The organism is Streptacidiphilus jeojiensis (assembly GCF_042510965.1).
Taxonomy (GTDB): Bacteria; Actinomycetota; Actinomycetes; order Streptomycetales; family Streptomycetaceae; genus Streptacidiphilus; species Streptacidiphilus jeojiensis.
This window is the reverse complement of record NZ_JBEUKS010000015.1, coordinates 66,795-182,137: the sequence shown is the minus strand read 5'-3', so window position 1 is coordinate 182,137 and position 115,343 is coordinate 66,795. Positions and strand designations below refer to the sequence as shown.

The following is a 115,343-nucleotide window of genomic DNA, read 5'->3' as shown; positions in this document are numbered from 1 at the left end:
GGCCTGCTCCTTTACCTGCCAAGGCATGAGCTATGAGATCACCGCCACGTCGGCTGCGGTTGTCGGTGGGCGTCAGCGACTTGTGCGCTGTGGCTACGCCCGAGTACGCGGCCGTGAACACGCCAACTTGCCGGACGGTCCGTTGGCCGCGCCTGTCCCACTGCGACTGCTGCACCCCAGGCGAGGGAGCTGAGATCGCATGTACGGCCGTCCGGTCTGGCGGTCGGACGGACATCACGCCAGCTGAGAGCCCTGGCCGCTCTGCACCGTGGTGGGCCTGCTGGGTGCGGAAGGCCGGTGGCTGGTTCGGCGCCCTGGTGGGGCGCGCGCGCCTCGGATCCGACGGGAGTTGTCGGAGCCGGTTGGTACACCGATTACTGGGGCCGACGCATCGGGCGGACGGCCGTGTTGGGGAGGAGAGAGGTCATGGCTCAGGGGTCTCACTACGTTCGCGGGCACATGAGGCGCAACCCGGGTCCGACGCGGGCCAAGATGACCAGCGGCTGGGTCGTCGCCGCTGTCGTAGTGGCAGCACTATGGATGTGGACCCACGGTTCGAGCTCGTCGGCGTCCACGACGACGCCCGCGCCGACCGCCAGCGTCTCGGCATCCAGCACGGCGGGACGGTGAACAGGAACTGGAGGCGGCGGCTGAGGGTGCGCCCGCCGCGCTCCGCTCCGGAGTGGGTCGCTGCCCTGGTCATCGCCGCGGCCGGGGTCTCGCTGCTCTGGCAGGCCGTGGCGGCGACGGCAGCCTACGCGCTGCCCCTCGCCGTAGGGCTGGCGCTGGCCACCGCTGCCGCCGGCGCGGGGGTGGTGGTGCGCAGGCGGTTGCTCCTCGACAGGCAACGTCAGCGGCTTGGCCGGCTGCGGCTCACCCTGGCGCGGGTCGACGCCATGGACGACAGGCAGTTCGAGTTCGCCCTGCGGGACCTGCTGATCCGCGACGGGCTTGCTGCCCGGCAGGTCGGCCGGAAGGGAGACCAGGGGGCGGACGTCATCGCGGACGACCGCCGGTGGGGGCGCATCGTCGTCCAGGCCAAGCACACCACCACCGGCCGCAACGTCGGCGCGCAGGTCATGTACGTCGCCAAGGGCACCACCGGCCCCGCACACCACGGACACGTCTCCGTCGTGGTCACCAACGGCGGCATCACCAGCGGCGCCAGGGCCTGGGCCGACAAGCACGGCATCTACCACGTCGACCGCGACGCCCTCAGACTCTGGGCCGAACACGGCGTCTCCCTACCCGACCTCCTCCACCTGCCCACACGCGCCGGCCGCAGGCGTCGCCTGAGGACCGCTGCGTAGCTACCGGCAGGTCGGGGCTCCTCACATTGGCTGGGCCCCACCTGCCTGTGGCCGGCGCTGGGCAATCAAGCACGAAGCCGCCCCAAGCTACGCCGAGTCGCCCATGACCGCTTCTCCGTCAGAGACGCGAGGCTGGGGCACTGAGCCCGACGCCTCGGTGCTGACTTCCTCCTCGCGGAACTCATCGTCTGGCAGGAGGACAGTGGGAACGGCGTCGGCGTGCTTGCGGACGAGGTAGTCCAGGGCGTGTTCGTCCGTCGATTGGTAGTCGAGCCTGGAGCGGTAGAAGTGAAGGCGCTGTTTGCACTCCTGGAGGATCTCGCTCCATTCGCGCACCCAAAGCCGGGTCGTCGGACCGGCAAAGCTGACCTGGCCGGGAGGCAGATTGGGTTGCCGAGCCATGCTGTGCAGGCTGCTGTCCAGCTTGTTGCCGATGAGCCAGAAGTCCCACATGGCGTCCGTGGAGCGGAATCTCTCGTCCTGCGTCACGGCCGTGGCGTAGCTCACCAGTTGACTGAACTGTTCCATGCCGAGGGTCAGGTTCGGGCGCTTTAGTTCCACGACGAGGTGGTGCGGCCTCTGCGACCACACGGTGGTCTTGGAGAGCATGAGGTCGACGCGTCCGACTCCGCCGTCGGGCAACCGCACATGGGTGTCCGCGGGCTCCGGTGCTCGAAGGAGACGGAGGTGCTTCCTAAGGACCTCGGAAAGCCCGCGCTCGCTGACCATGAGCGAGTACTCCTCGCCGAACACCCAGGCTTCGTTCTCAAGGATCTTGTGCAGCTGGTCGCGTTCCCGAGTGACCTTCTTCGCGGCGGGGTCGAAGAGCAGAAGTTCCAGCGCCCTCAGGAAGTCCAGCCGGTCGGTCACCTCGGTGGACGTGCTGATCAGTGATGTCAGGCTCGTGCGCCGGAGCAGAAGGCTGAGGTCTTCCTTCTCCTGTCGGGTGAGGGAGAATACGCGGTCCAGGATCTCGTGCGTGTGGTCCGGCTTGGCGGCAAGCGTCTCCTTCAGAAGCCCGAGGATGGACCGCTTCGCCTTGTGGTTCTTGGGGATGTGCTGCGCGATGGTGGTGGCGACGGTGTCGAACGTCTCGCGCTCGGCTACCTCGGTAGGTTCGGCGGCATCGCCCTGGTACGGGTACACGTCCTCCCGCTGCCACTCACGGATCTGTTCCTGGCGGCGGGCGTCCACCCGGTCCCGGAAGTGCTGGCGCAGACGGTCTCTGGCTTGCTCGACCACGCGTGCGGCCGGCGAGTCCTCGTCCCAGTCCACCAGCGACAGGTCGTGCGGCCGGTCTTCGAAACCCTTCCAGGACAGATAGGCGGTGAAGATGAAGCCGGGGGCCTGGATTTCCGGGCGTAATTTGATCAGCGGCATGCGTTCCGCGTCGCAGAGCGCGAGTTCCCGGGTGACGGACTTGTGCCACTCTATGACCCGCAGGGTAGGTGCAGGCCGGTCGTCGACCGGGTCGAGCACGTAGTCCTCGGAGTTGACCTGAGCGGAGCCGGGGTCGATCTTCTTGCCGTCGTAGGTGATCGACGAGTCAGGGTACGTCTCAAGATAGAGGGCGAACTCGGTGGTCAGCGCACCGATGACCTTGCTGGTGTTGAGCAGTCGGTCCAGATGAGCAACGTCGCCCCACACCTCGACGGTTGTGCCGGGTTCCTGGGATGTCGACCCCTGGACGTCGATTTCGTAGTTCCGCATGGCTGAGCGGCTGGCCTCGATCACTGTTCTCACTGCGCCGTCGAGGCCTTCGCCGACCGTGGTCCAGCGCACCTGTTGCCCGAGGGCGAACGCCCGCACGCGGCCCTGGCCATTCCTTCCATGGAGAGCGCGGTGCTTCTGCAGGGATACCAGTGCGGTCCGCTTCCAGGACCCGCCCAGTTTGTCGAAGTAGGAGAAGCTTGCCTCGGCTGGCATGCCGTGTCCGTTGTCGATGACGCGGACCTTGCTGATTCCGCCCAGTTCGGTGCGCTCCAGCTCGACGGTGACCTCGGTGGCATCCGCATCCAGGGCATTGTAGATCAACTCGGTGACGGCCCCGACTGGGTCGGCCAGTCGAGCGACGCCCTCCACGTGGTCCTGTTCGACCTGCAGAGTGATGCTGTCCACGGCAGTGCCCCCCCTCGCCTCGAGTCGGCAGCATAATGGCAAGATCCCTCTACTGCTAGTACACGCACCGATCCTTTCAGTGACATTGCCGGGGGTCGCCGACACCATGCTGCGGGCCCCGGCAGGTTCGACATTCAACAGGGCGCCCACTACGACCGGAGCACGGCGTCTCGCGGAGGCCTCGGTCGTCGGCGACGAACGAGGAGGCCGTCACGGCCCTATCGTGGTAACGCAGTCAGTCTGACGTCCTGTCTGAGAGGAGTTCAGGCCGAGACGGGGCTGTTCGGAGCTGGTAGCACCAGCCAGCCTGCTGTCTGCAGTGCCTCGCGATGCATGGCCACGCGGTCCTCGTGCATAGCCAGGGCTAGGAGGTAGCGGGGGCGGGTGACTGCGACGAAGGCGAGTTGAGCGGCTTGGCGGTCGGAGGCGCTTGCGCTGCCGATGTCCGTGCTCCCGAGGATGAGGGGGAGGACGGATGCCAGGTCGTGTTTCTGTCCTGCCCGGTTCGCGCATTCGAGCAGGAGAGTGGCGGAGTGGGTCTCGCCCTTGGAACCTGCGATGGTGCCGATCTTGGCGGGGACGATGCCCGGGGCTCGCTGCACACGGTCGAGCGGGGCCGACAGCGGGGTGTGGGTGAGCCACTCGGCTCGGACGGCCTCGGACGGCGAGCCGTGAAAGATGCCGGTCAGTTCTGTGAGAGGTCCGGGCAGCTCAGGCAGGACCGTGTACCAGGGTTCTGCATCGGTGAAGTCGAGGGTTAGCAGCTTGTGCAGGACCGTCCGAACCTTGTGGCCAGCCTGTCCGGGGGTGCGGTCCAGCCGGGAGAGGGCCGGCAGAGGTGTTGCTGTGTGACCCTCTGGGTGGTCCATGGTGATGGTGCGGGACAGTTCCCGCAGGGTGTCCCAGAGGGCGGAGGCCGCGCGGGCACCGCTGGCCTGGGCGAGCTGCGCGAGGCGGACGGCAGCTATCAGTCGGCCCCTGCTCACGCGTGCAGGGTGGGCCGCGTGCTCCGGGGCGTAGCAGGTGATGGACTTCGGGAACAGCTTTGACTGCCCCGGATCGACGCGAGCGCCCAGCACCCGGGGCGGATCGTCCCGAAGCACCTCTTGGGGGATGTGGTCGGAGGCGAGGAGCTCGAATGCCGGGATGACGTTGAGCGCGGAAGCCTCGTTGAATGTGATCATGACGAGGGTGCCTTCCGGTCCCACACCGCGGATGGTCTGACGGCGGCGCGCGGTGAGCCTGCTGGCGACCTCGCCAATCTCGGGACCGAAGCGTTGGCTGACCGGCAGGTCGACGGCGGCCTCCGCAGGAAAGTGCGCCGCAGCGGCCTCACCCGTGTCCGAGGTGTAGATGTACTGGTTGATGTCGCCGACGCACTGCAGCACGCAGTGACCCTCTCCGAAGAGGCGGAGGAGGAGATCCTCCTGCGTCTGTTCGGTGTCCTGCATTTCATCGATCAGGACGAAGGGGAACCGGAAGCGCATCGCGGCGGCGAGGAGCGGGCTCTCGTGCAGCGTCTGGTCTGCGATGGCGAACATGTCCTTGTACGTCAGGACGCCACGGCGGTAGAGGGAATCCTTGATACTGCTGAGCTGCTTGTAGCTCTCGGTATGTGCGCCGAAGGCCGACGGCGGGACGACACGCAGCTGCCCGCTGGCCGAGTCGAAGACGTATGTGGACTCGGTGACGATACCCAGGCCCTTGCCGTACAGACGCCCGAGCGATCCGCGCAGCGTGTGGTAGCTCCCGTATTGGTAGAACCGTGCGGCGTGGGCGGCATACATGTCGTCATCGACGGCCTGGACCTCGACTCCCCGCGACCGGAGGTTCGGCAGGGCGAGGAAGGTGTGCACGAAAGTCTGGATGGTTCCTATGAAGTGAGGGTGGTTCAGCAGCCTGCGGCCGGAGGAGGACACGGCCACGCGCTGCCTGATCTCCTCGGTCGCGATGTTGGTGTGCGATAGGACGCAGATTCCCTGGGTGCGGGACGTCCAGGTCTCGGCCATGAGGGCGAGCTTCAGCGCGACCAGGCTGGTCTTGCCGGAGCCGGGCGCGGCCTGCAGGTGAAGGGAAGCGGTGTCGCGTAGGAACTCCCTTTGCTCGGGAAGAGTCACCCGCAGGCCCAGCTCGGAGGCCATGCGGTCTATTCGCTCATCGGACAGCGCCTGCGGGTGGATGGGAAGGATCACGGTTTGGGAGCTCCGCACAGGTAGTCGAAGGCGTCGACCAGATAGCGCGGCAGATCGGCCTCCGGTAGCTCTCGTCCTTCGAGCAGACGTGCGGCGTGCTGCGCGGCGATGGGCTTCCTCACTCTGCCTATGCGCAGTGGGCGATAGATCTGCAGCGCCACATCTTCAAGGTCTTGGCCCTCCAGCCGCCAGGTCTCGACCTGCTTGGCCGCTATGTCGTCGATGACGACGAGATCTTGCTCAGTCGGCCAGGAGCTCTTCCCAGCTGCGGTGACGGCCTGGTGCATGACGGTGGCCATCGTCCAGGACGACGCCGCGAGGTCGTATTCCAAGGTCCACTGGTCCGAGACGAAGGTACGCACGCTGCCGCCGTCGCGGTGACGCCTATCGGCAGCCCTTGCCGCGACCTCCGAGGGGGACATTTCTTTCCGCGAGGGAAGTTTTCCGCGCATCGCCTCGTCTGCCTTGACCGGTGCGACGTCGAGATCGGTGATACAGGCGACGCGTACGGGAACGGTGCGGCCATCGGTACGCTGGAAGATGCGCGAATACCGGAACAGGCCCACAGTGCCGACGTTGACGATACTCACCCCGCTTTGGGTGAAGGACCGCCTGGTGCACAAGGCCAGGGTCGGCAGCAGGACCGCTTCAGCATCGCCCTCGACGATGGCGACGGCGCGGGCGAAGAAGAGGTTCGCCTTGGTGACGTCGAGGAAGCGGGAGAGGAAGGCGTAGTCGGAGGCGTCGAGCTTGGTGTGCTGCGGCTCCAGCGAGAAGACGGTTCCGCTGGAGACCAGTGACAGGTGGTCGACCGAGACCGCGGAGGCGATGTGCGGGCTGTGCGTGGTCACGATCACCTGGACCGGGCGGTCATCCCTGGAGCGCTCGACGAGGAGATCCACGACGCGGGTCTGCAGTTGTGGGTGCAGATGGGCTTCCGGCTCCTCGATCAGCAGAAGCGGAGAGAAGCCCTGCTTGCCTAGCAGGAGGAGCTCGGCCGCCATGAAAAGGGCGTTGTTGTAGCCGAGGCCGCGCCTGGTGGCCAGGCTACGGCCGGCCTCTGGAGCGAAGGTGAGTTCGAGCCGTTCCAGAGCGTGCTGAAGTGATGCCGAAGTAGCGACGCCAATGGCGCTGGCGAGGGTGTCGGCCCCAATGGCGAACTTGCTCAGGTAGTCGTCGTTGATCGTGTCCTTGGCACGCCTGACCAGGTCGTTGTCGTTGATGTGGTGCTCGGCGCGGCGCAGGATGCCGACCAGGGTCGATGCGGTGTCGCCTTCGGCGTCGAAGTCGCTCTCACTCTGGGCCTCCATGTTGGGGTAGAGGGTGAGGATCTGCGAGAGGCGGGAGTTGCGGCCTGCACGCATCTCGCCCTCGGCGTCGCGCAGCGGGCGGAGGTAGGTGGCGCGCAGTAGTTCGCGGGCTGCGCCGTCAAGTGCGACCTGGCCGGCGCGGATGGTGACGGAGACACGGTGAGGTCGAGCCGGATCCATGGTCTCGGCATGAAGAGTGATCCACAGGGAGGGGTCCTGACCTGGTGCGTGGGTCAGGAACTCCGCGAAGGTGCCGGCCTCCTCGGCGGACAGGTCGCAGAACTGGGAACGGATGGTCAGGCTCGCTGCCGGGCCCTCGGGGCCGCAGTGGAAGTCCTCCGCAGTGACCCGGTAGAAGTCAGCCGAGGACGTCAGGCACAGCCGGATCGCGTCGATAATGGCGGACTTGCCGCTGTCGTTCTCGCCCACCAGCACACTCAGGCCCGATCGGAAGGTGACGTCCAGAGAGGAGTCGGGCTCCGCCGGTTCCTCGGACGTCTTCGGCGGCAACGGCTTGGCGCCGTAGATCCGGAAGTTTTCTGCCGTCACTCTGGCCAGATACATGGAAACTCCAACCCCTGGCGCGCACGCAAGTACCACCCGGTCACTAGGGCCACACCAAGTCCATCAGTATGGCAGGCACTTGACTGATCGAATGCGCATCAGCTCCGCCAGGAGAGGCTCCGCTAGAGCAACGGCCATGTCCAGATCGGTGTGATCCGTCACCGGGCCCAAGCGCAGGTCTTCAGAAGCTTCGCGCTCAGAGGGTGCGGCTCCCTTTCGTATCAGCGCTTCGGTTATAGGGGGGTGTGCTTGGGCAGGTGCTGTTCGTGTTCGGCGCGAAGCGCCCGCTTGCGTAGGCATGCCTGCCTGCCGGGGCTGCCGTCGTTCTTGGTGACTGGGTCGCTCGAGGGACAGGCCCACGCGAAGTAGCGCAGCCGCGGGTCACGTGGTGACTGTTTGCTGCTCTTCTTGCGTGCCATGGTGTATTTCCGCAGTTCCGCCTGGGTCTGGTGGTCAGGGCAGGTGGGTGGGGCGGCGATGAGGTCGGCATTCTCGTGGTCGAGTAGATGCCGGGCGAAGCGCTGTCCTTGGAAGCGAACCATGACTTCGCGAAGGCCGTCGTGGCCCTGCCGGTGCGAGAGAGTGTTAAGGCTGCCGAGGAAGGCGATGCGCTCGTCGATGACGAGGATCTTCTGGTGCATCTGCTTGATGTGGACCAGGGTGTCGGCGACGGTCTCGAGCGCGGGTAGGCGAGTAGCGGCGTCGGCTGCGGTCGCAGGGTTGTTGAGCTGGCCTTGGACCAGGCTGTCGTTGTCGTCTGTGACGAACAAGTGGATCCGCACGCCGCGGTTCCGGGCGCGTTCGAGATGAGGCAGTACCTTCCACATCCGCATCGTGTACCAGGGCGACCATAGCCAGATGCTGTGTCGGGCTTGGTCGATGGCGTCGAGCGCGTCGGGGAAGTAGGTGTCCTCGTCGTGCAGCGCGGTGTAGCGGACGTGGCCTTCGAAGGCGTGCCAGATCTCCTGCTGCAGAGGGGACAGGCCGCTGGTCTCGGTGTCAGGCAGGCCGAGCAGCTGAGTGGCGCGGACCCCTTGGACGCTCGGGCCGGTCGGGTCGGTGGCCAGGGCGGCGAAGTGCTGGAGCGCGGAGCCGGACTCGGCCTGGGACAGAGCGAGCCACGCGGTAAGCACGTAGACCCGGCGTCGGGCACGGGTGGCGCCGACGGTCAGCAGTCGGGCGCCGTTGCGGTTGTAGTCCTTGGCGGAGGTGAAGTTGCCATGGCTGGCCCAGCCCGGCCAGTTGCCGTCCTCGACCAGGTCCAGGATCACGATGTCGAACTCGCGGCCTTGGAAGCTGTGGGCGGTGCCGATCTCGACCGGTGGGGTGCGCTGGAGAACGTTCTGGTCGCTGAGCCATTCACGGGTGACGCGGGCCTGGAGGGAGTAGGGGGTGATGATGCCGACGGATTCACCGTCGTCGCGGTGGTGCTCGGCGATGGCTGCGGCCAAAAGGCTGCCGGCAGTCCACCAGCGGCCGCTCTCGCCGGCGGTCTGCCTTGCCACAGCGAGGTCGTCGCCCAGTCCGTCGGTGGCGACCACGACGATCTCCGGGTCCAGCGTACGGTCACGGGCTGGGCGGGCAGAGGTGAGGAGCCCGCCGTAGGTGATGCGGTTGACCAGTTCGGCGGTGTCGGGGCCGAAGCGGTGGGTGGTCAGCAGCGTCGCGCAGCCCTGGTGCGCGACGGCTTCGGGACCGGTGCGTATGTCTGCGGTCTCGAAGCAGTCCTGAACCAGCCACCGGGCCTGGTTCCGCTCCTGGGGCAGCTTGGCGGGAAGGACAGGGCCGAGCTGGCAGAAGTCACCGAACAAGACGGCGGTCTCCTTCGCCTTGGCCACGGCCACGGCCAGTTCCGGCAGCAGCGCCGCGCCGGCCTCGTCGACCAGGACGACGTCATAGGGGCCTTCGGCAACGGTGCGGTTCAGACGCAGTCGGGTGAGTGTGGTGGCCACGACGTTCGCGCCCCGGATCAGATCCGGCTCTGCCTGAGCGCGCTGGCGGGCCAGCTCGCGCACGAGTCTCTCGTGTCTTTGCTCCAATGCCGCCTGCCGGGCGAACAGTTCGGCACACGCGTCGCGCATAGCGGTAAGCCGGGCGGCCAGCTGGGGCAGGCCGGCCCGCTCCGCCGCCGTGACCAGGTCCGCGTCCCCATCGAGGGGACCATCGCCCTGCCTGGCCGTGCGCAGCCGGTGTTCCGCGACCTCCAGCGTGCTCGCACGATCGTCGTACTCGTGCTGGACCCCGTCGAGGAGCCGTCGTGCTCCGGTCAGCGCGGACGCGACCGCCTGGACACTGACCGCGGTGACGGGATACGCCTGGACGCCGGCTTGGGCGATCTTCGCGCGCAGGGCTGCGTGGTGGCCGCTGTAGACGGTGGTGGCCTCGTCGAGCTGAGACTGCGCACGGTCTTGCTGATCCAGGGCCGCCTCGCGGTGTTTCTGGACCTGGGCGCGCTGCTTCCTGGTCCGCCAGCCCTGCTGGGCCAGCTGTTGCTCGGTGCTGTCCAGGCCGACCAGTGCGGCCTGGATGTTCAGCACGGCCGCGCGAAATCCCTGCCAGGCCGCTTCGCCTTCGGCGATCTCCTTCTCCCAGTCGGCAGCCTGGGCCAGCAGCGCGCGTGCGGGGGCGGTCTCCAGCCAGCGCCGCTCCAGTTGCTCGACGGTCTCACGCGTCTTGTGAAGGCGGTCTGCGGCCTCCACCAGGTCGCTGTCCGCAGCTTCCCGCTCACGGGCGAGCCGGTCGATCAGACGGCCGTGGGCCACCCTGTCAACGGCCTGCTCGTAGTCGGCCTGCTCGAAGCCCTCCAGTCGCTTCTCGGCGTTGGCGAGCTCACCAAAGCGCGGGTCGGCCAGTAGCACCGCGAGCTCTGCGGCGACCAGCTCAACGGCCTGCTCCGCCTCCTGAACCCGCTGGCGCACCAGCAGGGGCAGGCTGGCCCTCGGGTCCTGGGCGACGGAGACCAGTACCGGTGTGCCGACGCGCACCATCTGACCGGCCGCCAGGCCGGCCCGGTCGCGCAGCGCGCCCTCCAGAGCGTTGTCGACCGCGACGTTCGTCGCGGATACCAGCAGGACGCGCTTGCCCGCACGTGCCAGATCCGCAAGGGCCCGTGCCAGGACCAGTGTCTTGCCAGTTCCTGGCGGCCCCCAGACCAGCCGCAGGCCCGGTGCCATGCAGGCCAGATAGGCCTGTGCCTGACCGCCTTGCAGGACTCCGCCACTGGCGATGCTGCCTGCAGGCGCCACCGCGTCGATGACGCCCCGCGCCAGTTGGTCCGCCAGGCCCTTGTCATCCAGTTGCAGGACCGCGTCCAGCAGCGACTTGCGCAGGAACCCCCGCGGCCGACGCACGGCCCACAAGGTGAGCCCGACCTTGGGCGCATGCGCGGCAACCTGGAATCGGATCCGCTGTGCCTGGACCTGCCAGCCCATCACCGAGAAGGAGCGCCCGTTCGAATCGCCGGGTCCGCCACGAGTCGCGAGCCGCATGTCGGTCAGGTCGTCCGGCTCGATCTGGACCTCGTGGGTTGGTAACGCGTACCAGCCGTCGCCGAGGGGGTGGACGTCGCCGATGCGATCGTGACGGTTCGACTCGCGGACGCCGCCGGGGTGTTCCGTACGCAGCACGAAAGCGACCGCCTCGGCCATTTCCTCACGCCATGCCGCCAACGAGCCCCCATCGCTGGTGAGTTGTACACGACCGCATCATCGTAGGCGGTCCGTGGACCCCGCACTCACCACATCTGGATTCTGACACTGGCCAGCCGCCGACATCCCCGCCGCTGGAACGAGGGCGGTGAACCTCCGCGCGGGCGGATCGGACCTACCGCGGAACAACGACACCTCGTGGGACCTCGGTGAACCTCCGCACGGGCGGAGGCGACCCGTGGCGCGCGGGCCATCTGGTGCGTGCCGACGGTGAACCTCCGCGCGGGCGGAGCAGACGACGAGGCCGAGTACCGGCAGTGGGTGGACCACGGTGAACCTCCGCGCGGGCGAAGCAGACACGATCCTCCTCAACTCGAAAACGGACCTGCGCGGTGAACCTCCGCGCGGGCGGAGCGAACTCAGCCGAACACGTCCAATGCTCGGTCTGCCGCGGTGAACCTCCACGCGGGCGGAGCAAACAGCTTCACCGACCCGCTGGGGCGGGTGACCACCGGTGAACCTCCGCGCGGGCGGAGCAGACCTCGGCGAGTGGGTCGCCGCCGAAGGCGCGATCGGTGAACCTCCGCGCGGGCAGAGCAGACAATAACGGTGCCCGGCGCCTGCGTGAGGCGATCGGTGAACCTCCGCGCGGGCGGAGCAGACGCCTGCCGCTTCCCGGCGCGCACACCCTGGTCCGGTGAACCTCCGCGCGGGCGGAGCAGACCACGCTCACGCCGCTGAGGTGTTCCAGGGCCTCGGTGAACCTCCGCGCGGGCGGAGCGGACTTGTCGTCCGTGCTGCCGCCCTCGGTGCCCATCGGTGTACCTCCGCACGGGCGGAGCAGACGTGCAGCCTGCCGGAGTCATCTACACGGGAGACGGTGAACCTCCGCATGGGCGGAGCAGACGCGGCCGTCGTCGCATTCGCCGTCGCACTGGTCGGTGAACCTCCGCGCGGGCGGAGCAGACCTGATCGACGCGGGCAAGTCGACGGCCACGGACGGTGAACCTCCGCGCGGGCGGAGCAGACCCAGACACTCCCGCATGCGGGCGACGAGGAAGGGGTGAACCTCCGCGCGGGCGGAGCAGACAACGAGGACTACCCGGCGCGCACCATCGCGGTCGGTGAACCTCCGCGCGGGCGGAGCAGACGCGCCCAAGGTGCCCCCGCACCTCTTCCAACACGGTGAACCTCCGCGCGGGCGGAGCAGACCAGCGCGCCGAGCCGATCTGCTCGCGGGCGCTCGGTGAACCTCCGCGCGGGCGGAGCAGACCAGCGCGCCGAGCCGATCTGCTCGCGGGCGCTCGGTGAACCTCCGCGCGGGCGGAGCAGACGCAGCCTCGGCCGTCATCCGGGCGCGCGGCTACGGTGAACCTCCGCGCGGGCGGAGCAGACCTGCATCATCAGATGCTCGGCACGGTGGTGGTCGGTGAACCTCCGCGCGGGCGGAGCAGACGTTCCGAGGGTGATAGTCCGGGTGGACCCTCCCGGTGAACCTCCGCGCGGGCGGAGCAGACACCTACCGCGGTATCCCCCTGGTCGAGTCCAGCGGTGAACCTCCGCGCGGGCGGAGCAGACACCAGGGCGCGTACGGCCTTGGCGTCCTCCGTCGGTGAACCTCCGCGCGGGCGGAGCAGACAGCTGCTTGATGGCCTCCAGGTCGCTGGTGGCCGGTGAACCTCCGCGCGGGCGGAGCAGACTCGGTGTTGGCCCCGCAGAGCACCACGGCGACCGGTGAACCTCCGCGCGGGCGGAGCAGACTTCGCGCCCGGGCGCCGTGAGGAGGCCGCCACCGGTGAACCTCCGCGCGGGCGGAGCAGACTCGCTCAGGTCGCGGGCTGCCTCGCGGGCCTTCGGTGAACCTCCGCGCGGGCGGAGCAGACCCGAAGCCCTGCTGCAGCAGATGGAAGTTGATCGGTGAACCTCCGCGCGGGCGGAGCAGACGCGGGGTCTGCTGTGGGCAGCCGGTCCCAGTTCGGTGAACCTCCGCGCGGGCGGAGCAGACCCTTCGCGACCAGCTCAATCTCAATGGCTTTGCCATTCTGTTATCAAGGAGCCGCTGCCGCGTTCCTGCGGAATCGGTAGCAACATCACTCTCGCATGATGCCGTCTTCCCGGTCGAACCCGATCAACTGCGTCCCCGCCACGCAGGGGCACGCTGACGCTGCACCAGGCCGGTGCACCTCCGCACGCGACGAAACGGACGGGACAACCCCCAGCTGTCTCAACGCCACGCCGGTCAACCTCGGCGCGGGCGGAGCTGACGTGTCGGCCTCGCAGCTCACGCCGCGGTTCCACGGTGAACCTCCGCGCGAGCGGAGCCGACGCTTGCATCGGAAACTACCTGAATCAGATCGCCGGTGAACCTCCGCGCAGGCGGAGCGAACTTCCCCACGTCGTAGTGCGTGCCGGCGGTGAACGGTGAACCTCCGCGCGGGCGGAGCGAACTCAGCCGAACGCGTCCAATGCTCGGTCTGCCGCGGTGAACCTCCACGCGGGCGAAGCGAACAGCTTCGCCGACCCGCTGGGGCGGGTGACCACCGGTGAACCTCCGCGCGGGCGAAGCAGACGTGATGTCCTTGACCAGGTCCGGGGTCTGCGCCGGTGAACCTCCGCGCGGGTAGAGCAGACCTTCACGGCCAGCGCCTTCTCGATAGCTTTGCCATTCTGTTATCAACAATCCACTGCGCTATCTTTGCGGGCTCGGCAGAAGAATCACTGTCGCGTGATGCCGTCTTCAAGGTCGAGTTGGATGGCTTTCGTCCCTACCCAGAGGGGTTCGATGGCGGTCTTGTTGACGCGGTGTGGGAGGAGTTGAACGTCGCGGAGGGCGGGGACTTCGGCCCAACTGTCGGGGGGTTCGGGGCGGATTGCGTCATGGAGCCAGTGGCGGCTGATAGGAACGGTTGCGTTGATGAGCCTTGTGATCGCCTGTCGGTCATCAGCGGCGACACCTGCCGGAAGGCTTGATCTCGAGCTTCGGTCGGTGGGGTGGAGCCAGTGGTTGCCGTCGTTGGTGGTGTAGACGGCTAGCACGCGGATGTTGTCTGCACCGAGTCGGGTGGCGATGAGGTCGGGGTGCTGGCTGGAGTTGGTGAGTGGGTAAAGGTCTCGGACGTCGTGGGGTCTCGGGATCGTGGTGAGGTCGGCGATGGCGGTCTTGGCCGAGTCGTTGGTGATGCGGTCGAGGTCGTCGGTGTCTGCGTAGGCGGGGCCGTAGACCTCGTCGATGAGGGCTTGTACCTGGCCGGGGACGTCGATGGGTTTTCCGGTGTGTCGGTGGAGGAGTTCGCTGGTTCTGCGCAGTAGGGAGGCGTCGTAGACGGTTCCCCAGTGGGCGGGTGGGAGTTTGCCTCGGGGGATGAGGACGGCGAGTCGGGGTTTTCCGGTGGGGGCCCAGGTGGGGCGGTCGGTGCGTGGGTGGCGGTGGCCGCGGCCGGCGCGTTGGAGGAGGAGGGCCAGGGGTGCGAGGTCGGTGATGATCAGGTCGAAGTCGACGTCGAGGGACTGTTCGGCGATCTGACTGGTGATCACGACGATGGGCCGGGCGGGGCGTGTGCTTCCTGGGCCGGTCCAGCGTTGCAGGCGTCGGGTGATCGCGGTGCGTTGGCGGGCGGGCATGCGGGCGTGGAGGCTTCGGACCAGGGGTGCGGTGGGTCCGGTGCCCCAGGTCTTGGTGAGCATGCGTCGGGTGGCTTGGACGTCGGCGACGGTGTTGCAGACGATCAGGGCGCTGCCGGACCGGGTGGTGGCGAGCGGTTCCAGGAGGGTGAGGATCTGTCGGGCTCGGCCTTGTGGTTTGTCGGGGTTGTGGGTGGTGGTGCAGGTGAAGGTGGTGATGGTGAGCTGGTGGGCGCGGTTGGAGTGCAGCTGTGGGCTGGTGTGGATGTCGCCGGTGGTGGTGTCGGTGTAGGTCCAGCCGGGGTAGCTGGGGTTCAGCGGCGGGGTGTCGGGGTGTCCGGCTCCGCGGCGGTAGGCGTGGACGAGGGAGGATGCTGTGGTGCCGGTGACGGTGGCGGACAGCAGGATGACGGGGACTTGGAGGGCGCCGAGCCATTCCAGGAGTCGCAGGGTCAGGGCGTGGCCGTGGGCGTCGTAGGCGTGGACTTCGTCGATGACGACGGTTTTGCCGGACAGTCCCAGCCAGCGCAGTGCCATGTAGCGGTGCGGTAGCGCGCCGAGGGCGGCCTGGTCCCAGGTGCCGACGGCGATGCCTGCGAGCAGGCCCCGGCCGGGGCCGCGCAGCCAGTGGGTGACGGTGGTGGGGTCGGATGTGACGGGGTGCAGGTCATCGAGGGTGTAGTCGTTGTTCAGCCAGGCCATGGAGTGGAGCAGTGCGACGGGGGTGGGTCCGTGGCAGTTGGTGCGTGCGTGGTTGCGGATGCGGGTGAACATGGCGTCGGTGGTGGCCATGGTGGGCAGCAGGAACGCGAGTCCGTTGGTGCCGGCTGCGTTCGCCATGATGCGTTCGGCGAAGAGTGCGGCCTCGGTCTTGCCTTCTGCTGGTGGTGCGGTGATCAGGAGCAGGCCGGCGCCGTGGCTGTGGTTGGCCAGGTGGCGGGTGAGGTCCTGCTGCAGGGGGTGGGGGTCTCGTCCGTCGAGGTGGGGGAACAGGGCGGTGAAGGTGGTCGTGGTGCGCCAGTTGGGTGGAGTGAGTTGGGCGGCACGGATGGTGGCGGGGGCCGCGGCCAGGGCGCGTTGGGTGTGGGCCTGCCAGTCGCCGGTGGGGTCGTTGTCCCATGCGCGCTGGCGGGTGCGGACCCAGGCTCCTTGGGAGACGAGCCAGTCCGCGAGGGTAATCAGGCCGGTGGTGAGGACCGCGACTGGGCCCGGTGCCGGTCGTTCGGGGAGTTTGGGCTGGCCGAAGGCCTGGGTGGCGAGTTGGACGAGGGCTTCGCGTTGCCCGTCCCAGGCTCCGTCCCCCAGGCCGGGTGCGGCGGCCAGGGGGCAGGTGAGTTCGTTGCCCTGGTGGGACAGGGCCGGCTGGTAGGTGCCGTGGTGTCCGCCGAGGATCTGGCCCAGTTGGTGGGCGGCCAGGCGGCTGGGCCGCCCGGTGAGCGGCATGTCGAAGAGCCGGTTCAGGAGTTCCGGCAGGGCGAGGTGGACACCGCGCTGGTGGCTGAGACGGCTGTGTGCCGGGTCGGTGGGGGTGTAGCCGGGGGTGCCGGTGACGCGGTCGGCCTGGGGTGCGCAGTGCTGGAACCCGGGGGTGATCTTGCATAGGTCGTGCAGGGACGCGAGGAAGACCAGTAGGGATTTGGCCTGCGGTTCGGTCATTGCCCACCCCTGGGCGATGACGCGGCGTTGCCCAGGGGTCAGGTATTGGTCCCATAGCGTGTCGGCCATGGCTCCGGCGTCCAGGGAGTGGCAGCCGATCGGGTAGGGGTGGGGCAGGCCTTGTTCTTTGGCCCAGAGGCGGGGGTCGAGCGGCTCGGGCACAGGGATTGTCTTCCTCGGGTTCAGGGGCGATGCGGGGCGATCGAGAGCAATCCGGCCCCGAAGGCGCGGCCCTGGCCGATGCCGGTGGTGATGGCGGTACGCAGGGCGTCGGGGTCGGTGACGGTGGCGATGCCCTCGAAGCGGATGATGCTGACGCATGCGGGGCGTGCCGGTTTGCCGTCCGGTGTGGTGCCGCGGTTCGCGCGCAGCGGTTGCTGCGGGGTGTCCAGGATGAGTTGGGCGTGGAGGCCTGCGGCGGCTGCTTTGCGTTCCCACCAGGCGATCGCTTCCTCGCCGAGCAGGGGGACGCGGGTGCCTCGCTGGCGGGTGTTGGGGGCGCGGGGCGCGTGGATGGGGTTGGCGTCGATGCGGTAGCGCAGGGTCAGGCCGGTGGTGATCCAGGTGAACAGCGGGGCCAGGTCCCTGTGCTCGACGGCTTCGGTGTACCTGTTGGGGAGGGCTTTGCTGTTGAGCGGGATCGTGGATTGCACGAGCAGCACCGGGCCGGCCGGGTCGCGCTCCAGGCGGTAGAGGGTGTGGGTGACGGTGCGGTTGGTGGTGTCGGGGAACATCGACTGGACTCTGCGGTGCAGCCGGCCGGCGTCGCCCAAGTCGTGGTGCACGGCGCTGCTACGGCCGTTCAGGCGCAGTCGTGCCAGGTGAGGGGCCTGGGTGGTGACGGTGGTGGTCATGTGCTGGCTTCCTTCCGGTAGGCCGTCAGGGCGTCGATCCATGCGGTGCCGCCCGGGGTGTCCGGGGCGTGGGGCAGGAGGCGGGTTCGCTGCCACAGCGGTCGTGGCGCGCAGGTTCCGTTGGGGCCGGCTTCGTCGCGGATCTCGGCGTCGGGGTGGGCTCCGGGTTCGGGGGCCTGGTCGTAGATGAATGTGACCGGTTGCGGGGCCTTGTTGGGCGCGGTGGGGCGGTGCAGTGGCATGCGGTCCAGCTCGCCGACCGGGTCGGGGACGTGGGCGCGGATCAGGATGGGGGTGTCGGGTGGGCAGGAGCGGCGGCCCAGGTAGGGGGCGTAGACCGGTCGGGCCAGGCCTTCTGCTGCCAGGGTGAGGGTGGCGGTGGGGCCGGTGACGGCGAGGGTGAAGGCTGCGTCGGCGAGGTACCAGCGTTCGCTGATGATGGTGCCCTTGCCCTCGGGTCGGCGTTTGCCGTCGGCGGTGGCGGGGGTGAGGTGTGGAGGGTAGCCGCCGCCGACGGTGTGGAAGTCGGCTTCGCGCTGTCCGGGTCGGTCCACACGGATGGTGTAGCGCAGTTGGGTGAGGTCGGTGTTGTCGCTGTCACGGGGGCGGCCGAGTGCGGCGGCGATCATGCCGGTCAGGCCGGAGCGGGTGGGGAAGCGGTGGGTGGTGCGTACGGTGAAGTCGGCTTCGCCGCCCCAGGACTGCCAGGGGCCGGAGAGGTGCAGGAGCAGGCCACCGCTCACTGCCCCTCCTTGGCAAGGGTGTCCAGGATGCGCGTGATCAGGTCGTCCAGGCCTTCGGTGCGTTCGCCCAGGGCAGGGTAGGTCTGGGGGCTGAGGCCGGTGTGGAAGTCGGCCAGGACGTTGGCGCGGCCCAGGAAGCGGTGGTGGGCGGCGGCGTGCTCGTCCAGCGCGGTCAGGGATGCGGGAAGGTATCCGGCAGTGGTGGCCGGGATCGGGGTTTCGAAGGCGCCGACCAGGCTGACGGGGCGGTCGGTGCGCAGGGCGACGTAGACCAGGTGCGGGACCGTGTAGGGGGCGGTGCCCGAGCCCTTGGCCGGCAGGATCGTGGTGACCAGGGCGCGCAGGTACTCGGCGATGACCTGGCGGGCGATCTCGGGGTCAAGGTCGCGCAGGAGCTCGCCGACGTTCAGGGGGCCGTAGCGGTAGAAGGTCGCCGAGGTGAAGCGGTTGTCGCCCATGTGGCCGGCGCCCCGCTCCTCCCCCGCGGCCTGCTGCAGGTCGTCCACCGCTGTGAAGAAGTCCGTCTGGATGACGACGCTGTGCGTACTCACCCCGTGGGCCATCTGCACCGCTCCGGTCACCGTGGACCCGGACTCGTTGGCGAGCATCCGGCCGAACGCCGCCACCGAGGCGTTCTTGGACTGCAGGACCTTCAGGACGTCCTTCTTCAACGCGTCCTTGGGCCCGTCTTTCGGTGCGGCCTTGGTGACGTGCTTGGCCAGCAGGGCGGAGCGCGCCGACTCTTCCTCGTCTTCCTCGTCCTCCTGCGGGTCCGCCTCGTCGGTGTCCTTCGCAGCGGTCTTGCGGGCCGCTTTCGCTGCTGCCTTCTCCTCGTCGGCGACCACGGCCGCGATCGCCCGCAGGAGGCCCTCGCGGTGGGCCTGGGCGACGTCGGCCAGCGCCGTGATGGCCGTGTCGGGCAGGAACAGTAGGGCGTTGGTGCCACCGCCCTCGGCAATTCCCAGGCCCTGGACTGCGGCGGCCAGGATCAGCAGCTGCCCGGCTGTGAGTGCGTCCTTGGGGTCCCAGCCGGCTGCGACCAGGAGCTTGGCCACCGCCTGGGGGATGCCACGGGTGCGAACCGCGCGCAGCCCGATGATCTTCTCGACCTCCTGGCGGATGTGCCGCTTGGTGTTCTGCGAGGACAGTCGGGCGCGCTGCACTCCCCCGTAGGTGGCGGTCTTGGGGGTGCCGTGCCGGTCGCGGTTGAGGTTCGAGTACGGGTAGGACTGGATCAGGTGGACGTCCAGGTGCAGGATCCGGCTGATCATTGCGCTCACTTGGTGGTCTCCTTGTTGGTAGCGGGAAGGTAGAAGGCACGGGCCCAGTCCAGGCGGACCTGGTCGGCCCACTGGGGCCAGCGGGTCACGTCGCGCAGCAGCACCGCCCAGTCCACCGGGATGCCGGCCGAGCGCAGTTCCGAGACGACGCCGGGCAGATCGCGGTGTAGCCCTGCGGTGTCCGTCTGGGCCAGTGCAGACAGCGCGTCGGCGGCGTTCCTTTGACGCATCGCCTTGCGGTCCACCGCACGGGCGTAGGACCAGCCCAGGTTCCGGGACGCGTCAGCCGCATGCGGTTTGGCCTTGACCGTGTTGCCGTCCATGCGCGGGTTGGGGGCGTCGTGCTCCGCGTACAGGGCGGCGATCAGCAGGAACGGGAGCTCGGCGTCCAGGCTCTGGGCAGCCGGGATCCCGCCTTGCGGGTAGAGCCGCTGGTACAGGGGCCAGCGGGAGGTGAAGTTGTCGGCCAGTCCGCTGCGCAGATCAGCGCGGCCTCCCGGGCTCGAGCACGCCCCTCGAACAGTGGCCATGTAGGACTCGCAGCGCTGCAGCCAGGTGCCCTGGGCGCTCAGCGGGGTGGTAGGTGCGGTCTCGGTGCTCACGCAGCAGCCTTTCGCGGCGATTTGGTGGGACGCGGATGCGACAGTGAGGCCCGCGCGCGGGCGACCGGATGCAGTCCGTCTGCAGTGAAGGCGACCGGGCGCGTCGTGGCGTCGAATACCGTCAGCGCCAGGCGCTCGAAGCCGGGCACGGCGCCGCCGGGCACGGTGATGGCCTGCCAGAACAGCGGCTCGGCCTGATCCCAGTAGGACGCCCTGGCCTCGTCCGCCCAGGCGCAGTTCTTATCGCCGGGCCACATCGCTTTCCACGCCGACCGCAGGGCTGCCGCCAAGGCCGCCTCTACACGCTCGGCTGCGATGCGGGTGGCGGCGACCTTGGCGGCCCGGGCCGGGTCACGGGCGGGCAGGAACGGGGCCAGGCTCGCGGGTGTCGTGGCCGCATACCAGTGCGACTCACGAGCCATCTTCGCCTGGTGGCATCCCAAGGCCCGCACCCGCACCGGACCCAGACCGTCCAACTGATCGGGCGTCAGGTCCGCGTACACCCCCAACCAGGCAGGCAGAACCACCCCCTTCAGGCCGGCCGCGGACGGATCCTTGGCATGGATGAACGCGTCGAAGTCCCGCACCAGCGCGCGCCGGTAGTTGGCCCATACCGGACCGCCCTTGTCCCGGTCGATGACGAACGGGTCCCGCGCCGCCGGCAGGTCTTTCGTCGAACCCCAAGCGACCCAGCAGCCGATCACCTGCGAGGCATCCTCGCTCGGTGCCAGCAGCACATGATGGGTGGCACGCGCAGTCAGCAGCGACACCGGACCATGGACTCGGGCCGGCACCAGAGGATCCGGGAGCTCGTCGCGCTCCCACGGAGCCAAGTCCAGCACAGGATTGACAGTGCTGTCCGGCGGCGGGCACGACAGCAGCAGCGAAGCGAACAGCGTTTCGGCCAGCGGATGGAAGGAGACCAACGACCGCATCGGGGCGGCCTTCATGCTCTTGCTGTCCACCCCGCCGTGCTTGCGCTGCGCTCCCGTCCCCGACGGCCCGTAGCAACGCCAGGCAAGCAGCTCACCCAGGGCGTACATCGACTCAATCGGAGCGGACTGCGGGGTGTGGTCGAACCACGGCTGGTTGGATCCCGCTGCCTGCGTCATGACCAGGCGCCCAGGAGCCGCCTGGGTCGAGCACTCCGCCGCCAGGCGTGGGTCCTGCAACAGCGGCCGCTCCGGGTCGAAGAGCGAGAATCGCGAATGCCAGCGATCGAAGTACGCATCCACCTCCTGCGAGGAGAACGCCCCGGCAGCCAGCAGTGCGTCATGGCGATCCTGCCAGTCCTCCACTTCGGCCACGTCCAGGCCCGCGACTCGCACGAACAGCGCGGTCAGGAACCGACGAAGCGCCGACTCCACCGCCGGGTTGGACACCACCAGATCGCCAATCAAGTGGGCGGCCCGCAGCGCGGACCGAAGCCCGACCTCGCGGACCTCTCCCGGTCGCGTGCCGGGCAGCAGCCGATCCAAATCAGCCGGCCGGGCCGAGGAACAGATCAGGACGTCCAAACACGGATCGTCGACCGGATTGAAGGCATGCGGAACCACACCCACCCCCTTGGGATTCTCTTCGATGGACCATCAGAAACCAACGATGAACGGGGAGTTCGCGATCGCGACCTTCCCGGCGACTGCGACACTAACCGCAGCTTTCGTGCCCCTACAAGCTGATCATGGGCATCCGCGAAATTGTCAGAGGCACCCTCTATGCTGCCCAACCCGTCGGCGCCAACGTTCATGTCGTACCCGCGTGGTATGCAACCGCGGCGCAGGTCCGGAAGGTTCTACGGGCGGTGGCGGACCTGCTCAAGTAACGCCTCCGGCCCACAGCACTGGCGCGGTCTACAGCTTCAAGCCCGGCCAGCAGCGCATCCCGCGCCGGTCCCGCTCCATTTCGCATGCAGGAGCTATCGCGGATTCCGGCCGCAAGGGTAGAGGGGCACCCCAGGAGACGCCAACCGTCACCAATTGATGAAGCGTCAAATATTTAGACCAGGGAAATGGTTGTAGCCATGCCTGCTCACCTCGCATCCGTCATACGGCGGTGAACCTCCGCGAGAGCCGAGCAGACCCCAGCAGCGACTCGGTGGCCGTCGTGATGATCGGTGAACCTCCGCAAGAGCGAGGCAGACCCGTCCGTCTTCGTGTCGTCGTACAGGCGGTACGTTGAGTCTCCACGCGAACGGAGCAGACCACGCCACCCGGCGAGGCGGCGCCGCCCTGTTTGGTAAACCCCCGCACGAGCGGAGCAAACAGACCATTCGCGCCCACGCCCAGTTCCGGGGTCGGTCAACCTCCGCGCGCAGAGCCGACCACATCGGTGTCGCCAGCGACGGGACGGAGGTCGGTGAACCACCGCGCGAACGAAGCAGAGCACCGTAGTCTGCATCGGCGCGTTCCAACACCGTTGAACCTCTACACAAGCGGAGCAGACGCGGTCTTCTCGGTGCTGGTGCCCACGAGGGCCGGTGAACCTCCCGAGAGCGGAGCGGACGGCGTGGTGACGGTCGCATTGCCCTGCGCATCCGGTGAACCTCCGCGCGAACGGAGCTGACACCGCGATCACGTTCGAATCCGAGCAGCGCTGCGGTGAACCTCCGTGTGAGCGGAGCCGACGTGCCGGCCTTCCAGGCAGTGCTGAACAACGTCGGTGAACCTCCGCGTGAGCGGAGCCGACCTCCTCGCGATCATTGCGAGTACGCAGAGCGACGGTGAACCTCCGCGTGAGCGGAGCCGACGACGCGAAGGTCCCCGCGACCAGGCGCGTGTACGGTGAACCTCCGCGTGAGCGGAGCCGACAGGAGCAGGGCCATCAGCATGGCGAGCCGCGTCGGTGAACCTCCGCGTGAGCGGAGCCGACGGCGCCGGAGCGGGTGATCGGGGCATGGGGACTGGTGAACCTCCGCGTGAGCGGAGCCGACCTCTGCGAGGGATGTTAGCGCGGCGGTCTGCGCGGTGAACCTCCGCGTGAGCGGAGCCGACGCGGGAGGCACGACCGGGGCCAGCGCTGAGCGCGGTGAACCTCCGCGTGAGCGGAGCCGACGCGATCTGACCCGTGCGGGCCTGGTGGAACAACGGTGAACCTCCGCGTGAGCGGAGCCGACCCTTCACGACCAGCGCATTCTCCATGGCTTTGCCAGTTTGTTATCAAGGATCCATTGCCAGCTTGCGCTGGCCTGGGAAGCATCACTTTACCGATCACCGGGGAGAATCCGTGAATGAGGCACTGGGTTTGTGGGTGGGCGCTAAGCCTTGGCCAGGTCGTTCAGTGCAGCGTGGACGATAGGCCAGCAGATCGCCAGGGTGTCACGGTCCGGGGTGTGGGCTTCGCGGTATTCGGCGCGGGCGTGGACGAAGTTGCGGTATCTCCGGAGGGCATGGCTGAAGCGTTCCACGTCTGCGCCCAGCCATCCCGCGTCGTGGCAGATCTTGATGAGGTTTTCCATGGTCACGAAGTCCGGGCTGGTTCGGCCAAGTAGCGTTGGGTCCCGCTGCAGGATGACGGTCAGTAGGACGCCTTCGAGCAGGCTGCCAAGCATGATGATTGCGGACACGTGTGCGCCGTTGGAGTAGCAGACTGCGGCCTCGTCGAGTCGGTGCTGGAGGAGGGCGGCCATCTTGGTGTCGCTGACGATGTCGGTCATAGCGGCGCGCAGTTCTACGGGTGCCTGGCTGCCTGGGTAGCTCATTGCCGGGTCGCAGGCGACCAGCCGAGGCCGGCCGCCGGGGCACTCCAGTCGGTAACCCTCGTGGATGAGGAAGGCGTTGACGGCCGTCAGGACCTGGGGAAGTAGGGCGGGTTCGGAGAGGTATTCTCGGGCGTCGCCCAGTCTCATGATGGATTGTTGGATGGCCTGGGGGTTCTCGCGGTGTTCTTGGAGTCTGGCGAGGATCCAGTCGCGACGGTATTCGCCGTCGTAGCGTGGGACGTTGTTCCATCCGGCGCGCTTGAGGAACTCTGGCAGCTCCCATCCCTGGCGGTAGAGCAGGTTGTCGTCGCCGCAGATGACGCGGGCGAGTTCCTCCAGGGTGTTGCCGTCGAGGATCCCGATCAGGGGCTGTTCGGTCATTGTGGCGCCTCCGGTTCCTCTGGGGATTCGAGGTCGGTTTCCTCGTCCTGGTCGGTCGCATCCTCGGGTACGTCTGGGGTCAGTTCCAGGGGTTGCCAGTGCGCGGCGGGGGTTTTTGCGGCGCGGGTGTAGGTCGCCGGGTGGATCTTGAGGCGATCCAGGGTCTCCCAGAGGCCTTCAAGGGCTTGGTCGGCGTCGAAGCGGAATTCGCTTTCGCGGATGCGCCAGAAGGTCCATCCGACGCGTTGGAGTTCGCGGTCGCGCTGTTGGTCGTGGCGGATCTGGTCGGGTGTGGAGTGGAAGTGGTCGCCGTCGCATTCCACGGCCAGTCGTCCACGGGCACCCACGACGACCAGGTCGATGCGCTTTCCGCCTGCTGGAAGTTGCGGTAGGACGTGGTAGCCGCGCTCGCGTAGGCGGAGGTAGACCTGCTGCTCAAACAGGGAGTCAAAGGGAGTGGTGGGCACGTCGGGGCGCACGTCGCCGAGGTCGTCCAGTGCGTCGAGGGCTGCGGGCGGGTTCTGCATATACGTCAGCAGGTTCAGGCGCAGGTCCTTGGGTCTGAGGCGGTCCGGTGGTACGGAGCAGAACAGGTGCATCTGGTCTTGGGCGCGGCTGGCTGCGACGTTGTAGGCGCGACGTTCGCTGAGGTTTCCGCCGGTGATGCGGGGCGGGTTGGTCACGACCATGGACAGGAGGATGATGTGGCGCTCGTCGCCTTGGAAGGCGGCGGGTGTGCCGACGGTGATCTGGTGGCGTTCGCAGAGTGTTGGTCCGAGCGTGGCTGGGATCATGTTTTCGAGGAGCCTGATCTGGCCGCTGCCCTGGAGGACGACCACGCCGATTGTCTTGTCGCGGTAGGCGGGGTTGTTGGTCATCTCCTTGAGGCAGTTGACGATTGCTTCGGCCTCGGTGGGGTTGCGGAGGCGGGTGTCCCTGCCTTCGACGACAGCGTCGGGGATGAGATGGACGATCAGGGGGTCGAGGCGTTCGCCGCCGTACTGGCGCAGGGGTTGCAGTTTGCGGTCGTAGAAGGTGGCCGAGGACCAGCCGATGATCTCGGGCATGCAGCGGAAGTGCTCGTCCAGGCGGATGACGTCCGGGAACAGTGAGGACAGGAGCTGGTAGAGGTTGGTGTGTGGGCTGAACAGTCGGCGGTGACGGGCGGGCATGTCGGGCAGGTAGGCGTTGACGCGGTCCTCGAGGCGCTGGTGGGGGCCCATGGAGGTCAGTGACGGGGCGCATTGCTTGTCGTCGCCCACGACAATGACCCGCGGAGCGAGCCACAGCAGGAACAAGGACTCCATGCTCGCTTGGCTGGCTTCGTCGATGATGACCACGTCGAAGGCGTCCTGGCGGGCGGGGATCATCTCGGCGACCTGGGCGATGGGCATGACCCAGGCGGGAACGGCTTCTTGGGCCACGGACATGGCGTCGCGGGCGGCGGCTCGGAAGGCGCTGGCGCTGCGGCCTTTGCCCTTGCCCAGTGCGGTCATGTGGGAGCGGTAGGACTGCAGGGAGGAGCGTTGGTCCTGTGTCATGCGCCGCAGGCAGTGCAGGCGTCCTTGGGCTGCGGCGAGGTCGCCGGTCAGTCGTTCGAGTCGGGCTTCTAGGTCGATGAGTTGGGCGTCCAGGCGTTGTTCCAGACCGGGGGTGCGCTGGTCGGTGACGAAGCGGTTGGCGCAGGCCCATGGCCAGGCGTCGTCCAGCAGGGCCAGCCGGTTCTCCCATGCCTGGTCGGCAGGGTTTTGCTCTAGTTGCTTGGCGAGGTGGGGGTGGGCGCTGTGAAGTCGGCCGCTGAGTTCGTTGCATCGGTGTCGTCGGCGTTGCTGGGTGTGGGCGGTTGCCAGTGCCTCCAGAGCGTGAGCGTATTGGTGGGCGTCGTGGTTGTGCAGGGCGTGGGCGAGTGCCGCGACGTGGGGCGAGGTGTGGGTTCGTTGTCCTCGGGGGGACAGGGCGCGTTCCCAGGATCGCAGCTGTTGCTGTGCGGTGGCGGCTGTTCGCCGGTCGGCGAGTTCGGCCATGGCTGCGGCGTAGTCCTGCCAGGCGCTTGGGGAGGCCAGGCCGAGGCGGACTCCGTTTTTGAGCAGGAGGTTGTCGATGGCGTCGCGGGCTGTGCCGAACGCGTCGATGTGTTCGATCTGTTCGGTCAGTTCGGTCAGCTGGGCCAGGCGGACGGCGGCTGGCCCAGGGGTGAGTGTGACTTCGACGTGTGCCCAGCGCAGGGCCAGGGCGGCCAGGGCGGTTTGGGCCTCCAGGTGCACCAGGACGGCTTCCAGGTCGTCCAGGTCGTGTGGGGCGCGGCCGTCGACGGTGCAGGCTTCCAGGAGTGGGCGAGCGGTCTTCTGGACGCGCGGTGCCATACGGGTGCGGAAGGTGCCGCCTTGTTGCCAGTGGGCCCTCAGGGCTCGTCCGGAGGCGACCATGGCGGCTGCTTCGGCCGGTGACAGGTCCGGGGGGATCTCGACCTGGGTCAGTCCCAGTGCCTGGATCTGGCTGCCGATGCTGCGCAGTCTCTCGCCATTGGTGGCCACGGCCTGCCACAGCTGGAGGTTGCGTCGGGTGAGGCGGTCGTGCAGGGCGCGAGTGGTCCAGTGGTTTTGGTCCCATCGCGCAGGTGATGGGGGCAGCCCGAGCTGGTGCAGGGCGGCGTAGCTGCTTTCGAGGTGGCCGGCCAGCGCGTCGGTGGTCTGGACGGTCAAGGCGGCTAGGGCCTCCCTGGCGGCCAGCACGGACGGCGAGACGCTCTCGCGGGGTCGAGCGGCGTCGATGACGGCAGCGACTTCCTGCGGGGCGGGCAGAAGTGCAGGGTCGGGCAGATCGGTGCTCTGGTCGGTGCCGCTGGCTCCAGAGCGCAGTAGTTCGAGTAGTTCCAGGGCTTCCCTGGTGTTCAGGGGCGGGCGTTGAGGTGCTTCTAGGGGTAGCCGGCCGATCCAGCCGAGGCGGTCTGCTTGGTCTTTGAGCCGCTGGATGATGGTGGCCAGTGTTCCGCCGTAACCGTGAGCTATCTCGGGGTGTCGGTAGTGCTCGGCTTCGCGCAGGGCGATGATCTGTTCGGTGCTGTGGGCGATGCGGCCTCGCAGGTCGGCGCGCTGTCCTCGCAGGCGTGCGATCTCTTCGGCGAGTTGGTCGGTGTCGCTGGAGGCGACTTGGTCGATCAGTGCGTTGACAGTCTTTTCAAGCTCGTCGACACCGTCGTGGCGGTTGGAGCTGAGCAGGAGGACGCATAGGTCGCGTACGGGGGTGGGGAGTTTGTCGCGAAGTACGGTGAGTGCTTGATCGCGGGCGCTGGTGACCAGGACTCGTTTGCCTTCGGCCAGCAGTGCTGAGACCAGGTTGGCGATGGTGTGGGTCTTGCCTGTCCCTGGCGGTCCCTGGACTACGACGGCGGTGTCCCGCTCGAGTCGGGCCAGCACGCTGGCCTGCTTGGGGTTGGTCTTGAGCGGGAACAACGGGTCCTCGCCAAGGACGGCTTCGTGTCGGCGACTTGTGCCGCGTCCGCGCCAGTCCGCGCGTTCTTGGTGTTCCAGGGGTAGGACGAGCTGTGCCAGGCCCAAGGGGGCTTGGCCCTGCTCAGCCACGGAGGCGCCGATCCGGTCGTAGTAGCGCAGCAGCGCGTTGCGGTCGCGGGGTCGCAGGAGCAGGGCCGGGGCGAAGGTCAGCCGGGCTGCGAGTTCTGGCTGGCGCGGTACCTGCCATTCGGCGCTGAATGAGACCGGGCGGCTTAGGGCACGTTCCTGCCATTGCGAGAGCTGTTCGAGAGCCTCGTCGCTCAGCGGATGGCAGGATCGCGCGGTCAGCTGCTCGGCCAGAGCGGCCGCCTGTTCAGGATGCCAGCCGTCGTCGCTGTCGAGGAAGTCCTGGTCCTCCAGTTGCGTTGCTCCCTGGGGTGACAAGTGGACTAGGAGCTTGGCGGTGCGCCGTTCAACTTTTGTCTCCACGCGGCGCGCGAGCAGGTGGCGGCAGACCGTCTCGCCATTCGGATCCCGCCAGGTCAACAGGCCCACAGCCAAGACCAGTTCGAGTTGGTCGTCTTGGTGAACCAGGCGCTGATGCCAACGGTACAGATACTCGTACAGGTCTCGCAGTGGCTGGTCGCGGCGCTCCTGGGCCGCCCAACGGCGCCATCGTGGCAGCCATGCCGCATAGGCATCCAGTGCCTCCAATGAGTCCTCGCGTCGAACCGTTCGCTCCTCCCACCACTGGCGGCCGGCTGCGTCCGTCATCCGTTCACGCCCTGGGCCTTCCGCATTCAAGGGCGGGTCGGCTGCCTCGGCCACCTGGCACAGGTCCTGATCCACCCAGCCGTCCAGGACCCCGGGCAACTGCGGAGGGGCCTCACGCGGTACATGCTGGAGGCTCAGCAATGCCCCGCTCGGTGACTCCCTTGGGCGCGCGATCTGGTCGGGAAGTGCAGCCAGCCACAGACTCTCGCGTGTTCGGGTGTCACGCTGGCGCTGCTGACTGTTCTGAACCACCTCGCGTAGAAATCCGATCAGCCCGGCAGTCTGCGCGACCACTTCCGGATCACCCGCGTGACGTGATGGCATGTCCGCTCCCCCCGCAGCTGCACATGGGCGCTCTAGAGTCGAGGACAGAACACCGTTCGGGCAACAACTTTGCACGGAACGGCGTGAAATAGTTCCCCACGGCGAGTCAATCGGCCACTAAATAGAAAGGGTGTTCCATTTAAGCTGGACCGCATTCCGCCGCCTTGACGGATTGTCGAGTGATCCAATTCGGACTGGATGCTGTCTGGGCTGACTCTTCCGGATATCCCTTGTCGCTGCCTCGATCATCGCAGTCGAGGTTCAGCTCGGAGAGCCCTGGAGCCTTGGTCAGCTGCAGCTGGCGCCCTGGGCAGGCAACGCGGCGTGACGGACCTACGCATGCGGGGTGCCTCCGTCCAGTCGTCGTAGCCGGCTGCGTCGCGGTGGCGGAGCAGGTACTTGATCGATCCAAGTGCGGACTATGCGGTCTTCCATCGTGAGCGTGCTGGCGATCTCACGGAGGACGATGATGGCGAGCTGGTAGTCCGGTGGCTGGACGAGGTTGAGGTCCGCTTTCGTGCTGTCCCGGGAGAAGGTGGACAAGTGGCGCGGCCGACCATTCGGCACTGCCTTGATCTTCTGATAGGTGGCACGGCCTCGTAGCGCGGTGCACAGCGCCGGCAAGTCCGGGTAGTGCGATGGGACCGGGATGCACAGCTCGATGTACGACGCATGGAGGGTGGCGCTCAGGCCGGAGGATCCCATGGGGTGCGCTCGCGATCAGCCCGTCTGCCAGTACGAGTGCGAGTCGCTATGGTGACAGCGTAGGCGTGCGACAGGAGCGCGGCGGGGTCCTCATAGCCACGTGGGTTGGGGGCGAGACAGGCTATCGGGGAGTGCGGGTATGCAAAATCGGGAGGACCTTCCATTCTCGCAAAGATACGGCGCATGGCTGCAGCCAGACTCCGACAGCCAGCGGGAGCTATTCTTTGGGACCGGCATCATTGTCCTTGATGCAAATATCCTGCTGAGCCTATACGAGTACACTCCGGCAGCGCGGGATGACGTGTTCAAGGCGCTCGAGCAGATCAAGCGACGACTGTGGTTGCCCCACCAGGTGGGACTGGAATTTGTTCGGAACCGCCACTCCGTGCTCAGCAATCGCCTGCGCTCTCTCAATGAGGCCCCGAAATCCGTGAATCAAAGGCTGGGCGAGGCCGAGCGCGCCATCATCGCAGCCCGCCGCCTGGTACAGGATCTTCTGATTCGATACGGCCGCAACTCAACAGCCGCGGAAACACTTGCGGAGATGATTAGCGATAGCGCCATAAAGGAGCTCTTCCGCCCATGGCGGGATCAGCTTCGTGATCATATAGCAGAGCTCAAGGAACATGACCTGAGGATGGACGCACTTGGGCTTGGAGACACGGTTGTCCAGCGCGTAGGAGAGCTTTTCGAGGAGCGCATTGCCCTCCAGCCCTCACCACAGGAAATACGGCGGCGCGTAGAAGAAGCCGCATCCTACAGGTATCCGAACAACATCCCGCCCGGCTTCAGCGATTCTGGTAAGGATACGGCCCTGCGTTCTGCCGGGGATTATCTCATCTGGGAGGAGATAATTGAACACGCCGCAGAACAGGAGGCTCCTCAACGCATTCTCTTCGTGTCCTCGGACGTCAAGGAGGACTGGTATGAGCCTCCAGAACCGGGCCGCGCCAGTCGCCCCTGGCCCACTCTGGCCGAAGAACTATGGCAGCGAGCCGGAGCAAGGCTCCGCATCGAGACTCCACAGGAATTCTTCCAAGGAATAGAATCCTATTTTGGCGCGGAAATCACCGACTCCACATTCAGTGAGATCAATGCTGTGGCTGAGACCTCCAACACAGAGCAGCTCGTTGCTGACGTACGAGAGCAGGGTGTCACCCGACTCGCTGACTTCCTGCGGGCTACCAACCGACCACTCGGCGACGTCTACCGCACCGGGGCCTCTTGGAATGCCCTGGTCCGCCATGCCGGATTGACCAGCGATGTAAGTACGGAAGAGGAGCAGCAGCTCTTTCGTCGGGTGCCATCATTCCTCCATGTCGACGATGCTGCGCGGATTTCTGGATACTTGCAGCTATTGGAAGACGACACCCCTTCGTACAGTGAGCTGGACAGTTCAGGCCAGGCCTACGCCCACATGCTCATCTTCAACCTGTGGACACAGCCCGCCTTCACAACCTTTCAGGCGGGAATCGATCGCCTACATGCCCTTCGGCATCTGCGTGAGGAATTGCGGGATGTTCTCAACATGGCTCGGGTACGTCATCCGCAAGGGGCTCAGCTACAGCTCCCGGAGGGCCCATCGTTGCCATTGTACATTCATGCCGCATACAATCGTGAAGAGATTCTCACGGCAATCGGGAAGTCCGGCCTGAGCGGCCCCTTCCCCGCCAATTTCAGAGAAGGAGTCGCCTGGGGCCCGGAAATCAACGCAGATACACTTCTGGTAACAATGCGCCGGGACCGATTCAGAGAGAAGGATGGAATCGAGCCGGACGGAGATCAGCACTACGACGGCGCACTCACTAGGTCACTTTTCCAGTGGGAGTCGCAAAATAGCACGGACGCAGATTCTCCGGTAGGTCAGCGCTATCAGTCGCCGTCTTCAAGAACCCTCGTCTTCGTGCGCCCTCGCCCACGGTCTCCCATTGGGCACCCGGAACCTTGGGTACTAGCCGGGCAAGCCGACTACATATCCCATGAAGGCAGCAGACCAATGCGTGTGCTGTGGCAATTGGATCACCCATTGCCGACGGATGTCTGGTCCTACGCGAGGAAGAGGTAGGGCTTTCGATTGTCAACCAGCCGCTGTTTGGTCAGGCCTCAGGAGGGGGGCCGTTCAGAGAGGACTCGCGAGTCCGCCACGGACCTGGTTCACGTTGGGGCGCCAAGGTCGCCAGCGAGGTTGCTCCGGACGCCGACTACGGCCTCCCCTGGTCAGCCGGTGTCCCGGGCCGCAGGCTGACTGTAGGCAGCGAGGAGCGCGGTTGCTATCGGGTCGCCGCAGTCTGCCAAGCGCCGACGCAAGGCTTTCGCCCGGCGCGGGTGACCGCTGCGGTCAAGGTCGAGCATGACCAGAAACATCGCGTCCGGGTCACCGTTGCGGGCAGCCTGCTGCAGCAGCGTGTCACGCTCCACGCCATCGGTGTCGGCGGCAACGGCGGCGAAGCCGACTGCTGCCAGCGGCTCTCCTGCTTGCGCAGCGACACGGAAGGCGTCCCTGGCCTGCTCACTCTGCCCCAGCGTCTTGAGTGCCCGTCCCAGGTCGAAGGCTGCGTCAGGGTGGCCTTCATCGACGGCGCGGCGCAGGTACGGCACGGCCTCCTGGCAACGGCCCTGGACGACCAGGTGGTGTCCCAGGTAGCCGTGGGCTGCGGACAATCCCTGGGCGATCGCCTGCCGATAGGCATGCTCGGCCCGGGCGGGTTGATGGTTGGCGACGTGAAGGTTGCCGAGGTTGATCCAGGCACGGGCGTCCCCTTGGTCGATCAGCTGCAAGTAGATCTGCCGGGCTTCGTCAGTGCGGCCCAGTTGTTTGAGGAGGTTTGCCAGGTCCAGCTGCGCTTCAGCGTCGCCGTGGTCGACAGCCTGACGCAGTGCCTTCTCTGCCGCACGGTTCCGCCCAGCGCCGACCAGGAGCTGTCCCAGGTTCCTCAGGGCGGCTTTGTCACCTCCCCTGACGGCCTGCTGGTAGGCGCGGATGGCCTGGTCTGTCTTGCCGCGGTCAGCGAGAAAGACTCCCAAGTTGAACCAGCCGTCTTTGGTTCCGGCTCGGGCAGCACGGCGGAGCGTGCGCTCGGCCTGATCCGGTCTTCCGCTGTGGAGTTGAAGCTGCGCCAGATCGTCCAGGATGTCGGTCTCGCCAAGTGCAAGGGCCTCATGACATGCAGCTTCGGCCTCCTCGCAGTTCCCGAGTCCCTTCAGAGCCCAAACGGTGACACGCCGAGACAGCGGATCGGCTGGGTCCGCGTTCTCACGCAGTAGGCGAAGGGCCTGCTCGCAGCGGCCTTGCTCAATCAGGGAAGCAGCCTCCTGGTTCACAACCCCAGGGAGCCCGGCTTCGCGCAGGACGCGCCACAGCCAGGCGGCCATGGACGGGTCCTCGCGCTGCGCATTGCAGGCGACAGCGCAGCTCGTCGACAGGTCGACCGCGCCACCCAGTGCTTCGAACCATAGAAGCGGATGGATCGCCCCCAATGATTGCGGGAGATGCTCCAGGAGCGCAGAGCATGGCCGCCATGTGCCATCGGCCCCGGGCTCGAGCAGGCTCGTCATTCCGATGCGGGTCCGATCAGCCCAGGCGAAGGCTTCCTTGAGGGGTTCGGGGCGAAGCCTGTGGCCGCCCGCGTCGGCGAGGTAGTAGCGGTGGGCTCGGGTCAGCAGATGCTTGGACAAAGGGCCACGCAGTCCCGCGCGGGCCAGGTCGACCGCAGCGCGAACCAGGGCGGCGGCGCGGGGATTTCCGCCAATGCGCCAGGCCGCCTGCCACGCCGCCCACAGGACAGGGCCGGCCATGAGATATTCGCTGACACCACGCTGGACACAGTGCTGAGCGGCGGCACGTACGCGTCGGTCCTCAGCGGCACGGGCGTGCTGCAACTCGACCGGGCTCCAGGACCGGTCCAGGAACACGGTCTGGGCCTGGTCCACCAGCGCGGTCGACAGCACCGGGCCCATGGGTGTTCCACCTAACCGGTTCAGGTCGGGCGGCACCGGCAGGTAGCGAACCTCCACCGTCGCCAGGACCAGTACGCGGCTGCGGCGAAGTTCGGCGATGTCCAGGCCATGCAACTGATCGCGGTCAACATGGTGGCCAAGGTCGTCGAGCCACAGGACGCACGGACTGGGGCACTGCATCACAGCCGTGATCGCCGCGCGCAGGCCACCGACGGGTACCAAGCACGCCAGGTGTCCGCTCAGCTCTCGGCGAGCCACCTCGAACACCAGGCGGGATTTCCCGCACGCGACGTCTCCAGCAACCAGCACCATGCCGCCCTGCACAGCGGCCTGCCCCAGCAGACCACCCAGCGTCGGATCGAGGTCGCGCGGCACATACACAGGGAGGGTACCCCCGCCATGCGGCCAACTGGGATGCACCCCGGCTGCCAGCGGATCAAGTTCCGCCAGCGTTGGCCACGCCCGCCAGGCTGTCACCGCAGGACGGGACCCGAACAAACACTGCTGCTCTTTCCAGCGTTCAAGTTCCTCCACCGGAAAAGCCTCGGCATCATCTCCGTCAATGAGCTTGTGGTGCGGTGCACACAGGAGCAGCAGGTTCTCAGCTGCATCAAGCTTGTCTCGCGTCCAACTGGGATCGTGGCGCTGGCCCTGCGGACTCGTCGCACGGATGTGCGCGATCTGCGCGTCAAGGATCCGTTTCCCGTCCACCAGCACGGTCAGAGGTCTCTCACAACCCGGGTAGTGGCAGCGCCCACCAAGCAGCTCCACTAACTGGGCCGCTGGGTACCTCTGGCTCCATAAGGCCACCCGAATTCCATCCCCTCCCAAGTGGAGCAGTAACCACTACGCATCTGACACGCAGACGCCACCATCCATCATCCCAATCTGGCCGCCTTCGTAGGCAGCTGCCCTCCCCTGTCGCCAAGCTGACGTGCTGCAGTTCAGCGGCCTGACTCGCTGTCTCGGTGAAACTCCGCGCGAGCGGAGCTGACGTACCCGGCGTACGAGCTGAGCTGCAGTATCGCGGTGGACCTCCGCGCAAGCGGAGCGGACCTGCACCGCGGGGACTGTTGGCGGGCGATCCCCGGTGAACCTCCGCGCGAGCGGAGCAGATACCCATGAGCACCCCGTCGACGCCGGCGATATCGGTGAACCTCCGCGCGAGCGGAGCAGACTCGTCGTTCCCGTGGCCGTGGGCAAGACCGAACGGTGAACCTCCGCGCGAGCGGAGCTGACGCATCCCAGCTCGGCGCCGCCAAGATCGTCCACGGTGCACCTCCGCGCGAGCGGAGCAGACGCGTCCTGGCAGGCACAAGGGGCATCCTTCAACGGTGCACCTCCGCGCGAGCGGAGCCAACGCCGGCGCAACCCGCTCCGCCCGCACCAGCCACGGTGCACCTCCGCGCGAGCGGAGCCAACGACGATGACGGCAACACCGCCGCGGCCACCGTCGGTGCACCTCCGCGCGAGCGGAGCCAACCTGGAGAACCGAGCACAGTGCCCCGACTGCGGCGGTGCACCTCCGCGCGAGCGGAGCCAACGCCTTCTGTGCCGTTGTTGCTGGCGCAGCCGACGGTGCACCTCCGCGCGAGCGGAGCCAACGTCGCCGGCGCGGCGAAATCACTGTGGGGCGGCGGTGCACCTCCGCGCGAGCGGAGCCAACGACCCGCAGGTTCTCTTCGGTGTCGAGTCCGCCGGTGCACCTCCGCGCGAGCGGAGCCAACGCCGGCCTCGCGCAGGTGCCAGCTGGCGGTCTCGGTGCACCTCCGCGCGAGCGGAGCCAACGAGACCTGGAACATCGTCTGGCCGTTGGGCTGCGGTGCACCTCCGCGCGAGCGGAGCCAACCCTTCACGACCAGTGCGTTCTCCGTGGCTTTGCCATTTTGTTATAAAGGATCCGTTGCCGGCTTACGCTGTCTTGGGAGGCGCCATCACTGTACCGAATCATGGGAGAGAATCGGCGGACGAGGCGCTACTGGCGATAAGTTCATGGATGGGCGCTATGCCTTGTCCGTCGCGGCCGCGGTTCAGCTCGGCCCTAGGGCCTTGGGGCTCCTGCAGTTTGCACCCTGCGCAGGCGACGCAGGGTGACGGAGCCGCGCATACGGAGTGCCTCCTTCCAGTCGTCGTAGCCGGCTGCGTCACGGTCGTGGAGTAGGTACTTGATCCAGGTATGGGCTATGCGGTCTTCCAGGGTGAGCGTGCTGGCGATCTCGCGGAGGACGGTGACGGCGAGTTGGTGGTCCGGTGGCTGGACAAGGTTGAGGTCCACTTTCGTGCCGTCTTGGGAGAAGGTGAACAAGTGGCGCGGTCGGCCAGTGGGCACTGTCCTGGTCTTCTGATAGGTGGCATGGCCTCGTAGCGCGGCGTGCAGCGCTGGCAAGTCCGGGTAGTGCGATGGGATCGGGGCGTACAGGTCGATGTCCGACGCGGGGAGGGCGGTGCCCAGGCCGGAGGATCCCATGGGGTGCGCCTGCGAGATACCCCAGTTCTGACAGGCGGTCATGGCGCCTCTGGATGCGGTCGTGAGTGCTTTGCGACGCCCAGCGAGGGAGGAATACAGGCGTTTGGCAAGTCCCTGTTCTTCAGGAGCTAGATCCTCCAATGACAGGCAACGCGCCCTCAGGATGGCGTGCAGATCTCCTTCCTGGGTCGAGGGGCGCAGGGCGCTGCGTTCTGCTGGATTTTCACAAGGTGTGCACGGCATTGGATGAGGCTATGCTCCGCGAGTTGCGACGTATTCGTCGGGGTCTCCGCCGATTCCTTCCTTCTCTCGCACGGACACAGGCAGGGCCGCATGGAACCGCTCGGCCAGGGCGCACCGAAGCACACATTTTAGGCATTGATTTCAATGTTTGTGTGCCATTCTTCATTCCTTCGCACCTACGGGCGAAATGCCCGACTGCTCCGTTGAACAAGGATGACCGCGCGCTCACGATGTTGTGCAGTAGGACGACAGACGGGAGCGTGTGATGCGCAGCAGGGGATCGGTGTTCAGGCGATGCGGGTGTCGCGATCCGCAGACTTCGAAGAGGTTCGGGGCGAGGTGTCCCGGGTTGCTCGAGGAGGAGCATGGCTGCTGGTACTTCGCCTTGTCCGCGGGAAGTCTTGATGGCAAGCGGATACGCATTCGGCATGGTGGTTTCATGCTTCGCGAGGAGGCGGAAGCAGCGTTGCGGTACCTGGTGGCCAATGCCCAGGCGGATCTGCCGAAGGTTGCGACGGTGGGCCAGTGGCTGGAGCTGTGGCTGGAGCGGAGCACTCCCCGGCTCAGGTACACCACGGTGCTGACGTATCGCCAGCACTTGGACCGGTACCTGCTGCCGTTCGTGGGGAACATTGTTCTGTGTGATCTGACGCCGACTCGTCTGCAGGCTGCTGTGGATGAATTGATGTGGCGTCAGGATCTCGCTGGCTGCCCGCTCGCTCCCTCCACCATCCAGCGTATCCGGGCGACATTGCGTTCGGCGCTGTCCGCTGCGGTGCGCAGCGAGTTGCTCCAGTCCAACCCCGCCAAGCTGCTGCAACTGCCCAGTTCCCCGCGGACGAGAACTACGGTGTGGACACCTGCGCTGCACGAGAGGTGGCGTCAGACTGGTGAGCGGCCCGCAGTGGCGGTCTGGTCCGTTGAGGGGACGGCACAGTTCCTGGGTGCTGTCCGCGATCACCGCCTCTATGCGCTGTTCCACCTGTGTGCCCTGCGGGGGCTGCGTCGAGGGGAGGTCCTGGGCCTCCAGTGGGCTGATCTGGACTTCCACGGTGGTGAGCTGCGCGTGGAGCGGCAGCTTCAGCAGCGGGCCGGTGGTGGTCTGGCGACTTGCCCGCCGAAGTCACAAGCTGGGCGGCGAACCGTCGCGCTGGACCGGCGGACGTTGCAGGTCCTGCGCACACATCAGGCTCGGCAGCAGTCGGAGCGGCTGGCCAGCGGCGAGGGGTGGGTCGACAGCGGATTCATGTTCACTACCGTTCGGGGTGCCCCGCTCAAGCCCGACCACATCACGCATCTGTTTCGTCAGCTCGTCCTCTCGCATGACCTTCCGCCGATCCGTCTGCACGACCTTCGCCACTGCGCGGCGACCCTTGCCGTGAACGCCGGCGTCGATCTGAAGGTCGTCCAGCAGCAGATCGGCCACGAGAGCCTGTCCACCACTGCGGACATCTACGCCGCTGTTCTTCCGGCTACGGCCCACCAAGCCGCCGAGAGTGCGGCTGCGCTCCTGCATGGCTCGGTGAAGCGCGCACGCCAGGGCGGTTCTGGGGGGCTGTCTCCGGCTGCAAAGGCCCGTCGGGGCCTGGGCCGCCTACGGCGGAAGCCGCACCATTGACTCCCGTTCCCCGCCCCCAGGGGCGACGAAGCCCACCGTGGTCGACTGACGGTGTCGGCGTTCCCCGCTCTTCGCGCTGTGCTGAGGTGGCTGCCAGAATTGCGTGCGTTCCTCTGTCGGTCACGGCAGTCATCTACTTCGCCTCGCGCCAGATGCCCCTGCTGGCAGATTCTCGCGAATCTTCGCGCGCTCCAACTACCTGTGCGGGCCAAAGCCGGGGAGGGCCCCAGGTCCCACATCGGCAAGGATCGCGGGACAGAGCGTGACCCATCGATGTGGCTCGGCGATTCGCTGGTCGCGGGACCCAAAGCCGTTCAGGCACCGCGGATCTGGTCGATCAACGCCCAGACGGTACTGCTGGGATTGTTGAGAACGCGGTTTCGTCGCCGGCGTGTGGAGTTGATCACCGCAAGAGTCCCCGCACCGCAGGCACTCGCCCCGGCGGCTCGCGGTCGCCGAAGCTGTCCGCCGCTCGTTCACTCGGGCCCATGATGCGGTGGCACGCCGCTGCGGCGACATGCTCGGCAAGCGCTGGTTGGAAGAGGGCGCGGTCACCGGCACGGTCGACGTCGATGGCTTCTATCGGGCCCAGCGGCCCTGGTCCCGTGCAACCGTGAGATGCCAATGGCGGTCCAGGCGGAGAGCAAGGGAGTAGTCATGCACGCGGAGGCTCTACGCGAGGCTACCCGCGGGGCTGCTGCGAAGGCCGCGAGAGCAGTCATCACGGCCGACTTGCGCCGGACGAGAAAACCCGACCGGATGAGGATGGCGACCATGGCCTGCGTTTTCGACACTCCCCCGGCGCCCAGGCACCCACACGATGTGATCCACCCGCCTGGTGGCAGAAGGGGCGTGCGTCCCGACCAGCCGGGGTCGGGTGCGGAGAACAGTCCCGAGAAGAGGGAGCACCGATTCTGCTGTGCCGATAGTTGCAGGGCGTGCAGGGGGCGCACTGTGTGCTCCAAGAGTGCTCCTGCAGTACCTGTTGCCTCGTCAGTTAGGGGCTGTACTCTTCCCGTTCTCTGGGTTGTTCAAACCCGAGTCGCGAAATGTGTCGCTGCGAGCTCAAGGCTCGATGTGAGGTGAGAAGGGTCGAATGACTGACACCCATGTGCAGTTGGCGACGACAGGGGAACCGGGTCGTCCGAATCCGCGCAACAGGGCGGCGAGCATCCTTGCTGACATGTGCGAGCAGTTGATCGCGCGCTTCAGGGAGAGCCGGGCACCTTTGCCCGTGGTGGTGATCCAGGCGCCCGCCTCTACTTCGGGGCCAGCGGACGAAGCAGGAGCGCTGGTCAGGAACCTGCACCAGGCCTACGCGGGAAAGCGGGTCTCATGCAAACTGCTTGCCCTCAGCAACCGTGCCAACGGACCTGTAGGCCCGACTCACTGCGCGCCACAACCAGAGGTGGCCGAACTGCGCCGAGCATCGAAGCTGGTCGCCAGGCTGGCCAGCGAGGACTGGGACCAGAGCGATCCGCAGTACCGTCACTATAGCTTTCCCCGCTGGACCATGCTCGAGGCGATGGAGGTTGCTGTCGATCGAGAGATCACTCGGGCTCTGGGCGAAGGGAAAGGCGATACCCAGGCCAGTGCCGCGACTGAGGCGGAGGGTGAGGGTGACGCCGAAGCTCACATTGAGGGTGACGCCCAGACGGGAACACGATCGCAGGAGGATCCGACCGAGCCGAGCGCAAGCAAAGCAGTGGCTGGGCTGCGGAGGCTTCAGTGGCGGCCGCCAAGGACCACCACGAGACCGGTCGGGCGGGTTTTCGCCCCGCTCCTCGCCCCGGCTCCCCTGCTCGGCGCCTTCGCTACTGCGAGCGTGACCCGCGTGCTGACCCAGGCACCGCCGTCGGTTCTGGCGGGAGTACTGCTCGTGGTGCTTGTACTGCTGACGGGAGTACAGATCCTTCGGCAGAACCTGGCACCGCTCTCGTGGCTGGGCCAGGCCAGCCGCTGGCTGACCACCACCACGCACCTGGCCCCCACGGACCTCGGCCCCGAGCACCAGGAAGCCGCGAACAAGCCCTGGTGGGCGTGGTCCAGGTGGGCTCCGAGGAGCTCGCGGCAGATCATGGAGGCCCGTGCGCGGATGATCGCCGAACAGATGATCGCTGCTGGTGCCGGTGACCTTGATCCAGGAGTGCAGCGGCGCGCATTGCAGTTCCTGCTAACCCTGCGCGTGCACGCCATGCTCGAGGACCTCCGCGCTGAGCACCGACCATGGGCCCTGGACCTGCGCGGCCGCAAGCGCACTGTTCCACCGATGGTGTTCATCGTCAATGCGAACCAGTTCAACGGGGGACGCGCGTTCTTGTACGCGATCAGCGACGTCCGCTCGCGGCGCAGCGAGACCGACCCCCTGCTCGTAGTGGCGAGCGTACCTAGCGACACCGATCTCACCGGAATCCAGGAACTCCAGCGTGCTGCAGGAGCAGAGTGCGACTCCAAGGGCCTGTACGAGGACTGGGCAAACAGGCTGCGGATCGAGCAGTCACCGAGTTTCGGTTCGGACCTGCCATGGGTGATGCGTCTTCCTCTCACAGCGCAGGACTTCACCGCGTCTGGAAGAAAGGTCCCCCTGACTCGGGCTCGTCCCACCGGTTGGGCCCTATGGTCTCGCTGGACCCTGGCCGTTGCGCTGGTGCTTCTTGCTGGGACAGCCTGGATGCGCAACAGCCAACTTGCCGCGCAGTACTGCGGCGGTGGCCTGATCAGCTCCGATCACGACCTGGTCTGGAAGGGCAACGAGTGTGTCGGCGTCGACACTCGCGACTCGTTCGACTTCTCCACTGCGAACGACATCCGCCTCAACGCCACGTCGCAGGGGACAGCCAGCGCTTTGAAAATGGGAGGCGACGTGTCCCTGCACGACGTGATCGCGGGCATCTGGCAGCAGAACCAGGCAGCCGACACAGATCCCGCTCACGTCACGATCGTCTATGCGGGCCCGCTGACTGTGCCGACCGGCACAGACTCCAGTAAAGCACTCGACGCGGCCAAGGAGCTCGCCGGCGTCTACGCCTGGCAACGCTACGAGAACATCACCGGCCAAGGCCCCAAGACCAGGATCGACATTGCCAACGGCGGAAACGCCATGGCCCATCAGATCGACATGGCCCGCGCCATCGTCGACGTCGCCCGACACGACCCCTCTGTCGTCGGCGTCATCGGCATGGGCCGCGACACTGACGAGACCGAAACGGCCGTCCAGATCCTCGGACAGGCCGACATCCCCGTCGTGGACACCACCAACTCCAGCGACGTTCTGCACCGGGAGTGGAACTACCTCGGCCTGGCGGCGACTAACCACGAGGAAGCTACTGCCCTCGCGGCTGTGGTAGCAGCGATGCCCGCTGCACGCGGTGGCTCCATCGCCGTACTCGAACGCCCCAACGACCGATACAGCAAACAGCAAGCCGACGACGCCGTCACGGCCTTCCGGAAGCTGCACATGACCATCGTCGGCGGCGGACCGCTGACCTTCGAGACCACTGCCCAGTCCTCGGTATTTGTGGGCGGCCAGAACTCGCCCAGGGCCAACATCTGCGACAGCGCCCGGCGTCCCGCCTTCGTCTACCTCGCCGGGCGCTCGGACGACCTGGCCGGATTGAACCTCCTTCTGAGCAGCTACGGGAAGTGCTTCGCCTCGCCGGTCACCGTCCTCAGTGGCGACGATCTGACCAAGAGTGAGCTGGTCGGCCAGACAGACGTCCTCCCCGGCAGCGTCACCCTCTACTACGCAGCCCTCACCGACCCCGCCCGTTCCGCCAGCGCGGCCGGGACGGCCGCCGGCAGGGCCATCGCCGCTGTACTCAAGTTGGCACCCCCCGTCAACTTCGCTGACCCATTCTTCGCCGACGGCACCGTGGTCCTCGGATACGACGCAGCAGACGCGTTGCAACAAGCCGCAGCACAAGAGACAAGCTCCGGCGGCGCCCGCATCTTCGCCCTGCGCTGCCTGCCGAACTCCCTCACCAGCACAGCCACGGGCACCATCTCCTTCAACCCCAACCACCACGCGGTTGCCATCATCCAGGTGACCGGAAAACAGGCATCCGTCTTCAAGTACAACCCAGCAACGCTCCTGGCCTGCAACGAGTAATACCGAGGTGGGCTCACTCTGGGCGGCGGAGGCCGACCCCAAGATCAGCGCGGCACGGCTGGACATACGGCGAAGAGATCAACTCGGCTGGATTCTGTAGCGCAACTGGTCAAGGAATGACCGCGGTCATGCTGCGGGCGAGCGACTGGGCCGACAACGACGCACACGCGCGCAAGGACAACTGGCCGGGACATTTCTGCACGACACTGTCCGCTGTCGTCTCCGCCGTCAACGACCCCCCCCTGACCACACCCTGAACACCCTGCCCCGGGCCATCCCAACCCCGTGACACCAGCCGGCACCTGGGGAATTACGCAACCGTCCCCGTTCTTGCGCCCGCGCGGGGCAGCGGGACCACCGCGGGTCCCTCCAGGTCCTGGCAGTACGGCCCCCGGCGTCGCCCAGTCGACTGATACTGGTCGGCGCCGGCGCTTGACCTCGCCCTTGGGGCGAAGCCCATGGTGGGGACCAAGGCCGCACGGCAAGCGTGCGGCCTGTACCGATACCGAACAGGACACCGAACTGCCATGCCTGATGACGAACTGCTGTCCAGCGGCGAGTTCTCCCGCCGCTCGCGGCTGTCGCCCAAGGCGCTGCGCCTGTACGAGCAGCAGGGTCTGCTGCTCCCCGACGAGGTCGACACGGCCAACCGGTACCGCCGCTATCGAGCCGACCGGCTGAACGACGCCCGACTGATCGTGTGGCTACGCCGGCTGGACATGCCGCTGGGCGAGGTCGCGACGGTGCTGCGGGCCCCGGTCGCCCGGCGCGCCGAACTGCTGGCGGCCTACTGGGAAGCAGTCGAGGCCAGGTTCGCCGCGCAACGGCACCTGGCGGGGCATGTGCGTGATCTGCTGTCCGGCGGTCGTCAAGGAGGCTATGCCATGTCCCACACCGTGCTCACCCGCGAGGTCCCGGCACAGACGGTGCTGACCGAGCAGCGTCACGTCACTCCCGAGGAACTGCCCGCCTGGATCGGCGCGGCCATGACCCGCCTGTACGGTGCCGCGGCAGCGGCATCCGGTGCGGTGGCGCCGGCGTTCGTCGTCTACCACGGCGAGGTCAACCACGACAGCGACGGCCCCGTCGAGGTCTGCCTCCCGGTCGACCCGAAGACCGCCGACAGCATCGACGCCGCGATGCGCGAAGAGCCGGCACACCGCGAGGCCTACGTGCGCATCACCAAGGCCCAGGTCATGTTCCCGCAGATCCTGTCCGCCTTCGAGGCGGTCGCCGGCTGGCTGCACGACCAGAACCTGCCGTCGGCCGGCGCACCGCGTGAGGTCTACTTCACCGACTTCATGGCCGCCGGTCCCGACGACGAGGTCTGCGACATCGCCTTCCCCATGTGAGCTCAGCAGCTGGGGCAGCCTGAGGGGTTTCCTGCCCGAATCCCACCGGTTGCCCGGCCGCTGAGGTTTGCCAGGAGGTGCTGTCTTGGCGACGAGGGCGAGGCAGCGCGTTCACCCCATGACCGAGCGGACCCTCCGAGTGTCGCCCCTCACACCGCGCCGCCGGGCTACCCGGACCAGTGCGACGCCCGTGGCAAAGAGCAGGAGACGAAGGCCAGGGTGCCCGGAACGATCTGCGCCGGCACTGCCGTCGCGTTCGCCAGTGAGGACTGCGCTGGCGGCCTCCCCAGAATCCGTGTCGAGTTCGCGGTGCAGTCATCCGACCGCGAAGGCGGCGGGTTCCTGGAACTTTACGGACTTGCCGAAGTCGCGCTACTCATCCGCCTGCTGGCCGGGCTACTTGTCTGGCCTGTGAAGCGGATCCTGGCTGATGTCGATCGGGACGATCGCTGCTGTGCCCAGTGCGACCAGTGCGAGGAACTGCGGTGCCAGCAGCAGACCAGCCGCAGCGACAGAATCGTCAACGCCAACGTCAGTGCGCCGGTGGTCCCGTTCGCGTCCCTGTCGCACCCCGGCGCGACCGTCCCCGCCACCCTGATGTACCGGCGGGTCAGCGCGACCGGCCGCTATGACACGGCCCATCAGTTCGTGGTCCGGAGCCGGACCGACGCCGAGGACGACACCGGCGGCTTCTACCTGGTCACTCCGCTGATCACCGCCGACGGCGACGCGGTGCTGGTGAACCGGGGCTGGGTCGCCCCGAACAGCACCCACAGCCAGGCCTTCCCCACCGTCCCGCCCGCACCGGCAGGGACAGTGACCGTGGTCGGCCGGCTGCGGCCCGACGAGACCCACACCCTGACCGGCATCCGCAACGTGACCGGACTGCCCGCCCGGCAGTACATGATGATCAACAGTCAGGAACAGGCTAAGAACCTGCCCGACCCGGTCCTGGCCGGATACCTGGACCTCATGACGACCACTCCCCCGACCCCGGCCGCCGACACCGCCCAGCAAGTCCCCGGCCCCAACGACGACAGCACCAGCAGCAGCGACGACGCGGTGGTCGGCAAAGGCGTGCACCTGCCCTACGCGACCGCGCTGAGCAGAGCGCCCCGACCATAACCGACAGGTTCGCCTCCCCGACGGCGTACCACAGCTGGGCCTCGGCGCCCGAAGGGAAGGCCAGCGGTGCGGGCGTACCAGCGGCCGAGCCGGTCCAGCCCGGCATCGGACTCCTCCTGGTACAGCTCGGACGCCGCGATCTCCGCTGCGTAGGCCTGCAGCAAGTCGTGCACCATGTACCGGTCGGGGCGGCCCGGGGCCAGCAGGTGGCCGGACCACAGCGCGGTGATCGCGCCGGTGGACAGATCGGATCCCGGAGCTGTGCCCAGCAGCCGGACCATGCGTGCTGTCGCGGGGCGCAGCGTGCGGTACGAGCCGTCGAACACCGCGCGTACGAGGCCCAGGATGCGTGCGCGGCCCTGAAGCTCTGCGACGAGTTCGGCGACGGTGAGCAGTGGACTTTTCAGCAGCCGCTGGACGGCCACGCGCAGGGCGAGTTGGAGGTAGCCGCACCGTCGGGCCAGCCGCGCCAGGTCCCGAGCCCACCGGCCCGACCGGCAACCCCCGACGCGACCTCGCGTCAGCGGACGCCGCCGCGGTGCTGGCGATGATCGCAGCCGCCGACACCGCAGCCGCGGCCCAGCAGGGCGACGACGGCAGCGAGGGCGGCGGACGCCGCGCCAACAAGGGTGTCTGGATCCGGGCGGCGATCTACGTCATCGGATTCCACGTTTTCGCCGGTTTCGTCATGCTGCTTCTCTACTTCGGCGGACGCACCCACTGACCGTCCCTCAACCACCCCGCCGGCCGGAGCAGGCATCCTGCGCGGTGGATGACCTGGCGTACACCGTCCACGCGGCCCAGGCCAGGACGGCAGTAGCGATCAGCGCCGCCCTCCGACGCCTCCGCACCTGACGGGAGCTATACGCGCCGCTTCGGGCATCCGCACAGTAGAGGCGACCATTTCACTCAGACGAGTGAGTGCGAGGTTTTCTCTGAACTGATCGTCGCGCACCGTTGGCATATGCCGAGCAGAAACGATTCCTCATCCAATGCCAGCTGTTCAGGCATCGCCTGCATCGTGAACGCAGTCCGTGCAGGCGACGACCTGCGCATCGACAGACTGCTGATCCGCTTCGTGGAAGCGGCAGACCTCGCCGGGCTGTTCGCCCTGCGAGCCGCGCTGGCTGAAGAGTCCCTGGGGCGACACGCCTCCGGATTGCCCTGCGAACACACGTAAGGGGGCTTCAGCCAACAGGTGACTGACAAGGAGTGCCGCCACAGCAGTGAATGCGTGGTCGGTCAGGACGGGCCGAACATCAGCCACGCCTGCTTGGCAGCGAAGTCGGACCGGGGGCGTCGAGCGGTGTCGCATCCGTCCTCACCCGCGTGGGGGTCGGTCGGCGCGGACCAGGCCGGTCTCGTAGGCGATGATCACGGCGTGCACCCGGTCGCGGGCGCCGATGCGGGCCAGTACCCGGCTGACGTGGGTCTTGATGGTCGATTCGGAGAGCACCAGGCGCTGGGCGATCTCGGTGTTGGTCAGGCCCTCGGCCACGGCCTGCAGTACCTCGCGTTCGCGGCCGGTCAGGTCGGCCACCCGTGGATCGGTCGGGCCGTCGGCTCCCTCGGGGTCGGGGACGTGCTCCATGAAGGTGTCGAGCAGCCGTCGGGTCAGTGCCGGGGCGACCACGGCGTCTCCGGCGGCGACGGCACGGATGCCGGCCAGCAGTTCCTCGGGCAGGGCGTCCTTGAGCAGGAAGCCGCCGGCCCCGGCGCGGAGTGCGCCGTAGGCGTAGGCGTCCAGGTCGAAGGTGGTCAGGACGAGCACCTTGGTGCGGCCGCCGGAGGCGACGATGCGTCGGGTGGCCTCGATGCCGTCCATCCCGGGCATCCGGATGTCCATGAGTACCACATCCGGACGCAGTTCCGCGGCCAGCCGCACGGCCTCGGCGCCGTGGGCGGCCTGGCCGACGACGCTGGTGTCGGGGTTGTTCTCGAGCAGCATCCTGAAGCCGAGCCGCTGCAGCGGCTGGTCGTCGACGATGAGCACGGTGGTCAAGGCCGGTCCTCTTCGGTTGCGGGCTCGGGCATGGACTCGGGCGCGGGCTTTGGCTTGCGCGCAGGCGCAGGCATGGGTGGGGGTTGGGCCTGGGCCGCTGGTTGGGGGCCGAGCGGCAGGACGGCGTGGACCAGCCAACCGCCGTCGCGGGTGGGGCCGGTGCGGGCGGTTCCGCCGGCGAGGGCGGCGCGCTCGTGGATGCCGACCAGTCCGCGCCCGTCCTGGTCGCCGCCGGGTCGCACGGGTGTGCCGTCCGGGCCGCCGGTGTCCTGGACCCGTACGTCGACCTGCTGGTCGCCTACGCGTAGCACGACCTGCACGCCGGTCGCGGGTCCGGCGTGCTTGAGGCTGTTGGTCAGTGCCTCCTGGACGATGCGGTAGACGGTGAGTTGGACGCCGGGCGGCAGGGTGTCCAGGTCGCCGGCGGTGCGGTGCGAGATGCGCGGCCCGGCCGCCTGGATGCGCTCCAGCAGTGCGGCGAGGTCGGCCAGTCCGGGTTGCGGGGCCAGTTCGTCGGCGGCCGGCGGTTGGAGGGCGCTCGCGCTCAGGGCGCTGAGGGTGCGGCGCAGTTCGCTCAGCGCCTGTCGGGCGGTGCCGGCGATGACGGGCAGCACCTCGGTGCCGCGGGCGGGGTCGTTGGCGGCCGCGTAGCTGGCCCCGTCGGCGAGGCCGATGATGACGGCCAGGTTGTGGCCGATGATGTCGTGCATCTCGCGCGAGACGCGGGAGCGTTCGGCCAGGGTCGCCAGCTGCACCCGCTGCTCGCGTTCCACCTCCAGCCGGTGGGCGCGGTCGGCCAGCGCACCGAGCTGCGCCTGGCGGGCCCGCACCACCAGGGCCAGGGTGGCGGCGGCGACGGAGGTGGCGCAGAGGAAGAACAGGCTGTACAGGGGTTGCTGCTCGAAGGGCTTGACCCGGTAGGCGGACACCGAGAGGCCCGCCAGCAGGAACGGCGCGGGCCAGAACAGCCGGTTCAGCCGCTCGTAGCGGGCCAGCGAGTAGATGGCGACCAGCAGGCCGACGACGCTGCGCTGCGATTCGCCCCAGCACGCCCACTGCACGACGCAGGCGGCCAGCACGACCGCCAGCACGGCCAGCGGTGCGCGCCGCCGCCACACCAGCGGCACCGACTGGCCCAGCACGGTCAGCACCACCAGCGCGGTCGGAGCCTGCACCGCGGCTTTGTCGTACCAGGTCCGGCCCGGGGCGATCAGACCGGCCGTGAGCAGCGCGAGGGCGAGCACCGAGTCCAGCAGCAGCGGCCTGCGCCGCACCGCCCGGCGCATCCGCCGGACTCGGCGCACGGCCCGGCGGGCCAGCGGGCTGCCCCACATCTGCTCGAACTCGGGCGGGAACACCGCCTGCGGCGGTGGGCTGCCAACGCTCACGATCTGGACACCTGCTCCTCCGGGTTCCCGTCCTCCACCTGCGCGAAGGGCCCCCACGGCCCACTCTAGGTCGGCCGTGGGGGCCACAGCGTGCGCCGGGGGGCGCGTCCTGTGCTCTTCCCTGCGCGTTGGAGCTGCTCTTGCCTACGCGTCGGAGCGCTTCAGCCGCCAGGCTGCGCCGACGAGCGCCAGGGCCACCCATCCGGCGAAGACCGCCAGACCCGCACCGGGGCTGAGGGTGTTGCCGGCCTGGTGCAGGGCGTAGATCGAACCGCCGGCGTTTCCCGGCAGGTAGGGGCTGATGTCATTGCCCAGGCTGCTGGGCAGCAGGCCGGCCAGCACATCCAGCAGCATCAGCGAGGCCACCAGCAGTCCGATGCCCCCGGCCACCGAGCGCACCAGCGCGCCCAGGGCCACCCCCAGCACGCCGACCAGCGCCAGGTAGACGCCGGCCCCCAGCAGGCTGCGCAGCACGCCGGACGAGGACAGATCCAGCGCGATCGCCTGGCCACTGAGGAAGTGCTCCCCGGCCAGGAAGGAGACGAAGGCGCCGACGGTGGCGACGACCAGGGCCACCACACCGAAGACGGCGGCCTTGGACCAGAGCACCGGCAGCCGCCTGGGGACGGCGGCCAGGGTGGAGCGGATCATGCCGGTCGAGTACTCGCCGCCGGCGATCAGCACCCCGAGCACGCCGATGGCCAGCTGGGTGAAGCCGATGCCGCCCAGGGCGACGCCGATGGCGTCCTTGGCGTCCGCGCCGGGGCCGCGTCCGGTGCCGGAGGGAGAGTAGTTGGCCGCCCCGAGCAGGCCGGCGACGACCAGGAGCAGTAGGGCCACGCCCAGGGTGATCCAGGTGGAGCGCAGCGACCAGGTCTTGGCCCACTCGGCGCGCAGCACCCGCAGGCCGGTCACCTTGTAGACCGGGCGGGCAGGGGCGGTCACGGTACTCATGCGGTGCTCCTGGCGAGCGCGGGGGCGGGGCTGGAGGGGGGTGTGGTGGAGCCGTGGTACTCGACGGAGTCCTCCGTCATGGCCATGAACGCCTCCTCCAGGGAGACGGCCTGGGTGGTCAGCTCGTACAGGGGGAGCCCGTGCTCGAAGGCCAGCGTGCCGATCTGACGGGCGGTCAACCCGGAGACGGTGAGCTCCTCGGAGCCGGGGGCGCCGGTGACCTCCACCCCGGGTCCGGCCAGCAGGTCCCGAAACCGGGACGCCTGCGGGGTGAGGACCTTGACGCTCTGTCCGCCGGCGTCCTGGATGAACCGGGCGACCGTGGTGTCGGCCAGCAGTTTGCCGCGTCCCACCACGATCAGGTTGGTGGCGGTCTGCGCCATCTCGCTCATCAGGTGCGAGGAGACGAAAACGGTGCGCCCCTGCGCGGCCAGGCCGGTCAGCAGGTTGCGGATCCACTGCACGCCCTCCGGGTCCAAGCCGTTGACCGGCTCGTCCAGCATCACCGTCTGCGGATCGCCCAACAGCGCCGCAGCGATGCCGAGCCGCTGGCCCATGCCGAGCGAGAAGGCCCCGGCCCGCTTGCGGGCGACCTGGGTCAGACCGGTGAGCTCGATGACCTCCTCGACCCGGCGGCGCGGGATGCCGTGGGTCAGGGCCAGGGCGTTGAGATGGTTGAAGGCGGAGCGGCCCGGGTGGATGGACTTGGCCTCCAACAGGACGCCCACCTCCTGCAGCGGGGCGGGGTGCCGGTCGTAGCGGCGGCCGTTGACCTGCACCGAGCCACTACTGGGCGCGTCCAGGCCGACGACCATGCGCATGGTGGTGGACTTCCCCGCGCCGTTGGGCCCCAGGAAACCGGTGACCGTGCCCGGCCGGACGGTGAAGTCCAGACCGTCGACAGCCGTCTTCTCGCCGTACCGCTTGACCAGCTGATGGATCTCGATCATGGATGCGTCCTCAGGTTCCGGTGCAGGACCGCCCGTTGACGGCACTGCCGCCGACTGACGGTGGTGCGGCCGAGGTCCTGCCGTCGGCCGCACCACCACCGTAGGTTCGGGCCAAGGGCCGACCACCGGTACCGCGGGCGGAACCGCGGCCGGCGGGCGGTACCCCGGTACCGCACCGCCTCCGCCGCGAGGACGACACAGACCGGAACCACTCCGGCAATCGGCAAGGTGGAGACCTCAGAAGCCGTTATCAATCCGGGCGTGATCGACTGGTTTCTGCTGTTCAGGCGTACTGCCGGTAGGAAGGTGGGCAGGCTCGGGACGTTGTGTCGTCTCGTTGTCGGAGGTGTCGGATGTCCTCGCCGCTGGGTCTGCTGGAGGAGCGGGAACTGGGTGCGCGTCAGCGCCTGGAGGAGTGCCGTGAGGATGCCGAGCGCGCCAGGGAGGCGGTCGCGGCGGCTGAACGGACGCATGAGCGGGCGGTGATCGCGCGGGAGGAACTGGCCGCCGCGCTCGCAGGCGAGGCGGACGGCCGATCGCGGGGTGCGGAGAAGGCGGCGCCGGGGACGGTGGTGCCGGTGTGGAGCGAGGGGGTGTCGGTCCTGGTGCTTGCCCCGGACTACCGGCGCATCCTGGTCCTGCTTGAGGACGTCGCGCGGGAGGACGGCGGTCCGCTGAACTGCCGTCAGATTGCTCAGCGGCTGGGGTGGGAGACGTCGGCTGCCGGGGTGGAGGGGGTGCGTGCGAAAGCGCGGAGGTTGGTTGAGCGGGGTTGGCTGGCCAAGGAGTCGGACGGCCGGTTCAGCGCCTGCCGGCCAGGCGGCGGGTCATGAGGCGGTCATCGACCAGTAGACCATCGCTTCGGCGCAGGCCGGGGTGCGTTCGTAGTCGCGGGCCAGGCGGCGGGTGCGCATCAGCCAGGCGTTGGTGCGCTCGACGACCCAGCCGCGTGGCAGCACCTTGAACCCGGTGGCAGTGTCGGTGCGCTTGACCACCGTCAGTGCCAGGCGCAGGGTGGCGGGGGCCCATTCGAGCAGGGTGCCGGTGTAGCCGCCGTCGGCCCACAGCAGCTTGAGGCGGAAGTACTTCTCGCGCAGGTGCGGCAGGATCACGGTGGCCGCCTGGCGGTCGGCGGTGGAGGCGGGGGTGACCAGCACGGCCAGCAGCAGACCCAGGCAGTCGACCGCCAGGTGGCGCTTGCGGCCGTTGATCTTCTTCGCTCCGTCGTAGCCGCGCGTGTCGGCCTCGACGACCGCGTCGGCCTTGACCGACTTGTGAGTCGATGATGCCCGCCGAGGGCTCCGGATCGCGGCCCTGGCGGGTGCGCACCCGGCGGCGCAGCCGGTCGTGCAGTTCGGTGAGCCGGCCCTGGGCGAGGAAGCGGCGGAAGAAGCGGTAAACGGCCTGCCAGTGGGGGAAGTCGGCGGGCATCGCCCGCCACTTGATGCCGTTGTCGACCAGGCAGAGCACCGCATCGGCCATGGTGCGGTGGCAGCAGGACTCCGGCATGCCTCCGCGACCCTCCCGCCAGCGCGGCAGCGGCAACGCGTCACGCACCACCGCCCACTGGGCGTCGGTCAGGTCGCTGGGGTATCGGCGCTCGCGGCCCACGTGGTCGGCGGCGTTGCCGAACCGGTATGCGAGGCAATCACAGTGCGACACACCGGAGTTGGACGCAGGCTCGACGAACACGACAGACAGGGACAAGAGGGCCTCCTTGCGTTCCGTTGACTCGACATCTCTGGACTGTGCAGGAGGCCCTTCCTTCATGCGCGGCAGACACGCGATCATCCGAACGGGCCCGACAGCCGAACTCCCGAGCGACCCCCAAGCCTCCAGACCGCTTTGATTACGGCTTCTAATCCCGACCTCGTCAGGCAGCTTTGACCGCCAGGCAGACGCCGACGGTGAGCAGCCAGAGATTCGTACTGACCAGGAATGCTCGTTCAAAGAGTCCAAAGGTGCTCCGCCAGCGTGGGAGCAGGGTCACGACGAGGAGGACGAGCGAGACCAGGCAGGCCCACTGGAGCACGTCGAGGAGGACGTGCGCGGACTGCCAGGGCGCGAGTCGAGTCAGGTCCGGGGTCATGCCGGAGATCGCAGCGTAGGTGAAGCCGAAGGCCGCGATGGCGAAGAGGTAGTGCAGGCGGCCGGTGGGGGTGAGTTTCTCGCCTTCGAGGTCGGTGGGGAAGAGGATCATGCCGACACGCATGGCGGGCACGAGGTAGAGGAACACGAGGCTGCTCGTGGCGAGCGGCGGAGCGCCGGGTTCCCAGGTGAGGCCGAGGGCGAGTACGAGGACGGCGAGGGAGGACAGCACCAGGGCCTTGCCGAACAGGGGCTTGGAATCGCCTACGGCGTAGTCGCTCACGGCATGCCGGACGGGACTGTAGCCGGTGGGCAGGCGGTGCAGCGCGACGAATAGTCCCAGGTAGCCAACGAGGCCGGCGATGCTGATCAGAGCAAGCGTGAGGACGCCTGATTGCATGTCGTATCCGCTCCCTCGCGTCCCTTTGCCGTCTGTTCGGTCGATTCGGTGATCTGAACTGACTGCATAGAGTCACCAGCTTCAACCTGAGTGTCATGGTAGGTACCCCGTGCAGGGGTCGCAGCCGCGGACGTCCGTATGGCCTAGCGGAGGTGGGCGTTCTGTGCACTTGCTCTGGCGGATCGTCCAGTGGGTGATCACAGCCAGCCTCGGCGGCAGGCTTGCATGGCCAGCTGGAACCTGGTGGGGACGTGGAGCTGCTTGAGGGCCGGTTGCACCGTCCAGTGCGCCACGGCCCTCTGCCCAACGGAGCGTCCCTGCCAGGGGGTCGGACCGTAATCTCAGGCGGCTCCCTACGACCTGCCAGCGGCAGCAGGTGTTCCGCCGGTGGCGAGGCGCATCAGGTCGGAGTCGAAGTCGATCCCTGTGAACTCGGTGTCGGCGGGCAAGGCCACCTGCGCCTCGGCACCGGTGGGCTGTGCGATGCTGTCGAATTCGTGCTGGTAGCGGGTCCAGGAGCCGTCAGCGATGGTGGTGGCGACCCCGCTGTGGATGAGTGCGGCGAGTTCTGTCGCCGCCCTCTCGATCCGGGTGCCGAGGGCGCGGTCGGCCCAGTCCTCGGGGGCGGCGAACAGGGCGGTGGGAATCACCAGCGCGCGCAGGAAGGCGAACAGCGGGCGCATCTGCTCGTCGGGGACCAGGGCGTGCCGGGCACTGCCGGCGGTCGCGGTGACAGCGACGGGCTTGGCGATCAGGAGGTCGTTGTCGAGCAGGTCGACGAAAGACTTGAACAGGCCACTGACGCCTGCCTTGTACACCGGGGTGGCAGCGATCACCGCGTCGGCGGTAGCCAGGCGCTCCACAGCGGGGCGCAGGTCTTGCCCGATGAAGCCGGATACGGTGGCCCTGCCGATCTCCTGCACCAGGTCACGCAGTTCGATGGTTGCGACCTGTGCCTCGACGCCGCGCTCGCGCAGCAGGTCGAGGGTCTTCTGCGCGAGCCGGTCGGCCAACAGCTTGGACGAGGACGGATCGCCTATGCCCGCGCTGACCACGACGATGCTGCGTGCAGAGGTGCGAGGAACGATGTGGTTCACCGTAGTGGTGGTCATGAAGTGTGGTGTCCCTTCTCGGTTGCGGGGGATGCGGCTTCAGCGGCTTCGGTCAGTGCGGTACACAGCTCTCTCAGTTGCCTTAGTTGGTCGGGGTCCAGAGCGCGGGTCATGGCCCGAATGACGTGCCGTACGTGTCGGCGGCCGACCCGGCGCTGCAGTTCGCGGCCGACCTCGGTGAGCCGGACTCGCTGCGCGCGGGCGTCATCGGGGTCGGGCTGTCGCTCCACCAGTCCTTGTTGCTCGAGGCGGGTGACCAGACGGGAGATGCCGGGCTGAGTGAGCATCACCTGCCGGTTGATCTCCGTCATCCGCAGTCCCTCGGGGGCCTTGGCCAGGGTGTACAGGATGTCGTAGTCGCCGCGTGGGATCTCGTCCCAGGTGTCCTGGGCTGCGAACTCCCGTCCCAGGACCACCTGGGCGCGGAACAGGCTCTCCCACGCCTCGTCGGCGAGCCGGCCGGTGCCGGTCACAGCGCCGGCTGGACAGCGGCCTTGGCCGGGTCGCTGTCCTGGTAGGGCGAGGTGCCGGTGGTGTTGTCCCCGCGGTTGGGGTTGGGACGCGGCTGCCGGGCGGGCTTGTCACCGTACTTGGCGCGCACCAGGTCGGCGTGGGTCGGCGCCTCGGGGACGCCCGGGGCACGGCGCGCCGCCAGTTCCTTGCGCAGCACCGGGACGACCTCCTCGGCCAGCAGGTCGATCTGCTTGAGCACTGCGGACTGCGGCAGCCCGGCGCTGTCCACCACCCACAGTTGACGCTGGTAGTCGCCGAAGATCTCGTGGAAGCCCAGGGTCTTGTCGATGACCTCCTGGGGGCTGCCCACGCTGGACGGGGTGGCTGTCGTCCAGTCCTCCAGCGGGATCCGGATGCCGTGCGGGTTGTTGTCGAAGTACGGGCGGTACTCGGCGTAGGCGTCCTGCGAGCGCTTGGCGATGTACGCCTGGCCGCCCAGGCCCACGATCGCGTCCTGGGCGCGCCCGTGCCCGTAGTGCTCGTACCGCTTGCGGTAGAAGTCCACCAGCGGCTTGAAGTGGCCGTTCGGCGCGAGGATGTTGTTGGCGAAGAACCCGTTGCCGTAGTAGGCGGCCTGCTCGGCGATCTCGGGGGTGCGGATCGAGCCGTGCCAGACGAACGGGGGGACGTCGTCCAAGGGCCTCGGGGTGGAGGTGAAGCCCTGCAGCGGGGTGCGGAACTCCCCGTCCCAGTCCACCACGTCCTCGCGCCACAGCCGGTGCAGCAGGTTGTAGTTCTCCAGCGCCAGGTGGACGCCCTTGCGGATGTCCTTGCCGAACCACGGATACACCGGGCCGGTGTTGCCGCGGCCCAGCATCAGGTCCAGGCGGCCCTTGGCCAGGTGCTGCAGCATCGCGTAGTCCTCGGCGATCCTGACCGGGTCGTTCGTGGTGATCAGCGTTGTGGAGGTGGACAGGACGATGTTCTTCGTGGTCGCGGCGATGGCGGCCAGGAGCGTCGTGGGCGAGGAGTCGAAGAACGGTGGGTTGTGGTGCTCACCGATCGCGAACACGTCCAGTCCTGCCTCGTCGGCGTGCCGGGCCATCTCGACGACGTTGCTGATCCTCTCGGCCTCGCTCGGGGTGTACCCGGTGACCGGATCGCGGGTCACATCACTCACGGAGAAGATCCCGAACTGCATGATGGGTGGCCTTTCTGTGCCGAGGAGCGGTCGTACTACTTCCAACTTGCATGACTAATCATGTATTCCTGAGATACGCCAGGCCCCCCACAGCGGCAGCGATTGCACGCGCCTCTGCGGCGGCCCGACCGTCAGCCTGTGGCGTCGGCGGTTCGGGGGTGGCGGATCCGGTGGGTGGCGATGATGGCGACCACGGCGGCCATGAGGCCCACCGCGGTCTCCAGGCAGCGGTCGACCAGCAGCGTGGACAAGGGCACTCCTGGTGTGGTCAGCGCCATGGCGATGGTCATGGGCGTCAGGAACACCAGGGCGCCCGCGTAGTTCCGCGTCACGAACGCCTCGGTGCATCCCATCAGTGCCACCACCAGCAGCAGCAAGACCAGCTGGCTCATGTGGATCTGGAAAAGGAGCGCCGCGGGGATGACGCCGGCCAGGGTGCCGACGAAGCGGTGGCCCGCTCGCGAGAGCTGTGCGGACGTCGTGGATCCGATGATCGGGATGATGGCGGAGACCATGGCCCAGTAGGGCCGATCGATGCCGAGCGCGGCCGCAGCCAGTCCTGCCGCGAGCCCCGCTCCCAGGCATGCCACCGCCTGCGCGGCGATGATGCGGCCGGGCAGGGGTCCGGGTATCGGAGTGTCGGTATCGCTGGCGTGCTTGAGCGGCGCATCCAACGCGGTCACCAGCAGGACGGTCACCACAGAAGCCGTGGAGAGGGCCAGTGCGACGGCGACGTCGGCCAGATCGGTGCCCGGCAGACTGGCGCAGACGGCGAAGCCGAACAGGAAGAACAAGGCCCCGGGAGGATTCCACCGTCGGATGTCCGCGAGAGCCGCGGTTGCGGCGGCGACGAAAGCCGTGCAGACCACCAGCAGCCAGGGAGCCGGCCGGGCGAGGGCCAGCGCGGCTCCGCCGACGATCACCAGCACCTGGGCGGCAGCAACCTCTGCCTGGACTCGCAGCCGGGTCCGGGGCGGGCGCCGCCGACCGTACACGGCCACCGTGGAGGCCAGCAGAGCATAGGGAGACCACTCCAGCCGCCCCGCCGCAGCGAGCGCGAGGACCGGCATCAACGCCGAGACCGCCAAACGTATGGAAACCCGGTGCGCCCCGTCGTTGGGACCGACCTGCACGAAGTCGACCAGACGCGGAACCGCTTCTGCGATCGGGAGACCCTGCTGTGCGCGCGACGACACGTCACCCACCTCCTTCACAAACAGACTACTTCGCTGGAGAAGTTTTTCCTTCGCTAGTACAGCACTTTCTTCCCATCCGAAGTAGATTGGGGGCATGGCAGACGCGATCGACATCATTCGAGCCCAGTGGGCAGCGGCGGAGCCGGACGTGGACACCAGCCCGGCAGAGGTCGTCGTGCGGGTGCTGCGCATCGCCCGGATCCTGCAGAAACGCAGCGATGACGTACTGGAGCGCCTCGGGATGACCCGGGCCGAGTTCGACATCCTCTCGCTGCTGATCCGGGCGGGACGGCCGGTCAGCCCCACAGAGATCTGCGACCAGCTGTGGACTTCGGCTGCCGGGACGACCAAGCGGCTGCACAAGCTGACCGACAGGCGGCTGGTCGTGCGCCGGCCGAACCTGCAGGACGGCCGCAGCATGCTCGCGGAGGCCACCGGGGCAGCGCGGGAGCAGGTCGTGCCGGTGCTGCACGAACTGACCCGCTTCGAAGGACAGCTCATCGAGCGCTTGGGGGGCTCCAAGGACTCCGTCGTCGACGCCCTGCGCACCCTGCTGGCCGCGGTCGAGGACGACCGCGCCGAGCCGGATCCCCGGGCTCTGCTCCGCTCAACGGCGCTGCGCCGCCCGCCCCCCGGGCGGGCGGCCACCTGATTCCCGTGGCCCCGGCCATGGCGCCCCACGGCGCCGGCCCCCGATATCAAGCGTTGGCTCGCTGCCCGACAGGGACGGGGAGGCGTCAGGCCGCGGGCGCGACTGGTGCCGCCGAGAACGCGATGGCCGGCTATCGCGATGACGAAGCGGGGCCGACTACGTGCAGAGCCGTTCCTCGGCGCCCAAGGGGGGCGCCACCGGCATCAGTCCCGCTCCCTGGACGGCGCCTGACGCAGCGTTTGAGGTTGCGTGAAGCCGCCTGCGAGCAGCACCTGCTGAGTGCGCCGGAAGTGCTCGGCCAGCAGTTCGGCCGCGAGGTCCGCATCCCGGGCCACGGTGGCCTCCATGATCGCGAGATGCTCGCCGCCGACGTCGCGCTTGGCCGACAGCCTGGCGGCGGCCGGCCCCGACCAGCGCCGGTACAGCTCGGTGGCTGCGCGCAGGGTGTGGCAGAAGTCCAGCAGGAGCGGCACTTGGCACGCGCTGATCAGCGCCTCGTGGAACGCCGCGTGCGCCGCCGCCCACTCCTCACCGGTCCGCTCCGGGTCGTCCGCATCGCGCATCGGGGTGCGCGCCAACCGGTGGTGGGCCGAGACGACCTCGCCCTCCCAGGACAGATCGCCGCGTTCGATGGCCAGCCGCAGTGCCCTGGCCTCCAGGTCGATGCGGACCAGGGTCAGATCTCCCAGTTCCTCGGGCGACAGGGTGACCACGTTGAAGCCCTGGCCGCTGCGCGCCGACACCAGTTTCTGCTCGGTCAGCTTCGTCAGTGCCTCCCGGATGACCCCGAGGCTGACGCCGAAGCGCTCGCGCAGCTCGGCGGGACTGAGTTTGTCTCCCGGGTGGAGTCGCCCAGCCAGGATGTCGCCGCGGATGCGCCGGTAGATGTCCTCGTTCAGTGTCACCGCTGTGCCACGCCTCGCCATGGGCGCAGTCTAGCTGGAGACGACTGCAGAACCAAAAGACGTTTACCTATTGACGAATCGATTCTTTACCCATAGAAACGATCCTGTAAACGCAATGAGTACAACGGAGGCAGCGATGCGCTTGGTCACCTTCCGCCGCAACGGGCGGACAGGCTTCGGACGGCTTACTGGCGACGGTGACGCCGTCATCGACTGTGTCCCCCTGCTGAACCCCGAGCTCGGTTCGGTGCGGGCCGTTCTGGCCGCCGGAGCTCTGGAGCAGGTCCGTGAGGCCTCCGAGGGCCGCACCGGCGATGTGAAGCTCGCCGACGTCGAGCTGCTGCCGCCGGTCCCCGATCCAGCGAAGATCCTGTGCGCCGGGGTCAACTACCGCACGCACCGGGAGGAGACCTCGCGTCCCGAGAGTGCGTATCCCACCGTCTTCCCCCGCTACGCCGACTCCCAGGTCGGCCACGACCAGCCGCTGGTACGGCCAGCCGAGACGGAGACCTTCGACTACGAGGGCGAACTCGCGGTCGTCATCGGTACGGGCGGACGACGGATCCTGGCCGAGGATGCCTTCGCGCACATCGCCGGATACGCCTGCTACCAGGACGGCAGCGTCCGGGACTGGCAGCGGCACTCCGGTCAGTGGGTGCCCGGCAAGACCTTCCCGGCCACCGGTGGTTTCGGGCCCGCCCTGGTGACCGCAGACGAGGTCGCGGATGTCGCGGCTCTGGACCTGGTGACCCGGGTGAACGGGGAGGTCCGCCAGTCGGCCTCCGTCGGCGACCTCATCTTCTCCATCCCGGAACTCATCGCCTACATCTCCACGTTCACGCCTCTGGCCCCCGGCGATGTCATCGTCACCGGCACCCCGGGCGGTGTCGGCCTGTTCCACGAGCCGCCGGTGTTCCTGCAGCCCGGCGACGTGGTGGAGGTCGAGATCTCCGGGATCGGCACGCTGCGCAACCCCATCGCTGCGGAAGCCTGAGGAAGGCGCCGTGAAAGCGATCACGGTCTGCCAGGCAGGCGGCCCCGAACAGCTCGCATGGGCCGAGGCCACGGCTCCCCGGCCCGCTCCGGGCGAGGTCGTGGTGCAGGTGGCGGCCGCCGCCGTCAATCATGCGGACCTTCGCCAGCGGCGCGGCCTGTACCCCGTGCCGCCGGGCGCCTCACCCATCCTGGGCCTGGAGTGCGCGGGAGCGGTCGTCGAGGTCGGACCCGACGTCCAGGGCGTCGCCGTCGGGGACCGGGTCTGCGCCCTGTTGGACGGCGGCGGCTACGCCGAACTTGTGGCTATCCCCCAGGGGCAACTCCTGCCGATCCCCGACGGGCTGGACTTCACCGAGGCTGCCTCGCTCCCGGAAGCGGCCTGCACCGTCTGGCTCAACCTGGTGATGTTGGGCGGACTCACGGCCGGGCAGACCGTGCTCGTCCACGGCGGCACCTCCGGCATCGGCACCTTCGCCCTGCAGGTCATCCGCGAGCTCGGCGCCCGGGCCGTGGCTACCGCCGGCTCCGCCCGCAAGACCGACTGGTGCCGCACCGCCGGGGCGATCGCGGTCGACTACCACCGCGAGGACTTCGTCACCGCCGTCCGCGACGCCACCGAAGGCCGCGGCGCCGATCTGGTCCTGGACTGTGTCGGCGCCCCCTACCTCGCCCGCAACCTGGACGCCCTCGCCGACGGCGGACGCCTCCTGGTCATCGGGCTGCTCGGCGGCCGCAGTACCGAGATCGACCTCAACACCCTGCTGCGGCGCAACCTCACGCTCACCGCCGGCACCCTGCGCGCCCGGTCGGCAGCCGAGAAGGCCCGCATCGTCGGCCAGGTGCGGGAGCACCTGTGGCCCCTGATCGACACCGGGCGGGTACGCCCCGTCATCGACCGCATCCTCCCCCTGCCCGAGGCCGCCGAGGCCCACCGGGCCCTGGAAGGAGGCGGCCACATCGGAAAGATCGTCCTGACCACCCCGCGATCTGACCCCCTCTCACTTCACCGCGCCCGAAAGGACAGCCGACTGCCATGAGTCTCCACACCCTTCGCCACATCACCCTCGGCGTCCCCGATCCGACTCCTGTCGCGGAGTTCTACACCGAGTTCGGCCTGCACCCACTCGGACAAGGGCGCTTCGCCACCCTCGACGGCGGTGAGCAGCTGCGCCTGGTCACCCGCCCCACCCGGCGCCTGGTCGCAATGACCATCGGCGCCGACAACCAGGACGACCTCGGACGCGTCGCATCGAGCCTGCACGCCCAGGGGTTCACCGCCGAGCGTCAGGAAGCCTCCGTCAGCGCGGTGGAACCGGTCACCGGCGTCACCGTACGCGTCGAGATCGCCGCCCCCATCAAGCAGAGCGACGACGGCCCGCTCGTCAAACCCAACGCGCCCGGCCGGCCGCTACGTGTCAACGCCCGCGCCGAAGCCCTCTCCCGGACAGCGCCGGTCACGCCGCGCAAGCTCGGGCACGTCGTCGTCGGCTCGACCGACCTGGCCACCTCGATGCGCTTCTTCATCGACGGCATCGGCTTCAAGGTGAGCGACAGCATCAAGGACCGCGGTTCGTTCCTGCGCTGCTCCACCGACCACCACAACCTGCTCGTCCAGAACACCCCGGCCACCTTCGTGCACCACAGCTCCTGGCAGGTCGAGGACGTCGACGAGGTCGGACGCGGCGCCGCGGCCATGCTGGAAGCAGACCCGGCACGCCACGTGTGGGGGCTGGGACGCCACCACGTCGGCTCGAACTTCTTCTGGTACCTGCGTGACCCCTCCGGCACCTTCGCCGAGTACTACAGCGACCTCGACGTCATCGTCGACGACGACCTGTGGAAACCCGAAGTCTTCAGCGGCCGCAACGCCCTCTACCACTGGGGCCCGCCACCACCCCCCTCCTTCATTCGCCCCGACGACCTGGCCGAACTCATGACCGGAGCACACCAGCCGCGTGGCTGAGTGCCGCCACACTGCACCCAAAGGAGTCGCACCATGACAGGTAGAAGAACGACCAGAACCGGCGAAATCACCTGGTGGCGCCTGTGGGCCACCCGCCACCGCCTCGCCGCGGCCCTGATGGCGGGCCTCGTGGCCACCCAGGTGGCGACGATCTTCGGCTACTGGTTCCCCGGCGTGGGCCTGCCCCGCCTGGACTGGAACACCGTGAACGGCCTGGTGTACGTGCCCTTCGCGTCTGCCCTGGAGAAGTTCGCCGTCGGCGGTGTCTTCCACTACGCCGACGGCATCGTCTTCGCCGTGGTCTTCGCGTGTGCACTGCACCCCCTGCTGCCCTGGCGCAACACTGTGCTCGGCAACATCGCCAAAGGACTGGCGTTCGGCACTCTGCTCGCCATCGTCGCCGTCGCATTCATGACCCCGCGCGTCTACGGACCCGCCATGGGCGCCGACCCCGGGTTCCTGAGCCTGCACCTGGGGTGGAAGTACATTCTCGCGGTCTTCGTGTGGCACTGGGTCTTCGGTCTGCACCTGGCCCTCCTCTACAACCCCCTGCCTGCCGACGCCGGCACCGAGACCACCCTCGCCCATGCCTCCCAGAGCGTCGTGCCCGCTGCCACCAGGCAGCAGACCGATCTCGCCGAGATCACCCCGGGCACGGCCGCCTAGCCTTCTGCGCCGCGTTGACGCGCACCTCGACCCCATCTACGCGGGCCAGGAGACCGATACCGTCCTGCCCCCACTCGAAGGACAATCGATGAGCACAGCCCCACACAGCGTCCCCTCCGCCGAGGAGTTCGACACGGACGTCCTCGTCGTGGGCACCGGTCCGACTGGCGCCACCTGCGCGCTCGCCCTGGCCACGCTCGGTATCCGCGTGCGGGTGGTCACCAAGTGGAACTGGCTGGCCAACAGCCCACGTGCACACATCGCCAACCAGCGTGCCCTGGAGGTACTGCGCGACCTCGGCGTGGAACAGGAGGCCACCTCGGTGGCGACGCCGTGGAACCTGATGGGCGACACCCTGTTCACCACGAGCCTGGCCGGTGAGGAAGTCGCCAGGCTGCGCACCTGGGGCACCGGCGAAGCCCGGACCAGCGACTACCTGCTGGGCAGCCCTTGTCCGATGTTGGACATTCCGCAGACCTACATGGAGCCGGTGCTGGTCAAGAATGCCGCAGCACGCGGCGCCGAGATCGTCTTCAACGCCCAGTATCTCAGCCATGTGCAGGACGACTCCGGCGTCACCTCCACGGTCCGTGACCGGCTCACCGGGCACGAATACACCATCCGCAGCCGCTACCTGATCGGTGCGGACGGCGCCCGGTCCACGATCGCGCAGGAACTGGGCCTGCCCATCGAGGGCGTCATGGGGCGCGCCGGCACCATCTACACCCTGTTCAGGGCAGACCTCACCCGGTACGTCGCCCACCGACCTGCCGTGCTGCACTGGATCATGACCCCGGGCGCCGGATACGGCGAGATCGGCATGGGCACCTTCCGCGCCGTACGCCCCTGGAACGAGTGGATCGCCGGCTGGGGATACGACATCGACGGCCCGAAGCCGGACACCAGCCCCGAGGCTGTCCTGCCACGGATCCGCGAGATGATCGGCGATCCGAGCGTGGACATCGAGATCGAGAACGTCACCACGTGGCAGGTCAACCAGGCCTGGGCCACCCAATACTCCAAGGGGCGGGTGTTCTGCGGTGGCGACGCCGTCCACCGCCACCCGCCGTCCAGCGGACTCGGCTCCAACACCTCCATGCAGGACGCGGCCAACCTCGCCTGGAAGCTCGCCTACGTGATCAAGGGGTGGGCCGGGCCCAAGTTGCTCGACTCCTACTCCGAGGAGCGGGCTCCCGTCGGTGCCCAGGTCGTCGCCCGGGCCAACCAGTCCCGCATCGACTACCGCCCCGTCAACGAGGCATTCCGTACCGAAGGCCAGGCCGATCCGGTCACCGCCGGCCTCGCGAAAATCCGCGACACCAGCCCTGCCGGGGTGGAGGCCCGTGACGCGCTCGTCGCTGCCATCGAGAGGAAGAACACCGAGTTCAACGCCCAAGGCGTAGAGCTCAACCAGCGCTACCGGTCCTGCGCCGTCATCCCTGACGCCGAGGTTGGCGAAGAGGTCTGGCGGCGCGATCCCGAACTCTACCTACAGGCCACCACTCGACCCGGCGCCAAGATCCCGCACGTCTGGCTGGTCGACGAGAGCGGGCACAGGCTCTCCAGCCTGGACGTAACCCAGAAGGGCACGTTCTCCCTCGTCACCGGTCTGGCGGGTCGGGCATGGGTACAAGCGGTGCAGAAACTCGACCTGCCGTTCCTGCACACCGTCGTCATCGGGACCAAGGGCGCCGAGGATCCCTACCACGACTGGCACCGCACCCGAGAAATCCACGAAGCCGGGGCGCTGCTCGTCCGCCCGGACGGCTACGTCGCCTGGCGCCATGGCCACCCTGTCTGGGACGACGAAGAGGCATTCCACCTCCTCCAGAAGGCCCTGATCGCTCTCCTCGGCTGACGTGTGCCCCCATTCCCGTGGCGGTATCCCGCGACAGGCACGCACCCGTCGCAGGACACCGCCACGGGCCCCAGGTGCCCTGCCCGGGTTTCGTCGTCAGTTGGCGCCGGTCACCTTGAAGGTCGAGTCCTCGAAGATGTGGTGCATGGTGGTGCCGATGTTGTGGACCTCGTAGCCGCCGTCGGAGAGCTGGACGACCCGGTCGATCAGACCGCCCGGGTACTTGGCCAGTGCCGCGGCCACCGCCAGGTCCGCGGTGGCCGCGCCGACGATGGTGCCCAGCCCGTCGCTGTAGTCCGCGGGGATCGTGCCGAACGCCTGGTTCCCGGACTTCTGCCCCCGCTGCAGCGCGCTGACATCCGACGACGCCGTCGTGTACGGGCTGCCCGCAGGCTCGACGGTCACCGTGGTCGCAGTGACCGACTTGTTGTTCACCGTCCCGAACACCAGGACGCCGACGCCGTTCTTGACCGTGTCCGCCGATGCCGCGGTCGGTGTGCCGCTCGTCGCGTCTCGGTAGGCGGTGGACGAGCCCGCGCTGACGGGGATCTTGCCCCCGGTCGGTGTCGTCACGGTGAACCCCGTCCCGGACACACTGCTGACCGTGCCCGAGGTGCCGCCGGGCTCGTTGACGGAACGGGCATTGGATCCCGACTCACCCGCACCGAGGGCCCCACGGCCCTTGCCGCCCTTGAACCCCGAAGGGGCACCGGCCGTGGTGTTCGACGAACCTGCGGTGACCACCACGCCGATGGCGATCCCGCCGCCCACCGCGAGCACCGCCGCCCCGGCAACGACCGCGATGTTCCGCCTGCGGGAGAAGAACCCCCGCCGCCCGGGCGGATCCACCGGATCAGGCGGCATCAGCTGCGCGAGCACGGGGTCCGGCTCGCCGGCCGGCGCACCGTCGTCCCCGGGCCCGCTGTGCGGCGTGTCGCCGCCGTCCTCGAAGCCGTTCATGGTCGGAAATCCTCTCTGCGACTACCTGCACAGAGAGTCTGGACGCCCGGCATGTGCCGGGCCGGGGGCGAAGGTGGGAGTTCCCTGACATCGCATCGCGTCGGCGGCATCCCGCCATCGGTCGCGATCACCCGTACCGGGTGACGTGGCCTAACCCGGTCGCGGCCAAAGCTGTAGTGGCAATCCCTCCGAGTTCGTCACCCGTGCTCCACCGCTCCTCGGCAAGGAGGCAACCATGGTCCGTCGGATCGTCACCGGTATCAGCGAAAACGGCAGGCCCAGGATCGTCAGCGATGCGGAGGTTCCGCGCTCGCCGAAGTCCACCATGACCCCCGGTTTCGCGAACTGCCTCGTGTGGGCCACCCAGGTACCGGCCTCGCCCGGGGCCGACCCCACAATGTCGCTGCGATCCTGGGTTCCTGGTCCCGGCGAGACGATCGCGTTGACCGTCACTTTCCCGCCCGACAGCGTCTACGCCGACCCTGCTTTCGATCCGGCGGCCGCTGCCGCCGAGCAGTTGGAGGCCACCCCCGGGCTCGCTGAGCTGTTCGAGCCGGACAACCCCGGTATGCACACCACACCGACCGTCGACTACGGGGTAGTCCTCGACGGTGAGATCACTCTGGATCTCGACGGGGAGACAGCCGTCTTGGGACCGGGCGACATCGTGGTACAGAACAGCACGCGCCACGCTTGGCGCAACCCGGGCAGTAAGGCCGCGACAGTCTCCTTCGCCATGATCGGCGTGCCCGAGACGTCGGCCGTCCGTTCCCGGAAGGCGGCCGAGGTCTGATGCTCGTCGAACTCCGAACACTCCAACTGAAGATCGCGGCAGGGCCCGCGGTCGCCGCCTCCTTTGCCGAGGCCCTGCCGGCGCGCACCGCACTGTCTCCACTGGCCGGCTTCTTCGCAACGGAGGTCGGCACGCTCAACCAGGTGATCCAGCTGTGGCCGTACCAGAGCGCCGCCGAGCGAGAGTCGGTCCTGGCCAGGGCGGAGAACCTTCCCCAGTGGCCGCCAGCGATCGACGAGCAGGTGATCGAGGAGCAGGTACGGCTGCTGGAGCCGCTGCCGTTCTCGCCGCCACTCGAGCCCGGTGAGTTCGGGGCCATCTACGAGATCCGCACCTACACCTACGGGGTCGGCTTCATGCCGGAGGTGATCGAACGCTGGGCCGAGAAGATCCCCGAGCGGCGCAAGCTGTCACCGTTCATCGGCGCGTATCGGACGACCACCGGCCGACGCGATCAACTGGTGCACATCTGGGCCTACCAGGATGCGGCTGAGCGCCAGCGGATCCGCGCGCGGGCGATCGAGACCGGGGCCTGGCCACCGAACACGCACGCCGAGGGGATGCTCCTCCGCCAGGAGAACATCCTCACGACCCCGGCTGCGTTCTCCCCTCTTCGCTGACTGAACCATGTCCGAAATACTCCGATCCGGGTGACGTGCACTAACCCCGCCGCGTCGCAGTATTTCCTTGGCAGCTCTAGTTGAAAAGGAGGATTCCATGTCTTCGACTCCCCTTGTCCCGAGCGATATCACCGCGCACGTCAAGAGCACGTACTTCCGGGTGATCCTGCCGCGTTCCGAGGAGAAGCCGCTCACCCAGCGCTACACGGACAACCTGAACGGCCGTGTGGCCTACGCCTTCGACTGGCCCGCCATCAACACCCGGGTGGTTGGGCTGGAATCCCCGTACGGGAACGTCTCGGCCATGTTCACTGACGATCCCGAGTCGTTCGACCAGTGGCGGAAGGACACGAAGGTGATGTTCGAAGTGGACGATGTTCCCGTCGTTCTAAAAGCAGCCGAGCGCCACGGCCTCAAAATCGTCCAGAAGCTGGGCCGCACCCCCGTGGCCATGCAGGGCCGCTTCGAGCTCGTCCCCGGCTTCGTCGTGGAGCTCATCATGTTCCTGCCCTCCGAGAATCCCTGAACGGAGCGCTGCCATGCCGAGCGAAATCCGGAAAGTCGTTCCCGCCGATCCCAGTGCGGATGACCACGCGACCGTTGTGATCAGTCGCACCGTCCGATCGGGTCACGAGGAGGAGTACATGGGGTGGCTGAGCCGGCTGATCAGCGCAGCAGAAGCCTTCCCCAACAACCTCGGGGCGGTGGTGCTCACCCCGGAGCCCGGCGAGTCGAACGTCTTCCACATCGTTCACCGCTTCGCCGACGAGGCTTCGCTGCAGGCATGGGAGGACTCCGAGACCCGCCGTAGCCTCTCGGTCGAGGCTGACGCGTTCTCGACCCTTCAGCGCCAGGAAGCGACTGGGATGGAGACCTGGTTCGCAATCGGGTCCGCTGCCAGATCGTCAGCACCCAAGAAGTGGAAGATGGCCAGTATCACGTTTGTCGTCGTCTACTGCCTGACGGCGGTCATCATTCCACGAGAGATGGCGTGGCTGCCCAGGTCATGGTCGTTCTACGTGACCAATATCTTTACCAACGTCATTGTTGCGACTTTGATGACCTATGTGCTGATGCCCGTCCTGGCGCGCGTTCTGAAGCGATGGCTGTACACGTCGTCATGACCTGTGAAATACCCCGTCCCGGGTGATGTGAGCTAACCCCGTAGCGGCGCAGTGTTCTCTCAGAAATCCCGACTGCAAAAAGGAGCCAATCATGGGCCAGCCGAATGGCATGTTCACCTACGCGAACTCGGCGCTGGTACTGATCGACTACCAGCCCCCGATGTTCGCCGCAATCCGCTCGGAAATCCCCGCCGAGGTGGTCGAGCTCAATGTCCGCGCCCTGATCAAGTCGGCCAAAGCCATGGACATGCCGGTCGTGCTCAGCTCGGTCGGCGTGCGGAGCGGCACGAACGCCGCCACGCTCGAGTCGATCGCCAATGAGCTCCCCGACTACCCGATTCTCGATCGCTCCACGATGAACGCTTGGGAGGACACGGCGTTCAAGGACCAGGTCGTAGCGACGGGTCGCCCTCGGCTGATCTTCGCCGCGCTGTGGACCGAGATCTGCCTGGTCTACCCGGTCATCTCGGCACTGGCCGACGGCTACGACGCCATGGTCGTCGTTGACGCCGTCGGCGGCACCTCTCAACTGGCACACGAGACCGGCATTCAGCGCCTCACCGCCGCCGGCGCCGCACCGACCACCACACGCGCCTGCGTCGACGAACTCTTCCGCGACTGGCGCACTCCGCAGGGCGCGGCCTGGCGCGACGAGATCCTGAAGCCCTGGTACCTGCCTGCGCTGCAGGAACTGAGCAAGGCGCACCCGGACGCCCGCTGGGCGGTCAACTGACCATGGGCCGGTTCTCCAGCAAGCGGGTCGTTCTGACCGGCGGTGCCACAGGTATCGGCCGAGCCACTGCCCTCGCGTTCGCGCGCGAGGGCGCGGCGGTGATGATCGGCGACATCGACGACCGGGCCAAGGAAACCACCGAGATCATCATCAAGTCCGGAGGGGCGGCTGTCTTCCAGCGCACCGACGTGTCTGATCCAGTTCAGGCGGCGGCACTCGTCCAGCGGTGCGTCGAAGAGTTCGGCGGCCTCGACGCCGCGTTCAACAACGCCGGCGTACTCCCACCGACCAAGGCCTTCCACGAGATGTCGCAGGAGGATTTCCATCGCGTCATCGATGTGGACGTCAAGGGCGTGTTCAACTGCATGCAGGCCGAGCTCAGGCACATGCTCGGGCACGGCGGAGGCGCAATCGTCAACACCACCTCGGTGGCCGGCCTGATCGCCGACCCGGGCATGGCGCCCTACGTCGCGGCCAAGCACGCGGTTGTCGGCCTGACCAAGGCGGCAGGTGTCGAGTACGCGCGCAATGGGATCCGCGTCAACGCGATCGCCCCTGGTCTGGTGCACACGCCGATGACCGACCGCTGGCTTGCCGACGAGGAGTTCACCAAGGCGTTCCTCGCCGCGAGCCCGATCGGCCGCCCGGCGGAGCCCGAGGAGATGACCGGCCTGGTGCTGCATCTGTGCTCGGACGAGGCGACATTCACCAATGCCCAGGTCTTCGTCATGGACGGCGGCCAGACGGCGCACTGAGGAGCCGCTCATGAACGACCCACTCACCTTCCAGGTCGTCGCCGGCGACTACGGCCTGTCCGGCAATCAGCCCGCCAACTACACGCTCGTGCTGGGTGAGAGCGAGGCCCTTCTGGTGGACGTGCCATTCGCGCGCTCCGACGCGCACCGGCTGATCGCCATGATCCTGGACAGCGGCCGTGAGTTGAGGACCGTCTTCATCACCCACGACCACCCCGATCACTTCTTCAGCCTCGACCTCCTCAGCGACACCTTCCCCGAGGCCGCGGTCGTCGCGCATCCCGTGGTCGTCGCCGACATGGGGCGCTCGATCCCGCTCAAGTTCGAGCGCTGGGCCGAGGGGATGGGGGCCAACGCTCCTCAGCGCGGTGTCGTGCCGACCCCATGGGTGAAGGACGAGATCGAGGTCGAGGGCCGCACGCTCAAGATCCTCGGACCGATGCAGGGCGACCACGTTCACGCGACGGCGTTGTGGGACCCCGGCTCCCGGACGCTGGTCGCCGGTGACCTGCTGTTCAACGGGGTCTTCCTGTTTCTGGGCGAGCACCGCCCCCCGCAGTACGACGACTGGCTGAAGAGCCTGGACGACCTGGAATCGCTGCAGCCCGTACGCATCATCGCCGGGCATTCGAAGCCGGGGCTGCCCGACGACAGCCGCGCGATCGACTGGAGCCGCCGCTACCTCAACGAGTTCAAGAGAGCGGCCAAGGCCGCCACCTCATCGAGGGAGATGGCCGACATGCTGCGCGCCGCCTTCCCCGACGCCGTCGGGTTCCCCGGCACCGAGTTCCTACTCGACGTATCCACCCAAGTCGCCACCGGAGAAATGGAGCCCTGGGATGAGTGACAAGCCCGCGTACCAGGACGAGTTCGAGTCGACCAGACCCGATGAGATCGCCCCTCTGATCGGCAAGCACCTCATCTACACCTACGACAACGGCTGGGGGTACGAGATCTACATTCGCAACGAGCGCGCGTTCGACTACCGCATCCACGACGGCCCATTGGCCGGCCGTTGGGTCAACAACCAGGCAGCGCACATCGTGCGACTGGCCGACGGCGTCTACAAGTGGTCATGGGACGAGCCCACGGGAACCATCGTGAGCCTCGCCGTCAACCTCAACGAGCGCGTCTTCCACGGGGCGACGTTCTTCCCGGCATGGATCCCGCTGAACTACGACAAGATCGCACTGCACCAGAACGAGCATCTGGACGAAATGGCGCACCTGCGGGACCAGGGGCCCACATACCCGAAGCTGGTGATGGACGAGTTCGCCCAGATCACCTTCATCGAAGACTGCGGGCGCGACAACGACGAGGTGATCGATCGCCCGCCGAGCGAAGTGCCCGAGGGCTATATGACGAGGCGCAACTGATGCCGCGGGTGGTCGTCGCACGGGACTACGGCGAGGCAGAGGTCCTGGACGTAGTGGAGGTGCCTGCCACCCCGGTCGGGGCGGGCGAGGCACGGGTTCGGATCATGGCCGCCGGCGTCAACCCGATCGACTGGAAGCAGTACGCACCCGCCTTCTACGGCGGCGATCGTGACAGGCTGCCGCTGCGGCTCGGCTCCGAAGCCGCGGGCGTCGTGGTCGATGCCGCATACGGTGCAACCGGACCCGCAGGCCCGGTAAGGACCGGTGACGAGGTGATCGTGTTCCCCGTGGGCGGGGCGTACGCCAGCGAGGTCACCGTCTCTGCTGCCGCCCTGGTCCCGAAACCGCCCGAGATGACCTGGGAGCAGGCGGCGAGCCTGATGCTGGCTGGCACGACCGCCATGCACGCCGCCGTCGCAGCCAGGCTGCGCAAGGACGAGACGGTATTGGTCCACGCGGCCGCCGGCGGCGTCGGGCAGATGTTGTGCCAGATCGCGGCCGCCTGGGGTGTCAAGGTGATCGGAACCGCGCGCGAGCGCGACCACGAGATGCTCCGCGGCTGGGGCGTCGTGCCCGTGATGTTCGGAGACGGGCTGGCCGACCGCGTCCGCAAGCTCGCCGCCGCCGGCGGAGTCGACGCAGCAATTGACCTCATCGGCACCCGGGAGGCGGTCGAAGTCTCGAACGGATGCCTGCGCGACAGCGATCGCCTGCTGTCCACCGTCCACAACGACGTCACCTCCGAGCTCGGTGTGCGCGTCATCGGCGGAGTGGGCCCCGATCACGGCAACGACATCCGGATGGCGGCGCGCTCCGAACTCGTTGCACTCGTCGAACGCGGACAACTGCAGGTCAATGTCACGCAGACGTTCGCCCTGGACGATGTCGCCGATGCACACCGCAAGAGCCGAAGCGGCTCGGCACAGGGCAAACTCGTCCTGCTTCCCGAGCACGGGTGAAGGTGAGGTCGAGGAAGGGGCCACCCGGCCTCCAGCATCGTCTGGGTGTCTTCACCGCGCCCGCGCGGACGGCGCGAGCAGTCTGAGCGTGCGAGCGCGCTCGACGGCCTCGCGCCGGCTGTTGACGTCGAGCTTGCCGTAGATGTGGCGTAGGTGGACCTTGACCGTGTTCGGCGACACGAACAGCTCGCTCGCGATCTCGCCGGTCTTGAGGTGCGAGGGCAGGTAGCGCAGGACGCGCAACTCGGCATCCGACAGGGGCTCGGGCATGGATGGCGCGCGCAGGCTCTCCGGTTCGCGTGAGGTACCCGCCAACAGGTCGAGGATCTCTGAGATCAGCGAAGGGTGCGAAGTCCGTTCCCGCCGATGGCATTCGAGCAGCTCCGGGGCGGGGTGGAGCAGAAATGGCAGGATCAGGCGGTCGGGTTCGGCCAGATTGAGCGCGGTCTCGAGTGCAGCAGTGCCTGCATCGTGTTCGCCGAGGGCCTCGCGCGCCATCGCCTCCAAGAGGAAGGTCTGCACCTGCCACACCTGCAGGTTGGGGCCGACTGATGTGCCGTCGAGCACGGGTGCGAGCGCGGCCACCGCGCCCTCGGCGTCACCTTGGGCGAGTCGCAGCACCGCCGAGGCCTGGCACATCGCTGTGGCGTCATGCTGGGTGCTCTCGGCTGCAGCCAAGGCCTGTTCCGCGCGACGGGTGTCCCCCAGCCGCACCAGTGTCTGGGTATGCAGTGATCGCGTACGGGCCGTGAGCGGGTGGTGGGCCACCAGCCGCTCACCGAGTGCCGCTCCGGCGCAGAAGGCGCTCAGTGCCTCATGGTGCCGGCCACGTGCGAGTTCGTGCAGGCCGCGAGCGTAGTGGAGCAGCATGGCAACGGCCGGGTAGACCTCGTCGCGGGAGGAGGCCTCGGCCCGTTCGAGCCATGGCTCGGCCTCCTCGAGGCGTGCCTGCCAGAGCATCGGCACGGCCAGCGCAACGCACGGGATGGCGATGATCGGCTTCTGGGACCAGCCATGCTGCTCGGCCAGCCGGAGGGCCCGATGACTGCGCTCCGGCACCAGTTCCAGCGACCAGAGGTGTGCGACGAGTGCCGCGTGGGCAAGGCCGTTGAATTCGAGGTAGGGCCGCTCGAGCTGGCGTGCGAGGGAGATGCCCTGCGCCAGGTACCGCTCCGGTTCATCGACGCGCATCAGCCAGGACTCGGCGATGCCGAGGCTGACAAGCCCTAGCGCGCGCATGTCCGCGCGCAGCGGAACCCCGGGAAGCAGTGGGGTCTCGGGCGCAAGGAGGCGCTCGGCGCTCTCGAAGACGGCAGGGAGGTTGCCGCGGAGCCGAGCGAGGTTGAGCCGGAGGATGGCGAGCATGGCCTGGAGCGCGTGCCGGCGATCGTCCGACAGCGAGGCCGAGCCGCCGTCTGCAATCGCCAGCAGTTCCTCAGCGCGGTCGGCGGCTCCACGGTTCAGGTAGTCGGCCGCAGCCACGGCAGCGAGTTGCGGGTCGCCCAGCGTGGCGTCGGCGGGGAACTCGGCAAGCAGCTCGTGCCCGGTGGACGCCTGGCCGTCGAGCTCAAGGGCGAACCAGTGGTCGGCCAGCAGCGTGCTCGCCAGTGCCCACTCCCCGCCGGCCTGAGCGTGGCGGATCGCCTCGACCGGCCGATCGTGCTTGACGTACCACTCGGCTGCCGTGCGGTGCAGGACGGGGAGCTCGTCCGGTTCGGTCCGGCGCAGTTCGAGGCGCAGAAGATCGGCGAAGAGGTGGTGGTAGCGGAACGAGGATCTCGCGGGATCTAGAGACACAGTGAACGCGCCCGAGTCTTCGAGGTCCTGCAGGATCCGCTCGCTGCCGACGTCGCCGGTCAAGGCATCGGCCAATGGCCCGTCGATACGCTCGAGGATCGAGGTGCGCAGCAGGAGCCGACGACCGTCGGCGGACTGTCGTCCCAGCACTTCGGCGAGGAGGTATTCGGCGACGGTCCGCTCACCGCCGGAGAACTCGATCGCGAAGCGCTCCGGTTCCGAATGCCGGGAAAGAAGGAGTGCGGCCAGCCGAAGCCCGGCAGCCCAGCCCTCCGCGCGCTCGTGCAGCAGGTCGACAGCCGGCTGAGACAGCTGGATCCCGGCCGCGTCGAGCAGTGCCCGGGCCTCGCCCGGGGTGAAGCGGAGGTCGTCGGCGCGGATCTCGGTGACCTGGTCCTCGAGGCGCAGCCGGTGCAGGCCGAGCGACAGGTCGTGTCGGCTGGCGAGGATGAGGCGGAGCGCGCCGGTGCTGCGCTTCAAGAGAAGTGCGAGCTGGCGCAGCGTCTCCTCGGAGCGCACTTCGTGAAGGTCGTCGATGACCAGGTACACCGGTCCATCGAGGGCTTCCAGATCCTCCGCCAAACGCTCGACGATTTCGAATCCGTCCAGGTCGGGGGCGGGCGTCAGCGCTCGCACGAGCCCTGAGCCGGGAACGGTGCCCCGGATCTCGTCGAGGACGGTGAGCCAGAAGCGCTGGGGGTCGTGGTCCTCGCGTTCCACCGACACCCAGGCGGTACGGTCGGCCAGCCCGGCCGCCTCAACCCATGACCGGAGCAGGACGGTCTTCCCGCTCCCGGCCGGCGCGACGACGATGGTGAGCAGACCCGCTCCGCCGAGTCGCTCGAACAGCGCCGGACGAGCGATCGTGCGCAGTTCTCCCTTGGGATGGACGGCAAATGTGCCGTGCACCGGAGGCAGCGAGGTCGCAGTCATGCCTCTGACCTCCTACCCAGAGAACGCCACACCATACGTTGAGTCGAGAGCCAGGCTAGCCATGGACGACGCGAGGTGCTCGTAGACGCGCTGCACGAGCGACCAACCGGCGCGGAACAGTCACAGGTCACGCAGTGCGCGCCGGAGCACCTTCCCGGTCGCGTTGCGAGGAAGTTGATCGACGAAGACGATGTCGCGCGGGACCTTGTAGCGGGCGAGATTGGTCCTGACGTACGCCTTGATCTCCTCCGCGCTGACGGTTGCGCCGGGACTGGTGACGACGACGGCGCGCAGACGCGTGCCGAACTCCGGGTCCTCGACGCCGATGACAGCCACCTCCTGGACGTCAGCGCGCTCGGCGAGCAGGTTCTCGATCTCGAGCGGGTAGACGTTCTCGCCTCCGGAAACGATCATGTCGTCGTCGCGGCCGTCGATGTGAAGCAGTCCGTGGGCGTCGAGGTGGCCGATGTCGCCGGTGGTCATGTAGCCGTCGATGACCTGCTTGTGGCGGCCGTCGGTGTAGCCCTCGAACGGGATGGCACTGCGCACGAACACGCGGCCGGGCAGGTGGCTCTCGGTGATGCGCCGGTCCTGGTCGTCGAAGAGGGCGACCTGCGACGTCAGCGGCGGTCGGCCGACGGTACCGGGGGCGAGGCGCAGATCCTGCGGCTGGGCCACCGCGGCGATGCCGACCTCGGTGGATCCGTAGATGTTGTGCAGAACCGCGCCGAAGATGTCCTGGGTCCGGGCGGCGAGTTCCGGGGACAGCGCGGAGCCGGACACCGCGATGGTCTTCAGCGTGGTGAGGCCGTAGCGACGGATGACCTCCGGTCCCAGCTGGAGGATCCGCTGCAGCATGGTCGGGACGGCGACCAGCATGTCCGCGCGGTGTTCGGCCAGCAACCGCAGGGTGTTCTCCGGGTCGAAGCGGCGGGCGAGCACGATCTTGTTGCCCAGCGCGGTGCCGACGACCCAGTTGCTGAACCCGGTGGAATGAAAGACCGGGGACGCGATCAGTATCGTGCCGCGGCGCGGGAAGGGGATGCGGTCGACCAGTTGGACGCTGGCCAGCGGAGTCACCTTGGTGCGTGGCGCACCCTTGGGGAGCCCGGTAGTGCCGCTGGTGAGGATGGTGAACCCGCCCGGTCGCTCGGGTGGCGGAGGCAGCGCACGGTTCCCTGTGGCGATCAGGTTGTCCAGGACGCTGGCCCCCACCGGCACGGTGTGGCCCGCGTCCACCCAGGTGAGGATGCGTGGGAGCGAAGAGGGCAGGGCGTCCAGCAAGTCGTTGAACTCGCTGTCGTGCAGCATCGCCCGCACGTTCTCGCGTGCAGCCACCTCGGCGAACTGCGGTTTGGCGAAGCCTGTGTTCATCAGGGCCAGCCGCAGCCCGGCACGGCCGGCCGCACTGATCGCCAGGATCAGGCCACGGTGGTCGCGGGCCAGGACGCCGGCCACGGAGCCCGCCGTCAGTCCCATCGCGAGCAGGGCGTTGGCCAGGGCGTTCGACTGCTCGTCAAGCTCGCGGTAGGTCAGGACGCCGAGCTCGTCGGCCAGCGCCGGCGCGTCCGGAGCACGCCGGGCCACGGCCATGATCATCGATGCCGGGGGGCCGTAGACGTTGTTGTTCCGTGCCGCGCGCAGGGTCAGGTCCAACCTGGTCAGGTCGATGACCCCTGCCTGGTGCAGACGGACCACGGCGCGCGCAGACCTGGCCGCGTTGTGCAGGCGGGTGGTGAGCGGATCGGACGTCGAAGGCATGGGTGGATACCTTTCGGGTCATGGGCGGTTGACGAAGATGCACGGGTGTGCGGCCGTGCGTTCGTCTTTCGCCTTCAGTTAATTTCGGTGGGAGCGATGCCCGGAACAACGGTGATCGCCAGCGCCGATTCGTCGAGGCTGCCGAGGACCAAGGTGCCCGCTTGCTCCGCGACGCCGGTGACCATGGCGTACGCGGTCCCGTCCGTCTGCAGGTCGTGCATGATCGACCCTTCGAGATCGACGCCGACCACCCACGCGGTGCGCTTCGGCGCCGGCTTCAGCCGCTCGGGAAGTTGCCACACCATCCGCCGCAGCACTCCCGGGCGGGGCAGCAGGGCGTCGAGCAACGGGTTGCGCGGTGAGGCGAGGGCGACCCAGATCAGTCCGTCACTGCCCAGGGCGATGTTGTCGGGGAAGCCGGGCAGGTTGTCGATCAGCGCTTCCTGTGTGCCTGCTTTCGGGCCGCGCAGCCAGTACCGGCTCAACCGGTACGCTCCCGTTTCGGCGAAGACCAGCGCTTCGCGGTTGGGTGTGAAGGCAACTCCGTTCGCGAACTGCAGACCGTCAAGCAGGACGTCCACCGCGCCGTCAGGGGACAGGCGCAGCAGCCGTCCGGTGCCCGAGTGCTCCAACAGGTCGCCCATCCACTGCTCGAACGGCCAGCGGCGCGACGACGCGGTGAAGTAGATCATCCCGTTGTCGGGATCCTGCACGACATTGCTCGCGAAGTTCAGCGGCTCCCCGTCGATACGGTCGACCAGGACCTCGATCGACCCGCCGGGGCCGCTCCAGCGCAGCAGCCCCCGATGGGCGTCGCACACGAGCAGCGAACCGTCCGGCCCGGCATGCAACCCCAGTGGACGGCCTCCGGTGTTCGCCACCGAATCCACCGCGCCGGTGACGATGTCGACCCGGAGCACAGCCCCGTCCGCGGTCCCGGTGTAGACCGACCCGTCGGCGCCGAACACGACGTCCTCGGGGCCGTGACCGGGCAGTTCAACGCGCCGCAGGACATCCCCAGACGACGAACCGGAACTTCGCCCCGCCCGCCGCGGCGCGGGGGGCGGGGACCAGCGAACCGGCTCCATCCGGGGAGCGGACCGAACAACTCTGTCCATCGCGTCTCCAGTCCGAGGGATCGATGCCGCTATGTGCATATGCAATGCTAGAGACAGGCGAAAGCCCAATGAATAGGCACTCGACCCGCCGAGGATGTGCCTATGCACATTCCTGCGAAGTGGAGGGCAGCGCCGCATGGAGTGGAGACCGGGCGTTCCCGAGATCCGACTCGACGCGCACCGACGCAGGATCGCGGCCCGAATTGCGGCGATCATCTCCGAGGTCGATCCGGAACTGAACGCGATCGCCGCCGACCTTGCCCAGCTCTACCGGCAGCGCATCCCCCGCTACGACCAGGTCGACGCCAACTCGATCGAGCACAACACGCATACGGTGCTGCGCATCGTCGTCGACCAACTGCGCGGCGAATCGGCCCACGCAAGCACCGACGAACTGACCGCACTCGCCCGCGGGTGGGCGGTCCAACGGATCCCCCTGGACCTGGTCGCCCACAGCATCCAGATCGGCGCGCGCAGGGTCTTCGAGCTCATCCGGCAACGCGCCACCGCCCAGGGCCTGCCAGCCACCGTGATCGACGAAATGCAGGACCTCACCTGGGAGTGGGCGACAGCCTCCGCCACCGCCGTGCACCTGGTACTGCAGGAACAGGCCGTGGTCGGGGCCGCACACCGCGCTGACTTCCTGCGCCGCCTCCTCGACGGCGCCCTCCCGCCGACGGCGCTGGTCGCCGAAGCACGAAACCAACGGCTCGACCCGGAGCGCCACTACCGAGTCGCCTGCACCACCTGGGACGAGACCGCGGAGACCTCGGACCTACTGGCGGTCATCCGTACCCACGGAGCCACCGCCAAGCTCCCGGTCGTCGACACTGTCATCGACCGGCACCTGGTCGCCCTCCTTCCCCGGACGCCAGCCCAGCTGCCACACCTCGCACCCGTCGCTCTCGGCCCCGCCATGCCCCTCGGCGCCGCATCCACCTCGTATCAACAGGCCCGGCGTGCCCTCGATCTCGCCACCCGCTTCGGCAGAGGCGGGCTCGTCGACCTCGCCGCGCTGGGCCCCCTGCCCCTGCTCGGCGCGGCCGAGGACGCGGCAGACCTGCTCACCGAGAAGCACCTCGCCCCGCTACGCCGACACGGTTCCGCCGGCACGGAGATCATCACCACTGTCGAGACGTACCTCGACTGCGACCGCCGCATCGACGACACCGCCGCCGCGCTCTACCTGCACCGCAACACCGTCCGCAACCGGCTCACCCGCTTCGCCGAACTGACCGGACTGGACCTCGACCGCACCGACGACCTGATCGTCGCCTGGTGGCTGCTGAACCGGGAGCGGCAGCAGACCAGCTGAGCGAAGAGTTCCCCTGAATGTGCATCCGCACATGCCAGCCGTGTCGTGCGCCTATGTATGCCGGAGTTGATCATTTCTAACATTGCAGATGCACATGACCCTCAAGTGAAAGGACCCCCCGGACATGTCCACGAGTCAGGAAGACAACGCCGGCGCCGACCTGGTGCTCGCCGAGCGGCACGGGGCAGTGCTGCTGCTGACGCTCAACCGGCCGGACCGTCTCAACGCCTGGACCTTTGCACTTGAGGAGCGCTATTTCCAGCTCCTGGACCAGGCCGAGGCCGACCCCGAGGTGCGGGCGGTCGTCGTCACCGGGGCGGGGCGCGGCTTCTGCGCCGGAGCCGACCTGTCGGACCTGCAGATGGTCAGCAGCCTCGACAAGACCGACGTTGAGCTTGCCGCTCCTGCCCGTCCTCGCGAGCGTCCGCTCTCCATGCGCAAGCCATTGATCGCCGCGATCAACGGCGCGGCAGTCGGCCTTGGCCTGATCGAAGCGCTCTACTGCGATCTGCGCTTCAGCACCCCGGATGCGAAGCTGGGAACCGCGTTCGCCCAGCGTGGCCTGATCGCCGAATACGGCATCGCGTGGCTGCTGCCGCGCATCGTCGGCCAGAGCCGCGCACTGGACCTGCTGCTTTCCGGTCGGCTGATCCAGGGTCAGGAGGCTCTGGCGATGGGCCTGGTCGACCGGGTCATGGAGCCCGAAGAGCTGGTGAAGGCGGCGGTCGCTTACGCCGCCGACCTGGCCGCGCTCTCCTCCCCGAACTCGATGCGCCTGATCAAGGACCAGGTGTTCCGCGCCATGGACAGCGACCTGCCGAGCGCCATCGCCCACGCCGAAGGGCTCATGCTCGAATCCTTCGTCCATCCTGACGCCGCCGAGGGTGTTATGGGTTTCCTGGAGCGCCGCCCGCCGAACTTCCAGCCGCTCACTCTGACCTGAACCGGGGGGCGTCGAGCTGGACTTTCCCGCACCGTTGGGCCCCGGGAATCCGGTGACCCTGCCCGGCCGGACGGTGAAGTCCAGACCATCGACGGCGGTCGTCGCGCCGTACCGCTTGACCAGCTGATGGATCTCGATCATGGATGAGTCCTCGGGCTCCGGTGCAGGGACCGCCCGTTGACGGCACCACCACCGTAGGTTCGCGCCGGGGTCCGACCACCAGTACCGCGAGCGAGGCCGCAGACGCAGGCCGGGGGCCGCTCCGGCAACCGGGACGCGGAGATCTCAGATGCGCACCGTCGTCTTGCCACGGGCGCCGCCCGCCGCGTTCCGGGCCAGTGCTTCGGGAGTCTGGTCCAGCGTGACCGTCTGCTGGACAGGGACGGCGATCCTTCCCGACGCGACCTCGGCGGTGATCCTGGCGAGAAGGTCCGGCTTGTCCTGCATCATGAAGTTGCTCACGGCAATCCGCTCGGAGGCGAGTAGTTCCGGCGCCGCGGTGAGGGTCACGGACGCAGCTGCGCCACCGTCGCGGACCAGCCCGGTGTACGCACTGAAGCGGTCCGGATCACGAGTTAGGTCGAGCAGGGCGTCGACCCCGCCGGGGTGGGATTTGCGGACCTGCTCGGCAATGTCGCCGGCGGTGTAGTCGGTTGTCTGAGCGGCACCCAGCTGCCGGATCCACCGGTCGGCATCGGGCCTGGCAGTCGCAATGACCTCCGCGCCCCGAGCAGCCGCAAGCTGGACAGCGAAAACACCCACCCCACCGGTGGCGCCAAGGATCAGGACCGACTGCCCGGCTGTCACACCCATGGCCTCAAGCACGCCGAGCGCGGTCATACCTGCGGTCGGCAGCGCGGCCGCGGTATCAGCGGGCATACCGTCAGGGACCAGCTGAAGCGCCCCGTTGTCCGGGAATTCGGTGACCACCGTGTAGTCGGCGAACGTGCCGTGCCCCAAGGGCGTGCGGAAGAACTGGCCGTGCACCATGTCGCCGCGCTTGAACCCGCGCACCGCTTCCCCCGCCTCCGCAACGCGGCCCACGCCGTCCACACCCAGGACAAGCGGGTACACACTCGGCATGGACATCCGGCCCTGGGCGATACCTGCGTCGATCGGATTCACCGACGCCGCCACCAGTTCAAGCAGGACTTCTCCCGGCGCCGGGCTGGGCACAGGAAGCTCCATCAGTTCGGGTGTGCCACCTGGCTTGTGCACTGCGATCGCACGCATCGCGCATCTCCTGTTCGTCGGCTGGTCTGCCGCCCCACCCAAGGCAACCACCCATATCGGGCAATGCCGGACAGCGGCTGGCGATAGCCAGTCAACTCCGCATGGCTGTCGATCAGAAGGACCGATCCGATCACCGTTGATACCCGGCAGGTATGAATCAGCGGCAGTGGTGGGCGGCAGGCGATCGCGGCGGCCCAGCCGCAGGGACGCTTGCCGGGCAGAAGGCGTATCAATAGCTTCAGGGCGCCGTTTCGTGTCCCTGGCCCATTAGCGACCCCGTGCCGCTGTGAATGTCCGGAGTGAGGTGGGTGCTGTCCGTGATGTCTCGTGTCTCTCGTGGGGCGGCGGCAACGGTGGCGGCCGCGCGAACGAAGGCAGCGACCGCTGGCGAGCGCGAGGCCTGGGGCCAGGCGACGGCCAGCGTGGCCGGTGCCAGGTCGTCGACCGGCAGGTAGGCGACCTCGGGCCGTGTGTAGCGCCGGGTGACCGAGGCTGGAAGGAAGCAGACGATTCGGCTGAGTTCGACCAGCCGGAGGATCTGCGGCAGGTCCGAGGCGTCTTGCACGGTGCCAGGCGTGGCTGTGTCGCCCCGAACCGGATCGGATGGCTGGTCGTGTACCGCGGTCCGTCCGTGCGACCTGTGGGCGGGGCCTTCCTCCGCGGGAGATCCGTCGGGAAGGGAGCGGCCCGCCAGGTCGGCCAAGCGCAGGGAGAGTCGGGCGGCCAGCGGATCAGTCGCCGCCAGGGCAATCAGGAACGGCTCGGTGAGCAGCGGTTCGTAGTCCAGCCCGTGCTGGTCGACAGGGTCGAGCAGGAGCGCGGTGTCGGCGCGGCCGTCGTACAGGGCCGGTGCTTGATCGCCGAACGGGCCGAGGACCAGTTCGACCGGCAGGGCCGCCTCATCCTGGGCATAGGCGTCAAGGATCTGCGGCAGCAGGCCGCCGTCGATGTCGGCCTTGAGTGCCAGGCGTAGGCGCGGTTCGGGTTCTCCGGCGTGCTGGGCGCGTCGACCGGCTGCGCTGATCGCGTCGAGCACATTCCGGGCGTCACCCAGCAGGACCTGCCCGGCCGGCGTGAGCGCGACCTGGCGCGTGGTGCGCTTGAGCAGCGCGACGCCGAGTTGGTGTTCCAGTTCGCGGATCGCCCGGGACAGCGGCGGCTGTGCCATGCCGAGGCGTTCGGCGGCGCGTCCGAAATGGAGTTCTTCCGCCACCGCGACGAAGTATCGGAGCTGTCGAGTCTCCAGCTCATTCATACTTCCACGGTATCAGTGGCCACCGGATCGGTCCTTCAGGTCGACCGCCGCGCGGGGTTGACTGGTGGTGATTGCCCCAACCAGCGCTACCGCAAGGAGAACACCGTGCCTGCCAACGCCGTAGACCCGAACGAGACCACGGCTACCCGGCGGCAGCGGGGTGAGAGGATCGCCGCGGAACTGAGCGGGGACCCGAACCCGGCCCTGCTGGAGTCGCTCGACCGGGACTTCCCCTTCCTGGCCAATGCCCTCACCTCCTATGCCGTCGGTGAGATCCTCGCCCGCACGGTGCTGGATGTGCGCACCCGCCAACTCGCGCTGGTCGCCGCGTTCGCGGCACTCGGCCTCGGCGACTTCATCAAGATCCACGGCGGCTATGCCCTGAACGCCGGGGTCACCGAGGACGAACTGAAGGAGATCGTCTACCTCACCACCATCCCTGCAGGCTTCGCCCGGGCGGTCCAGGCCTCGCAGGCGGTGACCGAGCTCCTCGCCTCCCGCCGACAGGCCTGAAGGTCGTTGCTTGCCGGATTCTTCAGCCGATGGGGTTGTTGATGTTCTCGGAGACGCCGAGTTCGGGGACACCCCCGGTGCTGGGCGACCAGATCGTGCACGCGGCGCTGACCACCCCTTCGGGTGGGGTGTCAGGGATTACCGCGGTGCACTGTCCGAGGACTGCGGGCTCGTTGGTCGTCCCGTCGCTGGCCTTCGCATGGAGGTAGAAGGTCACACTCGCCGTTCCGGACACGCTGCCCTCGTTCACGAACGTCCCGCTCAATGGGCAGCTGGTCTCGCCGCACGGTCCGGTGGCCTGCCATCCCCCTGACAGGGCGAAGTACGCCATGCCGCAATGGTCCAGGATCTTCTGAACGGGGCTGCACGTCGGGCTGACCGCAGCGGCTGGGGTTGCGGTGGGGGCACCGCCGAGCGCGGCCTTCAGCTCCGAGAAGTTGTGGATCCCGAAGAACGCGGCGACCGCGAGCCCCGCGCCGATCGTCCCCACCCAGCCCCAGTCCTTCTTCTTGTCCACGTCAGCCATCGCTCCCCCAGCCATGTCCACTTAAAGTCTGGGCTGGAAAGGCTACTCAAAGGCGGTGTCCGCCGTCTGCCGCCTCAGGAATGTGCCTGGGGAGGACCTCGGCTGCTGCCATCGTCCGGTATGCGCGCAAGAGTGGACGCGCTTTGCGCAGGCATGCCGGAGCCTGGTCTACTCGGCTTCCTGGTCGGTGGGCCGGCCGGCGTTTTCTCGCTGCCGCAAGGCGGGTAGCACCAAGGCCTCGTGGAGGCGTCGCATGTCCTCGACGACGTCGAGGCTCGGATCGCGGAGCCATTGCAGTTGCAGGCCCTCCAGGGTGGCCACAAGGGTGCGGGGCAGCCAGCCGTCCGCTCCGGCCTCTCCGAGCAGTGACCGAAGCCGTGCTTGGAGCCGGGCGTTGCGGGCGTTCATGAACGCGTGCGCGGGATGGCCGGTGTTGGCCGAGGCAACAAGCATGTCGACGTAGAGCTTGACTTCGCCCGGCGTCTCGTAGGTGTGCTTGAGCGCCCTGTAGTTCCCCTCCCAGGTGTCCATGTCGAAGAGTTCACGGGCCACCTCGTCTCGCATGGCAAGTACCGACAGGAGCATGTCGTCCTTGCTGTCGAAGTAGTGCAGAACGCCGGCCTCCGTCAGCCCAACGGCATCGGCGATCTGTTTGAGCGAGGGCGCCTGCTGCTGGTCGGCCTCGCCGTAGAGGCGAAGGGCCGCGCGCAGGATCTCCGCGCGCTTGGCGACGCCCTTGGGATACGAGCCACGCTGCTCTTCACGTGCCATGAGGTCGCCACCTGTCGGGGTCGGGATCCGGTCTTCGACGAAAAACCTAGTGTCACTCGGAAACATGCGCAAGAAACCTAGTCATCCTCGGGTTTTAGTTCTAGTGTCGCCGTCACGACAGCACCCCCGACCCGTCACCGCGCCCAACGGCCGCCAAGGCCAACCCCCGACCATAAAACCTAGTACTCCTTAGTTTATTCATCCTGGCGCTCTTCCAAGGAGACACCCATGCCTGATCTCCGCACCCGAAGCTCCGCTCGGGCCAGTTGGCCGGTCGGCACGTTCGAGCTGGCCGGCACTGATCTGACGGTCACCGCACCGAGCCAACTGCCTGCCAACCTGACCTGGCGCCCAGCCGTGGTACCCGGCGGAGTCCACGAATCCCTGATCGCGTCCGGAGAACTCGCCCACCCCTTTCTGGACGAGAACGAGGTGAGGGCGGCCTGGATCGAGGAGCGCGCCTGGTGGTACCGGACCGAGTTCACGCTGTCCGACCGGGCCCGGGAGGCCGACCGGCTCCAACTGGTCTTCCACGGGCTGGACACAGTGGCCTCGGTCTGGCTCAACGGCACCCTGCTGGGAACCCACGAGAACGCCTTCCGCCCCGCCGCCTTCGACCTCACCGGAACCGGCGAGCAACGGAACACTCTCGTTGTCCGTTTCGCACCGCCGCTGGTCGGGATCACGGCTCCTGCCGAGATCGCCCGGGTCGCCGAACTGCGCCGGCAGGGCTTGCTGGCCATGCGGACGGGCGACGACGCCGACCCCGAGCGAAGTGCGATGCCACCGGGCGTGCTGTCCACCGGCCCCGAACTCACACTGCGCCGCAAGCCCACCTTCTCCTGGGGCTGGGACTTCGCCCCGCGGCTCCCCTCCATCGGCATCCACGCGCCGGTCGAAATCGTGGCCGAGAGCCGCGCCACCATCACCGCCCACCACGCCTACGCCCGCTCGGTGGACCCGGTCCGGCGGCGCGCCGTCGTCCAGGTCGACGTCGAGGCCGAGACTGCCGTCCCCCGTCCCGAGACCGGCGGCCGCGTCTCCGCGACCGCGGTGCTGACCGCGCCGGACGGCCGCCTCTTCACCACCGCAATCCCCATGGCATTGACACCTGAGGGCATCGCGCGGGGAACGGCCCAGGTCACCGTCGAGGACGCCCAACTCTGGTGGACGCACGACCTCGGCGAGCAGCCGCTGTACACCCTGACCATTGCGCTGACCGGCAGCGAGGGGCCCATCGACCAAGTCACCGACCGAATCGGCCTGAGGACCATGACCCTGGACCGCTCAGCCGATACCGCCGCGGGCGGCCGGCTGTTCCGCTTCCTGCTGAACGGCACGCCCATCTACGCACGCGGCGCGAACTGGATCCCCGCTTCGATGTTCATCGGATCGATCCCCGAGAGCACGTACCGGAACCTCGTGGAACTGGCCCGCCACAGCAACATGAACATGCTCCGGGTCTGGGGCGGCGGCACCTATGAGCACGAGTCCTTCTACGACGCCTGCGACGAGCTGGGAATCCTCGTCTGGCAGGACTTCATGTTCGCCTGCACGGACTACCCGAGCGAAGACCCCGGCCTTCACTCCGAAGTGGCCCAGGAGGCGACCTTCCAGGTAAGGCGTCTCCGCAATCACCCGAGCCTGGCGCTGTGGTGCGGCAACAACGAGATCGAAGGCATGCACGCCCTGGTCACCCGCTCCGTCGCACCCGGCAACTGGGGCTGGCACTTCTTCCACAAGATGTTCCCCGAGACCGTAGCGCGGGACTGCCCCTCGGTGCCGTACTGGCCGGGCAGCCCATGGGCCGATGTACCGCTGCAGATCAACGGCGTGACCCAGGGCGATCGTCATGCCTGGGAGGTCTGGCACGGCGCCGACATCGGCGCAGGCGGCCCGACCGAGTTCCCCTCCCCCGGTGCGAAGGTGCACTGGGACCGCTACCGGTACGACCACGGCAAATTCATCAGCGAGTTCGGCATCCACGCCGCACCCGAGCTGGCCACGCTTCAGCGCTGGACCGCCGCAGAACCGCCGAGCCTGGGCTCGGCCGGCCTGCTGCAGCGGATCAAGGACGTGCCCAAGAACAAGGGCGAGGCGCTCATGTCTTACGAGACAGGGACGCCCAGCAGCATCGAACAGTTCGTCGACTTCTCCATGGCCTGCCAGGCCGAGGGCCTGAAGTTCGGGGTCGAGCACTACCGCCACCTCCAGCCTTCCAACAATGGGGCCCTGGTCTGGCAGTTCAACGACTGCTGGCCCGGGATGAGCTGGTCGGTCATCGACTACGACCTGGTGCCCAAGGCCGGGTACTACGCCCTCCAACGCGCCTTCGCCCCGGTCCTGGCGAGCTTCCACCAGACCGACGACGGCGGCCTCCAGCTTTGGGTCACCAACAGCACGCCTGCACCCGTCCGGACCACGGCACGGATCGAATTGGCCGAGTTCGCCGGAGCCCGCCTGTGGGACGAACTGGTCCCGGTGGACCTCGGGGCGATGGAGTCGCGGCAGGTCTGGCACGGCCAGGTCCCGGGGACGCAGGCGTACGCCTGGGTCTCATCCGACGACGGATGCTTCCCCGACAATCGACTGTTCTTCGACCGTCTGAAGAACATCGACTTCAGTGCGGGCCGCCTGAAGGCCGCCGTCGAACGCAACGGCCGGAGCACCGCCTCGGTGACCCTCGCCTCCGAGGGCTTCACGTACATGGCCAGGGTCTCCACCGGCACACCCGGCTGCCGCTACAACAGCAACTACGTCGACCTGCGCGATGGCGACCAGCACACGATCGAAATCGCGGGCCTGCCAACGGACTTCGACCTGCGTGATCTCCACATCGCCTGCTACGGCCCGAGGCCCACCGTCCGACCCTGATCCCGGCCCACCCATCAACGACGAAGGGAGCCTTCCAATGTTCGCCAAGCGTGCAGCACTCTGCGCAGCGATAACGGCCCTGACCGCCACCGCCGTGGCAGCCTGCGGCGGCCCGTCCTCCGCCCCCACGACCACCTCCGGCAGCGGCGGAACCAGCACCATAGCGATCGGCCTGCAGTTCGCCACGATCAACTTCAACCCGTGGCTCGTCCCCAACGGCCCGAACTACAGCCTCAACTACACCTCGGCCGTCTACGACTCGCTGACGACGCTGACCGGCCCCGACAAGGTGGGCCCCGGCATCGCCACCTCCTGGACCGAACCGAACCCCACCACCCTTGAGATGACACTGCGCCCGGGGATCACCTTCGCCGACGGGACACCCCTGGACGCTGCCGCGGTCAAGGCCAACTTCGACTACGCCAGGACCGCTTCACCGGCCGGCAGCCTCGTCACGTACATCAAGAACCTCACCACGACGGTGGTGAACGCGACCACGGTCCGCTTCACCTCGACGGTGCCCGTCACGGACCTGCCCTTCGACTTCGCCACCGGAGCCGGGTTCATCGTGAGCCCGAAGGCCCTGGCCCATCCTTCGAGTCTGAACGACCAACCGGACGGCTCGGGCCCCTACACCCTGGACGCCTCCGGCACGACCTCCGGCCAGCAGTACACCTTCACCCGACGCGCGACCTACTGGAACAAAGCGGCCTTCCCCTACGGCAAGGTCACACTGCGGGTCTACAGCTCCCAGCAGGCCCTCGACTCGGCCGTCCGGTCCGGCCAGGTGCAAGTGGCGCAGGGCGCCGCGCAGACCAACGCCGCCGACAAAGCCGCCGGTCTGACGGTCGTGCCCGCCCCCCAGATCACCACGGCCGGCATCTGGATCAACGACGAAGCCGGCGCGGCAGTCAAGCCGTTGGGGGACGTCCGGGTCCGGCAGGCGCTGAACTACGCCGTGGACCGCAAGGCCATCGCGGCCCTGGGCTTCGGCGCCGATGGGACCGCGACTTCACTGGTCGTCGGCCCGGACAGCCCCGGCTACCAGGCGAACGCCGCCGCCTCCTATCCGTACGACCCGGCCAAGGCCAAAGCCCTGCTGGCGCAGGCCGGCTACCCCGACGGCTTCACCCTGCCGATGCTCAGCACCCAGAGCGGGGACCTGCTGGCCCAGGCCGTCGCCGGGTACCTGCGCGCGATCGGTGTGACGGTGCAGATCTCCGACCACAACACCGACTTCGTGCAGCAGGCGACCTCGGGACGGTGGGCCAGCATGGTGTTCGAGTGGAGCATGGACCCGGCCGCGCAGAGCATCGCGTCACTGGTGTCCGCCAACTTCGGCCCGCACACCCCGCAGCAGAATGCGCAAATCCAAGCCCTCGCCGCCCAGGTCCTCGGCACGACGGGCACCGCGCAGTCGACGGCCATCGATCAGGCGGTCGCCACCATCAACCAGCAGGCCTGGTTCGTCATGGTCGGCACCGTCGGCTTGACCTACTCGACCGCCAATACCGTCAGCTGCACCGACCTCGGCTTGGCAACCTGCCTGCTGTCGTCGCTGCACCCGGCGAAGTAGCCGGCCATGGGGAGCCTCGCGCTACGGCGCGCCGCAGGCGCGGTCCCGCTGCTGCTCGTCGTCTGGACCGCGGCGTTCTTCCTCCAGCAGCTGATCCACGGCGACCCGGCCGCGTACGTCCTGGGCAACACCTCGACAGCGGCGCAGCGCGACCAGCTCGACGCCGCCTTCGGACTGCACCGCTCGCCACTGGACCAATACCTGTCGACGTGCGCCAACCTGCTACGCGGCGACCTCGGCAGGTCATGGATCACCAGCGAGAGCGTGGGCCGGCTGCTGTCGACGGCGCTGCCGGTGACCCTGTCGCTGGCCCTGCTGTCGACGCTGGTCACAGCCGCAGTCGGAACAGCCCTTGGCATCTGGGCCGCGCTGCGGCGCGGCGGCACCGTCGACCGGATCCTGCAGCTGGCCGCCGGAGCAGTGACGGCCGTCCCCAATTACTGGATAGGGGTCGGCCTGGTGTACCTCTTCGCCATCCACTACCGGGTGTTCCCCGCGACCGGGTACGTGCAGCTGAACCAGTCCCCGGGGCAGTGGCTGCGATCACTGATCCTGCCGGTCATCGCCCTGTCACTGGCCCCGATCGGCCCGATCTTCCTCCAGGCCCGCAGTGCCGTGGCCGAGGCGCTGGACGCCGACTACGTCCGAACCGTCCGGGCACTGGGCATTCCACGCCGGCGCCAGGTCCTCAAGCACGGCCTGCGCAACGCCGCCGCTCCGATCGTCACCGCCGTCGGCTTCAACACGGTGGGGCTGCTGGCCGGAACGGTGGCAGTGGAGCAGATCTTCAACCTGCCCGGTCTCGGTTCCCAGTTGCTGTCGGGTGTCCTGGGGCACGACGTCCCCGTCGTCCAGGGCGTCGTCCTGGTCTTCGCGGTCGGCGTCGTCATCGTCAACCTCGCCGTCGACCTGTTGATCGGGGTCCTGAACCCCAAGACGAGGCGTCCATGAACAGCGTCGTTCACCATGCCGACAGCCCGGTCGGGCCGGCCGGCCCGGCGGCGCGGGCCGGCCGCGCACTCGCAGCCTCGCCCCTGGCGCTGACGGCCATCGCCTGGCTGGTCCTCACCGTGCTCACCAGCGTCTTCGCCGACCAGCTCGCACCGTTCGACCCGCTGACGCAGAACCTCACCGAACTGCTCAAGCCGCCGTCGGCGACGCACTGGCTTGGCACCGACAGTCTCGGCCGCGATGTCCTGTCCCGGCTGATGCACGGCGGCGACACCCTACTGTGGGGTGCCGCGGAGGCCACCGCGATCGCCGTGGCCCTCGGGCTCCCGGCCGGCCTGCTCAGCGGATACCGCGGCGGGATCGCCGACGCCGTCATCTCCTGGCTGGTCGACCTCACCTTCGCCGTTCCCGCGTTCGTCGTGCTGGTCGCGCTCGCGGTCATCTACCCGCAGAACACCGTGGTGATGATGGCCGTGCTCGGCGTGCTGGGAGCCGGAGCCGCGACCCGGCTGGTACGCAACTCCACCCGCACGGTGCGGGACGAGTTGTTCGTCGACGCCGCCCGCGTGTCCGGTCTGCCGCTGCGGACCATCCTGTTCCGGCACGTGCTGCCGACCGTGGTCGCGCCGGTCATCATGCTCGCGGCCACCAGCATGGCGATCTGCGTCATCGTGCTGTCCTCGCTGTCGTTCCTCGGTCTGGGCGGTTCCCCGGAGGCCCCCTCCTGGGGCCAGATGATCTACGAGGCGTCGCAGAACATCACCGTCGATTCCTGGCTCCTGGTGCCGCCCGGCGCGGTACTGATCCTGACCGTCATCGCCTTCAACCTCATCGCCAACACGGTCCGTGACGCGCTTCCGGGCGGCCCCACGCCCCGTCCCGTCCGGCATCGCCGTACCGTCCTGGCCCCGCCTGCTGTTCAGCGGCGGGACACCGACCCGGAAACGCTGCTGGGCGTCCACGGGCTCGTCGTCGCATTCCCCTGCGGCCCGGTCGTCGACGGTGTCACCTTCACCGTCCGCAAGGGCGAAACCCTCGGCCTGGTCGGCGAGTCCGGCTCCGGAAAGACCGTCACTGCCCTGGCAATCCCCGGTCTGCTACCCATCGACGGGCAGATCACCGCAGGCTCGGTACGGTTCGCGGGCGAGGAACTGGCCGGCACCACGGAGCGGCGTCTGAGCCGGGTCAGGGGGCGAGGCGTCGCCTACATCGCGCAGGAGCCCATGGCCGCCTTGGACCCCTGCTACACCGTCGGGAACCAGCTGCGGGCAGCCCTGCGCCATTTCGGCGCCACCCGCCGCACCGCGGCTGCACGGGCTCGGGACCTTCTCCGAGAGGTGGGCGTCGACGACCCCGACCGCGTGATGAGATGCCACCCCCACCAGATCTCCGGAGGCATGGCGCAGCGCGTCGCAATCGCCCTGGCCCTGACCGGCGACCCGGCCCTGCTGATCGCCGACGAGCCCACCACCGCACTGGACGTCACCGTCCAGGCAGCGATCCTCGACCTGTTCCGGAACGTCGTCGCCACGGGTGAACGCGCCCTGGTGCTGGTCTCCCACGACATCGGAGTCGTCGCAGACGTCTGCGACCGCGTCGCGGTCATGTACGCCGGGCAGATCGTCGAGCAGGGAGAGACCGACAGCGTTCTGGGCGCACCCCGCCACCCCTACACCCGCGCGCTGCTCCGGTCGATGCCGAGCCTGGACACCGCGGGACGCCTGCCGGTGATCCCCGGCTCGGTGCCCGCACCGGACGCGTGGCCCGAGGGCTGCCGGTTCGCCGCCCGCTGCGCACTCGCCACGGACGCCTGCAAGAAAGGACCGATCCCGCTCATGGACGTCTCCGGCCCATCCCCGCGCACCACCCGCTGCGTCCGCGGCCACGACCTCGCCCCGGAGCCCGGCCGATGACCCCGACACCTGAGCAAGTGCAGCCCCACTCGGCTGCCCGGCTGCTGGAAATCGACCACCTGCGAGTGTCCTACGGCCGACGCAGGCGGACGCACACCGCGGTGGACGACGTCACGCTGAACGTCGGGGCCGGCGAGGCGGTCGGGCTCGTCGGGGAGTCCGGATCAGGGAAATCGACCATCGGACGGGCGGTGCTCGGTCTGACCGCGCCGAGCAGCGGCCGGATCCGCTTCGAAGACACGGACATCACCTCGGTACCCGCCGAACGGCGCGGAGCGCTTACCGCCGACCTTCAGGTGGTCTTCCAGGACCCGTACGGCTCGCTGAACCCAGCGCGAACGATCAGTCAGACGCTCACCGAACCACTACTGACCCACCGGGCGATGACAGCCGAGCAGGCCCGGGCCCGAGTGCAGAGCCTGCTCGACCAGGTCGGGCTGCCCGCCGACGCCGCGAACCGCTACCCGGCCGCCTTCTCCGGTGGCCAGCGCCAGCGCATCGCCATCGCCCGGGCCCTGGCCAGCAATCCCAAGCTGGTCATCTGCGACGAGCCGGTGAGCGCTCTGGACCTGTCCACACAGGCCCAGATCCTCAATCTGCTCGCCGACCTGCGTGCCGATCTCGGCCTGGCCTACTTGTTCATCGGCCACAACCTCGCGGTCGTCCGCAACCTCTGCGATCGCGTCGTCGTCCTGTACCGGGGCCAGGTCATGGAGACCGGCCCGGCCGCGCAGGTCACCGGCCACCCCCTGCACCCCTACACCGCCGCCCTGGTCGCGGCGGCACCTGTGGCCGACGTGGCCGCCCAGCGGGAGCGACGGTTGGCCCGCGTCACGGTCACCGAGCCCCTGACGGTTGCCCACAGTGGCTGTCCCTTCGCCGGGCGGTGCCCGCACGTCGAGGACATCTGCAGACAGCAACGCCCGGCCCGCGTCAAGGTCGGCGAGTCCGTGGTCGCCTGTCACCTGTTCCCCTCCGGCGAAGGAGACAGCCACACTTCCGGGAGTGTTGACGAGAAGGTCTGATCCCCGGCCCCAATGCCGTGGAGACCTTGCCTGGCCAGTAGCTGATCCGCCCGCGTCAGCGCAGTTGCTTGTTGATCTTTTCTACGCAACTGCGCAGGACTTCGACTTCCGAGTCGTCAAGGACGTCGAAGACGAGCCCGCGGACCTCTTCGACATGCGCGGGAGCCGCCTCCGCCATGTGTGCGAGTCCGGCTTCGGTCATGACGGCTCTGGTGAACCGGCGGTCATCGCCGTCCGTCATGCGCCGCACGAAGCCGCGCCGTTCGAGTCTGCTGATCAGATGCGACAGACGGGAAAGCTCCGCGCTGGAGCGGCTGGCCAAGTCGGACAGTCGCATCTCATGATTCGGCTGCTCCGTCAGGCCCGCCATCACGTAGTACTCCAGGTAACTCAGGCCGGCATCGCGCTTGAGCTGAGCGTCCAACACCGTCGGCAGCTGCCCCATCAAGAACGTCAACTCACGCCACGCACGCAGCTGCGGAACAGTCAACCACTGCGGTTCCTGACTGTGTTGTTCGACCGTCGACATGCGTGAAGCCTACCACTTGAATTTTCATGTCTTGAATTTTCATGCATCGGTGCTAGCCTCGAATACATGAAAATTCAACCGATGACGAAACCGGGCACGCCGGTGCCAGTGACCGTCCCCCCTGCGGGCGACTACGTGATCGATCCCAGCAGGTCAACCATCGATTTCACGACCAAGCACATGTTCGGGCTCGGCACGGTGACCGGCACGTTCACCCTGCGCTCCGGACGGATCACGGTCGCCACGCCAACCATCGCCAGCGGTGCAGTAGTGGTGGCCGATGCCGCCAGCTTCTCAAGCGGACACCGGGGCCGAGACGAGAAGGTGCTGTCAGGGGCCTTCCTCGACTCCGCTTCGTACCAGGAGATCAACTTCGCGTCGGCCGGAGCAGTGAACATCGACGGTCGCTGGACGCTTCGCGGAACGCTCACGGCACACGGTGAGGATGCTCCGGTCGAGTTCACCGTGATCGAATCCGCCGTCGAAGGCGGCACTCTCCGAGTCGTTGCCACAGCAACCGTCGACCGCCATGCCCACGGCATCACCGCAATGAAGGGCATGGCGGGCCGCTACCTGCAACTGACCGCCACCGTCCACGCCCACCAGTGATCCCAGCCGGGCGCTCGCGCAGACAATCCAGGAGGTCACCGGTGCTGTTGCCGATCACGCGAATCGCGCTGCACAGCCTGTTCGCCCTGCCGGCACCGCTGCGCCGGTGGATCGCGGGCCGGCCGATTCATCTCGACGGGCAGGAGCTGGATCTCGACACCCAACTGTTGATGACGATCCGACGTCGACTCGGGGCCGGCTCGGCCGGCCGCGAAACCGATCTCGCCGTCGTCCGCCGGCAGTACGAGCTCTTCACCGCCGCCATCAACGCGCCGAAGATCCGATCCGTGCAGACCCAGAACCTGGACATCTGCGACGGCAGCATCCATGCCCGGCTCTACAGGCCCCCAGGGCTAGCGACCGACTCGCCGCTGCTGGTGTATTTCCACGGTGGCGGATTCGTCCTCGGCGACCTGGACAGCCACGACCACCTGTGCCGACTGCTCGCGTCGCACGGCGGTCTCGCGGTGCTCTCGGTGGACTACCGGCTCGCGCCTGAACATCCGTTTCCCGCTGCCGTCGAGGACAGCACGACAGCCGTCGAATACGTCATGGCGCAAGCCGATGCACTGGGAATCGACCCGAACAGGATCGCACTCGGCGGCGACAGCGCAGGCGGCAACCTCGCCATCGTGACCGCGCTGCAAGTTAAGGGCCCCGTGTTCGTGCTGGCGTTCTATCCCGTCGTCGAGGCCACCACCGCACCACCGTTGCCCTCGCGAACCCTGTTCGGCAGTGGGCTCATGCTCACGGAGAAGGACATCGCACTGTTCGACTCCATGTACATTCGCGACACATCCCAGTACGCCGACTGGCGCGTCGCTCCGATCCACGCTCCGAACCTCTCGGACCTGCCCCCGCTGTATCTCGCCACCGCCGGTTTCGACGTGGTGCGCGACGAAGGCGAGTTGTTCGCCCTCAGGGCCGCAGCGGCCGGCGTCCCGGTCGTGCAACGCCGACACGAGAGACTCACCCACGGCTTCGCCAACATGACGCAACTGCTCCCCGCAGCCCACGACGCGGTGCTCGAGGCCGCGGCGGCCCTGCGCTTGGCCTTCACCACGACGAGCACCGGCCGAGCCGGCGAGGGGGGTGATCATCGTCCGTCTTCACCGGGCCGGTAGCGGTCTCGTGAGGACCGTGACTGAGTCAGGGTTGACGTAGGGCACGCCCCGGGTCGCAGCTTTGGATGACGCTGCCGGGGAATTTGTTGATCAGGTTGCCCAACTGCTCGCCGACGTCGGGGACGAAGGCAGCGACCTAGAACGTGACGCTGGCACCAGCACGCTCGGCCATGGCATGCTGCGCCGCGGCGGGATCGTGCGGTCGTCGGTGGCGACCAGATACCAGGACGGCCCTGGCCGCCGGGCTGCCTCGGAGACAACTCCACCTAGTGCATCGATGCCCCAGGGAACCTGCGAGTCGGCCAGGAACGTGGCCAGGCCCTTGGGCACATCCGCGGCGGACGAGGTAGCGAACTTGTCGCGGTCCAGGGACGGAAGGCCGTCCGTGGGCGGCAGGACTGTCGGCGCGAGGTGCGACCCCCGCGGCAATAGCGTCTCAGCTGGGCCTCGCCGTCCCGGCTACGGCAGCCCGGCCCCCGCCTAGCGGGTGGCTTCACAGTAGAAGGCCAACCGGTCATTCCAGTGTATGAATCGGGCACGAGGCCGCTCTCTCTGCGGGATCCGATCCAGAAGAGGGAGGCATGACAATGAGCACGTCATTCCCGCCGCACCCCGCTGAGGGCAAGCGCGTCCGCAGCCGCTCGACCGGCCGCGTCGGACTTCTGTCCGGCCAGCTCTCAACACCCGGGCCGCTGCCGGGATACGGCCCCGTGGCGATGTCGGCGTAACTGGCTCACTCTTGCAGTCCGACCCGGCTTCAACGCAAAGCGGACACGGCCACTTCCGGTCTGATCCGGCCCCGTGGCTGACCAGGGCGGACTGCCGCAAATGGGGTCAGATCAAGCCGGAGTCGAACACCTAGATAGGTACAAGTTGGTCCGATTTTGGTGGCGCCAAGAGCGCCGTTAATGCCAGCCCCGTCGCCGAGGTCTGAGTCCGCCCCTGGGTGGCCTTGAGTGGGTCACCAGACCCGACGACATCGAGGTGCTGAGCGACGGCCAAAGCGACTAGACATCCCAGTGCCACAGCTGTTCACGCGCCCCGGGCGGCCCGTACCGAAGAGCAACAACTCCACTTCCTGCTGGAGCAAGCCAGCCCACCGGCGGTAACACGACCCAACATTGTTCTTGCCAGAGGCGCTGATCAACGAGTTGTCTGCGGATTGTCCGGGACAACGGGCCAATTCCGGGTCTACCGCGTTGCCGGCCGGTCATCCTCCGGTACGCCGCCTGCCCTGGCCCGTTGTTGTCCGGTCGGTCCGGGACAAAGGCCTGCTTGTTCGGACCTTACCTGGGCCAATGCGTCCTGCCCTGGAGGGCCAATCGACAACCGCCGACTGTGTACGTGTTGCCCAGCACCCGCAGGGCCCCGGCCCGTTGGAGACACGCATGCTGCCTGCCGACCCCTCGCCCCGCTCCCTCTGGGCACTCCAGCCAGAGCCTGCAGGAGGGAGCGCAGCGGACTTCCTCCTCCACCCCTCGCTGTCCGACCTGCTCTACGCCGTCGTGGCCGCGATGCTGCTCTCCGGTTTGGGCTGTCTCGTTCGCCAGGCCAGGGTGTACCGGCGCAGGGAACTGCGCCGGTACACCCTGCTCGGCACGCAGGACGCACACGGAAATCCGCTGCTGTACGACACGACACGCAATGCCGGCAACGTCCTCATCCGGGTCGTCGAAGGTCACCGCTCGACGTTCGAGCTGACCGACGTCCAACTGCGCGACGGCACGTACGCGGCTGAGCCGCTGGACAGCTACCTGTAGCCCTAACTCTCGAAGCCTCTCACCGACAAGGTGAGAGGCTTCCCCTTGTTGGCAACCACGACGCCTGCGTCGCAGTGCGCCGATCAGGTTCCGGTCGCAACGCCGATCACGAGTTGGCCGATCCCAACTGCCACCGAGCAAGACTCCTACGGGTGGCGATGCTGTTGCGATGCTGCGGGCCCAGCACACGCACCTGGTCGGGCAGCAACTCCTGGAACCTGGCCGTCGCCCCGTTCACATCCCCAACGTGCCAGTGCCCGAGAGCGATCTGATGCCGTGTCGCCAAAGTGTCGTGATGATCTGGACCCAGCACCCGCACCTGATCCACCAGCAAAGCCTGGAACGTCGCAAGCGCGGCATCCTCATTCCCAGCACCCTCCGCCAACAACAAGGCCATCTGGTAACGGATGGTCAGAGCATCGGGATGTCCCTGGTCCAGCACGTTCAGCGGCTCGAGCAGGTGCTCCAGAGCCGCGGCCGCCTCCTCCGGCTCGCCCGCAGCCGCCAGCCAGCGCACGATGTTGCCCTGAGTGTCCACGGTGTCGAAGTGCGCCGGCCCCAGCACTCGCTCCTGGTCGACCAGCACCTCCTTCAGAGCCGCAACCGCACCGGTCCTGTCCCCGGCCCTTCCACGCCAATGCGCGCTGTTGACCCGCGCGCTCAAAGCGTAGGGATGATCAGGGCCGAGAACAACAGCGGCCTCCTCGACCAGGACAGCAAGCACGCGTACCGCTCCAGCGGCATCGCCCGTCTCGCCGAGCGAGGTCGCCTCTTGGAGGCGGGCAAGCACATCGGCAGCCCGATCGAAAACCGTCACGGACAGATCATCTGCGGTGACAGGCGCTGCAGCCTCCGTGTCCGCGAGTTCCCCAGTGATCTTGTCCAGTAGGTCTGCGTCGGCATCATTCACAGCAGCGGCCTGCACCAACGCCTGGTCCACATCGTCACCGACAGGGTCGCCGGCAACACCGTCGTCGTGAGGAGACTGAGGGACGACCGGATCTCCGACGGCATCCACGCTGTGGCCGCGCAGGCGGTCGAGCTCGTCAGTGAGCTGGCGAACCTGCTCTTGGACCCGCACCGTCAACTCCTCCGCCTGACGCTGCTTGGACCTGGCCCGATCCAGCTCCGCCTTCGCGGTGTCCACCTGCACGGTCGCCCGTGTCAGTTGTTCACGCGTCCGCTCGAGCTCGTGGACCTGCGCATGGGCCGCACGCAGTTGCTCACCCTCCTGGGTCAGCACGGTCACACGGTGCTCCAGCTGATCAATCATGACGTGCAGCGCTATCACCAGCTTCCGTGAGTTTCCTTCCGCCTCACGAAGCTCGTCCCGCTGCTCCAGCGCGCGAGTCAGGCGATCATAGGTCTCGATCTGCTGGACCCGGGCAGCCGCCAACTCCAACTCCACCGAGGAGGGCCTGAGCCCGGCAGCACCTGGCGCCGGGTGCTGGGCTGCATCCAGGAGCCCCAGGGCCTCGGCCCGCCGCCGCTCGCACATCCGCGGATCGGCGGTTGTTGCTTTCACGAGATCGAGAACAAGCTCACGACGGGGAACAGCACCCGAGAGATAGACACTCAGCTGAGTACGGGAAGAATGAATCTCCTTGGCCAACTCGGCCAAAGTCTTCCCGCAGCTGTCCACCTGACGGCGCAACATCACTGCCAGCGCCTCGGCTTCCACCGACTCCGCCCGTAATGCTCCCCACGGCCGCCCCCTCTTCGCCACACCAGCCCCCTCCCCCAGCCGCACCGCACTGTGCCCACCCCGGACAGCCTGCTTAATTGCGGAACCTTACTCGCAGCCGCGCCCGAGCCGGCACCGATCGCACACCCGACCAGCATGATGGAGCCCTTGCCACCTCAATCGACGAACATCCGGACGACCTCAAGATCTTCCAGACGTGGCCCACCGCCGGGACCACAGTTGTGCTGGGCCCCGGTCTGTGTGCCACGACGCGGCACTCAAGGCTGTCGTCGCCCCTGGCGGTGATCTCGAGAATCCCGACCAGGGCTAGGAACGCGGCGATGGTGCCCAGTCAGTAACCGGCGAAGATCACCAACGGCATCTGATCAGCGGGACAGGGCCCTTCACCGTACCGACCCGCCTGAGATATCACACCTAGGCGCATGAGCGGGGAGATGTTGTTCGACCCAGATGGTCTTACCGTCGTGGTGGTGGCGTACGCCCCAGCGTGAGGCGAGTTGGCTGATCAGAAACAGGCCACGGCCATCCTCATCGAGGGTACCGGCACGGCGCACGTGCGGGGCCGCGCTAACGGCGTCAGCGACCTCACAGATCAGGGTGGTGGCCTTGACCAGGCGCAGGGTGATGGGTGCCGTCGCGTGCCGGACCGTGTTGCCAACGAGTTCACTGACGATCAGGGTGGTGGAGTGAACAAGCTCTTCCAGGTCCCATACCCGTAGTTGCTGCGTGGTCAGAGTCCGGGCGGTGGCAGCGTCGCGCGGGTCGCATGCCAATGCCCAGGTGGCGACCTGGGTGTGGTCGAATCGGCGGGTGCACGCGAGTAGGAGCGCGGTGTCGTCGTCTCGGGGGTGGTCGGGGTGCGAGCCGAAGATCCGCTCACACATGTCGTCCAGTGATCCGACCGTGGGGTCCGCCAGGGCGTTGCTGAGCTGCTTCAGGCCGTCGTCGGGGTCGGTGCTGCGCAGGTCGAGGAGTCCGTCGGTGTATAGCGCGATGACTGTGCCCTGCTCCAGGAGGTACTCGGTATCTGCGAAGACCGTCCCGGTAAGGCCCAGCGGGGGCGTGGAGGGGAGTTCGGGGAAGCGGACCTTGCCGTCCGGGGAGCGGAATGCAGCAGGTGTGTGGCCGGCGCCGGACATGGTGCAGTTGCCGGTGACGGGGTCGTAGACGAGGTAGAGCAGGGTTGCGCCCGGCTCGCGTTCGGGGTTCTCCTCGCCCAGACGCACCAGCAGGTCGTTCATGTGAGCGAGCAGGTCGGCCGGTGAGGAGTCGAGGTCGGCGAGGGTCTGCCCGGCAGTGCGCAGGCGGCCCATGAGGGCGGCGGCGTGTACGCCGTGTCCGACGACGTCGCCGATCACGAGGGCGACGCGGCCGCCCGAGAGTGGGATCACGTCGAACCAGTCGCCGCCGACACCGGCCGCGGTGTCGGCCGGCACGTACCGGTGGGCTATGTGCAGTGCGGGTACGGCGGCCATGTGCTGGGGCAGTAGCTCGCGCTGCAGGGTCAGGGCCACGTCGCGGGCGCGGGTGAGGCGTTGTTCGCGAGCTCGGGACTGGGCGATCATGACTCCCACGATGGAGAAGCCGGCCACCAGGCCCACCTTGATCAACCATACGTCCAGCGCCTCGGTGCGCTCGTAGTGCAGCAGCACGTACACCACCAGGCTCAGGGCCCCCAGCACCGCGGTGGTGTAGGTCGAATAGACAGTGGCGGCCAGCAGCGGCACTGCGGCCAGCAGCAGTCCGTAGTGGTACGTCGGCGGCGCGAGGAGCACCGCCACGGTGGACCCCGCCAGCACTACGACCGGCAGGACGCTGAGGACTGGCCGCCATCGACGCCCGACGACGGGGACAACCGCAGCAGAACCCATACACTCACCGGCTTCTCAGGGGGCAACCGAAATCGCGGATGCCCGAGCTCGCCTCCCAGCCCGCCATACGGCGCACCAGACGTGGCCCACGCACCAGACATGCCAGCGTATTCCTGCTGCATCGCAGCTCACCGCCTCACCGCGGCCCACCTGGTCAGCGTACGCGATAGTAGAAAACGCATTCGTTTGCGCGGCCAGTGAGCCGTACCTAAGGGGCTTTGACGCTACTGGCTGTCTCGGCCCGATCACCTTATGCATTGTCGTGAAGCGTGCTCCACGGCCGTGGCTCTTGCCCCGCCAGCACTGAATTCGTTCAGCGTGCTCACTCGTCAGGACCCGTTCCACCGCCTGCACGCTGCCACCACTTCCAGCAACGCCCGGTACTCCGGGTCAGCCGAGTCTCGGACCGGTGTTCCTTCGAGGACGCGCTGCTTGAGCCAGGCGACCAACTGAACCCTGATCTCGAACGGCACGATCGGCTTGCCCCAAACCTGCGAGAAGGTCTCGACCGGCGTCTCCAAGGCCCAGTCCAGCGCTGTGATGGCGTCGGTGAATGTCTGAGCCGTTGCGTCCCCGTTCAGGTAGGCCAGGCCGTTGAGAACACCCTGAGTGTGCTTGCAGACCTCCTTGCAGATCCTGCGGACGCGGAGTTGCACGTTGAAGAAGAAGGCGGCCGCAGAGAAGCCCAGCGTGAGGTAGACGCTGATGGGGACCGTTGTCAACGCGGCGCGAAGCGCAAGCGCCGCTCCGAAGGCGAAGAGCAGCATGAATCCGCTGTGGACGATCAGAGCGCGGCGAATTCGCCCAGCGTAGGGGTGATCGTCCAGTGCGTACGACTGCGGCTCCATCAACGATGAAGCGGTCCGCGCTGCAACAGCCAATGAAATCGCCAGGAACCCAGCGTCGGTGCGTTCCTCGGCGAGCAAAGACAGGACGAGTGCGCATCCGAAGGACACTATGAGCAGGAGGTAGGCCCACTTGGGCGCTCGGTTGTGCAGCCAGTTCGCGCATCGGTCCCACCAGCGCGGCACAGTGAACAGCAGCGCCGTGCCCTGGACTACGAATAGGGCAACGCCCGTGCCACCGAACACGATCACGGCACGCTTCGACGGCAGGACCAGCAGCGCCACCACGAACAGCAGTGCGAACCCGAGCAGAGCCTTGCCCTGGAAGCGCTCGACCGCGGAACCTCGTGGACGGAATGCAGCCCGGGAGTTCCAGCCTCGCGCCAGTCCTTCAATCGCTCCAGCCATGACCGGTTCCTCCTCGTGAGACCCGTCGCCAGCAGGCTTGAGATCCTGGCCTGGCGTCGGTCTGCCACCTGCGCCGCGTGGATAAACGAGGCTTGAGCAAGGTCAGAGCTGCGGTGCGGGGCACAGCCAGGACGGTGAGGCCGCTCAAACCACCGCTCGTACCGGCCGTACCCTCTGCGGTCGACCACCCAGCGACGGTGGCCACCAACCGGAATCCGCCGGAATCCCGGAACTCATCCAGGCGGTGAAGCGTGGATGCGGCTGCTGTTGTAGCACAGAACGTCAGCCGAATCCTCTCCCTGAACGAGTGCTGGGCAGGCCCAGGGGCGGTCGTGAGGCAGCTCGGCAGAACCCGGGGCACCGGACCACCGACCGGGTGCGTCATTCCTTCGCTTGGCTTGTGAGCCGGCTCGCGGTTGCGGCAGTCACGACGCCCCGACCCGCGCTTTTGGCGTCGATCAGCTCACGCCCTGGGCCCCGTGGACACCCGGCAAGACGGCTCCGCAGCCAGACGCCATCGTCTACCCAGCTGAACGATCATTCTCGGATAGGAACTCAGTGAGGTGGCGCACGATGAGTCGGGTGAGTTCGTTGGTGATCGTGTCGCGGCCGACGGTCGGGGGGCCAGGACGTAGCCGACAGTCACGGACTCGACGGTGCGCACCAGAATCCAGGCGGTGGATTCCACCGGTTCCGCTGTGGATCGGTACTGGGACAGGAGTGCGGTGGTGACTAGTGCTCTGACCGGGATGGTTCACCGGGTTGCCGACACACCCGACTTGTGGGCTTCCAGGCGGATGGTCTTGAGCTCCCCACCGCGTGGGGTGGGGAGCTCGATCTTGGTCCTCAGTGGTGGAAGAGCCTGAGTCCGGTGCGGGTGAGGGTGATCTGATGCTCGCGGCAGGCGTCCTCGACTTCCGTGGACCGGATTGATCCGCCCGGTTCGGCGATGTAGGCGACGCCGTGCTGGTGGGCGTGGTCGACGTTGTCGCGGAACGGCAACGCGCCGTCCGAGACGAATGCCACCTCTGCCAGGCTCCCGAGCCACTGCGTGCGCTGCTCGTCCGTCAGCTCGGGTGCGGGTGCGGACAGGGCTGTCGACAGGCGTGTGCTCTCGTCCGGGGTGAGGTCGCCCTCGATGAAGCGGATCTGCCAGTTGATTCGGTCCTGGCGCCGGGTGTCCGGCTGGAAGGCGAGTGCACGGACAGCCGGGTGGCGTCGCAGCCACCAGGTATCGGTCTTCGCGCCGGCCAAGCGGGTGCAGTCCACGCGAGACTGCTGGCCGGCACCGATCCCCAGAGTCACCCCACCACGCAGGTAGCACACGGAGTTGGACTGCGTGTAGCGCAGGACCGCCAGGCCCAGCAGGAGATCCTCGGCTGCCGTGGTCGGCAGCGTGCCGCATACGACGTTGTCCAGCAGAGCGGTGGACAGCGTCACCTCGTCGCGCCGCTGGGACAGCCGCAGGCCGAACACCTCCCGTGTCTCGTACTGCGGGGGCGCGAACGCTTGGTCCGCTTCCATGACCAGGAAGCGGCCGTTCTTCTTCTTGCTGAGCGTTGTGACGGTGCCGGGAGCGTAGCCGGGGGCGATGACGCCGTCGCAGACCACGCGGGACAGCAGTTCGGCGAGCTCGGTGTCGACCGGGTGCGACACCGCGGCGAAGTCGCCGTAGGAGGACTTCGGATCGGCGTCGCGAGCACGCAGATATGCGCTGGTGATCGCGCCGACGCTGTCGCGGTCGATGCTGTAGAGCTCGGCGGTGACGTCATCGACGGGGCCGGCCACGGCCGCACCGGCGGGCGAGACGTGCTTGAAGGAGGCAGCAGCCGGCCGGTTCAGGACCCGGCTCGCCTCCAGCGCCAGCTGCCAACTGTTGAGTGCGTCCAGCATGTTGATGTAGGACGGGCTGCCCTGCAGCACCCGGACCGGCCATCGGCCGAGCTGCACCGGCACGGTAGTCGCCGCCTCCTGCTGCGGGTTGATCCCATAGCGCAGATCCACGTCATAGCCTCCTGTGTCAGCGGGACATCACTGACGCAGGCGCCCAGGCGGTCGACGCTCACGCGGGAAATCGGCCGCTCCCCGGTGGATCTCCACCTTCGCCAGTTGCGACCGGACACGATGCTACCCGCAGGAGCGCGCACATCGTTGCGCCGGTCATGCCGCCAGCGCCAGCGGGCGTCCGCCCCACCGCACGCCCTTCTCACTACGGATGCGGGGCGCTCCTTACGTTGGGCGGCCAGGACGTCGGGATGGCGGGCGTTGGCGTTGCGCCAACGCAGGTAGGCGTGCAGCTCGCGGGTCTGGACCGTATGGTTCGGGTGGCTGGAGTTCGCGAGGGTGAACTGCCGTAGAGGGCCAAAGTGCGCTTCGATCGGGTTGGCCCAGGAGGCGTTGGTCGGTGTGAAGCACAGGTGGACGTTGTTGTTTCGGGCCCAGCGGCGGATCTTCTTGCCGTTGTGGGCGGAGAGGTTGTCCAGGATCACGTAGACCGGGGCGCCGTCGGGGCGGGCGGCCCGGATCGAGCGGAGGGCGGCGAGGCTGTTCGCGGCTCCCTTGCGGCGTCGGTTGACGCCCCAGAGGGTGTCGTCGCCGATCGAGTAGCAGCCGTGGAAGTAGGTGTGTCGTTGCTTCCGCAAAACTAACCCCCAGGTGATTCCTGGGTTCTAAAGCTTGTCGCAACATCCGTGATCATGATGGGTGTGTTGATGGGCATACGAGGTCGCAAGCGTCGACTTGATCTGGAGGCCGAGTACTGGCGCCTGCTGCAGTCGGGGGTGGGCACGGTCGAGGCGTGCAAGCTGGTCGGAATCGGCAGGAAGACCGGCTACCGGTGGCGGGCGGAGAACGGAGGTCTGCCACCCGAGCGGATGCCGGAGACCGAGCACTCGGGCCGCTACCTGTCGCTGCTGGAGCGCAAGCGCATCGCGACGCTGCGCGAACGCGGTCTGACCATGACGGAGATCGCGTCCCGGATCGGCCGGTCGACCTCGACGGTGAGCCGCGAACTGCGCCGCAACATGCTCGAACACGACAAGGGCGTCTACGACGCCGACATGGCCCACCACCGCTCCCGCGAGCGAGCCTGCCGCCCGAGCCGGCCGAAGCTGCAGACCGACACCGAACTGCGCGCCGAGGTCCAGGCCAGGCTCGATCTCGAATGGAGCCCGGAACAGATCGCCGCCCACCTGCGCATCCTGTGGCCGGACCAGCCCGACCGACACCTGTGCCACGAGACCATCTACCGGGCCCTCTACCAGGGTGCCAAGGACGCTCTGAGCAGAACACTCACCAAGAAGCTGCGGACCGGACGGGCCCTGCGCAAGCGCCGTCGCAGCGGCGGCGCACGGGCACAGCGGTTCCAGACGCCAGCCAGGCTCATCCACGATCGCCCCGTAGTGGTCGAGCTGCGCGAGCGCGTCGGCGACTGGGAAGGCGACCTCGTCGTCGGCCGCGGCAACAGGTCCGCCGTCGCCACCCGGGTCGACCGCCGCACCCGTCTGCTGCGGCTGATTCCACTGCCCGACGGCCACGATTTCGCCAGAGTCTGCGACGCCATCACGGCCGCGATGGCCCCCTTCCCGGCCAGCGCAAGGATGACGCTGACGTGGGACCCGGGCAGCGAGATGTCCCGTCACTACGAACTGGCGCCCCTGTTCCGAGACGGCGTGTTCTTCGCCTATCCGGCCAGCCCCTGGCAGCGCGGCACGAACGAGAACACGAACGGACTGCTGCGGCAGTACCTGCCGAAGGGCACAGACCTGTCCGTGCACACCGCCGAAGAGCTACGCGCGATCGAGGAACGGCTCAACAGCCGACCCCGAAAAACCCTGGGATGGCGAACTCCCGTCCATGCGTTCGCCGCCGCTCTGACAGCATGAGACCAGCAACGTTGCGACGATCATGCGAATCCGCCCTTCGGTAACAGCGACCAGCGCGACCCCGAACGAGGCCCTCGCCGGTAGGACCGCGAACTGGGTATACCGACCGGCTTTCGTGCCCAGGCCGGTGCGGTGACGGGGAGACTATCCGTACGATCGTGTGTCGATCTTCGAAGCACGGCTGAGCGCTGAGGTTCACGAGCCGCCCCTCGGGAGTGTCATCGGCTACCTGTGGGCTTGATTCGGTTTGACGGACACCTGGGATCAGGGGCTTCGGTCCCGGAGAGAAGATGTCCATCGTGGAGTGCATGGGGAAGATGAAGCCGCGCCCTCGCCGCTCATTCGCGCCAGAGTTCAAGGCCGAGATCGTCGAGCTGTGCCGCCGGGGTGACCGCTCGGTCGGTCAGATCGCCAAGGACTTCGACCTGACTTGTCCACCTGGTTCAGTGTCTTGGCCGCCCACGCGCGGTCACCGGTGTCCAGGGTGGTGTCGTCGGCAAGGCGACCCAACAGGACCAGACTGGCTTCCTTGTCGACCCGGATCAGTGTCTCGGCCGCCCAGGCGCGGTCGCCGCTGTCCAGGGTGATGTCGGAGGCGAGGCGGGCCAGGTGGGCCGCGCCGGCTTCCTTGTCCACCCGGGCCAGTGCCTCCGCCGCCCTCAGTCGGTAGCCGTGGTACAGGGCGGTGTCGTCGGCAAGGCGAATCAGCTGGGCCGCACCGGCTTCGCTGTCCACCCGGGCCAGTGCCTCCGCCGCCTGCACCCGGAAATCGTGGTAGACGGTGGTGCCGCCGGCAAGGCGATTCAACTGGGCTGCGCTGGCCTCCCTGTTCACTCGGGCCAGCTGGGCCGCACCCGCTTCCCTGTCCACCCGGGCTAGTGCCTCCGCCGCCTGCACCCGGTAGCCGTGGTACAGAGTGGTGTCGTCGGCGAGGCGGGCCAGGTGGGCCGCACCCGCTTCCCTGTCCACCTGGGCCAGTGCCTCCGCAGCTTGCACCCGGGCATCGTGGTACAGAGTGGTGTCACCGGGGAGGCGGGCCAGGTGGGCCGCACCGGCTTTCCTGTCCACCTGGGCCAGTGCCTCCGCGGCCCTCACGCGGAAGTAGTCGTTCAGGGTGGTGTCGGCGGCATCGCGCGCGAGGTGGGCAGCTGCGAGGTGGGCAGGGAGGCTGGTCCTCAGGTTCACCTGTGTGGTGAGGAATCTGCAGGCTCTTTCTCCTCCGGCTGCGGTGAGTTCCTCCACATAGCGGATGGTCTCGGTTGCGATGCGATCTTGGGGGGCCAGGAGCCCGTCGAGGAGGAAGCCGAGGTAGGAGTCGTCCAGGTCGGGCGCTTTCCGGCGACGACCAGTCGGAATGCCGGCGGAGGCGATCAGTTCCTGCAGGAGCTGGGCGCGGGACTGCTCGTCGCGGGTGGCATGGCGGGCGGCGTGGAATTCGAGGAGGGTCTGGTGCAGGAAGTCGAAGTCGTCCGCGTGCTGGGCCACAATGCCAGTGGGCCGCAGAAGATCGCTCAGGAATGATTCCCAGAGGTGCGCATTGACCTTTGGCGGGCGGCTGGCGTGCAGGTGTGAGGCCAGTATCTCGATGGCGTGCGCAGTACCGGCGTTGATCCTTTCGTAGGCGAGATGATCGATCAGTTCGGGCAGATGATCACGTACCTGCAGGGCGGCCTGTTCGGCAGCCTGGTTGTCCTTGGAGATCTGGTGACGGTCCTTTAGACGGCGGATGGCCTCGTCGTGGGTGTTCTTGATGTTCTTGTGGGTGTTCTGCTCGTAGATCAGTTCGGCGAATGACTGGTAGGCCCCGGTTCGGCCGTCGGGCATGGGACGGGCGGGGTCGGCCGTGTAGAGCTGGCACAGCATGAAGGCCATGAGCGGGGTGCGAGCCAGTACCTCCAGGCGCGAGCGCCCCAACCCGGTCATGAATGCCGTGACGTGGTGGCCGGGGTCCTCCAAGCCCTGGAACCAGCGCGTAGCGTAGGTGTGCAGGTCCTCGCGGGAGAAGGGCTGGAGTTCGTAGCGTGGTACGTGCCGGCCCAGGGCGGTGAGCTCTGAGGCGGGCAGGGGCCGCGTGGCTACGACGAACCGGTACAGCCCCTTCCCGTTCGCCGCAGCGCCGACAAGCATCGTCACAACAGCGCTGCGCGTATCGGCGTCGGGAATCTCGTCGAGACCGTCGACCAGCACCAGCCAGGACACCCCAGAACGTGGCGGGAGGCGGAAGAAATCAGCTGGAAGCACCTCCAACAGCCCGACCCGTCGCAGGTCACCGGTGACGGTCCTGGCCAGGGCCGCTGGCAGCGGATCTGTGCCGGTCAGGGCTGCTGCGCTCACCATGACAGGGATCGTCGTGGCGGTCCTGCCGGCCAGCCAGCTGTCGGCGCAGTCGGCCAGCTGAGCGCGCAGCAGCGTGGACTTGCCGCCGCCGGGTCCGCCCAGCAGTACGCATACGGCCTGGTCTTCCCGGAAGACCTCGGTGGCGGGCACCGCGGGGTCGGCCTGATTCACACGTGCCGTGGTGTTGCCAGGCCTCCGGCGGTCCCGGTGGTCCGCTGCTGGGGAACAGGCCTGCTGGCGCACGTAGACATCGGCGAGCGTCGGCAGACCCGAGGTGCTTAGCAGGCCGGGATAGGGGTGCTGTCTGGCGACGTCACGTGCCGCCGCCAGGTAGGCGGTCACCAGTGGCGCAGTGGCTGAGGAAGCAGTGGCTGAGGAAGCGGTGCGCGGCGCAGCCGTCTTGGCCAACTCCCAGTACTTCTTCCACAGCGCCCGGGTTGCCTGGCTACGGGCAGGCCCTTCGGCGGTGCGTGGTGACGGCTGTGGGGACCATTCCAGCAGGACCTGGACCAGGGTCCACAGGGATTGGAAGTCCTTGGCCGGGCTGCCCTTTTCGAACCAGTTGCCCACTGTGGTGGGCCCGAGCGTCGCCAGTCCGGCCTGCGCCAGCCGGCGGTTTGCCTCGTGGATCGCCTCCGTGCGGCTTTTGCCCGCAAGCGCCGCGTCCTCCAAGTCCCGCAGTGCCGCGCGCAGGACCTGCCGTCCCGCGCTGGGGTTCGTCTTGTTGTTCACCGCAGTCCTTTTCCCGCGCCCCGGATCTGGCGGATCCGCTCCGAGCCGGTCGAGACATGCCTGCGACCTAGCCTTTTACCGGTGTCGTCCGGTGAGTCCGGCAGGTCTTCGCCATGTCGGGTCGTTGTTGTGGGATGGCTCCGGTGCCGTTCGTCGGACGGCGGCACGGAGGGAGGCACTGTCATGGACGTCACCGCCTGGGCCCTGGTGCCCGTGGCCGGCATGCTGGTCGCGGCCACCGCGGCCGTGCTGATCGTCGTAGTCGCGCTGAAGGACACCGCCTCGCGGGACCGCGCCACGGTCCTGAGGGCCGTCGCCGAAGTGATCCTCGCCGTACGCAGCCGCAGATGATGTGCCTCGTGAAGGCCGAACTGCGCCCCGGACAACTGGAACTGACGGGCAACGAACTCCACCGCCTCGTCCGGGAACTCCGCCTGGCCCCGCAGGAACCGCCCGTGCAGCAAGGCGAACCCGCGCCGCTGCGAGCCCCTGCGCTTGTCCAGCGCCAGATCCCATTCACCTTCGAGCACCGTCCAGTGCTCAACCAACGCGTCCATGCCCGCCGGATCACGACCCATGCCCCGAATCATGCCGGACATGACCAGGACAAGGAGCTAGAATGCTCAACGCCTCGGGCGCTTGTGGCGGCTATGGGAGAACGCTCGCACCGTCTTCATACTGCCTTGGATCGCTAGATACCATCACCTAAATGTCCTTATATAGAGCTCGCAGATTAATAACCCGCCGAGTTGATCTCCATGGCAGTGTCGCCCTGTAGGAACGTTGTGATGTCCGCTGGTGTGCGGAAGCAGGCCGTCGAGGCGGTTGGTTGGAGGCCGACAGCTTCCAGGAGAGGGCGGACTTCGCAGATGATCCGGCTGACGATCATTTTGGCGACACCGAAGAGCTGCCCGAGCAGATCCTTGGCAGCGATCTTTCGCAGGTAGAGGACTGTGATCAGGATGCGGTCCGCCGGGGTGAGCTTGTCCTTGGGGCCTGCGCCGGGTACCTGGCTTGGTCGGCCGCCCCGGCTCAGGGCCCGGGCGTGCTCGCGCTGGTTCTCCAGGGCCGGGGTGAGGGGGGCGATCGGGTCGTCGAGCTGCTGGTGGGTCATGCCGGTCAGTTCGGGTCGCGCAGGAGAGGGTGTGGGAGCCGGAGGGGGACACAGCTGGAGGTGGTGTCGACGAGACCGATGGTGGGGATCGCTGTCGGCACCGGCTTCGGGTGTGCGGGGTGGAGGGTAGTTCCAGTCTCCGTGGAACCGGTGGCGGGTGATCGGCAGGGCGGCGAGTTCCTCGTCGCTGACCTGGATGCCGGTGGGATACCGGCCGGTGTCGAGTTCGGCGTGCACGGTCAATCCGGTGCGGGTGGTGGTTGCGGTGATGCTCTGGATGATGACTTCGTGGCTGGTCAACGGTCGGCCGTGCCAGTTCATCGTGATGTGCGAGAACAGCCGGTGCTCGATCCGGTTCCACGTGGAGGTGCCGGGCGGCAGGTGGCACACGGTGACGGCCAGTTCGGTCTCGGCGGCTAGGGCGGCCAGGTGGGTCTTCCATCCGCGGGTGCGGTAGCCGTTGGAGCCGCCCGCGTCGGCGGTGACCAGCAACCGGCCGGCGGCGGGGTAGGCACTGCGGCCAACCGTGTTCCACCAGCGGCGGATCGAGGCGACGGCGAACTCGGCGGTGTCGTGGTCGGTGCCGACGTTGACCCAGTCGGTGTTCGCGGCTACGTCATAGATCCCGTACGGTACGGCGATGCTGGTCGCCTGGTCGGGGAAGCCATGGCTGTAGACGTGCACCGGTTCATGAGCGGGCAGCCACTGCCGGCCGCTGTTCTTGAACGGCCCGACCAGTTCCTTCTTCTTCGTGTCCACGCTGATCACCGCGCCCCCAGCCTCCTGGTGGGTCCTGACCTGCTCGTTGAGGTAGCGGAACTGGGCGTCACGTCCGGGTGTCGTGTTGCTTCGAAGGTCTTGGCGTTGCCCTGCAGGCTGAAGCCCTCCGCTCGCAGGATGTCGCCGACGGTGCCCGCACAGACACGGTGTCCCTGCCGGACCAGTTCCTGGGCGAGGTTCCTGGTCGACTTGGTCGTCCAGCGCAGCGGTGACATCGGGTCGCCTCGCGTGTCGGGCTCGACCAGGGCGAGCAGCGCGGCACACAGGGCCGGGTTCAGGTCGACTATGCGCTTGCGGCCGCCGCCGGCCATACGCACGCGCCCCAACGGTGCTTGCCCGGCATCGAGTTCACACGCGCCTCGGGACACGTGGCTTCGCGGACTGCGGCGGCACGGGCGACCAGCCGGATCCCACCGTGGCCGAGAGCACGAGCCTCGGCGCCGAGGAGCAGGCGCCGCTGCCGCTCAACAAGATGAGGCACGATGGCGTCGAACTTCGCTGCCAGCACTACCAGTTGATCGTCACGAGTCTCCGTAGCACGCCAAGGACTGGCCGAGCGAAGGCCACGGGTTATTGATCTGCGAGCCCTAAGTACAGAGAATCCTCGACAAGCGTTGACGATGGCCTCTTGGTAGCGAGGTGCCAGCCTCGTCCTGGAAGCAGATCCAGGTGTTGCCGTCCCCCTTTTTCAGTCTTCGGCCATTCGGTTTGCACCCACTGGTGGACCGCGTCCTCGCCGAACTCCAGGGCTCTGCGGGCCGGTAGTTGCGGGGTGAAGCCCATGCGGTGCAGCAGGCGGCCGACCCTGGACAGGGAGTCGTAGACCACCGAGAATCGCTCGATGTTGACCCGGCGCACCCGCGCCAGGGTCCAGCCGTCGGTGGCGAAGCCGTAGTCCTTGGCGCCCCGCCGCAGCAGTTCCCGCAGCTCCCGGCGCTGATCGGGCTCACCGATGCCTCGGGGGGCGATCCTCTCCCCCAATCCTGGCGCCGGTACCGCGCTACTGGCCCATGGCACTGGGGGTCTTCACGTCGAGCATGGTGAAGTCGTATCGGGGCAGGGTGACGGTGTAGGTGGTGCCGTTGACGGCGGGGGCCCGGCCGCCGTTGTGGAGGTCGCGCGGCACCTGGTGTGTTGATGCCGGTGCCGGTCAGGTCGACCATGACCTGTTCCAGTGGGCTGTGGAAGTTGTAGACGAGCAGCGCGGTCTGCCTGCCGTCGGTGCTGTTGCGGAGCATGGCATAGACCCCGCGTGTCCGATTAGCCCGAATTCAAATGTCCGCCGGATCGAGAAGCCCCAGGTCAGAGAGCTGACCTGGGGTTCACTTTGGAGACGCCTTCGGGAGTCGAACCCGAGACCTACGCTTTACAAGAGCGCGGGCCAGGGGTTGCGCCCTTACCCACCCATACAGGAACCTCGAACCAACGCCTTACGAGTGCATAAGTCGAAGGTTTCACCACTCCCGCCATGATCACACCCCGGGAATCACCCACCTTTTGTCCGTCTTAGAACTGTTTTGCCACCCGCTCCCGGCCGTCAAATCTGACACCCCATCACCGGGAGGCCAAGGGGAGGCCACGGTGAAAATGAGACGTATGCAGATAGCAGGTTGAACCTCGCGCCCTTGGCTTCCCTTGGATATATCGGCCTATCGCCATGGAAGTAGCAGCCAGGCTAGTAAGGCGTCATCGAATCCATGGTCTCAGCAAAACCGCCCACCCACGCATTTGAGAGCGTTGAACGGAGCTTTCTCCCTCGAAGGCCGCTCTCCAAGTGCCTCGATGGCGGATTTGTCCGGAAATGCTCCCTTTCGGCTATCGCGTCAGGGCTAATCGCCCTGCACCACACGAATCGCGAGAACAGTGCCGTCCGGCCGGAAGGACGTTGCGCCCCAGCGGCGGACGTCGTCCGGCTTGGGTAGAACCTGACGGCGGTCGTATGCCCGACGTCGGTACTCCTCGACCTTGCCGTCTGCGAGTAGGTCGTAGAGACCCGTGGCTATGCCCGAGAAGGCTTCGACGCGGCGACCGTCGATGCGGAAGACCTGGTCGGTGCCGACGTACTCGTCGTCGCCAAAGGCCACCACGGCGTCATGCACGCTGGCGGTTCCGGCGAACGCAGTCTCGCTGAAGTATTTGCCGCCCTGCTCTGCGATCAGGTAGCGACCCACCGTCCCCCCGCCGCCGGCCAGGGAGAGCTGACCGGCGGCGTGGGCACGGGCCAGCACTCGACCGAACCAGGCGAGTTCCTTCTCCGGAATCAGGAAAGCGTTGTGCCGGGTGACCCCGCGCTGTGTCGGAACAGCGACGGAGTCCGCGTACAGCAGGGGTCTGCGGCCGATGGCAACATCCGCTGTGCCGGCACCGGCTGCCGGCCGCACGGGGAGTACGACGCCTCCCCCGGCGTGCAGCAGGTGGACGGTCACGCCGGCGGCGGCCAAGAACTCGGTCGACGTCAACAACGCCGGCGTATCGCCCCAGTGACCGAGGTGGAACCGCTCCGCTCGTTCACTGCCCCTGGCCAACTGCCTGTGCGTCGTGCGGGAGCTTGCGGAGGTCTTTGCGGTCACAGCCTGGTGGTTGCCGTTCACGGTCACCACGAAGATCCGGGATCCTTCGCCGGGGCGCCACGCCTCCAGCAGGAAGTCCGGGCGCGGCCTGGCCCCCAAAGTCCCCGCCGGCTTGATCCGGGCAAAGCCGGGAAGCAGAACGGTCTCTGCATCGATGATGCTGACAAGGTGGTCCGGATAGCGCTCGCAGATCGCCCGCTCGGCAACAGCGAGCCCGAAGGCCCGCCCCAGCTCCCGGGCCTGCATGCCTCGGTAGGAAAGCTCTGGCGACTTCCCTTCCTTCGTGAGGTGCAGGCTCCCGTGCCGGTCTCCAGCGAAGGCACGGCAGTACTTCAGCCCCTGCCAGTGCTCAGCCAGCCCCCTCCCGCGCCCCTGCCGGGCGAGCGTCGTGGCGCGCGCGAACGTCGCCAGCAGGTCCCACGGGGTCACCTGTAGCGGGACCCGCTCAGGGCGGGGAACTTGATCCAGACCCGGCTTGCGGGGACCCTCGGAGTCCTTCTTGGTCTTCTTCTTCGCCCGCTCGCGATCGATGGCGGCAGCGGCTTTGCCCATTCCCTCGATGAGCACAGCCGAGGAGTTCACCTGCACGGCCAGCGGCTCGTTGAGGCGTTTGATGACTGCGGCGGCTGTGGAGTCCATGACATTGGACGGTAGGAACCGTCGCCATCAGCGACAAGAGGGCCCACCCGCGAGGGCAGCCAAACAGGCCACGCCCCGCACCCGCTACCGCGAGGGGGCGGAGTGTCCCCTGGTACCCAGGAGGCAGCTGCATGTGCGCAATGACGGAGGACCAACCGGTCTTCGGCCCGCAGCACCTCGCCCATCGCCCTCAGCAGGTGCGGATGATAAGCAATACGAACTTGTACGGCCTTGATCCGAATGCGGTATCCAGGCGGGATTGTCCTGGTTCTAATTACGCAGATCCAGGCCGGTCTTGGCCGGGCCCAACCCCTGCGCCCGGCGGGCCTGGTCGATGCTCCGCCGGACGTAGTCCATACCCTCGGCATCCAGCCCATCCGCCCGCAGCGCGATCGATACGACGCCCGCAGCGACCTTCGCCTGCTCCAGGCGGTGGCCGGCGATGACCGCAGCAGGATCCGCCGGGTTGACCCAGACCTCTGCAGGGACCTGGAAGAACTCGGCCAGGCTTTCGAGCGTCGCAAAGGTGGGGTTGCCCCGGCCTGTCTTGATCGCCTTGAGCGTGCTCTCGCTGACCCCGGCCCCCGTCGCGACCTCAGCCATCGTGTACGGCGCCCGGTCCTCCGGATGCACCTCCGCGAGCAGATAGCGCAGCACCGAGGCGATGCCGGCGCTGCCGACCCTCCCGCCTTGCTGATCGCCCATCATCACTCGCCTTCGTGTCGGATCGTCCGCCTGGAGACAGTTTACTGCCGATCCGTCCGCATCATGACTAAGTTCCAGTCACTCTAACGACCCAGGGGCGGCTTTTTGCTGTACGGTGAAGATCACCAGAGGGCAGTAAAGTACCTACTCCCTCAGTGGGAGACCTCCCGCATTCCTCCCTGCCTGCAGGGCAAGAAGTGCGGAGGCCTCAGATATATCCACAGGTCAGAACAGCTACGGACTGCGGTGCCCAGGAGTTCCAGCCCCTAGGCACCGCGCCGCTTCCACACTGAGCGAGTCGGCCAGCTTCTTGGCGGTCGCAGCCGGCGCGCTCATGCACCAAGGAGTGTCGCATGACCATGCCTCGTTTCGCAGGCTCGCCCTCGCAGAGCCTCACAGCAGCCTCAATGGCCCAGGCGGCGAGCACCTCGCTCGCTGCCACGCTCACGCCGGCCATCACCGATGCCGTGCCCAATCAGGCGGCTGCCACTGCTCCACCCTCGTCGCGGCCACCTCGGCCCTGCAACGACCGCCCGGCACGGACAGCGCGCTCCACCGGCCGCCCGGAGCTGCGAACCAGTGCCCCGGTGCTTCCCATCGGCGCCTTCGGCGGCAGCCGGTGACGACCTACCGCCTGAGCCCCGATCAGATAGCGCAGCTGCTGTCGATGCGCGCCCGCCAGGACTCAGCCCTCCATGAACCCTTGGATGCCCCGGCCGACGACGATCTGCTGCACAGCGGCTGGTACACCACAGAGGAGATGTCCTCCCTGCTGAAGGTCGACCCCTCCACCCTGCGCCGCTGGCGCACGACCACCCCGCCGCAGGGGCCGCCGTTCGTGAAGCTGGCATCGCGCCACTACGTCTACAGCGTCCTGGACGCCCAGCGCTGGATCCACGCCCGCCGCATCGACCCTGCGGCGGCGGCCTGATGACAGAGCCCCGGCCGGTCATACCGATCGGCATCGAACTGTCAGGCGACGTCGAGTTCCGTCCCAACCGGCCGGAGGAGTCGCAGTACCGCGCCCGTGTGCGCTGGAGCATCCCCGGCAGCACTGAGCGCAAGTCCCTGTCCTGCGCCCAGCCGACGCTCGACGCGGCAGAAGCCTGGATCGACCGGATGAAGCGCGCCGCCAGTCAGGGCATCACGCCGCTCACCTTCAACATGACCCTGGCCGAGTACGGGGACAGTGTCTGGAACCTCGCCATGCGTGGCCTGGAGCACAACTCCGTGGCTCTGTACGAGCAGGGCTGGCGCCTGCGCGTCCTGCCCGCCATGGGACACCTCAAGGTCACAGCGATTACCAACGGCGTCACCGACCGAGTCCTGTGCACCTGGGTCGACGACGAGGTCGGCCGCTCCACCATCAAGAACACCCTCGCCGGCCTGGTCCGCGTCATGGAGCAGGCCGTCCGCGACGGACTGATCACCCACAACCCCAGCCACATGGCCGGCTGGCAGCGCGTCTACCGACTGATCGAGGACGAGCTCGACGACCCCCGGTCCCTGGCCCTGCCCAGCTGGGAGGTCCTCGACAGTCTTGCCGACGGCCTCGTGGCCAGATCCCACGGCAACTACCGCGGTTGGGGCGACGTGGTCCGCTTCGCCGCCTGCACCGCGGCCCGCATCGGCGAGGTCTCCGGCGCCCGCGTCAAGGACATCAACGTCGCCGACTGGACCTGGGACCTGTGCCGGCAGACCACCCCGGTCCCCGGTGGCCTGGTGGACAAGAACACCAAGGGCAAGCGCCGCCGCACCGTTCCGCTGATCCCGGAGATCCGCGGCCTTGTGAAGTGGCGGCTCACCGTCCTCGGCAACGACCCCGAGGCACGCCTGTTCACCGGACCGCGCGGCGGACGCATCTCCACCGCCGTACTCCGCGACGCCACCCACTGGGACGAGGTCGTCGTCAAGCTCGGCTATGAACACCTGCGCCGCCACGACCTGCGCCACACCGGACTCACCTGGATGGCCGACGCGGGCGTCCCCATCCACGTCCTCAAGGACATCGCCGGCCACGGCCACATCACCACCACCCAGCGGTATCTCCACCCCGACCGCCGCTCTGTCGCCCTGGCCGCCACCACCCTCAGCGCCCACCTGCGCAAGCACCGCGAGGAATCGACAACCGCCCCGTCCATCACCGCAGACGCGACTCGCCACAGCCCTGAACCTCCCGCACCGCGCCTGCGCCTGGTGCGCTGAACCCAACAACACCGGGACCAGTGGGACACGTTCCACGACCCCACATCCACGCCCCCTGACACACCGCACCCATCTACGCCACCTTGGAGGCTGACTTGTCCACCCCCGCCACACCTGTCGAGCTGCCCGATTTCACGACCCTCTTCCCGCTGCTCGGCGAACACCAGCCCGAAGCCCCCTGGCTGCTGACGCCCCGCACCGCCCTGGATCTGTGGACCGCCTTGACCCTGATCCACGACCAGGCGGAGGACGACGCCGAGCTTCTGGGAGATGTTCAGCTCACCGTCCATGTCTTCACCAATCACGGAGTCTTCGAGCGCCTGCCCAGACTGACGTGGGACCAGGGCCGCACCTGGAGGACCAACTTCGCCACGGCCAGCGGACACCTCGCCAACGACCTTGAAACCGGGAACTGGCCCGTCCCGACATGCTCGGCAGAGGAAATGGCGCTGCACCTGGCCCTCGATGAACTTGGTCGCACCCTCCCCCACGACCTGGGCCCGCACTTGCGCTCCTACGACCTCACCGAGGAACAGGCCCGCCTCCTGCCCACCCACCAGGACGACTACGACTGGGACACCTGCGCCGACATGCTGCTCGAGGACACCGACATCCTCATGCTCTTCAACGAAGACAACACCGCGCTGGCCGACCCCGCGAACTCCGCGAACCAGAGCCTCGGCATAGGCGACCTGCGCCCCACAGCCTGGTTCACACCCTTCGCCAACGCCACTCGCCACCGCGCCTACCTCTCCCGCACCTGACCCCGTCTCCTTGAACATGTCGGCGGAGCCGAACCCCAGCTGGGGTTCGGCTCC

84 protein-coding genes, 1 tRNA gene, 4 pseudogenes, 2 CRISPR repeat arrays and 1 riboswitch are annotated in these 115,343 nt (G+C 67.8%); of the genes and pseudogenes, 40 read left to right on the top strand and 49 right to left on the bottom strand.

Annotation, left to right across the window (positions count from 1 at the left end; translation table 11 throughout):
• Positions 1-536: 536 nt before the first annotated feature.
• A complete protein-coding gene (locus tag ABUW04_RS33325; RefSeq protein ID WP_380568192.1) occupies positions 537-1,310 on the top strand; it encodes a restriction endonuclease in 774 nt (257 codons plus the stop codon).
• Between the two features lie 87 nt (positions 1,311-1,397).
• Here ABUW04_RS33325 and ABUW04_RS33320 read toward each other — a convergent pair whose 3' ends face one another.
• The 12 genes from ABUW04_RS33320 to ABUW04_RS33265 all read right to left on the bottom strand — a co-directional run bounded on the left by ABUW04_RS33320 (position 1,398) and on the right by ABUW04_RS33265 (position 28,525).
• Complete coding sequence (locus tag ABUW04_RS33320) at positions 1,398-3,428, bottom strand: ATP-binding protein (RefSeq protein ID WP_380568191.1); 2,031 nt, start codon at positions 3,426-3,428, stop codon at positions 1,398-1,400.
• Positions 3,429-3,691: 263 nt separating this feature from the next.
• The gene (locus tag ABUW04_RS33315; RefSeq protein WP_380568190.1) at positions 3,692-5,620 is read right to left on the bottom strand and encodes a UvrD-helicase domain-containing protein; all 1,929 of its coding nucleotides are present in this window, start codon (positions 5,618-5,620) and stop codon (positions 3,692-3,694) included.
• On the bottom strand, positions 5,617-7,494 hold the full coding sequence (locus ABUW04_RS33310) for an ATP-dependent nuclease (protein WP_380568189.1): 1,878 nt from the start codon (positions 7,492-7,494) through the stop codon (positions 5,617-5,619). The genes ABUW04_RS33315 and ABUW04_RS33310 overlap by 4 nt, the downstream gene beginning before the upstream one ends.
• Before the next feature lie 233 nt (positions 7,495-7,727).
• Entirely contained in the window at positions 7,728-11,141 is a 3,414-nt protein-coding gene (locus ABUW04_RS33305) for an AAA domain-containing protein (RefSeq protein ID WP_380568188.1), read from the bottom strand.
• A gap of 207 nt (positions 11,142-11,348) precedes the next feature.
• A CRISPR array of direct repeats spans positions 11,349-13,146; the repeat unit is 29 nt; unit sequence CGGTGAACCTCCGCGCGGGCGGAGCAGAC.
• A 710-nt stretch (positions 13,147-13,856) separates the two neighbouring features.
• The gene (cas3, locus tag ABUW04_RS33300) at positions 13,857-16,580 is read right to left on the bottom strand and encodes a CRISPR-associated helicase Cas3' (protein WP_380568187.1); all 2,724 of its coding nucleotides are present in this window, start codon (positions 16,578-16,580) and stop codon (positions 13,857-13,859) included.
• 20 nt (positions 16,581-16,600) lie between these two features.
• Positions 16,601-17,272, bottom strand: a complete 672-nt coding sequence (gene cas6e / locus ABUW04_RS33295) for a type I-E CRISPR-associated protein Cas6/Cse3/CasE (protein ID WP_380568186.1) — start codon at positions 17,270-17,272, stop codon at positions 16,601-16,603.
• Positions 17,269-18,015, bottom strand: a complete 747-nt coding sequence (gene cas5e / locus ABUW04_RS33290; protein ID WP_380568185.1) for a type I-E CRISPR-associated protein Cas5/CasD — start codon at positions 18,013-18,015, stop codon at positions 17,269-17,271. Before cas5e ends, cas6e begins: the two co-directional genes overlap by 4 nt.
• On the bottom strand, positions 18,012-19,286 hold the full coding sequence (locus ABUW04_RS33285; RefSeq protein ID WP_380568240.1) for a type I-E CRISPR-associated protein Cas7/Cse4/CasC: 1,275 nt from the start codon (positions 19,284-19,286) through the stop codon (positions 18,012-18,014). The genes cas5e and ABUW04_RS33285 overlap by 4 nt, the downstream gene beginning before the upstream one ends.
• 5 nt (positions 19,287-19,291) lie before the next feature.
• Positions 19,292-19,897 carry a type I-E CRISPR-associated protein Cse2/CasB gene (gene casB, locus ABUW04_RS33280; protein WP_380568184.1) on the bottom strand — a complete coding sequence of 202 codons (606 nt, stop codon included), beginning with the start codon at positions 19,895-19,897 and terminating at the stop codon, positions 19,292-19,294.
• Positions 19,894-21,453 (bottom strand): type I-E CRISPR-associated protein Cse1/CasA, encoded by a 1,560-nt coding sequence (gene casA / locus ABUW04_RS33275; RefSeq protein ID WP_380568183.1) that lies wholly within the window; start codon positions 21,451-21,453, stop codon positions 19,894-19,896. Before casA ends, casB begins: the two co-directional genes overlap by 4 nt.
• 978 nt (positions 21,454-22,431) lie before the next feature.
• A CRISPR array of direct repeats spans positions 22,432-23,009; the repeat unit is 29 nt; unit sequence CGGTGAACCTCCGCGTGAGCGGAGCCGAC.
• 141 nt (positions 23,010-23,150) lie between these two features.
• Positions 23,151-23,975: a hypothetical protein gene (locus tag ABUW04_RS33270; protein ID WP_380568182.1), complete on the bottom strand. Its 825-nt coding sequence runs from the start codon at positions 23,973-23,975 to the stop codon at positions 23,151-23,153.
• Positions 23,972-28,525, bottom strand: a complete 4,554-nt coding sequence (locus ABUW04_RS33265; RefSeq protein ID WP_380568181.1) for an AAA domain-containing protein — start codon at positions 28,523-28,525, stop codon at positions 23,972-23,974. The genes ABUW04_RS33270 and ABUW04_RS33265 overlap by 4 nt, the downstream gene beginning before the upstream one ends.
• Positions 28,526-29,369: 844 nt before the next feature.
• Between ABUW04_RS33265 and ABUW04_RS33260 the strand changes: the two genes are divergently transcribed.
• Positions 29,370-31,295, top strand: coding sequence for a PIN-like domain-containing protein (locus ABUW04_RS33260; protein ID WP_380568180.1), 1,926 nt, complete (start codon positions 29,370-29,372; stop codon positions 31,293-31,295).
• 152 nt (positions 31,296-31,447) lie between these two features.
• On the opposite strand, the gene ABUW04_RS33255 is transcribed toward ABUW04_RS33260, so the two are convergent.
• Positions 31,448-33,904: a tetratricopeptide repeat protein gene (locus ABUW04_RS33255; protein WP_380568179.1), complete on the bottom strand. Its 2,457-nt coding sequence runs from the start codon at positions 33,902-33,904 to the stop codon at positions 31,448-31,450.
• A gap of 1,324 nt (positions 33,905-35,228) precedes the next feature.
• Positions 35,229-35,696 (bottom strand): hypothetical protein, encoded by a 468-nt coding sequence (locus ABUW04_RS33250; protein ID WP_380568178.1) that lies wholly within the window; start codon positions 35,694-35,696, stop codon positions 35,229-35,231.
• Positions 35,697-36,246: 550 nt separating this feature from the next.
• Between ABUW04_RS33250 and ABUW04_RS33245 the strand changes: the two genes are divergently transcribed.
• The 4 genes from ABUW04_RS33245 to ABUW04_RS33230 all read left to right on the top strand — a co-directional run bounded on the left by ABUW04_RS33245 (position 36,247) and on the right by ABUW04_RS33230 (position 44,100).
• A complete protein-coding gene (locus tag ABUW04_RS33245) occupies positions 36,247-37,515 on the top strand; it encodes a tyrosine-type recombinase/integrase (RefSeq protein WP_380568177.1) in 1,269 nt (422 codons plus the stop codon).
• A gap of 1,096 nt (positions 37,516-38,611) precedes the next feature.
• Positions 38,612-41,623: a hypothetical protein gene (locus tag ABUW04_RS33240; RefSeq protein ID WP_380568176.1), complete on the top strand. Its 3,012-nt coding sequence runs from the start codon at positions 38,612-38,614 to the stop codon at positions 41,621-41,623.
• 527 nt (positions 41,624-42,150) lie between these two features.
• Complete coding sequence (locus tag ABUW04_RS33235; protein ID WP_380568175.1) at positions 42,151-42,975, top strand: MerR family transcriptional regulator; 825 nt, start codon at positions 42,151-42,153, stop codon at positions 42,973-42,975.
• 219 nt (positions 42,976-43,194) lie between these two features.
• Positions 43,195-44,100, top strand: a complete 906-nt coding sequence (locus ABUW04_RS33230) for an SURF1 family protein (protein ID WP_380568174.1) — start codon at positions 43,195-43,197, stop codon at positions 44,098-44,100.
• Here the strand turns inward: ABUW04_RS33230 and ABUW04_RS33225 are convergent.
• Positions 44,064-44,525: a hypothetical protein gene (locus ABUW04_RS33225; protein WP_380568173.1), complete on the bottom strand. Its 462-nt coding sequence runs from the start codon at positions 44,523-44,525 to the stop codon at positions 44,064-44,066. The genes ABUW04_RS33230 and ABUW04_RS33225 overlap by 37 nt on opposite strands.
• Positions 44,526-44,647: 122 nt before the next feature.
• On the opposite strand from ABUW04_RS33225, the gene ABUW04_RS33220 reads away from it, so the two are divergent.
• Positions 44,648-44,824, top strand: a complete 177-nt coding sequence (locus ABUW04_RS33220; RefSeq protein WP_380568172.1) for a DUF6126 family protein — start codon at positions 44,648-44,650, stop codon at positions 44,822-44,824.
• Positions 44,825-45,064: 240 nt separating this feature from the next.
• Entirely contained in the window at positions 45,065-45,280 is a 216-nt protein-coding gene (locus ABUW04_RS33215; RefSeq protein WP_380568170.1) for a hypothetical protein, read from the top strand.
• A gap of 141 nt (positions 45,281-45,421) precedes the next feature.
• Here the strand turns inward: ABUW04_RS33215 and ABUW04_RS33210 are convergent, their stop codons facing one another.
• The 4 genes from ABUW04_RS33210 to ABUW04_RS33195 all read right to left on the bottom strand — a co-directional run bounded on the left by ABUW04_RS33210 (position 45,422) and on the right by ABUW04_RS33195 (position 49,394).
• Complete coding sequence (locus tag ABUW04_RS33210) at positions 45,422-46,102, bottom strand: response regulator (protein ID WP_380568169.1); 681 nt, start codon at positions 46,100-46,102, stop codon at positions 45,422-45,424.
• A complete protein-coding gene (locus tag ABUW04_RS33205; protein WP_380568167.1) occupies positions 46,099-47,490 on the bottom strand; it encodes a sensor histidine kinase in 1,392 nt (463 codons plus the stop codon). Before ABUW04_RS33205 ends, ABUW04_RS33210 begins: the two co-directional genes overlap by 4 nt.
• A 144-nt stretch (positions 47,491-47,634) precedes the next feature.
• Entirely contained in the window at positions 47,635-48,444 is an 810-nt protein-coding gene (locus ABUW04_RS33200; protein ID WP_380568166.1) for an ABC transporter permease, read from the bottom strand.
• Positions 48,441-49,394, bottom strand: coding sequence for an ABC transporter ATP-binding protein (locus tag ABUW04_RS33195; protein ID WP_037598710.1), 954 nt, complete (start codon positions 49,392-49,394; stop codon positions 48,441-48,443). Before ABUW04_RS33195 ends, ABUW04_RS33200 begins: the two co-directional genes overlap by 4 nt.
• Positions 49,395-49,747: 353 nt before the next feature.
• On the opposite strand from ABUW04_RS33195, the gene ABUW04_RS33190 reads away from it, so the two are divergent.
• Positions 49,748-50,227 (top strand): hypothetical protein, encoded by a 480-nt coding sequence (locus tag ABUW04_RS33190; RefSeq protein WP_380568164.1) that lies wholly within the window; start codon positions 49,748-49,750, stop codon positions 50,225-50,227.
• On the opposite strand, the gene ABUW04_RS33185 is transcribed toward ABUW04_RS33190, so the two are convergent.
• The 7 genes and pseudogenes from ABUW04_RS33185 to ABUW04_RS33155 all read right to left on the bottom strand — a co-directional run bounded on the left by ABUW04_RS33185 (position 50,222) and on the right by ABUW04_RS33155 (position 55,940).
• On the bottom strand, positions 50,222-50,869 hold the full coding sequence (locus tag ABUW04_RS33185) for a transposase (RefSeq protein WP_380568162.1): 648 nt from the start codon (positions 50,867-50,869) through the stop codon (positions 50,222-50,224). The two genes, ABUW04_RS33190 and ABUW04_RS33185, sit on opposite strands and share 6 nt — an antisense overlap.
• Positions 50,802-51,164: pseudogene (locus ABUW04_RS33180) on the bottom strand (transposase); the annotation flags it as partial. The pseudogene ABUW04_RS33180 and the gene ABUW04_RS33185, both read right to left, overlap by 68 nt.
• 103 nt (positions 51,165-51,267) lie before the next feature.
• Positions 51,268-51,882: a DUF998 domain-containing protein gene (locus ABUW04_RS33175; RefSeq protein ID WP_380568161.1), complete on the bottom strand. Its 615-nt coding sequence runs from the start codon at positions 51,880-51,882 to the stop codon at positions 51,268-51,270.
• Between the two features lie 353 nt (positions 51,883-52,235).
• Positions 52,236-52,994 (bottom strand): CE1759 family FMN reductase, encoded by a 759-nt coding sequence (locus ABUW04_RS33170; protein ID WP_380568160.1) that lies wholly within the window; start codon positions 52,992-52,994, stop codon positions 52,236-52,238.
• On the bottom strand, positions 52,991-53,467 hold the full coding sequence (locus tag ABUW04_RS33165) for a MarR family winged helix-turn-helix transcriptional regulator (protein ID WP_380568159.1): 477 nt from the start codon (positions 53,465-53,467) through the stop codon (positions 52,991-52,993). Before ABUW04_RS33165 ends, ABUW04_RS33170 begins: the two co-directional genes overlap by 4 nt.
• Complete coding sequence (locus tag ABUW04_RS33160; protein ID WP_380568158.1) at positions 53,464-54,648, bottom strand: CE1758 family FMN-dependent luciferase-like monooxygenase; 1,185 nt, start codon at positions 54,646-54,648, stop codon at positions 53,464-53,466. Before ABUW04_RS33160 ends, ABUW04_RS33165 begins: the two co-directional genes overlap by 4 nt.
• Before the next feature lie 131 nt (positions 54,649-54,779).
• A complete protein-coding gene (locus tag ABUW04_RS33155) occupies positions 54,780-55,940 on the bottom strand; it encodes an FUSC family protein (RefSeq protein ID WP_380568157.1) in 1,161 nt (386 codons plus the stop codon).
• Between ABUW04_RS33155 and ABUW04_RS33150 the strand changes: the two genes are divergently transcribed.
• Complete coding sequence (locus ABUW04_RS33150) at positions 55,939-56,496, top strand: MarR family winged helix-turn-helix transcriptional regulator (RefSeq protein WP_380568155.1); 558 nt, start codon at positions 55,939-55,941, stop codon at positions 56,494-56,496. The genes ABUW04_RS33155 and ABUW04_RS33150 overlap by 2 nt on opposite strands.
• Before the next feature lie 203 nt (positions 56,497-56,699).
• Here the strand turns inward: ABUW04_RS33150 and ABUW04_RS33145 are convergent, their stop codons facing one another.
• Positions 56,700-57,422 (bottom strand): GntR family transcriptional regulator, encoded by a 723-nt coding sequence (locus ABUW04_RS33145; protein ID WP_380568153.1) that lies wholly within the window; start codon positions 57,420-57,422, stop codon positions 56,700-56,702.
• Between the two features lie 115 nt (positions 57,423-57,537).
• Between ABUW04_RS33145 and ABUW04_RS33140 the strand changes: the two genes are divergently transcribed.
• The 5 genes from ABUW04_RS33140 to ABUW04_RS33120 all read left to right on the top strand — a co-directional run bounded on the left by ABUW04_RS33140 (position 57,538) and on the right by ABUW04_RS33120 (position 62,884).
• Positions 57,538-58,395, top strand: a complete 858-nt coding sequence (locus tag ABUW04_RS33140) for a fumarylacetoacetate hydrolase family protein (RefSeq protein ID WP_030266870.1) — start codon at positions 57,538-57,540, stop codon at positions 58,393-58,395.
• Between the two features lie 10 nt (positions 58,396-58,405).
• Positions 58,406-59,434 (top strand): NAD(P)H-quinone oxidoreductase, encoded by a 1,029-nt coding sequence (locus tag ABUW04_RS33135; protein ID WP_380568151.1) that lies wholly within the window; start codon positions 58,406-58,408, stop codon positions 59,432-59,434.
• Positions 59,431-60,360, top strand: coding sequence for a VOC family protein (locus ABUW04_RS33130; protein ID WP_380568150.1), 930 nt, complete (start codon positions 59,431-59,433; stop codon positions 60,358-60,360). Before ABUW04_RS33135 ends, ABUW04_RS33130 begins: the two co-directional genes overlap by 4 nt.
• A 33-nt stretch (positions 60,361-60,393) precedes the next feature.
• Positions 60,394-61,026 (top strand): hypothetical protein, encoded by a 633-nt coding sequence (locus ABUW04_RS33125; RefSeq protein ID WP_380568149.1) that lies wholly within the window; start codon positions 60,394-60,396, stop codon positions 61,024-61,026.
• An 88-nt stretch (positions 61,027-61,114) separates the two neighbouring features.
• Positions 61,115-62,884, top strand: coding sequence for an FAD-dependent oxidoreductase (locus ABUW04_RS33120; protein WP_380568148.1), 1,770 nt, complete (start codon positions 61,115-61,117; stop codon positions 62,882-62,884).
• Positions 62,885-62,980: 96 nt separating this feature from the next.
• Here the strand turns inward: ABUW04_RS33120 and ABUW04_RS33115 are convergent, their stop codons facing one another.
• The gene (locus tag ABUW04_RS33115) at positions 62,981-63,844 is read right to left on the bottom strand and encodes a hypothetical protein (protein ID WP_380568147.1); all 864 of its coding nucleotides are present in this window, start codon (positions 63,842-63,844) and stop codon (positions 62,981-62,983) included.
• A gap of 235 nt (positions 63,845-64,079) precedes the next feature.
• Between ABUW04_RS33115 and ABUW04_RS33110 the strand changes: the two genes are divergently transcribed.
• From ABUW04_RS33110 to ABUW04_RS33070, 9 genes are all read left to right on the top strand, one after another.
• Positions 64,080-64,637, top strand: coding sequence for a cupin domain-containing protein (locus ABUW04_RS33110; RefSeq protein ID WP_380568146.1), 558 nt, complete (start codon positions 64,080-64,082; stop codon positions 64,635-64,637).
• Positions 64,637-65,257 carry an NIPSNAP family protein gene (locus ABUW04_RS33105; protein WP_380568145.1) on the top strand — a complete coding sequence of 207 codons (621 nt, stop codon included), beginning with the start codon at positions 64,637-64,639 and terminating at the stop codon, positions 65,255-65,257. The genes ABUW04_RS33110 and ABUW04_RS33105 overlap by 1 nt, the downstream gene beginning before the upstream one ends.
• A gap of 97 nt (positions 65,258-65,354) precedes the next feature.
• Positions 65,355-65,783 (top strand): hypothetical protein, encoded by a 429-nt coding sequence (locus ABUW04_RS33100; protein ID WP_380568144.1) that lies wholly within the window; start codon positions 65,355-65,357, stop codon positions 65,781-65,783.
• Positions 65,784-65,796: 13 nt separating this feature from the next.
• Entirely contained in the window at positions 65,797-66,381 is a 585-nt protein-coding gene (locus tag ABUW04_RS33095; RefSeq protein WP_380568142.1) for an antibiotic biosynthesis monooxygenase, read from the top strand.
• A gap of 91 nt (positions 66,382-66,472) precedes the next feature.
• Complete coding sequence (locus ABUW04_RS33090; RefSeq protein WP_051726642.1) at positions 66,473-67,114, top strand: isochorismatase family protein; 642 nt, start codon at positions 66,473-66,475, stop codon at positions 67,112-67,114.
• Positions 67,115-67,116: 2 nt separating this feature from the next.
• On the top strand, positions 67,117-67,869 hold the full coding sequence (locus ABUW04_RS33085) for an SDR family NAD(P)-dependent oxidoreductase (protein ID WP_380568141.1): 753 nt from the start codon (positions 67,117-67,119) through the stop codon (positions 67,867-67,869).
• Positions 67,870-67,879: 10 nt separating this feature from the next.
• Entirely contained in the window at positions 67,880-68,716 is an 837-nt protein-coding gene (locus ABUW04_RS33080) for an MBL fold metallo-hydrolase (protein WP_380568140.1), read from the top strand.
• Positions 68,709-69,245: a phenolic acid decarboxylase gene (locus ABUW04_RS33075; RefSeq protein WP_380568139.1), complete on the top strand. Its 537-nt coding sequence runs from the start codon at positions 68,709-68,711 to the stop codon at positions 69,243-69,245. Before ABUW04_RS33080 ends, ABUW04_RS33075 begins: the two co-directional genes overlap by 8 nt.
• A complete protein-coding gene (locus ABUW04_RS33070) occupies positions 69,245-70,204 on the top strand; it encodes a quinone oxidoreductase family protein (RefSeq protein WP_380568138.1) in 960 nt (319 codons plus the stop codon). Before ABUW04_RS33075 ends, ABUW04_RS33070 begins: the two co-directional genes overlap by 1 nt.
• 51 nt (positions 70,205-70,255) lie before the next feature.
• On the opposite strand, the gene ABUW04_RS33065 is transcribed toward ABUW04_RS33070, so the two are convergent.
• The 3 genes from ABUW04_RS33065 to ABUW04_RS33055 form a co-directional block, all read right to left on the bottom strand.
• Entirely contained in the window at positions 70,256-72,934 is a 2,679-nt protein-coding gene (locus ABUW04_RS33065) for a LuxR C-terminal-related transcriptional regulator (protein ID WP_380568137.1), read from the bottom strand.
• Between the two features lie 120 nt (positions 72,935-73,054).
• Positions 73,055-74,695 (bottom strand): acyl-CoA synthetase, encoded by a 1,641-nt coding sequence (locus tag ABUW04_RS33060; protein ID WP_380568136.1) that lies wholly within the window; start codon positions 74,693-74,695, stop codon positions 73,055-73,057.
• A 74-nt stretch (positions 74,696-74,769) separates the two neighbouring features.
• Positions 74,770-75,783, bottom strand: coding sequence for an SMP-30/gluconolactonase/LRE family protein (locus tag ABUW04_RS33055; RefSeq protein WP_380568135.1), 1,014 nt, complete (start codon positions 75,781-75,783; stop codon positions 74,770-74,772).
• Positions 75,784-75,949: 166 nt separating this feature from the next.
• On the opposite strand from ABUW04_RS33055, the gene ABUW04_RS33050 reads away from it, so the two are divergent.
• Positions 75,950-77,128: a PucR family transcriptional regulator gene (locus ABUW04_RS33050; protein ID WP_380568134.1), complete on the top strand. Its 1,179-nt coding sequence runs from the start codon at positions 75,950-75,952 to the stop codon at positions 77,126-77,128.
• A gap of 124 nt (positions 77,129-77,252) precedes the next feature.
• A complete protein-coding gene (locus ABUW04_RS33045; protein WP_380568133.1) occupies positions 77,253-78,071 on the top strand; it encodes an enoyl-CoA hydratase-related protein in 819 nt (272 codons plus the stop codon).
• A 12-nt stretch (positions 78,072-78,083) separates the two neighbouring features.
• Here ABUW04_RS33045 and ABUW04_RS33040 read toward each other — a convergent pair.
• The 3 genes and pseudogenes from ABUW04_RS33040 to ABUW04_RS33030 form a co-directional block, all read right to left on the bottom strand.
• A pseudogene (locus tag ABUW04_RS33040) lies at positions 78,084-78,212 on the bottom strand (ABC transporter ATP-binding protein); the annotation flags it as partial.
• Positions 78,213-78,356: 144 nt separating this feature from the next.
• On the bottom strand, positions 78,357-79,304 hold the full coding sequence (locus ABUW04_RS33035; protein ID WP_380568132.1) for an NADP-dependent oxidoreductase: 948 nt from the start codon (positions 79,302-79,304) through the stop codon (positions 78,357-78,359).
• Between the two features lie 238 nt (positions 79,305-79,542).
• Positions 79,543-80,559 carry a LysR family transcriptional regulator gene (locus ABUW04_RS33030; protein WP_380568131.1) on the bottom strand — a complete coding sequence of 339 codons (1,017 nt, stop codon included), beginning with the start codon at positions 80,557-80,559 and terminating at the stop codon, positions 79,543-79,545.
• A gap of 105 nt (positions 80,560-80,664) precedes the next feature.
• Here ABUW04_RS33030 and ABUW04_RS33025 point away from each other — a divergent pair, with 105 nt between their 5' ends.
• Positions 80,665-81,072, top strand: a complete 408-nt coding sequence (locus ABUW04_RS33025; RefSeq protein WP_030266136.1) for a carboxymuconolactone decarboxylase family protein — start codon at positions 80,665-80,667, stop codon at positions 81,070-81,072.
• A 22-nt stretch (positions 81,073-81,094) separates the two neighbouring features.
• On the opposite strand, the gene ABUW04_RS33020 is transcribed toward ABUW04_RS33025, so the two are convergent.
• Positions 81,095-81,598, bottom strand: a complete 504-nt coding sequence (locus ABUW04_RS33020; protein ID WP_380568130.1) for a hypothetical protein — start codon at positions 81,596-81,598, stop codon at positions 81,095-81,097.
• A 168-nt stretch (positions 81,599-81,766) separates the two neighbouring features.
• Entirely contained in the window at positions 81,767-82,369 is a 603-nt protein-coding gene (locus ABUW04_RS33015; protein WP_380568129.1) for a TetR/AcrR family transcriptional regulator, read from the bottom strand.
• Positions 82,370-82,597: 228 nt separating this feature from the next.
• Between ABUW04_RS33015 and ABUW04_RS33010 the strand changes: the two genes are divergently transcribed.
• Genes ABUW04_RS33010 through ABUW04_RS32990 form a run of 5 tightly spaced genes read left to right on the top strand, consistent with a single transcriptional unit; the run spans position 82,598 to position 90,708 of the window.
• A complete protein-coding gene (locus ABUW04_RS33010; RefSeq protein ID WP_380568128.1) occupies positions 82,598-85,243 on the top strand; it encodes a beta-mannosidase in 2,646 nt (881 codons plus the stop codon).
• A 37-nt stretch (positions 85,244-85,280) separates the two neighbouring features.
• A complete protein-coding gene (locus ABUW04_RS33005) occupies positions 85,281-86,819 on the top strand; it encodes an ABC transporter substrate-binding protein (protein WP_380568127.1) in 1,539 nt (512 codons plus the stop codon).
• A 6-nt stretch (positions 86,820-86,825) separates the two neighbouring features.
• Positions 86,826-87,770 (top strand): ABC transporter permease, encoded by a 945-nt coding sequence (locus ABUW04_RS33000; RefSeq protein ID WP_380568126.1) that lies wholly within the window; start codon positions 86,826-86,828, stop codon positions 87,768-87,770.
• Complete coding sequence (locus ABUW04_RS32995; RefSeq protein ID WP_380568125.1) at positions 87,767-89,683, top strand: dipeptide/oligopeptide/nickel ABC transporter permease/ATP-binding protein; 1,917 nt, start codon at positions 87,767-87,769, stop codon at positions 89,681-89,683. Before ABUW04_RS33000 ends, ABUW04_RS32995 begins: the two co-directional genes overlap by 4 nt.
• Positions 89,680-90,708 (top strand): oligopeptide/dipeptide ABC transporter ATP-binding protein, encoded by a 1,029-nt coding sequence (locus tag ABUW04_RS32990; protein ID WP_380568124.1) that lies wholly within the window; start codon positions 89,680-89,682, stop codon positions 90,706-90,708. The genes ABUW04_RS32995 and ABUW04_RS32990 overlap by 4 nt, the downstream gene beginning before the upstream one ends.
• A 55-nt stretch (positions 90,709-90,763) precedes the next feature.
• On the opposite strand, the gene ABUW04_RS32985 is transcribed toward ABUW04_RS32990, so the two are convergent.
• Positions 90,764-91,237, bottom strand: coding sequence for a MarR family winged helix-turn-helix transcriptional regulator (locus ABUW04_RS32985; RefSeq protein ID WP_380568123.1), 474 nt, complete (start codon positions 91,235-91,237; stop codon positions 90,764-90,766).
• A gap of 66 nt (positions 91,238-91,303) precedes the next feature.
• On the opposite strand from ABUW04_RS32985, the gene ABUW04_RS32980 reads away from it, so the two are divergent.
• From ABUW04_RS32980 to ABUW04_RS32970, 3 genes are all read left to right on the top strand, one after another.
• A complete protein-coding gene (locus tag ABUW04_RS32980; RefSeq protein WP_380568122.1) occupies positions 91,304-91,846 on the top strand; it encodes a YceI family protein in 543 nt (180 codons plus the stop codon).
• Between the two features lie 41 nt (positions 91,847-91,887).
• Positions 91,888-92,970 (top strand): alpha/beta hydrolase, encoded by a 1,083-nt coding sequence (locus tag ABUW04_RS32975; protein ID WP_380568121.1) that lies wholly within the window; start codon positions 91,888-91,890, stop codon positions 92,968-92,970.
• Between the two features lie 1,388 nt (positions 92,971-94,358).
• Positions 94,359-94,730 carry a hypothetical protein gene (locus ABUW04_RS32970; RefSeq protein ID WP_380568120.1) on the top strand — a complete coding sequence of 124 codons (372 nt, stop codon included), beginning with the start codon at positions 94,359-94,361 and terminating at the stop codon, positions 94,728-94,730.
• 106 nt (positions 94,731-94,836) lie between these two features.
• Here the strand turns inward: ABUW04_RS32970 and ABUW04_RS32965 are convergent, their stop codons facing one another.
• The 5 genes and pseudogenes from ABUW04_RS32965 to ABUW04_RS32945 form a co-directional block, all read right to left on the bottom strand.
• Positions 94,837-96,411: a tetratricopeptide repeat protein gene (locus tag ABUW04_RS32965; RefSeq protein WP_380568119.1), complete on the bottom strand. Its 1,575-nt coding sequence runs from the start codon at positions 96,409-96,411 to the stop codon at positions 94,837-94,839.
• Between the two features lie 407 nt (positions 96,412-96,818).
• Entirely contained in the window at positions 96,819-98,216 is a 1,398-nt protein-coding gene (locus ABUW04_RS32960; protein ID WP_380568118.1) for an ATP-binding SpoIIE family protein phosphatase, read from the bottom strand.
• 419 nt (positions 98,217-98,635) lie between these two features.
• A complete protein-coding gene (locus tag ABUW04_RS32955) occupies positions 98,636-99,559 on the bottom strand; it encodes a hypothetical protein (protein ID WP_380568117.1) in 924 nt (307 codons plus the stop codon).
• A gap of 846 nt (positions 99,560-100,405) precedes the next feature.
• The gene (locus tag ABUW04_RS32950; protein ID WP_380568116.1) at positions 100,406-101,563 is read right to left on the bottom strand and encodes a phosphoribosylaminoimidazolecarboxamide formyltransferase; all 1,158 of its coding nucleotides are present in this window, start codon (positions 101,561-101,563) and stop codon (positions 100,406-100,408) included.
• A 34-nt stretch (positions 101,564-101,597) separates the two neighbouring features.
• Positions 101,598-101,682, bottom strand: a riboswitch (ZMP/ZTP riboswitch).
• Positions 101,683-101,719: 37 nt separating this feature from the next.
• A pseudogene (locus ABUW04_RS32945) lies at positions 101,720-102,180 on the bottom strand (transposase); the annotation flags it as partial.
• Between the two features lie 75 nt (positions 102,181-102,255).
• On the opposite strand from ABUW04_RS32945, the gene ABUW04_RS32940 reads away from it, so the two are divergent.
• The gene (locus ABUW04_RS32940) at positions 102,256-103,443 is read left to right on the top strand and encodes an IS30 family transposase (RefSeq protein ID WP_380568115.1); all 1,188 of its coding nucleotides are present in this window, start codon (positions 102,256-102,258) and stop codon (positions 103,441-103,443) included.
• A 354-nt stretch (positions 103,444-103,797) separates the two neighbouring features.
• On the opposite strand, the gene ABUW04_RS32935 is transcribed toward ABUW04_RS32940, so the two are convergent.
• Positions 103,798-106,512 carry an NACHT domain-containing protein gene (locus ABUW04_RS32935; RefSeq protein ID WP_380568114.1) on the bottom strand — a complete coding sequence of 905 codons (2,715 nt, stop codon included), beginning with the start codon at positions 106,510-106,512 and terminating at the stop codon, positions 103,798-103,800.
• Between the two features lie 183 nt (positions 106,513-106,695).
• On the opposite strand from ABUW04_RS32935, the gene ABUW04_RS32930 reads away from it, so the two are divergent.
• The gene (locus tag ABUW04_RS32930; RefSeq protein ID WP_380568113.1) at positions 106,696-106,863 is read left to right on the top strand and encodes a hypothetical protein; all 168 of its coding nucleotides are present in this window, start codon (positions 106,696-106,698) and stop codon (positions 106,861-106,863) included.
• Positions 106,864-107,245: 382 nt separating this feature from the next.
• On the opposite strand, the pseudogene ABUW04_RS32925 reads toward ABUW04_RS32930, so the two are convergent.
• From ABUW04_RS32925 to ABUW04_RS32900, 6 genes and pseudogenes are all read right to left on the bottom strand, one after another.
• A pseudogene (locus ABUW04_RS32925) lies at positions 107,246-108,621 on the bottom strand (ISAzo13 family transposase).
• A 355-nt stretch (positions 108,622-108,976) separates the two neighbouring features.
• Positions 108,977-109,387 (bottom strand): helix-turn-helix domain-containing protein, encoded by a 411-nt coding sequence (locus tag ABUW04_RS32920; RefSeq protein WP_380568112.1) that lies wholly within the window; start codon positions 109,385-109,387, stop codon positions 108,977-108,979.
• A 19-nt stretch (positions 109,388-109,406) separates the two neighbouring features.
• The gene (locus ABUW04_RS32915; protein WP_380568111.1) at positions 109,407-109,532 is read right to left on the bottom strand and encodes a hypothetical protein; all 126 of its coding nucleotides are present in this window, start codon (positions 109,530-109,532) and stop codon (positions 109,407-109,409) included.
• Positions 109,533-109,734: 202 nt separating this feature from the next.
• A tRNA-Thr gene (locus ABUW04_RS32910) sits at positions 109,735-109,836 on the bottom strand.
• Positions 109,837-110,235: 399 nt separating this feature from the next.
• A complete protein-coding gene (locus ABUW04_RS32905) occupies positions 110,236-111,615 on the bottom strand; it encodes a hypothetical protein (protein WP_380568110.1) in 1,380 nt (459 codons plus the stop codon).
• Between the two features lie 270 nt (positions 111,616-111,885).
• Positions 111,886-112,323, bottom strand: coding sequence for a helix-turn-helix domain-containing protein (locus ABUW04_RS32900; protein ID WP_380568109.1), 438 nt, complete (start codon positions 112,321-112,323; stop codon positions 111,886-111,888).
• A 616-nt stretch (positions 112,324-112,939) separates the two neighbouring features.
• Between ABUW04_RS32900 and ABUW04_RS32895 the strand changes: the two genes are divergently transcribed.
• From ABUW04_RS32895 to ABUW04_RS32885, 3 genes are all read left to right on the top strand, one after another.
• Positions 112,940-113,251 (top strand): helix-turn-helix transcriptional regulator, encoded by a 312-nt coding sequence (locus ABUW04_RS32895; RefSeq protein ID WP_380568108.1) that lies wholly within the window; start codon positions 112,940-112,942, stop codon positions 113,249-113,251.
• The gene (locus ABUW04_RS32890; protein WP_380568107.1) at positions 113,251-114,525 is read left to right on the top strand and encodes a tyrosine-type recombinase/integrase; all 1,275 of its coding nucleotides are present in this window, start codon (positions 113,251-113,253) and stop codon (positions 114,523-114,525) included. Before ABUW04_RS32895 ends, ABUW04_RS32890 begins: the two co-directional genes overlap by 1 nt.
• Before the next feature lie 95 nt (positions 114,526-114,620).
• Entirely contained in the window at positions 114,621-115,289 is a 669-nt protein-coding gene (locus tag ABUW04_RS32885) for a hypothetical protein (RefSeq protein ID WP_380568106.1), read from the top strand.
• Positions 115,290-115,343: the final 54 nt, after the last annotated feature.

Bases quoted from the DNA above. Each gene is read 5' to 3' on its own strand.
- ABUW04_RS33325 (WP_380568192.1), top strand. From the start codon at position 537: ATGGATGTGGACCCACGGTTCGAGCTCGTCGGCGTCCACGACGACGCC.
- ABUW04_RS33310 (WP_380568189.1), bottom strand. From the start codon at position 7,494: ATGTATCTGGCCAGAGTGACGGCAGAAAACTTCCGGATCTACGGCGCC.
- ABUW04_RS33305 (WP_380568188.1), bottom strand. From the start codon at position 11,141: ATGGCCGAGGCGGTCGCTTTCGTGCTGCGTACGGAACACCCCGGCGGC.
- cas6e (WP_380568186.1), bottom strand. From the start codon at position 17,272: ATGACCACCACCGTCACCACCCAGGCCCCTCACCTGGCACGACTGCGC.
- ABUW04_RS33285 (WP_380568240.1), bottom strand. From the start codon at position 19,286: ATGATCAGCCGGATCCTGCACCTGGACGTCCACCTGATCCAGTCCTAC.
- ABUW04_RS33270 (WP_380568182.1), bottom strand. From the start codon at position 23,975: ATGACCGAACAGCCCCTGATCGGGATCCTCGACGGCAACACCCTGGAG.
- ABUW04_RS33265 (WP_380568181.1), bottom strand. From the start codon at position 28,525: ATGCCATCACGTCACGCGGGTGATCCGGAAGTGGTCGCGCAGACTGCC.
- ABUW04_RS33260 (WP_380568180.1), top strand. From the start codon at position 29,370: ATGCAAAATCGGGAGGACCTTCCATTCTCGCAAAGATACGGCGCATGG.
- ABUW04_RS33250 (WP_380568178.1), bottom strand. From the start codon at position 35,696: ATGACCGCCTGTCAGAACTGGGGTATCTCGCAGGCGCACCCCATGGGA.
- ABUW04_RS33240 (WP_380568176.1), top strand. From the start codon at position 38,612: ATGACTGACACCCATGTGCAGTTGGCGACGACAGGGGAACCGGGTCGT.
- ABUW04_RS33235 (WP_380568175.1), top strand. From the start codon at position 42,151: ATGCCTGATGACGAACTGCTGTCCAGCGGCGAGTTCTCCCGCCGCTCG.
- ABUW04_RS33220 (WP_380568172.1), top strand. From the start codon at position 44,648: ATGATCGCAGCCGCCGACACCGCAGCCGCGGCCCAGCAGGGCGACGAC.
- ABUW04_RS33215 (WP_380568170.1), top strand. From the start codon at position 45,065: ATGCCGAGCAGAAACGATTCCTCATCCAATGCCAGCTGTTCAGGCATC.
- ABUW04_RS33200 (WP_380568166.1), bottom strand. From the start codon at position 48,444: ATGAGTACCGTGACCGCCCCTGCCCGCCCGGTCTACAAGGTGACCGGC.
- ABUW04_RS33195 (WP_037598710.1), bottom strand. From the start codon at position 49,394: ATGATCGAGATCCATCAGCTGGTCAAGCGGTACGGCGAGAAGACGGCT.
- ABUW04_RS33190 (WP_380568164.1), top strand. From the start codon at position 49,748: ATGTCCTCGCCGCTGGGTCTGCTGGAGGAGCGGGAACTGGGTGCGCGT.
- ABUW04_RS33185 (WP_380568162.1), bottom strand. From the start codon at position 50,869: ATGCGGTGCTCTGCCTGGTCGACAACGGCATCAAGTGGCGGGCGATGC.
- ABUW04_RS33175 (WP_380568161.1), bottom strand. From the start codon at position 51,882: ATGCAATCAGGCGTCCTCACGCTTGCTCTGATCAGCATCGCCGGCCTC.
- ABUW04_RS33170 (WP_380568160.1), bottom strand. From the start codon at position 52,994: ATGACCACCACTACGGTGAACCACATCGTTCCTCGCACCTCTGCACGC.
- ABUW04_RS33160 (WP_380568158.1), bottom strand. From the start codon at position 54,648: ATGCAGTTCGGGATCTTCTCCGTGAGTGATGTGACCCGCGATCCGGTC.
- ABUW04_RS33150 (WP_380568155.1), top strand. From the start codon at position 55,939: ATGGCAGACGCGATCGACATCATTCGAGCCCAGTGGGCAGCGGCGGAG.
- ABUW04_RS33155 (WP_380568157.1), bottom strand. From the start codon at position 55,940: ATGCCCCCAATCTACTTCGGATGGGAAGAAAGTGCTGTACTAGCGAAG.
- ABUW04_RS33145 (WP_380568153.1), bottom strand. From the start codon at position 57,422: ATGGCGAGGCGTGGCACAGCGGTGACACTGAACGAGGACATCTACCGG.
- ABUW04_RS33140 (WP_030266870.1), top strand. From the start codon at position 57,538: ATGCGCTTGGTCACCTTCCGCCGCAACGGGCGGACAGGCTTCGGACGG.
- ABUW04_RS33130 (WP_380568150.1), top strand. From the start codon at position 59,431: ATGAGTCTCCACACCCTTCGCCACATCACCCTCGGCGTCCCCGATCCG.
- ABUW04_RS33125 (WP_380568149.1), top strand. From the start codon at position 60,394: ATGACAGGTAGAAGAACGACCAGAACCGGCGAAATCACCTGGTGGCGC.
- ABUW04_RS33120 (WP_380568148.1), top strand. From the start codon at position 61,115: ATGAGCACAGCCCCACACAGCGTCCCCTCCGCCGAGGAGTTCGACACG.
- ABUW04_RS33115 (WP_380568147.1), bottom strand. From the start codon at position 63,844: ATGAACGGCTTCGAGGACGGCGGCGACACGCCGCACAGCGGGCCCGGG.
- ABUW04_RS33110 (WP_380568146.1), top strand. From the start codon at position 64,080: ATGGTCCGTCGGATCGTCACCGGTATCAGCGAAAACGGCAGGCCCAGG.
- ABUW04_RS33105 (WP_380568145.1), top strand. From the start codon at position 64,637: ATGCTCGTCGAACTCCGAACACTCCAACTGAAGATCGCGGCAGGGCCC.
- ABUW04_RS33100 (WP_380568144.1), top strand. From the start codon at position 65,355: ATGTCTTCGACTCCCCTTGTCCCGAGCGATATCACCGCGCACGTCAAG.
- ABUW04_RS33095 (WP_380568142.1), top strand. From the start codon at position 65,797: ATGCCGAGCGAAATCCGGAAAGTCGTTCCCGCCGATCCCAGTGCGGAT.
- ABUW04_RS33090 (WP_051726642.1), top strand. From the start codon at position 66,473: ATGGGCCAGCCGAATGGCATGTTCACCTACGCGAACTCGGCGCTGGTA.
- ABUW04_RS33085 (WP_380568141.1), top strand. From the start codon at position 67,117: ATGGGCCGGTTCTCCAGCAAGCGGGTCGTTCTGACCGGCGGTGCCACA.
- ABUW04_RS33080 (WP_380568140.1), top strand. From the start codon at position 67,880: ATGAACGACCCACTCACCTTCCAGGTCGTCGCCGGCGACTACGGCCTG.
- ABUW04_RS33075 (WP_380568139.1), top strand. From the start codon at position 68,709: ATGAGTGACAAGCCCGCGTACCAGGACGAGTTCGAGTCGACCAGACCC.
- ABUW04_RS33070 (WP_380568138.1), top strand. From the start codon at position 69,245: ATGCCGCGGGTGGTCGTCGCACGGGACTACGGCGAGGCAGAGGTCCTG.
- ABUW04_RS33065 (WP_380568137.1), bottom strand. From the start codon at position 72,934: ATGACTGCGACCTCGCTGCCTCCGGTGCACGGCACATTTGCCGTCCAT.
- ABUW04_RS33060 (WP_380568136.1), bottom strand. From the start codon at position 74,695: ATGCCTTCGACGTCCGATCCGCTCACCACCCGCCTGCACAACGCGGCC.
- ABUW04_RS33055 (WP_380568135.1), bottom strand. From the start codon at position 75,783: ATGGAGCCGGTTCGCTGGTCCCCGCCCCCCGCGCCGCGGCGGGCGGGG.
- ABUW04_RS33050 (WP_380568134.1), top strand. From the start codon at position 75,950: ATGGAGTGGAGACCGGGCGTTCCCGAGATCCGACTCGACGCGCACCGA.
- ABUW04_RS33045 (WP_380568133.1), top strand. From the start codon at position 77,253: ATGTCCACGAGTCAGGAAGACAACGCCGGCGCCGACCTGGTGCTCGCC.
- ABUW04_RS33035 (WP_380568132.1), bottom strand. From the start codon at position 79,304: ATGCGTGCGATCGCAGTGCACAAGCCAGGTGGCACACCCGAACTGATG.
- ABUW04_RS33030 (WP_380568131.1), bottom strand. From the start codon at position 80,559: ATGAATGAGCTGGAGACTCGACAGCTCCGATACTTCGTCGCGGTGGCG.
- ABUW04_RS33020 (WP_380568130.1), bottom strand. From the start codon at position 81,598: ATGGCTGACGTGGACAAGAAGAAGGACTGGGGCTGGGTGGGGACGATC.
- ABUW04_RS33015 (WP_380568129.1), bottom strand. From the start codon at position 82,369: ATGGCACGTGAAGAGCAGCGTGGCTCGTATCCCAAGGGCGTCGCCAAG.
- ABUW04_RS33010 (WP_380568128.1), top strand. From the start codon at position 82,598: ATGCCTGATCTCCGCACCCGAAGCTCCGCTCGGGCCAGTTGGCCGGTC.
- ABUW04_RS33005 (WP_380568127.1), top strand. From the start codon at position 85,281: ATGTTCGCCAAGCGTGCAGCACTCTGCGCAGCGATAACGGCCCTGACC.
- ABUW04_RS33000 (WP_380568126.1), top strand. From the start codon at position 86,826: ATGGGGAGCCTCGCGCTACGGCGCGCCGCAGGCGCGGTCCCGCTGCTG.
- ABUW04_RS32995 (WP_380568125.1), top strand. From the start codon at position 87,767: ATGAACAGCGTCGTTCACCATGCCGACAGCCCGGTCGGGCCGGCCGGC.
- ABUW04_RS32990 (WP_380568124.1), top strand. From the start codon at position 89,680: ATGACCCCGACACCTGAGCAAGTGCAGCCCCACTCGGCTGCCCGGCTG.
- ABUW04_RS32985 (WP_380568123.1), bottom strand. From the start codon at position 91,237: ATGTCGACGGTCGAACAACACAGTCAGGAACCGCAGTGGTTGACTGTT.
- ABUW04_RS32980 (WP_380568122.1), top strand. From the start codon at position 91,304: ATGAAAATTCAACCGATGACGAAACCGGGCACGCCGGTGCCAGTGACC.
- ABUW04_RS32970 (WP_380568120.1), top strand. From the start codon at position 94,359: ATGCTGCCTGCCGACCCCTCGCCCCGCTCCCTCTGGGCACTCCAGCCA.
- ABUW04_RS32955 (WP_380568117.1), bottom strand. From the start codon at position 99,559: ATGGCTGGAGCGATTGAAGGACTGGCGCGAGGCTGGAACTCCCGGGCT.
- ABUW04_RS32940 (WP_380568115.1), top strand. From the start codon at position 102,256: ATGATGGGTGTGTTGATGGGCATACGAGGTCGCAAGCGTCGACTTGAT.
- ABUW04_RS32930 (WP_380568113.1), top strand. From the start codon at position 106,696: ATGGACGTCACCGCCTGGGCCCTGGTGCCCGTGGCCGGCATGCTGGTC.
- ABUW04_RS32905 (WP_380568110.1), bottom strand. From the start codon at position 111,615: ATGGACTCCACAGCCGCCGCAGTCATCAAACGCCTCAACGAGCCGCTG.
- ABUW04_RS32900 (WP_380568109.1), bottom strand. From the start codon at position 112,323: ATGATGGGCGATCAGCAAGGCGGGAGGGTCGGCAGCGCCGGCATCGCC.
- ABUW04_RS32890 (WP_380568107.1), top strand. From the start codon at position 113,251: ATGACAGAGCCCCGGCCGGTCATACCGATCGGCATCGAACTGTCAGGC.